The sequence below is a fragment of the Bacillus sp. SIMBA_008 genome (assembly GCF_046535495.1).
Lineage (GTDB): Bacteria > Bacillota > Bacilli > Bacillales > Bacillaceae > Bacillus > Bacillus subtilis.
Genome location: NZ_JAWRWL010000003.1, coordinates 1 through 115343 on the forward strand (window position 1 = coordinate 1; position 115343 = coordinate 115343).

Genomic DNA, 115343 nt, shown 5'->3' on the forward strand with positions numbered 1-115343 from the left:
ACTACGCACATCGCTGTGCGATTTATAAAAATGAATTAACAGGTACGTTTTGTCTTGTTTAGTTTTCAAAGATCATTTCGTTACTTCTCAATGAAGCAGCTTTACTAATATAACATTCATCTTCTTTTTTGTCAACAACTTTTTTCAAGTTGTTTTGAAGCATCTAGTTTGTGTCCGCTGTGCATCAGCGACGTTTAATAATATAACACCTGTATTTATTTATTGCAATAGTTTTTTTAAAAAATCTATAAAACAAATAAACTATAATCCTCGCCATGATTTCTAAAGCGTGTGTATCATATAACTTTCTTAAAAGAACATATACATCAGTCATGTGATCTTGTTGTTTTTTTCATTTTCTTGTATAGTAGAAACGAACTAAATACTGATGACCACAAGGGGAGCATTAAAGCTGAGAGTGAGCGGTTTCGTTCTGACCCTTTGAACCTGTTAGTTAACGCTGGCGTAGGGATGTGGCAAAGTCAAATGAATTGCAGATCGTAAAGCAGTGCGTGGAACTTTTCTCATCCTTCCGCGTGCTGCTTTTTTGTTGTCCTTTTGGTTGTCTGTCAATGGAAGGAGATAGATATGAATCAATCTAAGCAACTGGTTCGCCTTATTGAAATTGCCATTATGACAGCGGCAGCCGTTATTTTAGACATTGTCTCAGGAATGTTTCTTAGCATGCCTCAAGGAGGCTCGGTCTCCATCATGATGATTCCGATCTTTTTAATTTCGTTTCGCTGGGGTGTCAAAGCAGGTCTTACTACAGGTTTGTTGACAGGTCTAGTACAAATAGCAATCGGAAACTTGTTTGCTCAACATCCTGTACAGCTATTGTTAGATTACATTGTCGCTTTCGCAGCAATCGGCATAAGCGGCTGTTTCGCTTCTTCTGTCCGTAAAGCCGCTGTATCAAAAACAAAAGGGAAATTGATTGTTTCAGTGGTCAGCGCAGTTTTTATCGGCAGTTTGCTGCGCTATGCCGCGCATGTCATTTCAGGAGCTGTGTTTTTCGGCAGCTTTGCTCCAAAAGGAACACCGGTATGGATTTATTCTTTAACTTATAATGCGACTTACATGGTTCCTTCATTCATTATTTGTGCAATTGTCCTATGTTTATTATTTATGACAGCACCCCGTTTGCTTAAAAGTGACAAAGCGTAAAAGTAACAATCCCCCAGCGAATTCCGCTGGGGGATTTTTCGTTATCTGTTAAGAAGTGTTTTTAAAGCTGAAAGATCCGGCCAGCCAAGACCTACTTCTTTCAGCCTTACTCCGGCAATTTCAAAGTTGTCCTCCGCTACTCTTTCAGGTGAATAGGCCTGATAAAATATAATCGAGGGATTCTGCTCAATAACCCAAACAAACATACTTGAAAAACCATGTTGAAGCAAAAACTCCGCTCCTTTTGCTAAGAGCGCCCTGCCTGCACCTTGCCGCTGGCGCTCTTCCAGAAGATAAATAGCGTATAACTCTCCGTCATAGCCTTCTTGTTCAGAGCGAATAGGTCCAAATGAAGCAAAGCCGAATACTGAACCCTTTTCGTCCTGAGCAACAAATACTCCTTTTAACGAGCGACTTTTCCATTTGTCTTCAAATTCCTTATAGTTCAGGCTGTTTAAATAATCAATCGGGATAATTTCGTGGTATGTTGTCCTCCAGCTGTCTACATGCACTTTTGCAATGTCCTTTATATCCTCTAACTTCGCTTCACGTACAGTTACCATACGGTTCTGTCCTTTCCTTACTCTGATTTTTGGATCGTTTTGGCTTCTTTGATTTCATTTGTTAATTCATTAATGCTTTGTTTTACGTTTCCTTTTCCTGAAAAGTTCTCAAGCATTTCTTTTACATCAATTCCCGAGGATGCTTTTAAACTTTCTTGCAGACTTGACATTAAGTTCGTCGCATAGCTGGTTACTTTGTTTGCTCCGCTTGATTCACCGCTTCCTCCTGTATCGACAACGGTGATTTTATCAATATTTGAAAGAGGTGCGGCTGCTTGTTTCGCGTATTCCGGAAGCATTTTGACAATCATATCGAAAATCGCCGCCTGCCCGTACTGTTCAAAGGCAGCCGCAATTTTCTCTTTTGCTTCCGCTTCTGCAAGGCCTTTCAGGCGGATAACCTCTGCTTCTGTCTCTCCTTTCGCTTTTTCCGCTTCTGCTTTTGCTAGCCCGTCAATTCTTACTTTTTCCGCCTCAGCCTTTGCCATTGCTTCTATACTGTACTTCTTGGCATCGGCTTCCGCGAGCTGTTTGGCTTTCTCAGCTGCTGCGGACTGCTCAACAGAATAACGGTCTGCATCGGCTTTTTTCTTTACCTCTGAGTCGTATTGACGTTCACGGCGAAGAATTTCTTTTTCTTCTAGTTCTATTTGTTTTTGGCGTTCGATAATTTTAACCTGCATTTCCTGCTCTGTGACTTGCTGGCGCGCTCTGGCAGTCTCTAAATCATATGCTTGGTCGGCATTCGCTTTTGCCGTATCTTGTTCTCTGCGGAATTCAGCCATTTTGAGCTGATTGAGTTTTTCAGCTTCAGCGATTTCCGTCGCCCGTTCAAGTTCTGATTTTTTTGCGTCTTTATCGGCTTCTGCCCGCTTAATTCGGGTTTCTTTATCAGCCTCTGCTGTTGCGATATCAGCATCGCGTTTTACTTGGGCAATTCTCGGTTTCCCTAATGATTCAAGATAACCGTTTTTATCACGAACATCTTTAATGGTAAACGAGACGATTACAAGCCCCATTTTCGCGAGATCCTGTGAAGCGACACGCTGCACCTCTTGAGAGAATTTTTCTCTGTTTTTATAGATTTCTTCTACTGTCATTGAGCCGAGAATGGAACGAAGGTGGCCTTCTAAAACCTCCCGCGCTTCCTGCTCACGGTCGTCTTTTGATTTCCCTAAAAATTGTTCGGCCGCTGTAGCGATTTCTCCTATAGAACCGCCGATTTTAATAATCGCAGTTCCATCGGCCATTACTGGCACTCCTTGTTCTGTATAGACTTCAGGTGTCGAAACATCGAGTTTGCTTGATAATAAGCTTAGCGGCTCTGCCTGCTGGAAGACGGGAAGGACAAAGGTTCCTCCGCCGCGGACGATTTTAATACGGTTGCCGCCTTCATCGACATGAACATTTTTATTGCCCAGATAGCTCCCTGTTACAATTAACGCTTCATCAGGCCCTGCTGTACGATACTTCGTAATAAACACAGTTATTAGTGCAATTAATAAAAAGAATACAACTCCGATGATTATTATAATCGGCATTGTCATATCAAATTCCTCCTTTTATGTTAAATGGGTTCATGCGGAGTAACCGAAAGAACTCCGTTGTTAATATCTACGACTAACACCGTTGTCCCGTAACTGATCTGCTGATTATCAAAACTGACCGCTGACTTTGAAATGGTCCCGCCTATCCCTTCTATGACCACTTCACCAAACCCGTCAACCGGCACAGCTGTAATCACTTTACCGAGTCTTCCTCTGAGATCATCTTCTCTATATGCCAATGATTCTTCTGCAGATGATAATGGTACCAGTACAAAGATGTGAAGCAATACCACCAGCATGATCGAAAGGATGCAAGATAAAAGCGCAATCAGCAAGCTTGACAGAGGCAATACGAGTTCACCTATATATCCGCCCGCTGAAAAACATGTGAAAAATGAGAGCACTAATGTCGGATTAAGAAACGGAATGCCTTCTGACAGCCCTGCAAATACATCTCCGAAAAACAGGAATAACAGCGTAAGGCTGCCCGCAATAATAAGCGTATAAAGATACATTGTTTGTATAGGTACTCCAAATAACTCCAACTTCCTCATCCTTTCTTCATCAATGCATTGATGAACGGCTGCCGTTACCATTTATACGAGACACCCCGGGAAAAGTTTCAAAATTTTAAGACAAATAACCCGTTTGAAGTGCTTTATAAATGATAATTGCTTATATATATGGTAATGTCATTTTAGGAGGAGATATGATGAGTATCTTTAATGAAGCCAGATTAGAAACGTGGAACGAATTGAAAGGACTTTCTGACGAAAAGCTGAATCAAAAGCCTTCTGCTGAAGAATGGAGCATACGGGAAGTTCTTGACCATTTGAAAAAAATCGATATGACCGCACAAAAAATGTTGAAGGAACGTGTAAAGGACGCTCCGATTAAAGAAATTGAAGAAAAACCGCTTGAGGTAGCACAGGACAGAAATAATAAACGGAAAGCCCCGAGTCATCTTGAGCCTGCGCATGATTTTATTTCAGGCAGCCAAATGAAACGTGAGCTTGATGTGGTAAGAGAGCAGCTGACTGCTGCGATTGCCTCTCTGAAAGAAGAAGATTTTGAAAGAGTGCTTCCGCATCCTGTGTTTCAAGAGCTGACTGTCAGACAGTGGATCGATTTTATCGGCCATCATGAAAAACGGCACCTCAGCCAAATGAAAGAAATTAAAGAAAAGATAGAAAGGGCCTGATTTGATCAGACCCTTTCTGCTTTTCGTTTAACTTTTCGCTGATAGGAATGAACTTCTATTTCATCACCTGTGTAAACAGCACCAGGTCTCTCCACAATACAGACAATCCCTCTAATGCCCAGTGCGTGGCGGACGAAAGCCGGCGCCAGCTTCGGTTGGTCCGGATAATAAGACTGAATGACTTCTCCCGGCTGGATACACGGATCATTTTCGCCCTCACACAGCAGAGCCGCTCCGCTCGGAAAAATAATCCGGCTTCCTTCTTTTAATGAAGTAAGATCTGGAATACCGCTGACTGCCACATTCGCCCCGAGCCATTCCGGCAAAATCCTCGGCACTCCCATTTTTAAAGCGATTTCGTTGCATTCCTCTATTGAAACAATTGAAATTTGTCTGCGGTTGAAAATTTCAGTCCCTCTTGAAAACATTGGTTCTCTGGCTCCCGCTTTTTTGGTCAGGCCAAAATGCAAGTCGCCGGGGATGCCGCCATAATCAAAATCAAGCTTGTCCATTTGCTTTGTTACGAAGCTTTTTGTATCTGCGATATATAAGCCTTCCGCTTTTGCAGTCATACGCTTCCACATCAGCTGGCACCTTCCTTCTTATCTAAAATTTCCACCTATGCTTCATTATCCCAAAAAATCCCGCTCTGTAAAGGAGCGGGATTTTGATTATACCGTTTTAGGCGTAAGGTTAAAGCAGCGCTTGTAGATCCAGTTGTATGCTTTTTCATTTAAATCTCTAGGGTTTCCGAAGGTTTGCGGATCTTTCATTGCTTCTTTAGACAAGCGTTCGATCATATCAGGTGATACTCCCTGCTCTTCTAAAGTCGGCACTTCTAAATCTTCGACCAGATCATACATCCAATTGACAGATGCTTTCGCAGCTTCTTCTGTTGTCATCTTGCTTGTATCAATACCGAACGCTTTCGCAATACGCGCAAACTTCTCAGGATAGCCCTTCCAGTTGTATTCCATGACAGGGCCCATCATCGCCGCTACACATTGGCCGTGAGCGACTGGGATAATACCGCCAAGCGTTTGGCTCATCGCATGAGCAGCGCCCGCTGATTCACTTCCGTAAGAAAGACCGGCAAGCATCGCAGCCTGCGCCATTCCGTACCTTGCTTCCAGATCCTCTCCATCAGCAAATGCCCTCTTGATGTAATGAGCGGCATACTCAATCGCCATTAAGGCAACCGCATCCGTGATTGGCTGTGCAAATTTCATTGTATAGCACTCAATGGCATGGGCGAGCGCATCAATTCCCGTCATAGCTGTTACATGCGGAGGCATTGAAACATGAAGCTCAGGATCAATGATGGTCAAGTGCGCTGCAATCAGCGGACCGCCCGTGTTGAATTTGAATTCTCTTTCTTCATCTGTGATAACCGCCCATTGGGTTACTTCTGATCCTGTTCCAGCTGTAGTGGGAATTGTCGTCAGCGGAGGAATGCGGTTTTCCAGCGGTTTTTTCCCATCTGCCGCTTCATAATCAAGCACGCTTCCTTCGTGAGTCGCTTCTACTCCGATTGCTTTTGCTGTATCCATGGAGCTTCCGCCTCCGACTGCCACCAAACCATTACAGTTCTCTTTTTTGTAAAGCTCAGATCCTTCATTCACCAGACGGACAGGCGGGTTTGGCTCAACTTTATGAAAGAGCACCACTTCAATGCCTGCTTCTTTAAGTGATTCGATTACAGGATCAGCAACACCGGCTTTATAAATCCCTGGGTCTGTGACAAGGAGCGCTTTTGAAACGCCCAGTGCAGCTACTTCCTCACCCGTATGCTTGATGGCTCCGATTCCATGCTTAATCACAGTCGGAATTTCAAATGTGTGGAATTTCTGCATGCTTTCTACCTTCATATTTAATGTCATCATCAATCTCCCCCTCTTATGAATTGAACCAGTTAACCGCTGCCGGTTTTGTATTACGGTATACATGTTTGACTTCTGTGTATTCTTCAAGGCCTATTTTTCCAAGCTCGCGTCCGAACCCGGATTGCTTATATCCGCCCCATGGCGCTTGTGCAAAGTACGGATGAAAATCGTTGATCCAAACGGTTCCCATTCTCAAGCGGGCTGCTACCCGTTCGCACTTTTCAATATCTTTTGACCATACCGCTCCAGCCAAGCCATAGATGGTATCATTCGCAAGCTCGATTACCTCTTCTTCAGAGCTGAAGGTTTCGACTGTCAATACAGGACCGAAAACCTCTTCCTGAACGATTCTCATGTCAGAATTACAGTTTGAGAAAATAGTAGGTTCATAGAAAAAGCCGTTTTGAAGCGCAGGATCTTCCGGGCGTTTGCCTCCTGTCTCCAGCTTCGCGCCTTCCTCTATTCCGATCTCTACATATTTTTCTACCTTTGCCCTGTGCTCCGCCGAAATAAGCGGACCGCTTTCTGTCTCAGCATGAAAACCGTTTCCGAGTTTTATGCGTTTTGCCCGTTTGACCAGCTCCGCCAAAAATTGATCATGAATGGCGTCCTCAACAAGCAAGCGGGAACCTGCAGAGCATACTTGGCCGGCGTGGAAAAATACAGCGTTTAAGGCCTGATCAACCGCAACTTCTAAATCCGCGTCCTTGAAAACAATATTTGGGTTTTTCCCGCCAAGTTCAAGGGCGATTTTTTTGACGTTTCCGCTTGCCGCCCGCATGATTTTTTTGCCTGTTTCAATTCCGCCCGTAAATGAAATCAAATCGACGTCTCTGTTTACTGCAAGCTCGTCGCCCACTGTGGCTCCCGGTCCAAGAACAAGATTTGCGACACCTTTTGGAACACCGGCTTCTTCCATCAGCTTAAAGACTTTGATTGTCGTCAGCGGCGTAATCTCACTCGGCTTCATGACGATTGTGTTTCCTGCAGCCAGTGCAGGGGCGATTTTCCAGCTCGCTTGAAGGAGCGGATAATTCCATGGAGTGATCTGGCCGCAAACCCCGATTGGCTCTCTAATAATTTTGCTTTCTGAATCAGGAATCGGAGATGAAATGATCTCTCCGCCATCTTTGTCTGCCAAGCCGGCGTAATATTGAAAAACATTGGCGATATCGTCCATATCGGCCTTGCTTTCTTCGAGTGTTTTTCCTGTATCAAGAGATTCAAGCTCAGCCAGCTCCTCAAGATCGCGTCTGATTAATTCCGCAATTTTCAGAACAATTTTTCCGCGTTCAAGCCCGGATAGCGATGACCATTCTCCTTTGTCAAATGCTCTGCGTGCGGCTGCGATTGCTTTGATGGCGTCCTCTCGCCCTCCCTCGCTTACAGTTGCAATTTCTTCTTGATTAAATGGGTTGATAATACTGCGGATCTGTTCTTTTTCGGCACTGATCCATTCTCCGTCAATGAATAATGTTTGACTCATATAAGCCTCCTTGACGTAAATAAAGTTTGTTAAATAAAAATTTAATGTTTTTAACAACCTTAATCTAACATATGATTTTTAAACTGTCAAAGTCCCATTTCGATTTTTCTTTTTGACTTTTCCTCATGTTTCGTTAAGATAAAGAACATAAAGAAATAACTTAACGAATTTAATTTTCTAAAGGAAAAGAGGGTCAGTATGGATGAAAATCCAGAATTTGCAGCTATAGAACAGGCTCGGGATCTTGTTATTGACTCCATTGCTGAAACGATGGATCTTTACGGAATTACCCGCAGTGTCGGGATTTTATATGGGACGATGTATATGAGGGATGAGATGACGCTTGACGAAATGCGTGAGGAGTTGCAAATGAGCAAACCAAGCATGAGCACAGGCGTCAAAAAGCTTCAAGACTTAAATGTAGTGAAAAAAACATTTCACCGGGGCATCCGTAAGCATACATTTGTGGCTGAGAAGGATTTCTTTAAATTTTTCACAAATTTCTTTCCACCTAAATGGGAGCGGGAGGTTCAAGTGAATGTAGCAGCGATCGAGGAAGCTCAAGCTGATTTACAAAAGGTTTTATGCAAGGAAGATCTCGATGAGGATATCAAAAATGAAGCACTGCAGTTATATGATCAGCTGGAAAGCTCTAAAGCTTACTATGACTGGCTGAAACGGCTTGCTGAATCGGTGCAGACCGGAGAAATTTTTAAATTTATACCGATCGAAACAAAGTAAAGCAGAAAACGCCTGGGAAAGCAGGCGTTTTTTTGATGTAACTACTACAAATTTGAAAAATACGGGAAAAACACCCCATTTACTTCCAAAATATTTGATGGTAATTTTATGTAGGTAAAATTTGTATTTGGCCTTTCAGAGGAGGTGAAAAGCGGGCAGGCCTGTTTAATTTATCATTTTTTAGGGGGAATTTTGTTATGAAACGCAAATTATTATCTTCTTTGGCAATTAGTGCATTAAGTCTCGGGTTACTCGTTTCTGCACCTACAGCTTCTTTCGCGGCTGAATCTACATCAACTAAAGCTCATACTGAATCTACTATGAGAACACAGTCTACAGCTTCATTGTTCGCAACAATCACTGGCGCCAGCAAAACGGAATGGTCTTTCTCAGATATCGAATTGACTTACCGTCCAAACACGCTTCTCAGCCTTGGCGTTATGGAGTTTACATTGCCAAGCGGATTTACTGCAAACACGAAAGACACATTGAACGGAAATGCCTTGCGTACAACACAGATCCTCAATAACGGGAAAACAGTAAGAGTTCCTTTGGCACTTGATTTGTTAGGAGCTGGCGAATTCAAATTAAAACTGAATAACAAAACACTTCCTGCCGCTGGTACATATACTTTCCGTGCAGAGAATAAATCATTAAGCATCGGAAATAAATTTTACGCAGAAGCCAGCATTGACGTGGCTAAGCGCAGCACTCCTCCGACTCAGCCTTGCGGTTGCAACTAATGTAAAAGACCGGTTAACGCCGGTCTTTTTTGCGTTTTACCCTCCCCTTTTTCTCTAATCCCCGTTATCTTTTTTCTGGTTTAAAATTTAAATTGACAAACACTAGAAACAGGAGTAAATTCTTGAGTGTTCAATTTCATACAGTCTCTTTTACCGCTTAATCAAACACGAACGGGGGAACCAACGATTGGCTGTTTTATTAACAGCCTTGGGGTGAATCTTACTAAGTAAGAGGGGGTACTCTGAATCCCTAATCCGACAGCTAACCTCGTAGGCGTATACAGAGAGGAGGTCTATTATTTGGCCATTCTTTGCAATGGTCTTTTTTGCTTCAGAAACGTTAATTCACTAAGGGAGATATGAACATTGGGAAGAATTAAAAATAAGCAATTTGCCGTGATCGGTCTGGGCCGGTTTGGCGGCAGCATTTGTAAAGAACTTCATAGAATGGGGCATGAGGTCCTTGCGGTTGATATCAACGAAGAAAAGGTCAATGCATATGCTTCTTACGCCACTCATGCGGTAATTGCCAACGCCACCGAAGAAAACGAATTGCTTTCATTAGGAATACGCAATTTTGAATATGTGATTGTTGCCATCGGAGCAAATATTCAAGCGAGTACGCTGACCACCCTATTATTAAAGGAGCTTGATATTCCAAATATTTGGGTGAAGGCTCAAAACTATTATCATCACAAGGTGCTTGAAAAAATCGGCGCTGACCGGATTATTCATCCTGAAAAAGATATGGGAGTTAAAATCGCACAAAGCCTTTCAGACGAAAATGTTTTGAATTACATTGATCTATCTGATGAATACAGTATTGTCGAGCTGTTGGCTACGCGCAAGCTTGATTCAAAATCGATTATTGACCTGAATGTAAGAGCAAAGTACGGCTGCACGATCCTGGCCATCAAACATCATGGAGATATCTGTCTTTCCCCCGCGCCTGAAGACATCATTCACGAGCAAGATTGCCTGGTGATCATGGGCCACAAAAAGGATATTAAACGTTTTGAAAACGAAGGGATGTAGACAAAGGTGACACTTCAAAAGGATAAAGTGATCAAATGGGTTCGGTTTACACCGCCTCAAGTGCTTGCCATTGGTTTTTTCCTTACCATTATCATCGGGGCTGTCCTATTAATGCTTCCGATTTCCACTACGAAGCCATTGTCATGGATAGATGCCCTTTTTACTGCGGCTTCCGCTACAACTGTTACAGGGCTTGCTGTTGTCGATACCGGTACTCAATTTACGGTATTCGGGCAAACAGTTATTATGGGGCTGATTCAGATTGGCGGGCTTGGATTTATGACGTTTGCGGTCTTGATCGTCATGATATTAGGAAAAAAAATCGGATTAAAAGAACGAATGCTCGTCCAGGAAGCTTTAAACCAGCCGACAATCGGCGGTGTCATTGGCCTTGTCAAAGTCCTGTTTCTGTTTTCGATCAGTATTGAATTGATAGCAGCACTCATTTTATCCATCCGGCTTGTACCTCAGTACGGCTGGTCATCCGGCTTGTTTGCAAGTTTGTTTCACGCAATTTCTGCTTTTAACAATGCCGGGTTTTCGCTGTGGTCTGATAATTTGATGAGCTACGTTGGCGATCCTACAGTAAACCTCGTGATTACTTTCTTATTTATTACAGGAGGGATCGGATTTACGGTTCTGTTTGATGTGATGAAAAATCGGCGTTTTAAAGCTTTTTCTTTACATACAAAGCTCATGCTTACAGGAACGCTGATGTTGAATGCGATTGCTATGCTTACGGTCTTTATTTTAGAATACAGCAACCCCGGCACGCTCGGCCACCTGCATATAGTGGATAAACTGTGGGCGTCCTATTTTCAGGCAGTGACGCCGAGAACCGCAGGCTTCAATTCTCTAGATTTCGGAAGCATGAGAGAAGGAACAATTGTATTTACTTTATTATTGATGTTTATCGGAGCAGGAAGCGCATCAACGGCGAGCGGCATTAAGCTGACTACGTTCATCGTGATTTTAACATCTGTTATTGCTTACTTGAGAGGTAAAAAAGAAACGGTTATTTTCCGCCGTTCCATCAAATATCCGATTATCATTAAAGCTTTAGCTGTGAGTGTCACCAGTTTGTTCATCGTGTTTTTAGGGATTTTCGCCCTGACGATCACAGAACAAGCGCCATTTCTTCAAATTGTGTTTGAAACCTTTTCCGCATTCGGAACTGTCGGCCTTACGATGGGGCTTACTCCTGAACTGACAACAGCTGGCAAGTGTATCATTATTGTCATCATGTTTATCGGAAGAATTGGCCCTTTAACGTTCGTGTTTTCATTCGCAAAAACAGAGCAATCAAATATCCGTTATCCTGATGGCGAAGTGTTTACAGGGTGATATCAAAAAAATCCGGCGTGCAGTCGCCGGATTTTTTATGATTCGATATGAGATTGATTTTGTCTTTTTTCCTGTTCCGCGATGATTTCGTTATCCTCCGCGTTATCACGGGTCACTTTTTGCGTAAGAATCGCACCAACTGCTACAAGTATCATAACAGCGATGTAATAACCTTTTTCATTGAGTTCCAGATTATCAGCATTATAGAGTCCGATACTAAACAAAAATACTCCCGCAAAAAAAGTAAAATAAGCTAGTACTGTAAAGGCAACCGTGTTTCTGCGTCTATATTTCTGCACCTTTGTTCCCTCCCGAAAGCATAGTTAAAAAGTGATAACTTCCGTGGAATATTATACCTCAAATTCCCCGGAATGGAACAAAGAATTAAAAATACCAGTAAAAAGGGCTTAGGTTGCCTCCTTTATTTCAACAGCTGAATCATCAATCCAGCCGATAAGTTTATCATTGATTTGGAATTGGTACCATACAGACTGGCCTTTCTGTTTTTTAGACACAACCTTTATGTCTTTGCCGACGTAAGATTGGGCAGAGGTAAGCCTTATGGACCGATCATCAGTAGAAGGCTTGGACCATACGTCTTGAACGGCACTGTCTTTAATAGAGGCGTTTAAATCCACAGATTTGAGGGATGGATTTACCTCATCGTACTCATCTAAATCGTATTTTTCCACAATAGCGCTGATTTTGTCAGCGTAGTCAGGGTCTGTAGCATATCCTGATGTTTGCAGGGCGGTTGCCGCTTCCTTATAATTCCCTGCCTCAAGCACCGGTTTATACTTCTTTTTATTCCACGATGTGCCACGGACGAACAATTGGGCGTGATCATCCATAGATTCAAAAAACGTGCTGTATTTTCGAAACTTCGCGCGAATGGTTTTTCTTTTCCCTTTTTCAACTTCGTCCGTTTCCATCGTGACATGATGGCCTTTATAATTCCCTTTTACGCCAAAAAGGTTGTTGGCCTTAGCAGCCAGTTCACTGTTCCCCCAGTCCGATTCGAGAATGGCCTGAGCAATTGTGATGCTGGGGAGAACATGGTATTTTTCATACAAAATTTGGGCATGTCCGGACAGACTGTCTATAAATACTTGCTGTTCATCGATTTCTTCAGTTTCTTTGGATATTTCAATCGGTTTTGATAAAGTTGTCGCTAAAACAAACAGAGCTAGCGGAATCGATACAAGGAAAAATAGTGAAATCAAGAGTTTACGTTTTTTAAGTTTTTTACGGGCCATGAAAACCTTCCTTCGAATTAAAAGATTACGAATGTAAAAGAATCTACCTTTTAGAATTTTACTTGCACTTCTAATATTTTTCAATTCTTTAGGGATAAAGTTGGGAAAAGATTGCAAAATAAAAACCTTTTCGCTCAATGAAAAGGTTTTTACCATGTTTCTATTTTTGTAAATTTCTGAGTGCATTCCGATATTCCGTATCATTTATTACTTTATATGATTTGACAGTTGCCTTCGACAAACCTTGTGCTGAGACGGCCGGTTTTTCCGGAGCTGTTTTCGCTTTATCATGTGGTTTATGTGCCAGCTTGTGCCCCATTCCAGTGGCATTCATACAAAATGACAGGCAGACGAGCAGCACGCTAAGGATAAAAGAAATGAAGAAGAGATCATGATAAGCAGTCATCATAGAATCCTGTACCGAACCGCTTTGTCTGGCAGCATCTTTTTTCGTGAAAAAGCCGATGAGAATGGGAACTCCCATATAGACAAACAATCTTAAAAACTGAACAGCTGTCATTCTCTTGACCAAATCAGGCAGCGGGCCTCCCATGGCAGCTCCCATCAGCCCTGCGGCGACTGTCAGGCCTGTTCCCGCTGCAAGCATGATAAACAGTGCCGCGAACATATAAAGAGATGATCGATCCTGTATATGCAGCCATTGAAAATTCACAAAAACGAGAATGAGTCCGCCGATAATACCGAGCATCCCTGGTCCGACTTTATCGTATAACAGAGCGCTCAAAATGGCCGCGATCGCCACTCCGATTAAAAGAGTCAAGCTTAAAAGAATGAGATGCTCCTGAGAAATATCATACATTTGACGGAGCAAGCCTTGAAAAGCAGAAAGGCTGACAGCTACCGTTATCGTCCCTGCAGCTATGATCAATAAGCCGAGCACCGGTTTTGGCAGCAGCATCAGTTTAATAGATATGAAGGGGTTTTTCACTTTATATTCCACAATCAATAGACCAATGAGCAAACATAACGTCACCCCGAAACCAATCCATACATAACCCGATGACAGCCCCCATTTTTGCAGAAAAATGAATGAAACCGCTGAGGCTGCGGCAAGGAAGACAGATAAAAGAATTCCCGCACGATCAAGCGGCTGTTCTTGATCCGCCGCTCCGTGATGCTCATCATGAAGAAAGAAATAGCTCACCGCGACACCGATCAGGGACAAGGTGCCAAAGATGAAAAACAGCCATCTCCAATGCCCGCAGCTTGTTGCAATGGTTCCCAGGATTGTACCGATGATAACAGAACCATAGAATCCCCCGATCAGCACAAGCAGTGCATAGTTCCTGCGTTCAATCGGGAATGACAGTACAAGCATTGGAATCATAATCATCAGCATGACGCCTGTTGCCGCCCCTTGTAAAAAGCGCCCTGCCGCCATCAATGCAATATCGCCTGAACATGCGATGAGCAGTGAGCCTAGTATAAAGACAGGTAATGAAGCCAGATAGACGGGACGAGCACCGAATTTTTTCCTCAGCAGCGGTCCTGCCGGAACTAACAAGGCAAAGGCCATATTGCCGATCAATATCGGATTTACTGATGTAAAGACACTTGTTCCAACCGTTTTCTGAACAAGGCCTTGAACTGACGACAATGCCGTGTTAGACATCAATCCCGGCCCGACCGCTAAGACGGCGAGCAAAGAAATCACCCAATAGTGTTTTGTCTTCATGTTGTCATCCCTTCCTATATGAATACATGCGAAACACATCATTTTTTGAAAACAAAAGAAGCTAATAGATTTTGCATACCATTAGCTTTCATTCTAATATTCTCCCTTTCAGGGGAAATGATATTATTTTATTATAATTATGTGAATGAATGAGCATATAATCAAATATTATTTCAAATCGATTGTGTTTTGTCAATGGAGTAAATTTCAAGCACAACATAGAAAGCTTGAAAGCTTTTCCCCGATATTGTGTCTAGAACTGCACTTATGAATCCCTGCTCGTTCCCTCAAGCGAATTAAAGCAGGCCGTTTTAATCCTTTCAATCCACTATTCCAACTAATAAACTCAAATAAGTTGGTGATAAGACAACATTTTACCCCCACATTTTTTTGTGTTCACTGGGCGTTTGCCGCCTCTAAATTGTATATGGGTAAATACCATGAATTAACCTATGAAATACCAATGTAAGGGAGGCAAAAACGAATGGAACTGTATGAGTGTATCCAAGACATTTTTGGCGGCTTGAAAAATCCATCGGTTAAAGATTTAGCAACGTCTTTAAAACAAATTCCAAACGCAGCAAAATTGAGTCAACCGTATATTAAGGAACCAGACCAGTACGCTTACGGCCGAAATGCCATCTATCGAAATAATGAATTGGAAATTATCGTGATTAACATTCCGCCAAACAAGGAGACAACAGTACACGATCATGGTCAATCCATTGGTTGTGCAATGGTGTTAGAAGGAAAGCTTCTTAATTCTATTTATCGTTCAACCGGCGAACACGCAGAACTCTCCAATTCATACTTTGTCCACGAAGGAGAATGCCTTATTTCAACCAAAGGTTTAATTCACAAAATGTCCAATCCAACATCTGAACGAATGGTGTCTCTTCATGTCTACTCCCCTCCTTTGGAAGACATGACGGTCTTTGAGGAACAAAAGGAGGTATTGGAAAATTCATGATTGACAGATAAACTGCTCACTTTGACTTCACTCAACTGGAGGATTCAGAGAATGAAACCTTTTCCTCAAAACAAAAAAACCCTTATCGAATAAGGGTTTAAAGGTATGGAGCCAAGGGGGCTCGAACCCCTGACCTCTACGCTGCCAGCGTAGCGCTCTCCCAGCTGAGCTATGGCCCCGTATGTAACGTCATGTTTATTATAGATGATTTTATTTTGAAAAACAAGCTGTTTCCTCTTGAATTGACAGAAAAAATAAGGCTCGGAAAAGAGCCTTATTTTTCGACTTACATCATGATCAAAAGTAAAATCACACCGAGAATAATTCGATAGATTGCAAATGGGACAAGTTTGATTTTGTTAATCAGCCTTAAGAAGAAACGGACGACAAACAGTGCGACCACAAAGGCACAGATAAAGCCGACGATGAAAAACGGCATCAGATCCGAACTTAAGCTGTCCCAATGCTTCACGAGGCTTAGAAAGCTGGCTCCCATCATGATCGGCATCGCCATAATAAACGTAAAGTCGGCTGCAGCTCGGTGGTTTAATCCGAGAATAACACCGCCGGAAATGGTTGAACCCGAACGCGAGAAACCAGGCCAAAGGGAAAGACATTGGAATAAGCCGACGGCTATCGCCTGTTTATAGGAAATGCGGTCGAGTGTGTCTGTCGCTGTTTTCCGTTTATTGACCCAGTCAGCAAAAAGCATGAGGATTGCCCCGGCAATTAAACCGATGGCCACAGTTTTAACGGAAAATAAATATTCATCAATGTAATCTTCAAACAAAAAGCCGAGAACAGCTGCAGGCACGAGTCCGACGGCAATTTGGGCAATGCTTAATTTATGTCCCTGCTCCTGGTCGCTTGTAATATTTTTTTTCAAGCCCAGTAAATTTAAAATTCGGTCTTTAAACACGATAGCTACTGCTAAAATGGAGCCTAGCTGAATAACCACCTTGAATGAGTTAGCAGCTTCTTCTGACATCAGATTACTTGATTTTAGCCAGATGTCGTCTACTATGATCATATGTCCTGTCGAAGAAACCGGCGCGTACTCTGTTAATCCTTCTACGATTCCTAAAATGGCGGCTACAAACAATTCCCATAGAGTCATGATTTTGATTCTCCCCATTAGACATTTATTTTTTTACATAACGGGAGCTTCCCATAAATGGAAAGCCCGTCTTATATAACTATAAACGAAAATCACACTTTATGCCCCGGCGTATTTTCATTTTTTTCTTCATCGTATAAATGTGACTGCATTTTAAACCAGTCAAATAAATGTGTCGTAATGACTTTGGCAACCGCATAGCCGGGAATCGCAAGAATGATTCCAACAACGCCAAACAGCTTGCCGGCTGTTAACAGCAGAAAAATAATCGTAATCGGATGGATGTGAAGGTTTTTTCCCATAATTTGCGGAGAGATCAGCTTCCCTTCAATCAGCTGAACAATCGTCCAAACGATCACCAGCTTAAGCAGCATGAGCGGCGATGTCACTATGGCAATGATAATCGCAGGCGTAATGGCAATCGTTGGCCCTAAATATGGAACGATGCTTGTGCAAGCCGCAATGACTGCAAGCAATGAAGCATAATCCAGCCCGATAATCAAATAACCGATAAACAGCAAAAACCCGATACAGAAGCTGACAATGATCTGGCCTCTGATATAAGAGCTTAACCGATGATTCATTTCGCTTAAGACTGTATATGTCTGTTCTTTCAATCGAGTCGGCACAAACTTCAGTATGTAGACCGGTAATTTTCTTCCGTCTTTTAGCAAATAAAATAGAATAAACGGAACCGTGACGATCGAAATGATAATCTCAGTCAGTGCGCCGATAAAATTCCCAACACCGGTAAAGGTGCTGTTCACGATCGTCGCTGCCTGATCCGAAACCTTTGTAGCAAGATCAGATATATTAATGTTCATCGTTTGCTGGGCCTGATTGACGAAGTTGCTGCCAATCAGCTGTTTCGTCTGATTTTCTACGACGTCCACATATCTCGGGATATTGTCAATCAAACTCATAATTTGTTCTTTTAAGAAGGGAATGATCGACACGATCGTGATCGTGATCAGCCCGATAACCAATAGGTATAGCAGCAATATAGAATAGATTCTTCTTATTCTTCTTCTCTCCAGAAAATCGACGACTGGGTTTAACAGATAAAAAACAATGCCTGTCAAAATAATCGGAAGTGATATCGTTTTGAGCAGAACAATAATCGGGGTGAAAATAAATGATGTTTTTGTAAATACTAGAATATTTAAACCAATCAGCAGCAGCACAAGCAAAAATAAAACAAACTTATTATCCAAGAAGAATCGCTTGAATCTGCCGCTCCATGTTTGCAACGTCTCCACTATCGTTCCTCCGTCATACATAGTTTAATTAAATTGTACACTATCGTCCCTATAATGAAAAATAAAAACCGTTAATTGCTGGAAAAGCTTTCTCGGTTTTAACATTCTATTTATATCTATCATGTGATTTTGTTCTTTTTAAGCTATAATTTAGCTATATCATGCAAAAGGAGCGATACGAGTGATACGTTTTGCAATAATAGGAACCAACTGGATTACAGACCGCTTTCTTGAGTCAGCAGCGGATATCGAAGATTTTCAGCTGACTGCTGTTTATTCAAGATCGGCTGAACGCGCTGGCGAGTTTGCTGCTAAACACAACGCTGCGCATGCCTTCTCAGACCTTCAGGAAATGGCGGCGAGCGATTGCTTTGATGCCGTATACATAGCGAGCCCGAACGCTCTTCACAAGGAACAAGCCGTTCTCTTTATGAACCATGGCAAGCATGTGCTTTGTGAGAAGCCGTTTGCTTCGAATACAAAAGAAACAGAAGAGATGATCTCAGCGGCTAAGGCAAACGGCGTTGTTCTCATGGAAGCAATGAAGACCACTTTCCTGCCGAATTTCAAAGAACTGAAAAAACACCTGCATAAAATCGGCACTGTCCGCAGATTTACCGCAAGCTACTGCCAGTATTCCTCACGATATGACGCGTTCAGAAGCGGAACTGTTTTGAATGCGTTTCAGCCTGAGCTTTCCAATGGGTCATTAATGGATATTGGCGTCTATTGTATTTATCCGGCTGTTGTGTTGTTTGGCGCGCCGAAGGATGTAAAAGCAAACGGATATGCTTTATCCTCCGGAGTGGACGGAGAAGGAACTGTCATTCTGTCTTACGACGGGTTCGAAGCTGTTCTGATGCATTCCAAAATCTCTACTTCCTATGCCCCGGCTGAAATCCAGGGTGAAGACGGGACGATTGTAATCGATACGATTCACCGGCCTGAACGTGTTGAAATCCGCTACCGGGACGGCCGCCTTGAAAACATCGCGATCCCTGATCCTAAACCGGCGATGTTCTATGAAGCAGAAGAATTTGTCACGCTTATAAAAGAGAATAAGCTGGAATCTGAAGAAAATACATTTGAACGGTCTTTGACCACCGCAAAAATTATGGAAGAAGCAAGAAAGCAAATGGGGATTGTATACCCTGCTGATCAAGCTTAAAAAAATCCGCCCGCGTGCAAATGCCGCGGCGGATTTTTTATTAGACAATCGGAGAAGATGCCTTCCTTTTTAAAAGCACCTGTTGCTCATATTCTTTGATGTCATAAAGCCATGCCTCTTTTACCGGAACGCCCATTTGCTCACAGTAGGAATCCCAGATGGCTCCGAAAGGATATGTTTTGAATTCCTCCATCAGGGCCAGCCTTTCTGTATAGCGGCCCTCTTCCTGCAATTGTTTTAAATATCCGTTCGGGAGAAGCAGGGCATACAATAAAGCTTTGATCATATTTCTCGTTCCGATGGTCCAGGCGGCTACACGGTTAATGCTGGCATCGAAAAAATCCAGACCGATGGCTACCTTCTCAAGAGCATGATTTCGTACAATTTCAAGAGCGATTTCTCTCAATTCATCATCCAAAACCACTACATGGTCGCTATCCCAACGAACAGGCCGCGATACGTGCAAGGCAAGCTTGTCTGTGTAAAGCAGCATGGACGAGATCTTGTTTGATACCGTCTCAGTCGGATGGAAATGGCCTGTATCAAGTAAACAAAGCTTATGATTCGTCAAAGCATAAGCTAAATAAAATTCATGAGATCCGACAACATATGATTCGGAGCCAAGCCCGAACAGCTTGCTCTCGATTGAATCAAGATTATGTTGTTCACTGATCTCCTCTGAGAAGATCCGATCCAGTGATTCTTTTAGTCTTTTACGCGGTGTCAGCCTATCACTCGGGATATCCTTATAGCCGTCGGGAATCCAAATATTCGTCAAGCAAGGTGTTCCTAATTCTTTCCCGAAGTATTCCCCGATACGGCGGCAAGCGATGCAATGCCTGATCCAAAATTCTCTGATGTCCGGATCAGGGTGTGAAAGGGTGAGTCCGTCAGCCGCTTTCTCATGCGAAAACAAGGTTGGATTAAAATCTAAACCGAGACCAAGGTTTTTTGCCCATTTCACCCAGTTTTCAAAATGCTGCGGCTTCAATTCGTCACGTTCTACCGCTTCCCTGTTTGTTTCTGCGTATATCGCATGCAGGTTTACGCGGTGCTTTCCAGGAATGAGAGAAAGAGCCTTCTCCAAATCTCTTCTTAATTCTTCAGGAGTTTGCGCTTTTCCGGGATAATTGCCGGTCACGTCAATTCCGCCTGAAAGCTCGCCCTTATTTACTTCAAAGCCTTCAATGTCGTCACCCTGCCAGCAGTGGATCGAAATGGGCACTTGCTCTAATTGCCGAAGCGCCTCTTCAACATCAATTCCCCATTTTTCATATGCCTGTTTTGCACTGTCATAATTGGCTTTTATGGTCATACGGCTCTCTCCCTTTATCAGTTTTTCAATCCAAATAAAAAACTTCCTTTAGATCTATCGCAACAGGACTGAAATCCGAATTTGTTTTCATTAATGGCGCCATCGATTTCCACCATCTTTGGCAAACTTCCGTGTCCGCCATCTTTCTCCATTTCTCTTCATCCTCTATTTCTAAATATGCAAAAAGCCTGCCTGTTTCCTCGTCTAGAAAAATGGAATAATGGTGTGCTCCATGAGCTTTGAGTGCTTCTGCCATCTCAGGCCAAATGTCATCATGCCGCTGTTTGTATTCTTCGTACTTGTCTTGATGGACAAACATGATACTGGCTTTTCTTTTCAAACCTTTTCACCTCTTCATCATTTAGATAGCGCTTTCAAAACAGTTTGCTGAAATGACTGAATGATCGTGCTTCTATCAATGTCTTTAGGTGTAAACACTTTGATCGGAAAGGAATTTCTGACGACTTGCCGGGCTTCTTTTATGTCTTTGACTTCTTTGGCAGCAATCATTTGCATCAAAAGATTTCCGGTGGCAGTTGCCTCTATCGGCCCTGCATATACCGCTTTTCCACTCATGTCTGCCGTTAATTGATTTAAGAAATCATTCCGGGCTCCGCCGCCGATGATATGAAATTGCTCGATCGGTTTTTCTGTGATTGTTTCGAGCTCTTTGATGGCTATCGCATAGATGATGGCTAAATTGCTGTAGATGCAGCAGGCAAGTTCGCCTGCAGTACGGGGAATCTTTTGGCGGGTTTGTCTGCAATAATGTTGTATTTCCTTTATCATGTTTTCTGGATTCAGGAAACGTTTATCATTTAAGTTTATAAATTGCTGGAATGGTTCTGTTTTTTTGGCTTCTTCTGCAAGCTGCTGAAAAGAATAATCTGCTTGTAGCTGCTGTTTGACTTCTTGTATCACCCACATGCCGATAATGTTTTTGAGAAAGCGAATGGTGTTGTTTGCGCCGCGTTCATTTGTATAGTTGTTTTCTAAAGCAAGATCAGTTATTATCGGTGTTTTGTTTTCAACCCCGATTAACGACCATGTTCCGCTGCTGATATACGCCCAGCCATCATTTACGCCTGGCGCCGCAATGACGGCCGAGGCCGTATCATGTGTTGCGACTGTCATCACCTTGCACGCCGGGAGATCATAATCCGGGAACCACTCATTTCTTAGCTTCCCGAGTTCACACCCCGGTTCAGTGAGCGGCGCAAATTGCTGTTCCAGAACAGACACGGCTTCAAGCAATTCAGGATCAAGATTTCCCGTTGAGACGTTTAAAAGCTGTGTTGTGGACACGTTTGTGATTTCCGTTACAGCTTTTCCGGTTAAACAATAGCCTAAATAATCAGGAATCATCATAATTTTGTCTGTCTTTTTCAGCAGCTCACGGTCTTCTTCAAACAATTGATAGATCGTGTTGAAAGGCTGAAATTGTATTCCTGTTTTTTGATAAATTGCGGCTTTTGAGAGGGTATGTTCCAGTTTGTCTATTGTGTGATCTGTTCTTCTATCACGGTAGGAGATTGCTTCCCGCAACCGATCGCCTTTTTCGTCCAGTAAGACATAATCGACTGCCCATGTATCAATGCCTACGGTGCAGTGTTCATACCCAAGCGTCTTTACTTTTTGCAGTCCTTGCAGGATTTGTTTTAGCAAATGATCAATATCCCATAAGCAATGCCCGTCTCTTTGACTGAAACCGTTAGCGAACCTGTGAATCTCTTGTATGTCAAGCTTCCCTTCATTCAGTTCACCTACCATGATTCTCCCGCTTGATGCGCCTACATCAATGGCAGTATAAATCATCCTTTCACCCTCTCTTCGAAAGAGGAACAGCTGTCACCTTCACCTTTTTGTCCTCAAGAGCTTTTACCGATGCCGGATCAAGTCCAGAATCCGTAATAAGGCGGCTGACATCTTGCAGCGAGGCGATATGTGAAAACTCGCGGTTCCCCCATTTGCTTGAATCGGCCATCAAAATGGTCTGGTCCGACCTTTCGATCATCCGTTTTTTGAGCAGCGCCTGCCACTCATTTGAATCACTCATCCCGTTGTGTACGTCAAATCCCTTACATGACAGAAAGGTTTTATTGACATGATAGGTCTCAAGTGAACGCTCTGCTAACGGGCCGGCAAATGATAATGATTTTTCCAGCAAAATGCCGCCTGTTGAAATGACTGATATGTTTTCTTTATTGCTGAGTTCAATAGCTGCTTTCATTGAGTTTGTAATCACGGTGAGCTCAATGTCAGGGAGTATTTTTGCCATGTACCAAGCGGTTGTGCTTGCATCGAGAATGATTCGGTCTCCGCTTTTTACATATTTGGCCGCTTCGTGAGCGATGGCTTTTTTTTCGATGACATTCGTGATTTCCCGTTCAGAAAAATGAATTTCTGATTCCTTCTGCTGAATACTGACCGCTCCTCCGTGGCTCCGGCTCAGTTTATGTTCTTTTTCAAGCTTTTCAAGATCACGCCGAATGGTTTCCTCTGTGACTGAAAAAATGTCACTTAATTCGGAAACGCGGATGCTTGAACGCATATTTACTATTTCCACTATTTTTTGCTGCCGTTCTGCTACTAGCATCGGTAACGCCCTTCCTCATATCGTAGTCCGTCTTATATTTTTATCATAGCATATATCTAACGCGTAAAAGCAGCAGGGACGCCGCCGTCTACCGTGATCATGCAGCCCGTTGTTTTTTCGGCTTTGGAAGAAGCGAAGAATGCAATGGCTTCGGCAATATCCTCCGGGTAAATATTGACGAGCAATGCTGTCCGTTTCCGGTAATGTTCCTCCAGCTGATCCGGTTCAATCCCGTACGCCGCGGCTCGTTCCTCACGCCAGCTTGAACCCCAGATTGCCGATCCTTGAAGAACTGCATCAGGCAAAACGGAGTTGACCCTAATGCCGAATTCTCCGCCTTCTGCTGCGATGCATCTTGCTAAATGGGTTTCAAGCGCCTTAACAGAGCTGTAGGCAGAGGCGTTTTTTCCCGCATAAACTGAATTTTTCGATCCGACAAATACCATGCTTCCGCCTCTATTTTGATGTTTCATCTGTTTAAACGCTTCACGGGCTACAAGGAAATAGCCTGTTCCTAAAACATTCATATTAAGATTCCATTCTTTTAGACTTGTTTCGTCAAATGGGCTTGATGTGGCCAGCCCGGCATTATTGACGACGATATCAATGCCGCCGTAAGCAAGCGCCGCTCGTTCAAAAGCTGACTGTACGTCTTCCTCCTTTGTCACATCCATTTTGACAGCCATTGCCCGTCCTTTTCCGTATGCATCGTTTATTTCCCCGGCAATTTTCTGTGCGCCTTCTATATTCAGATCAGCTACGATCACGTGCCCTCCCTCAGCTGCAAATCGGCGGCATGCCGCACTGCCGATTCCGCCGGCTCCTCCAGTTATCAGCGCTACTTTTCGGGAAAATTCTGCTTCCGGCGGGGCCAGCGTGAGTTTATATAGTTCGAGCGGCCAATATTCGACATGGTAGGACTCATTTTCATGTAAAGAAACAAATTGCCCCAGAGCGGTTGCTCCTTTCATTACGGCGATGGCCCTCCGATATAAAGCCCCGCTTACTTTAGACATCGCATAACTTTTTCCTGTATTCACCATTCCGATTCCAGGAATCAATATCACCCGCGGGGCGGATTCAAAGATTTGATCCCCATCCTGCTGATTGCGTGTAAAGTAAGCCTGATACTCTGATGTAAAGGTCTCGACTCCTGACTTGATCAGATCCGCAAGCTTGTGCACATCTTGAGTTTCCGGATTCCAATCAATGTACAGCGGAACCCGTTTTGTGTGAACAAGGTGATCCGGGCATGCCGCACCGATTTGCGAAAGTGCTGGCGCTTGGACACTGTTTACAAATTCCAAGACATCGTCATGATCATCATAGGAAAGGATCATTTTCTTTTCTTCACTTACTGCTCCTCTGATCACAGGCATGATGCCTGCCAAGATTTGTTTTCTTTTATCCTCCGGCAGAGGCTGATACCTTTTGCCTCCGAATACCTCATGCTGATTGATACGATCGTTAATATACTGCTCGGCTTCTTGAATGATGGATATCGTTTTTTGATAACATGTTTCAGACGTCTCTCCCCAAGTGACTAAGCCGTGTTTCTCCATTAATACAAGCTCGGCGTGGGGATTGTTTGCTACGCCTTCAGCGATCATTTTAGACAAAGTAAATCCAGGACGGACGTATGGCACCCATACAAACCGATTTCCGTAAATGTCTTCAGCGATTTGTTTTCCATTATCCGCACAGCATATGCTGATAATCGCATCTGGATGGGTATGGTCAACATGTTTGTATGGCAGAAAAGCGTGTAATAGCGTTTCAATTGAAGGGCGGGGATGTTTGCTGTCTATCATACAATGAGACAGGTAGTCTACCATTTCTTCATCGGGCATTTGGTCCCTTTTAATCAGCGGGCGGATATCATCTAATTTCAAACCGGAAAAGTTATGCGCTTTCATTGTTGCCAAATCCGAACCGCTTCCTTTTACCCACATGACTTCTATTTCACGGCCTCTAAAATCCTTTTCCGTTGTTTTCATAGATGTATTCCCCCCGCCCCAGTTGCAGACAGTGCGGTCTGACCCGATCAGATTGGACCTGTACACCAATTCCTCTACACCTTTAGGTAGCTGTGCAGCTCGCTCTGAATCCCATATATGTTTCACCATATTTGATATTCCTCCATACCCTTTTATTTGTATCCGTTTTCATTATATATGATTTCTGTTTGTTTTTGAATCTTTTTTGTTTATTTTTGCTTTTTAACAAAAAAAGAAAGCAGCAGATATGCCGCTTTCTCGTTTCATTATGATTCTATTTTAAATTTCTTCGTAATGTCCTGAAGTTCTTCCGCCATGTTTGCCAACGTTTCCGCTGAAGAGCTGATTTCTTCCATGGAAGCAAGCTGTTCTTCCGCCGAAGCTGCGATATCCTGAATGCCTGCTGAGCTTTCTTTCGCCACTGCAGAAATATCTTCAACAGCACTTGACACTTCCTGTGATCCGGCTGACAGTTGTTCAACCGTCGCGTTCAAGTTTTGCAATTCGCCGGAAATTTGGGTTGTCATCTCATAGATTTGTTTAAAGCTTTCCGCTGTTTGATCCGTAATCTGCAAGCCTTCTTTCACTTCATGATTCACGGATTGGAACATTGTAAGTGAGGTGCTGATTTCCCTGACAATCTCTTGAATTAATCCTTCAATTTCCTTGGCGGAGTCTGCTGATTGTACAGCAAGTTTTCTAACCTCTTCCGCAACTACTGAGAAACCTCTTCCGTATTCTCCCGCTCTTGCCGCCTCAATCGCAGCATTTAATGCAAGCAGGTTGGTTTGATCAGCAATGCCGTTAATCACATTCAAGATGCTTGTGATGTCTTGCGATTTTGTTTCAAGGCCCTTCACAACAGCTTCCGCTTTTTGAACGGATTGGTCAATTGTTTTCATCTGGCCGACTGTATGCTCCACCAGCTTTTCTCCGCTGCCCGCTGCCTCAGAGGACTGAATCGATGATTTCGTAATGGTTGAAGAGGCCTGAGCCACTTTTGAAATCCCCTCGTTCATTTGAGAAAGATGATTTGAGCTTGTTTCCAGTTTCTCGCTTTGTGCCTCGTTGCCATCTGAGAACTGTTCGATGGCAAGTGTAATATGTTCAGTTGCCTTGCTTGTTTGGGCTGCGCTTGCTGTCAGCTCCTCAGAAGATGAAGCGACGTTTTCTACAGACGTTTGAATAACGCCGATTACAGAACGCAATGATGCAGACATTTCATTAAAGCTTTCGCCAAGCTGGCCAAACTCGTTTTTCGAGTGAATGTCAATGACTTCTGTGAGATCTCCGCTGCTGATTTTTGCAGACGTTGAGACAAGTTTTCTTAACGGCTTGGTGATGGCACGGATAATATAGAGTATGAGTATGCCGCCGATTACTATTGACACGCATAGAATGATAACCGCAGTGTTCAGCACCGGGCTTGAAGCATCTTGCAATTCACTGACAAAATATGTGCCCGCGATTTTCCAGCCAGTCAGTTTATTTGTCGTAAAGGCCATTTTCTTTTCTTTGCCTTCGAATGTATATTCAAATGAGCCTTCTTTTTTGGAATATACTTGGTTTGTCCAATCGCCGGAACCGGTTGTCCCCGGCTTAATGGTCGGATGGGCGATATATTTTTTGTTGCCTGTCGTAATAAATGCAAAGCCTTCTTTACCGATTTTGATTCTTTTTGATGCAGTAAGCACTTCATCCAGGTTTAAATCCAGCGCTATAACCCCTGAACCGTCTTTTAATTGTTTTGAAATTGTGACAACGATATCTCCTGTCGCTTCATCGGTATACGGTTCTGAGAAAACAGCCTGTCCTTTTTCCGCAACCGCCTGTTTGTACCAGTCACGTCCTGTCGGATCGAAACCTTTCGGAACACCGCTATCCGGATATTTATAAAGCTTCTTATCTTCTGAGGCAGCATAGATTGCGCCTACATCGTCGTTAAGTGTCGTGTACTGCTTAAATTTCTCTTTCAGTAATGTTTTGTTTTTGCCTAACAATATGTCTTTATCAACTGTCTCACTATAATAATCTATTGCTTTTACTTTATCTTCTAATTTATTTTGCAGCGTACTGTTTAGTTCTTCAACATTTCCCTTCGCACTGCTTATGAGCTCTCTGTCTAACGCGTTCCAAGCTGATTGATAACTGAAATATGCTAAAACCCCAACCGGCAAAATAAGCACTGCCAGAAACGCAGCGATTAGCGGTTTGCTGATCGATGGCTGTTTGATCCATTGTATGAATTTTCCCATTCTCGTTGACTCCTCCTTTAAGATAAATCTAATATCGTCAAACTAGGATAAAAGGTTTAATAAAAAAACTAAAAAAAACACCCAAGCGCAAAAGCTTGGGTGTTAAGGCTTATTATTCAATTTTGAATCGTTTGGTCATATCCCGAAGCTCTTCCGCCATAGAGGAAAGGGTCTCTGCAGACGAGCTGATTTCTTCCATGGAAGCTAGCTGCTCTTCAGCTGACGCCGCGATATCTTGTATATGCGCTGAGCTTTCTTTTGAAATCGATGCAATGTGCTCAGACGCTCCCGAAACTTCTTCGGAGCTGGCAGAAAGCTGCTGAACCGTCGCACTCATATTTTGCAGTTCGCCGGCGATTTGGTTCGTCATTTCAGAAATGCGTTTGAAGCTCATTTCTGTTTTATCTGTGATGTCAAGTCCTGTCTGCACCTCTTGATTGACAGATTGGAACATGCCGAGTGATGTATTGATTTCCTTCACAATTTCGATGATTAATCCTTCAATCTCTTTTGCTGAATCTGCTGACTGTACTGCCAGTTTTCTTACTTCTTCCGCTACAACGGAGAAGCCGCGGCCGTACTCGCCTGCGCGCGCTGCTTCAATTGCTGCGTTTAAGGCAAGCAGGTTCGTCTGGTCTGCGATGCCGTTGATCACACGCAAAATGTTTGTAATATCTTTCGATTTCGTTTCCAATCCGCGTACGACTTGCTCCGCTTCTTTAACGGACTTGTCAATGACATTCATTTGGCCGACGGTTTGATGAACAAGCTTGCCGCCTTCACTTGCAATTTCTGTCGATTGAACAGATGAATCAGTGATCACTTCAGAAGCTTGAGCCATATTCGTCAACCCGTCATTCATTTGATATATGTGCTCTGCTGCCGTTTCAATGTTTTCGTTTTGTTTTTCATTGCCGTTAGAAAATTGTTCAATCGCCAATGTAATGTGCTCTGTTGCCTTGCTCGTTTGCGCAGCTGATGCAGTGAGCTCCTCAGAGGAAGCGGCAACATTATCTACGGAATCCTGGATGGCGTGTATGAGAGAACGAAGTGACGACGCCATATTGTTAAAGCTTTTGCCGAGCTCGCCCAATTCATCTTTTGAACGGATATCAATGGTTTCCGTCAAATCTCCCTCGCTGATCCGCTTAGAGGAACCGACAAGCTGTTTCAGCGGTGTTGTAATCGACCGAATGATCAATGTCATGACGATAATCCCTATGATAATAGCTGCGGCCAAGACAATTAAAGCAAGGTGAAGGACAGGCTGGGCTGCCTCATGGATTTCATCCAAATACATGGTGCCGCCGATCTTCCATCCCGTCAACTTGTTTGTGTCAAAGGCCATTTTTTTCTTATCGCCATCCATGGTGTATTGAAAATCGCCTTTATCAGCGTTCAGCATCTTATCGAGCCAGTCGCCTTTTAATTCAGTTCCTGATTTTTCATTCGGGTGTGCGACAACTTTTTTGTCCTTCGTCATGATAAATGCGTAGCCTTGTGTGCCGATGTTGACTTTTTTGGTTGTTTTCAGCAGATTTTCAATCGTCATGTTGATTGCAATAACGCCTGAACCATCTTTTGTCTGCTGGGCGATTGTCACAACCATCGTATTTGTCGACGCGGTTTTATAAGGGTCTGTGATCACGACTTTCCCTTTATTTGCAACCGCTTTTTTGTACCAGTCGCGTTCAACCGGATTATAGCCGCTTGGCATCGGAAGATCCGGATAACGGGTAAAGTGTCCTTTTGTGTCGCTTGTATAAATGGATTCTACATCCTTGTTAAGGCTGATATATTGTGAGAATTTCTCTGCAATGCTTGCATTGCTTTTTGCATTGTATTTCTCTTTTGTCAGCCATTCGCTGAAATAATCAGCACTGTTTTCTTTTTCGCCGATGCTGGTGTTAATGATTTCGTTTAATTGCTGTACATTTTCCAATGCGCTCCCCATCATCTGTCTGTCGAGTGAGCTGCTAGCCGATTGATACGCAAAGATCGCCAATATGACAACCGGTATGATGAGGATCGACAGAAAGGAAACGAGAAGCTTCCGTGTAATTGATCTTTGTTTTATGAGTTGGAGTATTTTTTTCATCATTCATTTCTCCTTTTTTATGCTACCCTTCATATCGGCTGGAAATGGGTAAATATATACAGCAAAAAAGAAGAAATTTAACAAAAGTAACTAATTTCCCATAAATAAATAGTATTTTAGACCTATTATTTATCTACTTTAAATTGTTTTGTCAGATCACGGAGTTCTTCAGACATTCTTTCAAGCGTCAGTGCAGATGAACTAATCTCCTCCATGGATGCCAGCTGTTCCTCAGCTGAAGCGGCGATATCTTGGATGCCATCCGAGCTTTCCTTAGAAATTGCTGTGATATCATTTGAAGCTGCGGAAATTTCTTGAGCTCCCGCTGACAGCTCCTCAACCGTCGCATTCATGTTTTGCAGCTCGGAAGCAATTTGATTGGTCATTTGAGATATATGTTTGAAGCTCTGTTTAGTTTCATCCGTCATGACAAGCCCTGTTTCAACTTCTTTGTTTACGGACTGAAGCACGTTCAGTGATGTGTGAATTTCCTTTACGATTTCACTGATCAGCGATTCAATTTCTTTTGCCGAGTCAGCCGACTGTACCGCGAGCTTTCTCACTTCCTCAGCGACGACTGAAAAGCCACGGCCGTATTCACCCGCTCTGGCCGCTTCAATGGCAGCATTTAAAGCCAAAAGATTGGTTTGATCCGCAATACCGTTGATGACACGCAAAATATTTGTGATATCCTTTGATTTGATCTCCAGCCCTTTCACCACTTGTTCCGCTGCTTTTACGGAATGGTCAATTGTGTTCATTTGACCGGCTGTTTTCTGGACGAGTGTCTCCCCTTTACTTGACACTTCTGTTGAATCTGCGGATGTTTCTGTAATCACTGCTGCAGCCCGCGCCAGCTCTGCCAATCCGTCATTCATTTCATTAATTTGTTCGGTTGTCGTTTCTATTTTCTCGCTTTGGCTCTCACTGCCGTTTGAAAATTGCTCGATAGCCATCGTAATGTGCTCAGTGGCTCTGCTTGTCTGGTCTGCCGATGCAGTCAGCTCTTCAGACGATGAGGCAACGTGTTCTACTGAGTCTTTGATCCCGTGAATGAGCGAGCGAAGCGAGTGTGCCATATGATTGAAGCTCTCGCTCAGAACACCGAGTTCATCTTTTGAATTGATTTCAATCGTTTCGGTTAGATCGCCTTCACTAATTTTTTCAGCGGATGCGACAATGCGTCTCAATGGCTTTGTGATGGATCGAATCACAAAATAAATCGCCGTCATTCCAGCTGCGATGGCAATTGCCAGAACGATTGAAGCCATGATCAGAACCCTGCTTGCAGCATCGTGAATCTCGTTTGCATACATCGTGCCGCTAATTTTCCAGCCTGTTGTTTCGCTTGTTGCAAATGCCATTTTTTTCTTTTTGCCTTTGTACGTATATTCAAAGTCCCCGCTTTTATCCTTGTAGAGCTTATCAACCCAGTCCCCTTTTAGCTCTGTTCCCGCTTTTTCTCCGGAGTAGGCGATGACTTTCTTGTTTTGGCTCAAAATAAAAGCATAGCCTTCTTTTCCGATATTGATTCCTTTCGCGGTAGTGACTAAGTCATCAATTTTCATATCAATGGCGACAACGCCTGACCCATCCACCGTTTGACGGGCGATGGTGACGACCATTTTTCCTGATGAAATCGATTCATAAGGCTCAGTGACAATTGTTTTGCCTTTATTGGCCATTGCTTCTTTGTACCAATCTCGTTCCAAAGCATTAAAGTCGCTTGGCATGTCAGCGTACGGATAACGTGTGAAGTCCCCGTCTTTGCCGCTTGAAAATACCGCAGCGACATTATCATTCATTTGGATAAATTGTTTAAATTCCTGTTTCAGCTCTGTTTTCTTTTTATCCTGAAATTTTTCTGCTGTAGCCCAATCGCTGAAATATGCGAGGCTTTTTTCAGTAGTGCTGATTTTATCATCAATGATGTGATCTAATATCTGAACATTTTCCTTTGCGCTTTGCGTCATCTGTACATCAAGTGAGGCAACTGCTGATTGATAAGCGCTAACCGAAAGGGCGGTTATCGGAACAATTAAGATCAGCAGGAAAGAAATAATAAGTCTCCTTGCAATTGATGATCTGCGAATAGTGGTGAGTGTTTTTTTCATTTCCTTTTGAACCTTCTTTCAATAATTTACAAATTATATCGGCGGATCTTCCTTTAAATTACATTGAAAATGGAGGAAAAAATGAAAAATAGTTCTAAATTCACCTGTTAAACTAGGACTTTATTATTGTTTACCATATAAAAAAACAGCGCTTTGATAGCGCTGTTTTTCGGTTTTTACTCGATTTTAAATTGTTTCGTCAGATCGCGAAGCTCTTCTGCCATCTGCGCAAGAGTCGTCGCTGAGGAACTGATTTCTTCCATGGAAGCAAGCTGTTCTTCAGCTGATGCGGCAATGTCCTGGATGCTTGCCGAGCTTTCTTTCGACACGTCTGCAATGCCGCTGACTGCTGCTGAAACATGCTGTGAACGGTCTGACAGCTGCTCGACGGTGGAATTCATCGTCTGCAGCTTGCCCGCGATTTCGTTTGTCATGCTGAAAATGCTCTGGAAGCTTTCTTTTGTATTGTCTGTGACAACAAGTCCGGACTGTACTTCCTGATTGACCTCTTTAAACATGTGAAGAGAGGTGTCGATTTCTGCGACGATTTCTTGGATCAGCTTTTCGATTTCTTTCGCTGAATCGGCTGATTGGACAGCCAGCTTGCGCACCTCCTCCGCTACGACAGAGAAGCCGCGTCCTGACTCTCCGGCACGCGCCGCTTCAATGGCTGCATTTAGTGCAAGCAGATTTGTTTGGTCAGCGATTCCGTTGATGACTCTCAAAATGCTTGTGATGTCTTTTGATTTTCCTTCTAAGCCTTTGACAACAGCTTCAGCCTGCTGAACAGATTGATTAATCGAGTTCATTTGTCCGACTGTCTGCTGCACAAACTTCTCACCCGTTCCGGCGATTTCCGTTGATTGGATAGATGCCTTTGTAATATCTGACGATGTTTGTGAGACTTGCTGGAGTCCTTCATTCATTAAGTTCAGCTGATGAGAGCTGGATTCAACCTTTTCGCTTTGCTCCTCGTTTCCGTTTGAGAACTGCTCAATCGCCATCGTAATATGCTCGGTGGCTTTACTCGTCTGCCCGGCAGATGCGGTAAGCTGTTCGGAAGATGCGGCCACATTGTTCACCGAGTCCTGAATAGCGCTGATCAGAGAGCGGAGAGATTGTCCCATTTCATTGAAGCTTTCCCCAAGCTCTCCAAGCTCATCCTTTGAATGGATTTCGATCGTTTCGGTCAGATCCCCCCTGCTGATCGTTTTCGATGATTGAACAAGACGTTTTAACGGTTTTGTAATCGAACGAACGATAAACAGAATTAAAATTCCGCCTGCCACAATGGAAGCAATCAGCACAATCATTCCTGTTGTCAGCACAGACTTTGAGGCATCCTTAATTTCATCCATATACATTGTGCCGGCTATTTTCCAACCAGTCAGTTCGTTTGTAGTATAGGTCATCTTTTTATCTTCGTTATTAAGAGTATACTGGAGTTCACCGCTGTCATTCGCATACATTTTGGCTACCCAGTCGCCTGAAAGCTTTTCTCCAGCCTTATGGTTCTTGTGGGCGACATAGGTTTTGTTTTTTGTTGCAATGAAAGCATAACCTTCTTTTCCGACCTTGATTTGTTTCATTTGTTCTAACAATTTATCAATGGTAATATCCATGGCGACAACGCCAGATCCGTCCTTCAGCTCCTGTGCAATGGTAATGACCATGCTTCCGTCACTCGCAGCCACGTAAGGATCTGTCACGACAATTTCACCGCCGGCCTTCATCGCATCCTGGTACCAAGGCCGTTGTCTCGGGTCGTATCCTTCCGGCAATTTTTCTTTTGGCGCTTGTACATAAGTGCCGTTATCTGCGCCCCCATAAATTCTGGCTACTCCTTGATTAATAGATACATATTGTGAAAATTTAGCTTTGATCTCTTCTTGATTTGATTTCCCTTTGAATGCGGATCTTTTAAGAGATTCACTGAAAAAGGTGACTGCTTTCGCTTTTTCTCCCAGATCATTTGTAACAGTTGTATTAAATGTATCGACACTGTTTTTCGCATTTCCCATAATTTCCTGATCCAGCTTTCCGCTGGCGCTTCGGTAAGAGCTAAATTCTAATATAAGAATAGGGATAATGAGAATCGCAATAAATGAGACGATTAATTTCTTTGAAATAGACGGTTTCTTCAGCCAATTGATAAAAGTCTTCATGTCACTTGCTCCTTCAGGTTTGATACAGTATATATCGGCTGCTTAAAAAAGTTTTAAAATAAAAAATGGAAGAAGTTCTTTTTGGCTGTCTTCTGCCTTTTTAACTTTCATTGCCCAAGCTCTTTGCATATCTTATAAAAAACAAGGGGGGCTAAACATGATTATTGTATCAGGACAATTGCTCCGTCCCCAGGATATTGAAAATTGGCAGATTGATCAAGATCTGAATCCGCTCTTAAAAGAGATGATTGAGACGCCTGTTCAGTTTGATTATCATTCAATTGCTGAACTGATGTTTGAGCTTAAACTGCGGATGAATATTGTAGCAGCGGCAAAGACGCTGCACAAAAGCGGGGCGAAGTTTGCCACTTTTTTAAAAACATACGGGAATACAACGTATTGGAGGGTTTCACCGGAGGGCGCCTTGGAGCTGAAATACAGAATGCCGCCTTCAAAAGCGATTCGGGACATTGCAGAGAACGGCCCGTTTTATGCGTTTGAATGCGCAACCGCAATCGTTATCATTTATTACTTGGCCTTAATCGATACAATCGGAGAAGATAAATTCAATGCCAGCTTTGACAGAATTATTTTATATGACTGGCATTATGAGAAATTGCCGATATATACGGAAACAGGACACCACTTTTTCCTTGGAGATTGTTTGTATTTTAAGAATCCTGAATTTGATCCGCAAAAGGCGCAATGGAGAGGCGAAAATGTGATACTACTGGGGGAAGATAAATATTTTGCCCATGGTCTTGGAATCTTAAACGGAAAGCAAATTATTGATAAGCTGAATTCTTTTAGGAAAAAAGGAGCCTTACAGTCAGCCTACCTTCTGTCTCAGGCGACCAGACTGGATGTTCCGTCTCTTTTCCGCATCGTCCGCTAAAAAGCCCCATCGCCTATTTTCCGGACGATGGGGTTTCAAATGCCTTTCGTTTTCGATAGAAGGGGGCTGTGCCAAAATATTGGTTCGCAGCCCACTCCATTTTTTCAAGGTCATTTCTTGTCACGATTGGATCCTGGCTGCTCCATTTGATAAAGCGGACAAAATAGTAGCCTTTGATAGGAACCATTGTAACTTTTGAGTGAGGCCAGCCTTCAAATACAAACTCAATTTTCCCTCTTTTTTTATAAGAATATTGAAGAATGTTCATATCTGTCACCTCAGTTTATCAAGTTACGTTCGGCAAAGCTCGGTACGTTTACATCCATTGATTAACTATCCCTCATGCAGGCTTTCCGGAAAACAAAGGGTGAGGCGCGTGTCTCTTTCCCTCGCTTTTTATTTCGCATATGGACGAATGCCAAGCACGCCTTCATTCGATAAAGCCGCAGCGTGGGCGGGTGTGACAAGCCCTCCGGCTATCGGCGCTTGTTCAGCGATCATGCTTTTGTCATAAAAAACAGCCTATTATCCCATCATTTTGATATAGCATGTCCGGGTGCGAGGCCCGTCAAATTCGCAGAAATAAATGCCCTGCCACGTTCCAAGAATAAGCCGGCCGTTTTCCACAATGACATGCTGTGAAGCTCCGACCGTACTCGACTTCATGTGTGCAGCTGTATTGCCCTCCATATGGCGGTCCAGCTCATGTTCCCACGGATATACCTCATCAAACCTTCTGAGCATATCTTTTTTGACGTCCGGATCGGCATTTTCATTAATTGTAATGCCCGCAGTCGTATGCGGACAGTAAATCAGCGCTGCGCCGCTCGTTATACCTGTTTCTTGAAGAAACGCTTCCACCTCCCGGGTGATATCTATCATTTCATCTCGTTTGGTTGTTTTGATTTGCAGTGTTTTCAGCATTTGTTTCTCCTTTCGTTTGTCCGCTCTCATCGCTTAATTCGTTCTGTGTTCTTTTTTTTCCTGTTAAACCGCTCTCATAAACCCGATAAAACAAAAAAACTCCAGTCTAAGGCTGGAGTTTAGCACCATAGATATATTCTTGCTTCATACGGCTTTAAGAGTACTGATGTCATATGCTTGTGCGGCTCTGTTTCAATATTTGACAAGACGAGTGCATCTGATGACAATGGCAATCCAGAGTGCCTGAACAACGCCGGTGTTCCTGTCAGATTGGCCGCAATCAGTGCAGTATGGCTCTCGTTTTTCCGAAGATATGCAAAGATTTGCTGATCTTCCGGTAAAATGAGCTCGTATGTCCCGTTAATAAAAACATCATATGTTTGGCGCAGCTTGATCAAGCTTTTGTAAAAATGGTAAACGGATGTTTTATCGTTTTTTTGCGCCTCGGCATTCAGCCATTTGTAATTCTCATTGATTCCGATCCACGGTTTGGCCTCAGAAAATCCGGCGTATGGACCAGCATTCCATTGCATCGGCGTTCGCGAATTGTCTCTTCCCTTTTTCCAGACAATCTTCATCACATCCTCGTGTGATGTGCCTTTCGCTGTTTTTGTTTCATACAGGCGTTTCAATGCGACATCATCATAGTCCTCAATAGATGGAAAAGCCACGTTCGTCATCCCGAGTTCCTGTCCCTGATAAATAAACGGTGTGCCTTTCATGAGAAAATAAACAGCGGAAAGCGCTTTTGCACTTTCTTTCAGGTACACTCCGTCGTCTCCCCACACAGAAACTGAACGGGGCTGGTCGTGATTCTCCATAAACAAAGCATTCCAGCCGATCCCTTCCAGACTGTCCTGCCAGTCAGTTAAAATTCGTTTAAATGCAACGATATCAATACTTTCATTGATCTCTACATCCCACAGGCCGAGATGCTCAAATTGAAAAATCATGCTGAATATGCCGTTTTTTTCTCCAGCCCAATCAGCTGCTTCTTTTGCAGCGACGCCGTTTGCTTCACCAACTGTCATAATCGGATAGCGGGAAAATGTGTTTTCCTTCAGCTCTGTTAACAAATCCATAATGCCGTCAGCATTCATATGATAAGGAAAGGAAGGGACATAGTCCAGTCCCTTTGGATTCGGCATGTCAGGAAACCCTTCTTTTTTCTTAATATGCGTAATGGCATCCACCCGAAATCCGTCAATTCCTTTATCAAGCCACCAATTGATCATGTCATAAACGGCATTCCTCACCTTTTCATTTTCCCAATTCAAATCAGGCTGTTTTTTATCAAAAAGGTGCAGATAATACTGGCTTGTCTTTTGATCATACTCCCAAGCCGGCCCGCCGAAAATGCTTTCCCAATTGTTGGGCGTTTTTCCGTTTTTGCCGTCTTTCCAAATATACCAGTCGCGCTTTTCCGAGTGTATGGATGAACGGGATTCTATGAACCATGGATGTTCGTCGCTTGTGTGGTTCACAACGAGATCCATAATCAGCTTCATATCCAGATCATGAATGTCACCAAGCAGCTCATCAAAATCTTCCATCGTGCCAAACTCGCTTAATATGTTTTGATAATCCCTGATATCATAGCCATTATCGGCATTCGGTGAATCATACAGCGGGCAAATCCATATGACGTCAGCGCCCAGCTCTTTTATGTAAGAAAGCTTGGTTCTGATTCCTTGAATATCCCCGATTCCGTCGCCATTTGAATCTTTAAAACTGCGGGGGTAAATTTGGTAAACTACGGCTTCCTTCCACCAAGCCTTTTTCATACAGCCACTCCTTCCCAGTGTACCGTTCTTATATATCCTATGTAGAAAAAGGTCTTTACAGCATTGCTTTTTAAGAAATGACTTGATGACACAAAAAACAGCCGTTTGTTCCCCGGCTGTTTTTTATCAAAAATCAGTTTTTTTTATTTCTACAAAACGGATGTGGTGATCTTCGGCGTCGAGGATTTTAAATTCACAGCCCTCCGCGTGTATCACATCCCCTGCTTTCAGCTCCATTTTTTGCGTTAGAAGCCAGCCTGCAATCGTATCAATTTCTTCATTTTCAATCGCAATGTCGAGAAGGTCATTCACTTCGTCTATTAGCGCTTTTCCATCCATCACATAATGGTGCTCGCCCTTTTTCAGGATGTGCGGTGTTTCATCCTGATCATACTCATCGCGGATTTCCCCGACGATTTCCTCGATAATATCCTCTACAGTGACAAGCCCCGCCGTTCCCCCGTATTCATCGACAAGAATCGCCATGTGAATCCGCTCCTTCTGCATGCGGATTAAAAGCTGCTGAACAGGAATGCTTTCAATGACTCTGATAACGGGCCTCATGATTTGATTCAGCTTTATCGGCTGGCCGAGAAAATAAGCTTTAAACATATCTTTGCTGTTGATGATCCCTAAAATATGATCCTTGTCATCTTTGATGACAGGGTAGCGTGTATACCGTTCATTAATGATGTGATGAATTGCCTCTTCAAGCGACTGCTCCAGAGAGATAACCGCAATTTCTGTCCGCGGAATCATAATCTCTCTCGCTACCCGGTTGTCAAATTCAAAAATCTTATTTACATAGCGGAATTCAGACTGATTGATTTCTCCCTTTTCATAGCTTTCAGAAAGGATCAGCCTTAGTTCCTCTTCGCTGATGACAACCTGATGCTCCTTTACCGAATGAAAGCCAAACAATTTCACAAGAAAACTTGCAGAGCCGTTTAATGCTTTAATAAACGGGTACGTGATTTTATAAAACCAGATCAGCGGCTTTGCAATCCATAAGCTTACAGCTTCAGCTTTTTGAATAGAAACCGTTTTCGGGGCAAGCTCCCCCATCACCACATGCAAAAAAGTGACGATGATAAATGCAACTACAAATGTGACAATGTGGTTAAACGGTTCCGGTATGCCTGTCATTGTAAATAAGGGATGAAGAAAACGTTCAAATGTAGGTTCACCAAGCCACCCAAGGCCGAGGGCTGTAATCGTAATCCCGAGCTGGCAGGCTGATAAATACTCGTCAAGATTGGAGATGATTTTATGTGCGGCTAGTGCTCGGCTGTCACCGCTTTCGATGAGCTGATTGATTTTTGAACCTCTGATTTTGACGATCGCAAATTCCGCTGCAACGAAAACAGCCGTAATGCCAATCAAAACAAAAATGGCGATCAATTGTAAAATAAGCAAAAAAAGCCCTTACCATAAATGGTAAGGGGCCACCTCCTTAACGTTAATTCTCATCACGACCGTTTAAGAAAATCATCACAAAACGAAGTAGTTCAAACAGGGAAACCAGGGCGGCGGCCACATACGTTAAGGCAGCAGCACTCAGCACTTTATTTACCCCATTTTCTTCATTGTTTCGGATGAATCCTTCTGACACAATAATCTGCTTCGCACGTGAACTTGCATTGAATTCGACAGGCAATGTAATCAGCTGGAAAAAGACAGCCGCTGAAAACAGTATGATGCCAAGCCCGATCAAATTCAGGCTGCCGAGAAGCATGCCTCCTAAGAAAAGCAAAGGAGCTACACCGGATGCAAAATTCACGACTGGGAAGATTTTATGTCTCAGCACAAGCGCACCATATGACTCCTGATGCTGCAAGGCATGTCCGACTTCATGGGAAGCTACGGATATGGCGGAAATTGAGCGGCCGTAATAGACCGGCTCAGATAAACGCACCACCCGTCTTGTCGGGTCGTAATGGTCTGTTAAAGTGCCTCTTACCGGTTCGACCGGCACGTCGTAAAGACCGTTTATATCTAAAATCCGTCTTGCCGTTTCTGCCCCTGTACGTCCGCTTGAGGCTTCCACTTTTGAATATTTTTCAAAGTTGCTCTTTACTTTAAATTGTGCCCAAAACGACAATCCCAATGCGGCTATTGTTAAAAATATAAACAGCATTTTTTCATCATCCTTTGTTCATGATCATTTCTCTATTACGATTATTTTAATGAGTTTTCTTTCTCGTGTACAGAAATGCGCTTTTTCTTCCGGCTTGGAGCACACAATCCAATCAGCAAAAAGAACAGGCCTGCTGAAAACAAATAAAAGGCGAAACTGCCGGCCAGTTCTTTCAGAAAATGAAGCCAGGAGAAGCTTCCGGAAAAGTGATTATATGAATTCAAATCGAAAATAAACAAAATCACCGCGGATGCCGCCAGCTGCGTACCGATTAAAACCACGATCGTTCTTTGAAAGATCGTCATCTTTTTCATCCTTTTTGTTTTAGTTTATGGAGAAATCCGGTTTTATATGTTTTGTACATTTTTTGAAAAACATCACCGGAAGTGGGACATACTGTTAGAAAAAAGCACGGGTGTGATGGAAGCTATGAAAGTGACGAGTGAGGAAAAGGAACAGCTGAGCACAGCAATCGACCGAATGAATGAAGGACTGGACGCGTTTATCCAGCTGTATAATGAATCGGAAATTGATGAACCGCTTATTCAGCTTGATGATGATACAGCCGAGTTAATGAAGCAGGCCCGAGATATGTACGGCCAGGAAAAGCTAAATGAGAAATTAAATACAATTATTAAACAGATTTTATCCATCTCAGTATCTGAAGAAGGAGAAAAAGAATGAAATCAAATCGGATATTTATTTCATGGCTCAGGTGGCCGTTATTTATCCGAATCGGGGTTATTATTTTATGTCTGATTCTTTTGTTCGGCCAAATCATTTATATACTTGAGCCTAAGCAGTTCACTTCGGTATTCGAAGGTATTTGGTGGGCTGTCGTTACGGTTTCTACAGTCGGTTATGGAGACTATGTGCCGCACACTCCGCTGGGACAGGCAGCCGGAATACTGCTGATTTTGAGCGGAGCAAGCTTTGTCACAGCGTATTTCGCTACGTTATCAGCGGCCGCATTCAGCAGACAGCATCGCTACATTGAAGGAAAAGTTGCTTACAAAGGCCGGGACCACATCATTCTGATCGGGTGGAATGAAAAAACAAACCGGCTTTTGAAGGACCTTCAGCTTGCCGCCCCTTCCAAAACAGTCGTACTAATCGATGAATCCTTAACAGAAGGCCCGCTTATTGAAAACGTTCATTTCATACGCGGGCACGCTGCCGATGATGGGACACTGAAACGGGCCAATATTACTGAAGCGGAATCAGTGATGATTACTGCCGATCAGTATAAAAGTGAAACTGATGCTGATATGCTGTCAGTGCTGACTCTTTTATCTGTTAAAGGTCTTAATCCCCTTGCTTACTGCATCGTCGAGATTTTAACTGACCGTTTTGTCACCAATGCGGAACGGGCAGGCGCAAACCAAATCATCGGAACTTCAGAATTTATCAGCCGGGCGATGCTGCAGCATTACCAAGTCAAGTTACGGCCGTCTAAACAGCAGAACGGAATCAAGCTGACACTTGATCAGCATGTGGAGCTTCTTGCTGTTCCTGACGAACTAAAGGGAGCGGCTTACAAAACCTGTGTTCTCTATTTCCTTGATCACAACACAACAATTATAGGCATACAAAAAAAGGAGGGGCCGATGCTTTCCCCTCCTCTTACATACAAGGTGCTCGAAACAGATCAATTCCTTGCCATCTAGTGTAACAGAACATCCTCCAATTCTTTCACGAGAGAGGCGCCGATATCCAAAAATGCCGGATCAATTTCCGCGTCCCGCCTTTCCGGTTCGGAAAATTGATTAAACAGTGATTGGAAAGGCCCTCCCTCGGCGTGATCGTCAACATCCGCCTGAAACACCTGTCTCAGCATAAATGGCGTTCCGATCCGGACGGCCGCCCCTCGTTCATCGAGACTGCCCTGTACCGCATTGACGGGAATTCTTAAAAATAAATAGCCGTCTCTATCATCAATTTTATAATCAAAGTAGCCATGATCGTATTCCCAGCCGCCGTTTATCACATAACCGAGCGGCTTCATCACTTGTTCCAGTTCTTGAAGCAGAAAAGACTGCCCATCTATCGCGGAAGGTATTGGTATCATCAGAATGCCCCTTTTTTCACTTATCCTGTCCCGCCGAACAAGACTTCATTCAGAGGCGCCTACATGGAAATCGTTGTTTCTTTCGCGCGGCCAACAGGAAAGAAAGCGCATTCAATTAAGAAGTAAACAGCCATTGCCGCTGCAAGCCATACAGCTGAATCCCAAGACACATAAACAACCGTTGCATAGAGTCCTAATTTAGTGAAAAGAGTATGGGTTCGTTTTAAATGCAAAATCCGATGTACCGCATCGGTAAAAAGGGCAAGCGGCAAACCAATGAGAAGAAAGGAGTGGATGAAAAAATGTGACAGCGTGCCGCCAAAGCTTGAAGAAAACCCTGTATACACGGCATCAAAGGAGATAAGGAAACTTAAAATAGCTGCAGAAAAACCGGCAATGATGAGATGTTTAACCAATTGTTTCATGAACATCAGCACCTTTCTGATTTTATAAAAAGCCGACCGGCAAATGCCAGTCAGCTTTCTCACATTAATCTTCCAGACGTTTTTCAAGCTCTGCTTTTTTCTCTTCAAAGCCAGGTTTGCCGAGTAACGCAAACATATTGACTTTATACGCTTCTACACCAGGCTGGTCAAACGGATTGACGCCAAGGAGGTAACCGCTCATCGCGCAGGCTTTTTCGAAGAAATATACAAGGTATCCAAAAGTATATGCATTCAGCTCAGGAATGTTAACGATTAAGTTCGGAACATTTCCGTCTGTATGGGCAAGCATTGTACCTTGGAATGCTTTTTTGTTAACGAAATCAACAGTTTTACCGGCTAAATAGTTCAAGCCGTCAAGATCGTTATCCGCTTCCTCAATTGTCAGTTCATGTTTAGGCTTCTCTACGTTCAGGACCGTTTCGAATAAATCTCTGCGGCCTTCTTGTACATACTGGCCTAAAGAATGAAGGTCTGTTGAATAGTTCGCTGAAGAAGGATAAATGCCCTTCTCATCTTTCCCTTCGCTTTCTCCGAACAGCTGCTTCCACCATTCCGCAAAGTATTGAAGCGCCGGTTCGTAGTTGATGAGCATTTCAATTGTTTTGCCCTTATTATAAAGGACATTGCGAACAACCGCATATTGGTATGCTGGGTTATCTTCCAGTTCAGATGTTGCAAAATCTTTGCTCGCATCCAGGGCGCCTTTCATCATGTCGTCAATGTTGACGCCGCTGACAGCAATCGGCAAGAGACCTACAGCTGTTAAAACTGAATAACGGCCGCCGACATCGTCAGGAATTACGAATGATTCAAAGCCTTCTTCGTTAGAAAGCGTTTTTAATGCGCCGCGCTCTTTATCAGTTGTTGCATAAATCCGCGCTTTCGCTTCTTCTTTACCGTATTTCTCTTCAAGAAGCTTGCGGAAAATACGGAAAGCGATTGCAGGTTCAGTTGTCGTACCTGATTTAGAAATCACATTAATAGAGAAGTCAACATCTTCAAGAAGATCCATGACGTCTCTCATATAAGATGAACTGATGTTGTTCCCGATAAAAATGACTTGCGGATTGCCGCGTTTTGCTTTTGGCAAAGTGTTATAAAACGCGTGATTCAGCGCTTCAATCGCTGCCCGCGCTCCAAGATAAGAACCGCCGATGCCGACAACAAGCAAGACATCAGAGTCAGATTTGATTTTTTCCGCGCTTTTTTTGATGCGCGCGAATTCTTCTTTATCATAATGTTCAGGGAGGTCCACCCAGCCTAGAAAATCGCTGCCCGCGCCTGTTTTTTCATGGATATTATGGTGTGCTGTTTTTACAAAGTCCCGCAGATATGTAAGTTCATGTTCGTTGAAGAAAGTCAACGCTTTTGAGTAGTCAAAGCGTACATGCGTCATTGCTTGTCCCTCCATAACGGTATAATGTTTTCATCTTTCACTTTATATGAACTTATCTGTGAAATCAAGTCAAGAAGAAAGGGCGGAATGACTGGATTCCGCCCTTTGGGTTTATAGAGACGCGCGAAGGATGGCAAGCACGTCATCTTTGTTCAATTTTTGGAAGTTGCCGAAGCCGCCGTGTTCCATTTCCTTGGCTGCGATATCAGCAATCAGCTCAAGCTTTTCTTCTCCAATATTGTAATCAGCAAGACGAGAAGGTGCACCGAGGCTTGTCCAGAACGCAGACAGTTTATCGATTCCTTCAAGCGCAATTTCTTTATCTGTTTTGCCTTCAGTATCAATGTCAAACATGCTGAGCATGAGGTTTTTGAAGCGGCCTACATTTGTATCAAGCGTGTATCTCATCCAATTTGGGAACAGTATTGCCAAACCGCCCGCGTGCGGAATATCATATACAGCTGAAACAGCGTGTTCCATTGTATGAGAAGCCCAGTCACCGAAGTATCCCATTTGGAGCGTGCCGTTTAAAGCAATAGTACCAGCATACAAAATCGTTTCACGAAGTTCGTAGTTTTCCAGATCTTCAAGAAGCTTAGGAGCTGTTTCGATGACCGTCTGCAAAACAGCAAAGCACATTCTATCCTGAAGCGGCGTGTTTTCAACATTGTGGAAGTATTGTTCGAATACGTGGCTCATCATGTCAACCATGCCGTATACTGTTTGATTTTCTGGAACGGTGAACGTATTTTCAGGGTCTAAAATAGAGAAACGCGGATGAGTGACATTGCTGCCCCATACAAATTTCTCGTTTGTTTCCCAGTTTGTAATCACGGAATCAGGGTTCATTTCAGAGCCTGTCGCAGCAAGCGTTAAAACAGTGCCAAACGGCAGCGCATCCTCCGCTGTTACTTTTTTGCTGAAAATATCCCAAGCGTCGCCATCGTATTTGACGCCAGCTGCGATTGCCTTTGTACAGTCAATCACACTGCCTCCGCCGACAGCAAGCAGAAAATCAATGTTATGCTCTCTGCAAAGTCCTATGCCTTTTTCCACTGTCGCAAGACGCGGGTTCGGCTCTACACCTGACAGCTCATGAACAACAGCGCCCTCTTCTTTTAAAATGCCTGTGACTTGATCATAAAGGCCGTTGCGTTTAATGCTGCCGCCCCCGTAAACAAGCAGTACATTCTTGCCGTATCGTTTGAATTCTTTTCTTAATTGTTCAAGCTGACCTTTTCCAAAAATCAGCTTTGTCGGATTATAATAAGTGAAATTTTCCATAGTAAAACCTCCAAATGATGCTGGTAAAAAACAGATTTTCCATTGTAACATAAGTTGACAAAAAAGAAAAAGGGAAGCAGCCAAACGGCTATTTCCCCTTTTTTTATAGTGATGCTTTCAAAATTGACAGCACATCTTCTTTGTTGAGTGATTTAAATTGGCCGAATGTACCGTTAGCCATTGCCTTGTCAGCGATTGTGTCAAGCTGCTCATCATTAATATCATAATCAGCAAGACGGTTCGGAGCGCCAAGACTTGTCCAGAATGCGGACAGCTTATCGATACCTTCAAGGGCAATTTCTTCATCCGTTTTACCTGCTTCTTCAACATCAAACACGCGAACTGCAAGCTGTTTCATGCGGGCAGGGTTTTCAGACAATGTGTGTCTCATCCAATTCGGGAACAGAATCGCCAGTCCGCCGGCATGCGGAATATCATAAACGGCTGATACTGCATGTTCAATATTATGAGTAGCCCAATCCCCTCTTGCCCCCATAGAAAGCATGCCGTTTAATGCGATTGTTCCTGTGTACAGGATCGTCTCACGCAATTCGTAATTTTCGAGATCATTGATCAGCTTAGGCGCTGTTTCAATGACTGTACGCAAAAGTGATTCACACATGCGGTCCTGATACGGCGTGTTTGATACATGATGGAAGTATTGTTCGAATACGTGGCTCATCATGTCAACCATCCCGTAGATCGTGTGGTTTTTAGGTACGGTGAATGTATTCACCGGATCAAGAATCGAGAATTTAGGGAATACGAGCGGGCTGCCCCAGCCGTATTTTTCTTTTGTTTCCCAGTTTGTAATAACAGATCCTGAGTTCATTTCTGAACCAGTTGCAGCGAGAGTCAATACCGTTCCGAATGGCAAAGCATCTTTTGGCTGATGCTTTTTCGTAACGATATCCCACGCATCACCATCATACTTCGCTCCTGCGGCAATCGCTTTTGTACAGTCGATTACGCTTCCGCCTCCGACAGCCAGCAAGAAATCAATGTTTTGTTCTTTACAGATGGCAACACCTTTATTAACAGTCGACACACGAGGATTCGGTTCCACACCTGCTAATTCATGCACGGTAGCTCCGGCTTTATTCAGCTGTTCAATCACTTGATCATACAGGCCGCTGCGTTTAATGCTGCCGCCTCCGTACACAAGCAATACGTTTTTTCCGTAAGGTTTGAGTTCCTCCGGAAGTCTTTCCACTTCGCCGCGCCCGAAAATTAATTTGGTCGGATTCCAGTATGTAAAGTTTTGCATGACATCTCCTCCTTAGATTTTTTATTATGCAGAATGTCCTCACCACATGTAAAGCAATCAGCTCTCACCGATCAGCATACCAGATGGTTTTATTTTGCAAGGTGCTGGGAAAGAAGCTGATATAAGCGAGGGCAGGCCAGCTTCCCTCATATGGAGAATGCATGTATAGATTCTCCAATATGTCACAATCTATAACTGTTTTAATAATTCATGGAGGAGGTTGCAAAACATGAGTACCATTCAAAGAATTTGTCTTGTATTAACCATCATTGGCGCCATTAACTGGGGACTGATCGGATTTTTCCAATTTGACTTAGTAGCGGCTATCTTCGGCGGCCAAGGGTCAGCTCTTTCCCGAATCATTTACGGACTTGTCGGAATCGCCGGCTTAATCAACCTCGGTCTGCTATTTAAGCCAAACGAGGAAAGATCACGTGAAGAAGCAGCAAATCCTGAAATGCGATAGGATATCAATCACGCTGAAATAGGATTTTGCATGAAATCAAAAGCACCGAACATTCCTGTCCGGTGCTTTTTTTCATGCTTATTTTTTGATAAGGTCTTTGCGGTTGGACATTTCGATCCACTCTTCAAGCTTATCTTTTAATGTGTTGAAACCTTGTGGTGTAGAAGCTTCTTCGCTTACTTGAGCAGCTTTAGGTTTTCTTGGTTTGCTTTCTTTTTTCTCAGGCGCAGCTTGTGTCGCACGAATTGAAAGGCTGATTTTGCCTTTTTCTTCATCAACAGCAAGTACTTTTACTTGTACTTCGTCGCCAACTGAAAGGTGCTCGTTGATATCTTTTACGAAACCGTGAGTCACTTCAGAAATGTGTACTAAACCTTGAGTTTCTTCATCTAATGCAACAAACGCACCATACGCTTGTAATCCTGTAACTTTACCAGTGTAAACACTGCCCACTTCAAATTTTGCTGCCATTCATAACAACTCCTAAGTTAAATTAAATATCTGTTTATACGCAATTTAAAATTATATCACACATGTCTTATTTCCGCAAAGAAAACTTTTTTATAAAAAATCAGGTTTATGCACAGCAAAAAGGGGGTAAACTGAAAATACCAAAGGCTTTCTAGTATTCCCCCCTTTTATTGGATGCGAACAAAAGGTTCGTATCTTTTTTTATGTTGTTTTGTGCAGGAAGCGTTTCATTCTGACTAACGCTTCTTGAAGCTGTTCAATCGAGGTTGCGTATGAACAACGGATATATCCCTCACCGCTCGGACCAAACACACTTCCAGGAACAACGGCCACTTTTTCCTGCGTCAGTAGCTCCTCGGCAAACTGTTCTGAACTCATTCCCGTGCTTTTAATAGATGGAAAAGCATAGAAAGCGCCGCCCGGATGATGACAGCTGAGACCGATTTCATTGAGCGATTCTACAAACAGATTCCGTCTTCTTCGATAGCTTTTTTTCATTTTTTCTACGTCTTCCATGCCGTTCTTCAGGCCTTCAAGGGCGGCAAACTGCGCCATTGCAGGCGCGCACATCATCGCATACTGATGAATTTTAAGCATGGCATCCCGAAGCAAGGATGGTGCCGCGGCAAAACCGAGCCTCCAGCCCGTCATTGCAAATGCTTTTGAAAAGCCTGAGATGACTACCGTCCGTTCCTTCATTCCCGGTAATGCCGCTATACTTGTAAATTCCTCATCATATGTCAGCTCCGCGTAGATCTCGTCGGCTAAGACGATGACATCATGTTTTTTGGCAAACTCAGCAATCTCATTCAGCTCTTCCTTCGAATAAACCGAACCTGTCGGATTCGATGGTGAGCAGATGAGAATAGCCTTTGTTTTTTCAGTGACTGCCGCTTCAAAATCAGCAGCCGTTGCTTTAAATCCTTTGTCTGCCGTTGTATGAACGTGAACCGGGATACCGCCTGCCAAAGAAACAAGCGCATCATACGCCACAAAACACGGCTCAGGAATGATGACTTCCTCACCTGGATTCACAATGGCGCGGATCGCAATATCCAAAGCCTGACTTGCCCCCACTGTCACAATCAGCTCATTATCTGGCGAGTAGCTAAGATCAAACCTGTTGCTCAAATAACGGCTGATTTCCTCCCGCAATGAGTATAAACCCGCATTGGCCGTGTATGACGTATATCCTTGTTCAAGAGAGAGAATGCTTGCTTCGCGGACATTCCACGCGGTAACAAAATCAGGCTCGCCGACGCCTAAAGAAATGACGCCTTCCATCGTTGCCGCCAAATCAAAGAATTTGCGGATGCCGGATGGTTTTATTTGTTGTACATAGTCTGATAAATACGAAGTCATTTACGGTGACACCACGATTCTTTTGTCGTCGTCTCCTGTTTCAAACACTTTGCCGTCATGCTTGTATTTTTTCAGGATAAAATGGGTTGTCGTAGATACAACTGAATCAAGCGTTGAGAGTTTATCCGAAACAAAACGCGCTACGTCAGACATCGAATTGCCGCGAATCACGACAGACAAATCGTATACGCCTGACATCAGGTAAACTGATTCAACCTCTTGGAATCGGTAAATCCGTTCCGCCACTTCATCAAAACCGACGCCCCGCTTCGGCGTTACTTTGACGTCGATCATGGCCGTAACGCCCTCATGTCCGTCTACTTTTCGCCAATCAATCATAGCGGAATAATCGATAATAACCTTTTCTTTTTCCAGTTTGTCAATAATTGTTTTTACTTCATTTACAGGGATGCCCGCCATCTTTGCGATTGTTTCTAAATCGGCGCGGCTGTTTTCGTCTAAAATTTCTAATATTTCTGTTTCTTTTTCTGTCAGTTTCATTTGATTCACACCTTTGCAATGTCAAGAAATCTCATGACATTATATCACGTTTTTTGACGAATGCTAAGAAAAAACGAGGAGAAACTTCCGCTAGAATTTACAATTTCAGGGCATAATACAACCATCAAAAAAAGGGAGTGACACAGAATGGAGGCGGTTTCACCAATAAGGCGGTTTACGGTCGATGGAGTCAATGTATACTACGAACATTATCAAAATCCCGGCAGGCAAACGCTGGTTTGCGTACACGGTTTTTTATCATCTGCATTCAGCTTCAGAAAAGTAATTCCTCTCCTTCGGGACAAGTACGACATCATCGCGCTTGATTTGCCTCCTTTCGGCCAATCTGAAAAATCAAGAACGTTTATCTATACCTATCAAAACCTTGCTAAGCTTGTCATTGGGATTTTGGAGCACTTGCAAGTGAAACAGGCTGTGCTTGTCGGGCATTCTATGGGCGGGCAGATATCGCTGTCTGCTGCTCTCCAAAAACCTGAGCTTTTTTCAAAGGTTGTGCTGCTTTGCAGTTCAGGGTATTTAAAACGTTCACACCCGACGATTATTTTCGGGACCCATATCCCGTATTTTCATCTTTACATCAAACGCTGGCTCTCGAAAGAAGGCGTGATGAAAAATTTATTAAATGTGGTGCATGACAAATCGCTGATTGATGAGGAGATGATTGACGGCTATGGCAGACCGTTTCAGGACGAGCAGATTTTCAAAGCCATGACAAGGTTTATCCGCCACAGAGAAGGAGATTTAGAACCCGAGCAATTGAAGAAAATGAACAAGCCTGCTCTATTGATTTGGGGCGAGGAGGATCGAATTGTCCCAATGGAGATCGGTAAACGGCTGCACGCGGATTTGCCTAATTCCGAGCTGTACTCACTTGGCCAGACCGGACATCTGGTGCCTGAAGAACGGCCTGAACTTGTTTCTGAACACATTGCTCATTTTATCAATTAAAAAAACCGGTGCTGAACCGGTTTTTTAAGGCGTGCAGGAGCTGCTGTTTTTAATGAATAAAAGCTGGCCTGCCACTTCCCGGCAGCTGGCGATCGGCAGCGTTTGTTCAAAAGAAGTTTCAAATATATGCTGAATGCTTTTCGCCAGCACGTCGGGATCGTCTTCATCATAGACTGCCTGCACGACATCAACAGCCTCCGTTTCGTAAAACTCTTCTCCATATTTAAACGGGTCCCATTTGGCAATGATCTTAATCATTTCCCTGACCGCTTGACTTTCTTCCATATTCATCACCGCTTATAATAAAATTTGCAGTTCTATCTTATCATAGTGAAGCTTAGAAGAATAAACATACATGAGGGGGTAACAGAATGAACTTTGATAAACGAGAAGAACGCCTTGGCACCCAATCTGTCAAATGGGACAAAACAGGCGAATTATTTGGCGTGACAGACGCACTCCCGATGTGGGTGGCGGATATGGATTTTCGCGCGCCAGAAGCGATAACTGAAGCGTTAAAAGAGCGTCTTGACCACGGTATTTTTGGTTATACAACTCCAGATCAAAAAACGAGGGATGCTGTGTGCGGATGGATGCAAAACAGGCACGGCTGGAAGGTGGATCCGGAAAGCATCACATTCAGCCCCGGCGTTGTAACGGCCTTGAGCATGGCGGTACAAGCTTTTACGGAGCCGGGCGATCAAGTAGTTGTTCAGCCTCCAGTTTATACGCCTTTTTACCATATGGTGGAGAAAAACGGCCGGCGCATTTTACATAATCCGCTGCTAGAAAAAGACGGCGCATATGCAATGGATTTTGAAGATTTGGAGACGAAGCTTAGTGACCCAAGCGTTACATTGTTTATTTTATGCAATCCTCATAACCCTTCTGGGCGTTCATGGGGCCGGGAAGATTTACTGAAGCTAGGCGAATTGTGCCTTGAGCATGGCGTCACAATTGTATCGGATGAAATCCATTCCGATTTAATGCTGTACGGACACAAACACACGCCGTTCGCTTCGCTCTCTGACGATTTCGCTGATATTTCCGTAACATGTTCTGCTCCAAGCAAAACATTTAATATCGCCGGATTGCAAGCTTCAGCGATCATTATTCCGGATCGCCTGAAGCGCGCCAAGTTTTCCGCAAGCCTTCAGCGCAATGGTTTAGGCGGACTGAACGCGTTTGCTGTCACTGCAATCGAAGCCGCGTATTCAAAAGGCGGACCGTGGCTTGATGAATTGATCTCTTACATTGAGAAAAACATGAACGAAGCGGAAGCTTTTTTGAGCACCGAGCTGCCAAAGGTCAAAATGATGAAGCCGGATGCATCATACTTGATTTGGCTCGACTTCAGCGCTTACGGTTTGTCCGATGCAGAGCTTCAGCAAAGAATGCTAAAAAAAGGAAAAGTTATTTTAGAGCCCGGGACGAAATACGGGCCTGGCGGAGAAGGATTTATGCGCCTGAACGCGGGATGCTCTCTTGCAACCCTGCAGGACGGCCTGCGCCGCATCAAAGCCGCATTATCGTAAATATAGCTGTTAAACGCCTTTACGTCTTCATTTGTAAAGGCGTTCTTAATAAAGGAATTTTATATTTTACTTCTAATATTTAGTGTTATAATAGATTCATATTTTATACGAAAGGATTTCACACGAATGGAAATTCTAAAAGACTATCTTCTGCACATCTGCTTTATTTTGTTTCCTATTCTTCTTTACCAAGTGTTTTGGCTTGGAAAACCTGCGATTCTTGTGCCAAAAATAAACAGCGGTTTGGTCACGCTCTTCGCCTGCGGCGCCTCCGTTTTATGCATTATTTTCCCGATTCATGAAATGGACTACATACAATACGGCCTTCAGATGATTCCCGTTATCATTTGTTTATTTTACATTAGTACCGCTTCCGGACTTACAGTCGCCGCATCTGTCCTATGTTTTGAACTGCTTTTTTACGAACCTTCCGCAATGTTTGTTTTCACTTTGCTGCCTTTTCTTATCATTATCCCAATCTTATTTCAGAAAAAATGGCCATTCATGTCCAAAGCGAAAAAACTGCTGCTGTCTTTATTGATCAGCTGCGTGGAGATTTTCCTATTTTTCGCCTCAAGCTGGATTCTTTCCGCCTTGAATATTTTAAATTTTCAAAAATCAGGAATCTTCGTTTACGAGGCGGCAGTGTCAGGGCTTTTCCGCTCCAGTGTTCTTCTATTAAGCATCTATATTATCGAAAGCATCGCCGAAAATATCGCCCTGCGTTCACAGCTTATCCATTCTGAAAAAATGACGATTGTGAGTGAACTGGCAGCGAGCGTCGCTCATGAGGTCAGGAATCCGCTGACAGTTGTCCGCGGGTTTGTCCAGCTGCTTTTTAATGACGAAACCTTACAAAACAAGTCGAGTGCAGATTACAAAAAGCTTGTACTGTCAGAGCTTGACCGGGCGCAAGGCATTATTACAAACTATCTCGATATGGCCAAACAGCAATTATACGAAAAAGAGGTTTTTGACCTATCTGCCCTTATCAAAGAGACAAGCTCCCTTATGGTGTCGTACGCCAATTACAAGTCAGTAACCGTCGAGGCTGAAACAGAACCGGACCTTTTGATATACGGAGACGCAACAAAGCTGAAGCAGGCTGTCATCAACCTGATGAAAAACAGCATTGAAGCGGTTCCTCACGGTAAGGGGATGATCCACATATCAGCCAAAAGAAACGGCCATACGATCATGATCAACATCACAGACAATGGGGTCGGGATGACAGACCATCAAATGCAAAAACTCGGCGAACCTTATTATTCCTTAAAAACGAACGGAACGGGACTCGGCCTCACCGTAACCTTTTCCATTATTGAACATCATCACGGGACCATTTCATTTAACAGCAGCTTCCAAAAAGGCACTACGGTGACCATTAAGCTTCCCGCTGATCTTCCTCACTAGCAAATCGATTGGAACTTTAATAGAATAAATGCGAGGTGATGACAGATGAGCACGTTTGAGACAGGCTCTATTGTTAAAGGATTTTACAAAACAGGTGTATACATAGGAGAAATCACGGCTTGCAGGCCGCAGCACTATTTAGTGAAAGTGAAAGCGGTTCTTACCCATCCCGCTCAGGGAGACCTTCATCATCCAAAACAGGCGGATGTGCCATTTTTTCACGAAAGAAAAGCGCTCGCATATGGTGAACAGACCAATATCCCCCACCATATGGTGAAGCCTTATGACGGTGAAGTGCCGGATTATACCGAATCTCTGCGGGAGGCGACAGCACAGATGAGAGCCAAATTGAATGAGGATGGTTCGGAGTGGGCAAAGCGCTCCCTTCATAATCTGGACATTTTAGAAAAAGAATATTTTAACCTGCCATAACCCAGTCTGACAAAAGATTGGGTTTTTCACGTCGCGCGCTTGAACAGTTCGGTTAAATCGATTCTTTCGCCGATTGTGGGCGGTTTTGGCTTTTCGAGATACTGCTTATCCTGCTCAACAAGCTTAAAAAGTTTATATGCTGTGAGAGCATCATCAAGCGCTTTATGATGGGTGCCGGTTCCGGAATCTCCATACTCTTCGGCAGCTTTCCATAAACCCGTCAATGTCCGGTCTCCAAAAAAGTTTTTGTATTCAAGCGATAAATCTCTCATTTCTCCCTTAAACGGGAAAGGGATATGGTTAAACATACAGTTTTGCTTCAGCACTTTCATATCCATGTTTCCCCACGTAATAATTGTGCTGTTTTTCTCAGGATCCAGCTCGTTTAGTTTACGGATGAAATCCTCGAATCTCATTCCTTCGTCTACCTGTTTTTGGGTTATTTTTAAAAATGATTTGCAGCGTTTCGTAAGCTTCGGGAACTTTTTCGGTCTAACATAGCTAGAAAACGTCTCAACCACTTCATCATCAATCGACTTTACAATTCCGGCTTCAATGATTTCCGGGAAGAAGTTTTGAGGACTGTACTTTCCATCAGGCATTGTAAATTCGAAATCAATAATGAGTAAGCTGTTTGTTGTCACCTTTTTACACCTGCCTTTCCTCCGATCAGAAAATGCTATCTTTATAGTATATCAATTCCCCTTCTCGACATTTCTTCATTTTCTAAAAATAATGAATTTTCCCAGCCGCTTCGTTTCTTTTAAATTGTGAATCGTTTCTTTATAATTAGTAAGGAACCCGAAATAATAAGAAGGTGATGTTATTTCTATCCGTAAGAAAAACTTTGTCATTGTGTGGCTGGCGAACTTTTTTGTCTCCGCTAGCACAACGATGATCGTTCCTTTTCTCTCCTTATACATTGAGACGCTCAGCTCTTTTTCAAACGGCTTTGTGCAAAGGTGGAGCGGCTATGTGTTCGGCATTACATTTCTCATGGCGTTTTTGGTATCCCCGTTTTGGGGACGGTTCGGAGACAAACGCGGATATAAGAAAATCCTTATGGCGACCGGAACGGGCATTGCCCTCAGCATTTTCTTCATGGGCTTTGTTACATCGGTGTACCAATTGTTTTTTCTGCGTATGGCAATGGGTCTTGTAACCGGATTCATCCCGACATCTCTTGCGATGATTTCGGCACAGACTCCGAAGAGCTCAGCCGGCAAAACGCTTGGCACGCTGCAAATGGGGCAAGTGTCCGGAAGCTTGTTCGGCCCGCTTTTGGGAGGCATGCTTGCTGATCATTTCGGCTTTACGTATACCTTTTTTATCACATCCTTTGTGATTTTCTCGTCTGTTCTTCTCGTGTTATTTGGTGTCAAAGAAAAGCCTCTTGCAGAGAAAACAGCCAAACGTACGTCTTACTCGAGAAAAGAAGTGCTCTCCTATATTTTTCACCAGCCGGCGCTGTGGGTCATGATGCTGTTAACCATGCTGATTCAAACAGGCAATTTCAGTATCCAGCCCCTGCTCGCTTTATATGTAAATGAGCTGCACGGACCTGTCAATCTTGCCTTTTTCTCCGGCATGGCATTTTCAGCAACGGGGCTCGGAAGTTTGCTGCTGGCTAGAAAATGGGGTGATCTGGGCGACCGCTACGGCCACCGCCGCATTTTAATCGGACTTTTGCTCGCCGCCTCTTTCTTTTTTATTCCGCAGGCGCTCGCGTCCTCACTCAGCGTGCTCCTTGTTTTCAGATTTTTATTCGGAATGGCGATGGGCGGTTTGCTGCCATGCATTACGGCAGCGATCCGCGTTCAGGCTCCCGGCAGCATTCAAGGTGAAGTTCTCGGCTACAATGTCAGCTTTCGCTTTTTAGGAAACGTGCTCGGGCCTCTGCTCGGCGGAATCATATCGAGCCATTTTACCATTTCGGCCACCTTTTACGTCACGGCGTTTCTCTTTTTCGCTGGCGCCTGCATGCTTTGGATCATGCAGAAACTTCGGAAAGATTCTTATGCCAAAGCAAGCTGATTCCGAGAAAAAACTGAGGAATCTTCTAAATTTAACCTTCTCGTAATCTCAAAAGAATGGTACGATATGGCTAGAATTTAGGAGAAAAGAGAGTGACCATGTTACGAAAAATAATCGGATGGATTTTGCTCCTTTGCATAATCCCATTGTTTGCATTTACAGTTATCGCTTCCGGAAAAGAAGTAAAACAAATGAAGTCCCTGGATCAGGTGCTTGATAAAAATATTAATCTGAAAGATATCAGCCTTGTTCAGAACAGCTACATGTATGACAGGGACGGCTCCCTTGTCTCGGAAATCGTCAGCGACCACGAAAACCGTGTGCTCGTTCCATTTAACAAGATTCCCGAGGAAGTCAAACAGATTTTCTTAACATCTGAGGACCGCCATTTTTACGAGCATAAAGGCTTTGACTTTATGGGAATGGTGCGGGCTACTGCTTCTAACGTAAAAGACAAGAAAATTGACCAGGGTGCCAGCACCATCACACAGCAGCTTTCAAGAAACTTGTATTTGAGCCACGAACGCTCCTTCAGCCGCAAGCTGACAGAGCTCGCGTATTCCTATCAGCTGGAGAAAAAATATACGAAAAATGAAATTCTTGAAGCTTACTTAAATACCATTTATTTTAACAATGGCGTTTATGGCGTCGGTTCAGCGGCTGAATTCTATTTCAGCAAACCGCTGAAATCTCTCACAGTGGGAGAAATGGCTTTTATCTGTGCTATACCTAATAACCCTACATTATATGATCCTCTCAAGCATTTTGACTACACGAAAAGCCGTCAAGAACGTTTGCTTAAAGGACTAAAAGATGCCGGGGTCATTACGGACAAAGAGCTGAAAAAAGCCGTAAAACAAAAAATCAAACTGGATGTTGAAAAAAGAGAAGACAAATATCCTGACTACGTTTCCTACGTCAATGATGAATTCACTCAGCTGGTGTCTGAATCAGAAGGCTTTGATAAACGCCTTCAAAAAGCATCAGGAAAACAAAAAGAAAAGATCGAGAACGAGCTGTCCGCAAGAGTCAGCACGCTGATGAAAGACGGCGTGAAAATTTATACTGCACTTGATCCATACATGCAAAATCAAGTTGTGGCACAAATGAATTCCAAGCTCCCGTATGCGGACGTACAGGGCGGAGCGGCTGTGATTAATCACCAGACGCATCAAATCATCGCTCTATCCGGCGGGAAAAACTATCAAAAATATGACTTTAACCGCGCCTACCAGGCGTACAGGCAGCCGGGGTCATCCATTAAGCCGCTTCTTGATTACGGCCCTTATATTGAACAGACCGGCGCGACAGGAAGCAGCACCATTGATGCCAGCAAGTTTTGCAGCAAAGACTACTGTCCGCAAAACTACAATAACCGCACTTACGGCACAGTGACGCTTGATACGGCGTTTAAAAATTCATATAATACACCGGCTATTAGAATGCTCGACCGCGTCGGCATCCAAAAGGCATTCAGTTATATTGAGCCGTATCATTTTGCCAAACTTGTCGACAGTGACTATCTTCTTCCGGCGGCGCTTGGCGGATTTACAAACGGCATGACGCCTCTTGAGATGACAAAGGCTTATACGACATTCGGCAACAGCGGAAGCTATACGCCGAGCCATGCGATTACAAAGGTGACAGACCTTAAAGGAAAAACGCTTTATAAATGGAATGATAAAACGACTCAAATATTCAGCGTCCGCACGAACATGCAGCTGAAAAAACTGATGTCTTCCGTTGTGAAAAGCGGAACAGGGAAAAAAGCATATTTCAATGCGCCTTACATCGGCGGTAAAACCGGTACATCAAATGATTATCACGATATGTGGTTTGTCGGCCTGACTGATACGTATACAATGGGTGTCTGGGTCGGAAAGGATACACCGACCAGCGTTGAATATCTTCACAGCATCAGCCCTCAGCTTTCCATCTGGAAAGGAACGCTGCAAGCGGCTTATTAAAGGATCGGAGGGGATATGGAGTGACTTCAGAACAAATTCCAAATCGCGTTTTGCTGTTTGACGGTGTCTGCAATTTATGCAATGGAGCCGTGCAGTTTATCATTAAACGTGATCCGGACGGATTGATTTCTTTCACATCGCTGCAGTCGGAAACAGGACAGAGCCTGCTGAAAAAAAGCGGGCTTCCGACTGATCGGTTTGACAGCTTTGTCTTTATTGAAGACGGCCAAGTGTACACAAAGTCAACTGCAGCCATTAAGGTTTTCAGGCATCTGCGAGGCCCATGGCGGCTCTTCGTCCTGTTTTTCGCAGTGCCGAAGCCTGTCAGAGATATGGTCTATTCTTTTATTGCCAACAACCGCTATAAGTGGTTTGGCAAAAAAAATGAATGTATGCTCCCCTCCCCTTCTATTAAAAAAAGATTTTTACCGTAAATAAAAAATGGCTAGGAAGCTAGCCAACACAGATTGTTGACAAAATCCTAAAACGGCTTCGTTTTAGGATTTTGTCATCTTTTCAGCGTGATTGAAAACCTTTGAAGTCGACGAAGAGCGAGCATTGGATGTGAAACGGCAGGAACCTGAGAATCTAGCCGCCGTTTTATTGCGTACAGAGCACGAAGCGCAAATCTGACCACTAAACGCTGAAATGGCTAGCTTACACAGGTAAGCTAGCCATTATGCTATTATAAAGCTTGATAAATATGAACAGAATACCGATAACAAAGGTAAACCAAAACAGCAGTTCCAATAGAATGAATCCAACTAATGACATGAGAGAAAGCGTCGAATAAATCCGGTACACGGTAAACACAAAGTAAGCGAGCGTGACGACCGCAAACCAGATCACAATCCAAATGACATTTTGCAAGAGCACAAAGGATAAAATCCCGCCGCCCAAATAAATCATGGAACCCATTCTGAGTTTTTTCAGGTTGTTCCCTTCCGGATCATTAGCAAAAAACAGCAATGACAGCTCGGTCACGGTATTTGCAATTAATTTCAGAGCGGACAGAACCATAAAATATAAAAGTGCAAAGGCAGCAAATAACGCAAGCCTGATTCCTTTCTCTGAAAAATAATCGAGCATTCCATCATACATTCCAAATGAAGACAGCATCTTCAACGCATAAAGTGAAGTTGAGATGGATAAGGACGAACTAAAAAGCAGGATCGCAATCAGCGGAAAATATCCTGTCAAATAAGTATTTTTCATATAAAAAAGTCCCTTTCTATAATCTACCTCATTTATTATGGAGGACTTAAAACACATTGACAAGATAAATTATTCCATTTTTTCTCCTTTTTACGAATTACGGTCCCAAATCTTCACAAAGCAGCATTTTGAGAGTAAAGTAGTACGCAGGAATCATAAAACGTAAGGAAGTTTTATATGAAAAAAACATTAAAACTGCAAACCAGACTCACCATATTTGTTTGTATCGTTGTATTAATCGCATTGCTCATTACGTTTTTTACAGTCGGTGCCCAAACCACCAAACGAATTAGAGATCAGGAAAAGGCCACTGCGCTGCAGACTGCTGAAATGGTAGCTGAGGCGCCGATGACAGCCGCTGCTTTAGAAAGCGGAAAAAAACAAAAGGAACTGCAGAGCTACACAAAGCGGGTTCAGAAAATTACCGGCACGGAATTTGTTGTCGTCATGGATATGAACGGTATCCGCAAAACTCATCCTGACCCGAGCAAAATCGGAAAAAAATTCAGGGGCGGTGATGAGTCCGAGGTATTAAAAGGGCATGTCCATATCAGCACAGCCTCTGGCACGCTCGGGAAATCGCAGAGAGCGTTCGTCCCTGTCTACGCAGAGAATGGAAAACAGGTCGGTGCAGTCGCGGTCGGCATCACCGTAAATGAAATTGATGAAGTGATCAGCCATAGCTTACGGCCGCTTTACTTTATTATTTGCGTCAGCATCTTCGTCGGTGTGATCGGAGCCGTTATCGTCGCCCGTACAGTGAAAAATATCATGTACGGACTTGAACCTTATGAAATTGCGACTCTGCTTGAAGAACGGAGCGCGATGCTGGAATCGACGAAGGAAGGAATACTCGCTGTCGATGAACATGGCAAAATTAAACTTGCCAACGCGGAAGCAAAACGCCTATTCGTCAAAATGGGCATCAACACAAATCCCATTGATCAGGATGTAGATGACATCTTGCCGAAAAGCCGCTTGAAAAAGGTCATTGAGACAAAAAAACCTCTTCAAGACAGAGACGTCCGCATTAACGGGCTGGAGCTTGTGTTTAATGAAGTTCCTATCCAGCTGAAAGGACAAACTGTCGGAGCGATTGCAACATTCCGCGACAAGACCGAGGTAAAACATTTAGCTGAACAGCTTTCCGGTGTTAAAATGTATGCAAACGCACTGAGAGCGCAGTCTCATGAATTTATGAACAAACTGCATGTGATATTAGGTCTCGTCCAGCTGAAAGAGTATGATGATCTTGGAGATTATATTAAAGATATAGCCATACAGCAAAAATCAGAAACAAGTGAAATTATAAATGATGTCAAAAGCTCCGTACTGGCCGGTTTTCTGCTCGGAAAGCAAAGCTTTATACGTGAGCAGGGCGCAAATCTTGATATTGAATGCAACGGTGTCATCCCGAACGCGGCAGACCCTTCTGTCATCCATGAACTTATTACAATCATCGGAAATCTCATCAACAATGGCTTAGACGCCGTTGCCGATATGCCGAAAAAACAAATCACCATGTCCATGCGCTTCCATAACAGCATACTTGATATTGAAATTACCGATACTGGAGCAGGCATGTCTGAAGAAGACCAAGCCAAAGTATTTGAACAAGGCTATTCAACAAAGGGCAAAAACCGGGGATTCGGCCTTTATTTCACACAGCAAAGCATAGAAAATTTAAAAGGCCAAATGATCCTCACAAGCGAAAAGAATGAAGGAACGACATTCAGTATTCGCATCCCGTACGAACCGAAGGAGGAAAATCATGATTAATGTACTAATAGTTGAAGATGACCCCATGGTGGGTGAATTAAATAAACGATACTTAAGCCAAATAGATGGCTTTCAGCTGAAAGGCATCGCTTCTTCCTTTCAAAGCGCTCTGCATATTTTAGGCGAGCACCATATCGACCTCATTTTGCTTGATATTTATATGCCGGGAAAAAACGGGCTGGAACTGCTGACGGAATTGAGAGCCCAAAATGAAGCGGTTGACGTGATTGTCATCTCAGCGGCCAGCGAGCTTGACGTAATCAAGAAAACACTTCGGTACGGAGCTGTTGATTATTTAATCAAACCGTTTGAATTTGAACGTTTCCAAACGGCTCTGTCTGATTACAGACGAAAACAAAAGGTGTATTCAACCCATCGCAACATGAGCCAAAAAGAACTGGACGCCGAGCTTTTTCAAAAGAAAGAAGCAACAGAAAAAGTGCAGCTTCCTAAAGGCCTGACAAAAAGCACGCTGAAGCTGATCTGGTCCAGTATCCAGTCATTTGAAAATGAATCTTTTACGACAGAAGACTTGGCAAAGCACACAGAAATCTCTCAAGTATCCATACGAAAATACTTAAAGTTTCTTGAAGATATACAGGTTCTGAATGTAGAAATGGCGTACGGAACGATCGGAAGACCTGTGTTTCAGTACAACGTCAACAACAGTAACCTTAACGGAATAAAGCAATATCTATAAGAAAACGCACTGCTTGCTTTGAGCAGTGCGTTTTTCTGTCATATCTCTTGCCAAGATGCTTGATTCTATTGTTGATAAGTTATACAAGAATAACAAAGGGCTTTCACATTTTTAAGCAAATAATTCTAAAAATAGATACTTTTTAAAAAATTATGCGAAATTCTATTTATTTCTTATTAGTTAAATGATAAATTATGATTGGTTAGTTGATCCCGAAAAACTAAGTCATAAGTCTTACTTCAGAAAACGATGTCACGGTTTTCCGCCCGGAACGCCTTCCGCATCCTTCTCTTCCCCGCCTTTCGAAGGAAATACTCACACCACGCTTATTCAGGGAAGAATAGAACTGTCTCAGCGCATTCCATTTGTTATTATCAGAAAATTTTATCGATTCTAAGAAATTGTTCAGGACAGCCCATCACATGACTGGCCGGATCAGCTTTGAACCAAATTTTTCTGGGGGGTTATATCTTGAATAAACGAAAAATCGGATTGGCGATGTCACTTGTGATCGCAGCAGGCACCATATTAGGAGCATGCGGAAACAGCGAAAAAAGCAGCGGCTCAGGCGAAGGCAAAAACAAATTCAGTGTGGCGATGGTTACTGACGTAGGCGGAGTGGATGACAAATCCTTCAACCAATCAGCCTGGGAAGGCATCCAAGCCTTTGGGAAAGAGAATGGGCTGAAAAAAGGCAAAAACGGTTACGACTATCTTCAATCCAAATCTGATGCAGACTATACAACGAACTTAAATAAATTGGCGCGTGAGAATTTTGACTTAATTTACGGCGTCGGCTACTTAATGGAGGATTCAATCAGCGAAATTGCTGACCAGCGTAAAAATACAAACTTTGCGATTATAGATGCTGTTGTCGATAAAGACAACGTCGCAAGTATTACGTTTAAAGAGCAGGAAGGCTCATTTCTCGTCGGAGTGGCCGCAGCCCTATCAAGCAAATCAGGAAAAATCGGCTTTGTAGGCGGCATGGAATCAGAGTTGATCAAAAAATTCGAGGTCGGCTTCCGTGTCGGCGTGCAAGCAGTTAACCCTAAAGCCGTTGTAGAAGTGAAATACGCAGGGGGTTTCGATAAAGCCGATGTCGGTAAAGCAACCGCCGAAAGCATGTATAAATCAGGCGTAGATGTTATTTATCACTCTGCGGGCGCCACTGGCACAGGCGTCTTTACTGAAGCGAAAAACCTGAAAAAAGAAGATCCAAAACGCGATGTCTGGGTCATCGGTGTCGATAAAGACCAATACGCAGAAGGCCAGGTAGAAGGAACAGATGATAACGTCACCCTCACTTCCATGGTGAAAAAAGTAGATACAGTCGTTGAAGATGTAACGAAAAAAGCGAGTGACGGAAAGTTCCCGGGCGGCGAAACACTTACCTACGGGCTTGATCAAGACGGAGTCGGCATTTCTCCATCTAAACAAAATCTATCGGATGATGTGATCAAAGCGGTCGATAAATGGAAGAAAAAAATCATCGACGGATTGGAAATCCCGGCAACTGAGAAAGAGCTGAAAACCTTCAAAGCTGAATAAGAATCGCAGGGATAAGGAGGTCGAGCCCTTATCCCTTGTTTTTCTTTTATTTTGAAATAAAGGAGCGGTCAATCAATGGAATATGTCATTGAAATGCTCAATATCCGCAAGGCGTTTCCAGGTATCGTCGCCAATGACAATATCAATCTTCAAGTCAAAAAAGGCGAAATACACGCGTTGCTCGGTGAAAACGGAGCGGGGAAATCAACATTGATGAATGTCCTTTTCGGGCTGTATCAGCCGGAGCGGGGTGAAATTCGGGTGCGCGGCGAGAAGGTGCACATCAACAGCCCGAACAAAGCGAATGACCTTGGAATTGGAATGGTGCACCAGCACTTTATGCTTGTTGACACCTTTACAGTTGCTGAAAATATTATTCTCGGGAAGGAGCCAAAGAAGTTTGGCAGAATTGACCGGAAGCGTGCTGGCCAAGAGGTGCAGGACATTTCCGATCGATACGGCCTGCAGATCCATCCTGAAGCAAAAGCAGCTGACATATCAGTCGGTATGCAGCAGCGCGCAGAAATATTAAAAACCCTCTACCGCGGTGCCGACATTCTGATTTTTGATGAACCGACGGCTGTTTTGACGCCTCATGAAATTAAGGAACTGATGCAAATTATGAAGAACCTGGTCAAAGAAGGGAAGTCCATCATCTTAATCACCCATAAGCTGAAAGAGATTATGGAGATTTGTGACCGCGTTACGGTTATCCGTAAAGGAAAAGGCATCAAAACCCTTGATGTCCGTGATACAAACCAAGACGAACTCGCCAGTCTAATGGTCGGCCGCGAGGTATCGTTCAAAACTGAAAAGAGAGCTGCTCAGCCGGGAGCGGAAGTGCTTGCGATTGACGGCATAACTGTAAAGGATACCCGCGGAATAGAGACAGTCAGAGATTTGTCTCTTTCTGTCAAAGCGGGAGAAATAGTCGGCATAGCAGGCGTCGACGGAAACGGGCAATCAGAGCTGATCGAAGCGGTGACAGGACTCCGCAAAACAGATTCAGGAACAATCACCTTAAACGGAAAACAGATCCAAAACCTGACGCCAAGAAAAATCACTGAATCCGGGATCGGGCATATTCCTCAGGATCGCCATAAACACGGTCTCGTCCTTGATTTTCCAATCGGAGAGAATATCCTGCTGCAAAGCTATTACAAAAAGCCGTATTCAGCATTGGGCGTTTTACATAAAGGCGAAATGTACAAAAAAGCACGCAGCCTGATCACTGAGTACGATGTCAGAACGCCGGATGAATATACACACGCTCGGGCATTGTCAGGCGGAAACCAGCAAAAAGCGATTATCGGGCGGGAAATAGACCGAAATCCTGATTTATTAATTGCCGCCCAGCCGACTCGCGGCCTTGATGTCGGAGCGATTGAATTTGTCCATAAAAAGCTCATTGAGCAGCGTGATGCCGGGAAAGCCGTTCTTCTCCTCTCGTTTGAGCTTGAAGAAATTATGAATCTCAGTGACAGAATCGCCGTTATTTTTGAAGGACGCATTATCGCCAGCGTTAATCCGCAGGAAACCACTGAACAGGAGCTTGGTCTCTTGATGGCAGGAAGCACGCAAAAGGAAGCGGGGAAAGCAAATGGTTAAACGACTCTCTCATTTACTCGTGCCGCTCATCGCAATCATACTTGGTCTTGCGGCCGGCGCGTTGATTATGCTTGTGAGCGGCTACAGTGTGGCCAGCGGATATTCGGCTTTGTGGAATGGGATATTCGGAGAGATCTATTATGTCGGAGAAACCATCCGGCAAATTACGCCTTATATTTTATCCGGATTGGCTGTCGCCTTTGCATTCCGAACCGGACTCTTTAATATCGGCGTCGAGGGCCAGCTGCTCGTCGGCTGGACAGCAGCGGTTTGGGTCGGTACGGCGTTTGACGGACCGGCATATATTCACTTGCCGCTCGCATTGATTACAGCGGCAGCTGCAGGAGGATTATGGGGGTTTATTCCCGGCATTTTGAAAGCGCGATTTTACGTTCATGAAGTCATTGTCACCATTATGATGAATTATATCGCGCTGCACATGACCAATTACATCATTTCAAACGTCTTGACAGATCATCAGGACAAGACGGGGAAAATTCACGAATCCGCCTCCCTCCGCTCTCCTTTTCTTGAACAGCTCACCGATTACTCACGGCTGCATTTGGGAATCATCGTTGCCCTTCTCGCAGCAGTTATCATGTGGTTTATCATCAACAAAACTACAAAAGGATTTGAGCTCCGGGCGGTCGGATTTAACCAGCACGCTTCCCAGTATGCCGGCATGAGCGTGCGGAAGAATATCATGACCTCCATGCTTATCTCCGGCGCTTTTGCAGGCCTTGCCGGAGCCATGGAGGGCCTAGGAACATTCGAATACGCAGCAGTGAAAGGCGCATTTACCGGCGTAGGCTTTGACGGTATCGCTGTCGCTCTTCTTGGGGGAAACACAGCCGTCGGCGTTGTACTGGCGGCATGCCTGCTTGGCGGGCTGAAAATCGGCGCATTAAATATGCCGATTGAATCAGGCGTTCCATCAGAGGTCGTTGATATTGTGATTGCCATTATTATTCTGTTTGTGGCTTCAAGCTATGCGATTCGTTTCGTCATGGGCAAATTGAAGAAAAAGGGGGCGAACTAAGTGGACATTGTGCAGATTTTATCTATCATTGTCCCTGCAACACTCGTCTATGCGGCCCCGCTTATTTTAACTGCTCTCGGCGGCGTGTTTTCCGAGAGATCAGGTGTGGTGAATATCGGCCTAGAAGGCCTCATGATTATCGGGGCGTTCACCAGCGTGTTATTTAATTTATTTTTTGGTCCGGAATTAGGTGCCGCCGCACCTTGGCTTTCGCTCCTTGCCGCCATGGCAGCAGGCGCCCTGTTTTCACTGATTCACGCGGCAGCGGCGATTTCGTTTCGCGCCGACCAGACAGTCAGCGGTGTCGCCATTAACATGCTGGCGCTTGGGGCAACTTTATTTATCGTCAAACTGATCTACGGCAAAGCGCAGACAGACAAAATTCCAGAGCCTTTTTATAAGACGAAAATCCCCGGTTTGGGCGATATTCCCGTCTTGGGAAAGATCTTCTTTTCGGATGTCTATTATACGTCTATTCTTGCAATAGCACTTGCCTTTATTTCCTGGTTTATCTTGTTCAAAACGCCGTTCGGCCTTCGTATCCGTTCTGTCGGAGAGCATCCGATGGCGGCCGATACGATGGGAATCAACGTATATAAAATGCGCTACGTCGGCGTGATGATCAGCGGATTGTTCGGCGGTCTCGGCGGCGGCGTATATGCCTCCACAATTGCGCTTGATTTCACGCACTCTACCATCTCCGGGCAAGGCTTTATCGCCCTGGCAGCGCTTGTATTCGGAAAATGGCATCCGACCGGAGCACTGGGGGCCGCCCTGTTTTTCGGATTCGCCCAAAGCTTAAGCATCATTGGATCGCTGCTCCCTCTTTTTAAAGACATACCAAATGTGTATATGCTGATGGCTCCTTATGTCTTAACGATTCTCGCTTTAACCGGCTTTATCGGGCGGGCAGATGCGCCAAAAGCCAATGGCGTGCCTTATATTAAAGGAAAAAGATAAAACATTCTCCCCTGGGAAGACGATTCTCAGGGATTTTTTTCTAATCCAAAAGACCCCCTTAATTTAATTGTTTATTAGTTTTTTAACTTAAAAAAATATGAAGTGTTAACGCTTTCTTGTAGACTGTAACAAACAATACATGGGGGTGTATGACATGGGAGCAATTCCAAAAACGGGGACAATTTCACCTGAGCAAAAAGACTCACAGGGGAAAAACCTGTTTCAAAAAATCTGGTCTTGGGAAATCGGTGTGATTCCTCTGCCTTTATACACAGTATTAGCTGTTATTATTATTCTTGCAGCCTATTACAATGAGCTGCCGGCAAATATGCTTGGCGGGTTTGCCATCATTATGATTCTTGGTGTGTTTCTCGGAGACATAGGCCAACGCATACCGATATTGAAGGATATTGGCGGCCCTGCTATTTTATCTTTGTTTGTTCCTTCATTTTTAGTCTTTTACAATGTACTGAATTCAACATCTTTAGACGCTGTAACCAACTTGATGAAAACGTCTAACTTCCTTTATTTCTATATCGCTTGCCTTGTTGTGGGAAGTATCCTCGGTATGAACAGAATTGTTTTAATACAGGGGTTTATCAGAATGTTCGTTCCACTGGTTGCAGGAACGATCGCGGCCGTTGCAGCCGGCATCCTTGTCGGATTTATTTTTGGCTATAGTGCCTATGATTCCTTTTTCTTTGTTGTTGTCCCGATTATTGCCGGGGGAATAGGTGAAGGGATTTTGCCGCTTTCAATCGCCTATTCACAAATACTGGGCTCATCCGCCGATGTATTTGTGTCTCAGCTGGTGCCAGCCGCAATTATAGGAAACGTTTTTGCTATCATATGTGCAGCCTTAATGAAAAAGCTTGGCGATAAGCGTCCAGATCTAAATGGGAACGGACGTCTCGTAAAATCTAAAAAAGCAAATGAGATTTTCAATCAAAAAGAAGCCGAAGCAAAAATTGATTTTAAGCTAATGGGAGCGGGAGTTCTGCTCGCGTGTACATTCTTTATTTTTGGCGGGTTATTGGAGAAATTCATCTTCATCCCGGGCGCGATCTTAATGATTATTTCAGCTGCGGCTGTCAAGTATGCGAATATTCTTCCGAAAAAAATGGAAGAAGGCGCTTACCAGCTTTATAAGTTTATTTCTTCAAGCTTTACATGGCCGCTGATGGTCGGTCTCGGCATCCTCTTTATTCCGTTGGATGACGTAGCGTCTGTGATTTCTATTCCGTTTGTCATCATCTGTATTTCAGTTGTTATCGCGATGATTGGTTCTGGATATTTCGTAGGCAAGCTGATGAACATGTATCCGGTTGAATCCGCAATCGTTACCTGCTGCCACAGCGGCCTCGGCGGAACGGGTGATGTTGCCATTTTATCGGCATCAGGAAGAATGGGCCTTATGCCGTTTGCCCAAATTTCAACCCGTCTCGGCGGTGCAGGCACAGTTATTTGCGCGACAGTGCTGCTTCGTTTTTTCACTTCATAAACAGAAAGAGTTCCGTTTTATGCGGAACTCTTTTTTTATTTATTCACAATCCGAATATACTCTCGGGGACCAAACGGCAGATCCTTTGATTCCGTCTCACTCATTCTGGCTGACAGGTGGTGCTCCAGTAAATACAGCTCCCACTCATCACTAGCCGCCACACCGCTGCGCCCGTCATATTGATTCAACATGAATGCCCCTGCAAATACTGAGCAGAATAAACCTGAGCACATCACGACTTTTCTTTTCACATGACCAGCTCCTTTCCTTCAGCTTGATCAGGATTGATTTTAAATATACAAATAACCTCTTTTTTGTTAGACTTATTTTGAGGTCAAAAGAACTCATAAAAACCCATTACAGCAGTTCGAAGCGTGGCAGCTTGCAGAAAAGTGCGATATAATTTGGACTAGGTCGTTTGACCGTATATTTCATACATAGCGCATTTTTCAATTGAGAACGAGAAAAGGAGGTCTTATCTTTGCAGCTCTTACATCTTGCTATTTTATCGCCTTTTTTATTTGCTTTTATCATTCCCTTCTTGGCAAAATACGCAAAAAGAGTGCATACGGGCTGGTTTGTGTTGATCTTGCCCGTCTTGCTGTTTATATACTTTCTCCCAATGATCAGGATGACACAATCTGGAGAAACACTTCGATCGGTATTAGAGTGGATTCCGTCACTCGGCATTAACTTTACCGTTTATATAGACGGCCTCGGGTTATTATTCGCTTTACTGATCACAGGCATTGGCTCTTTGGTCACTCTTTACAGCATTTTTTATTTATCGAAAGAAAAAGAACAGCTTGGGCCCTTTTATGTCTACTTATTGATGTTCATGGGCGCCATGCTCGGCGTCGTTCTAGTAGACAATGTCATGGTTCTCTACATGTTCTGGGAGCTTACAAGCCTTTCATCCTTTTTGCTGATCGGCTATTGGTATAAGCGGGAAAAGTCGCGCTATGGCGCAGCCAAATCACTTTTGATTACGGTCAGCGGCGGGCTGTGCATGCTCGGCGGATTTATTCTCCTTTATTTGATAACGGATTCCTTCAGTATTAGAGAGATGGTTCATCAGGTTCAATTAATTGCCGGCCACGAATTGTTTATCCCGGCTATGATTCTCATTTTATTAGGGGCTTTTACGAAATCAGCGCAATTTCCTTTTTACATCTGGCTCCCTGACGCGATGGAAGCTCCGACGCCTGTCAGCGCTTATCTCCATTCAGCTACTATGGTAAAAGCCGGCATTTATGTGATTGCGAGATTCAGTCCTATTTTCGCCTTTTCAGCTCAGTGGTTTTGGATCGTGTCCCTCGTTGGCCTTTTTACGATGGTTTGGGGTTCATTCCATGCCGTGAAACAAACTGATTTAAAATCGATTTTGGCGTTTTCAACCGTCAGCCAGCTCGGCATGATCATCTCCATGCTTGGAGTCAGTGCTGCGGCCCTTCATTACGGACATACAGAATATTATACAGTTGCCGCTATGGCTGCCATTTTCCATTTAATCAACCACGCAACCTTTAAAGGAAGCTTGTTTATGGCAGTCGGGATTATCGATCACGAAACAGGCACACGGGATATCCGGAAGCTAGGCGGCCTGATGGCGATTATGCCGATTACATTTACCATTTCCTTAATCGGGACATTTTCAATGGCCGGCTTACCGCCGTTTAACGGATTTTTGAGTAAAGAAATGTTTTTCACAAGCATGCTTCGCGTGACACATTTTGACCTGTTCAACGTGCAGACATGGGGCGTTCTGTTCCCTCTTTTCGCCTGGATCGGAAGTGTATTTACGTTTATCTACAGCATGAAATTGCTGTTTAAAACATTCAGAGGAAATTACCAGCCTGAGCAGCTTGAAAAACCGGCTCATGAGGCGCCTGTCGGCATGCTCGTACCACCAGTCATTCTTGTCGCTTTGGCTGTCAGTCTCTTCTTTTTCCCGAATATATTGTCGTACAGCCTGATAGAGCCTGCGATGAACTCAATCTATCCGACACTGCTTGCCGGCCATGAGAAATTCCACGTTCACATTTCACAGTGGCATGGGGTTACAACGGAATTGCTCATGACTGCGGGTATTGTTGTGATCGGAACAATTGGTTATTTGTCGCTGAATAAGTGGAAAGGAATCTATAAACTGTTTCCTTCAAAACTCACACTCAACCGGTTATACGATAAGCTTTTGACTCTGATGGAGAAAGGCTCTTACCGGGTCACAAAACAATATATGACCGGGTTTTTAAGAGATTATTTGCTGTATATCTTCGCTGGTTTCATCATTCTGATAGGCGGAGCTTTTGCCATTAAAGGCGGATTTTCATTTAAAACGGAAGGCATGGCTAAAATCGGTGTATACGAAATCATTTTGACGCTTGTCATGATCAGCGCCACAGTGGCGACTGTTTTTGCTAGGTCAAGACTGACGGCGATCATTGCACTCGGTGTTGTCGGTTATACGCTTGCATTGTTTTTTGTCATTTTCAGAGCGCCGGACTTGGCATTGACTCAGCTCGTCATTGAAACGATTTCTGTGGCACTGTTTCTGCTTTGCTTCTACCATTTGCCGAAACTGAGGCTGAAAACAAAAACGAGAACGTTCCGGATGACGAATTTTATCATTTCTTTAGGCGTCGGTATTATCGTTACTCTGCTCGGTATCGCATCCTCAAGCCAGCGGACAAAAGACAGCATTGCGTCCTTCTTTGTCAAACACAGCCACGATCTCGGCGGAGGGGATAATGTCGTCAATGTCATTCTCGTTGATTTCAGGGGATTTGATACAATGTTTGAAATTACGGTATTAACGATAGCCGCTCTCGGCATTTACAGCATGATTAAAACAAAAGTAAAAGAGGAGGGGGAAAAGCGGTGAATGAACAAAAAACAAATGACTTGATTCTTCAAACTGCGACAAAGCTTGTATCCTTTATCATTTTGCTTTTCTCTTTCTATTTATTTTTATCAGGGCATAACGCGCCCGGAGGAGGCTTTGTCGGCGGACTGATCACGTCCTCTTCCATCGTTCTCTTGCTCTTGGCATATGATTTAAAAACCGTGCGTTCCCTTTTGCCGGTCAATTTCATTTATGTCGCGGGAGCCGGCCTTCTGCTCGCTGTATTAACAGGCGTTGGCTCCTTTGTCTTCGGGGCTCCTTTTTTAACCCACACATTCGGATACTTTCAGCTGCCGATCCTTGGGAAAACGGAGCTCGCCACAGCGACGATATTTGATTTAGGCGTTTATCTTGTTGTCGTAGGCATAACGATGACCATTATTCAAACGATTGGAGAGGAAGAATAATGGAAATCTTAATGGCTGTATTAGCCGGTATTATTTTTATGGCTGCTACGTATTTGCTGCTGTCTAAAAGCCTGCTTCGTGTCATTATCGGAACAGCACTGTTAAGCCATGGCGTTCATTTAATGCTTTTGACTATGGGAGGATTAAAGAAAGGCGCCGCTCCGATTTTGAGCGAGCATGCCAAATCATTTGTCGATCCGCTTCCGCAAGCCCTGATTTTGACCGCAATTGTCATTTCTTTTGGCGTTACGTCATTCATCCTCGTCATGGCCTTTCGCGCTTATCAGGAATTGAAATCGGACGATATGGATCAAATGAGGGGAAATGATCAACATGAATAATTTTGTTATTTTGCCAATCCTGATCCCGCTTTTGTCGGCTATTCTTCTGATTTTCATGACGAAGAATCTTATGCTCATGAGAATCTTCAGCACGGCGGCATCGGCCATCGGGATTGTGATTAGCGGCATACTTGTACAGACTGTCTTCACAAAAGGCATCCAGACACTCAGCCTAGGCGGATGGAAAGCGCCGTACGGCATTGTGCTTGCCGCAGACCAATTCGCCAGCCTTCTCGTTCTCACAACAGCGGTCATCGGTTTATTGGTTGGGCTTTATTCCTTCCGTTCTGTCGGTGAAAAACGGGAGCGCTCCTTTTACTACTCCGGCGTTCAGTTCTTGCTTGCCGGCGTCAGCGGAGCGTTTTTAACAGGCGATTTATTTAATATGTACGTATTTTTTGAGCTTCTGCTTATTGCTTCCTATATGCTGATTGTATTAGGCGGCACAAAAATTCAGCTGCGGGAATCCCTTAAATATATTGTGTTTAATATCGTATCGTCTGCCCTGTTTGTCATAGGGGTCGGCTTTTTATACGCTGTAACCGGCACGTTAAACATGGCGGATCTTAGCGTGAAAATCAGCGAAACAGGACAAACCGGGCTGATCACTGTGATTGGTGTCCTGCTGCTTTTGGTATTTGGCATGAAGGGCGGAATCTTCCCCCTCTACTTTTGGCTTCCAGGCTCTTATTACGCGCCACCGGCAGCAATCTCCGCGTTGTTCGGCGCTTTGCTGACAAAAGTCGGGTTATATGCGATTGCGAGGGTTTTCACATTGATTTTTATTCACGATACAGCCTTTACCCATCAGCTGATGATTTGGCTGGCGGCGCTGACTGTGATTTTCGGTGTGATCGGTTCACTCGCTTATTCGAATGTCATGAAAATTGTGATCTATAACATTATTACCGCTGTCGGCGTGATTTTGTTCGGTGTGGCAGTACACACCCCCGCATCCATTCAGGGCGCGATCTACTATCTGATTCACGATATGCTGATTAAAGGCGCTTTGTTCATGCTGGCAGGTACGCTGATCGCATTGACTGGAACCGCGAGCCTGCATAAAATGGGCGGGCTGATCAAACGCTATCCTGTTCTTGGATGGATGTTTTTCATTTCCGCTATTTCTCTTGCAGGCATTCCGCCACTAAGCGGATTTGTCGGCAAATTTAAAATTGCAGAGGGCGGCTTCGCAGAAGGTGAATTTACGATATCCATGCTGATTCTGCTTTCGAGTTTGCTCGTACTGTACTCTGTGCTGAGGATCTTTATACATGCGTTTTGGGACGAAGAAAAAGAAACGCCAAAACCAAATCATCGAACAGCTAAAGGACTTCTTTATCCGGCAGCTATTTTTCTCTTGCTGTCTCTTCTCTTCGGGTTGGGTACAGAATGGGTGTCGCCTTACGTTGATCAAGCGGCCGAGACGCTGCTGAATCCGGAAAAATATATCGAAGCTGTTCTGAAGGAGTAGATCGCATGGCATTTCAAATTTTATTAAATGTGTTTCTCGCTTTTTGCTGGATGTTCTTAAGCAACAGTCCAAGCGCCGCAGGATTCATTACAGGCTATATTCTGGGAATGCTCTCTCTCTTTTTCTTCCGGCGCTTTTTCACTCGCCAGTTTTATCTATGGAAATTGATTTCTATCATCAAGCTCTGTTTCATTTTTATAAAGGAACTGTACCTTGCCAATGTCAGTGTGATGAAATCAGTCTTATCTCCAAAACTGAATATCAGACCGGGTATTTTTGCTTTTAAAACTGAACTGACGAAGGACTGGGAAATCACCCTGCTTTCTCTGCTCATTACATTAACGCCGGGAACCTTGGTGATGGATATTTCAGATGACAGAACAATACTTTATATTCATGCAATGGATATCGAGGATGCGGAAAAAGCGATTTTTGATATTCGGGAGTCATTTGAAAAAGCCATACAGGAGGTGAGCCGGTGATGTTTACACTGATCCTGCAAATCGCGCTCGGCATTATGGCAGTGTCTACCTTTTTGTATGTCATTCGTGTCATTAAAGGGCCGACTGTGCCTGACCGGGTCGTGGCTCTGGATGCAATCGGCATCAATCTGATCGCAATCACGGCGCTTGTCTCCATTTTGCTGAAAACAAGTGCGTTTTTGGATATTATTTTGCTGCTGGGGATTTTATCGTTTATCGGAACGATCGCATTTTCCAAGTTCCTGGAGAAAGGAGAGATTATCGAAAATGATCGAAATCGCTAAGGTTGTTGTGGCTGTATTCATTTTGCTGGGTGCTCTTATATGCCTCATTGCTTCATTTGGCGTACTTCGCCTTCCCGATGTGTTTACACGCGCTCATGCTGCTTCTAAAGGCTCAACATTAGGTGTCAATATGATTCTGCTCGGTGTCTTCTTCTATTTGTGGTTTGTGACGGGGGAGCTCTCCGCTAAAATCCTGCTTGGGATTCTCTTTATCTTTATTACGTCGCCTATCGGCGGGCACTTGATCTGCCGTGCTGCGTATAACTCCGGCGTCAAGCTTGATGAGAGAAGCGTACAGGATGACTATAACGGAATCAGAAACTTTGTGATTAAACGAAAAGAGGATTCTTATTTATAAAAATAAGCAGCCGGACAGGCAGAGTTCCGGCTGTTTTTTTATTTCTTGATGACAGCCAGCGTGCATCTGGATATACAGATCAGCCTCTTTTGCTCGTCATATATGTGAATATGATAGACAATCGTCGTTCTGCCTATGTGAACGGGCTCGGCTATCGCCTTTACCGTTCCTTCCTTTACAGATTTTAAATGGTTGGCGTTAATCTCTAAACCGACACAAGCCTGTGTTGAATGATCAATCAAGTTCTGTGCACCTGCGCTCGCCGCTGTTTCCGCCAGGGCCACTGAAGCGCCCCCATGCAAATATCCGAACGGCTGAACCGTCCGATGATCCACCGGCATGACCGCAACGCATCGTTCCGCTGTGTTTTCAACAATCTCTATACCAAGCGCTTCAAGCAATGTGTGTTTCGTATCCATCATCTACACCCCCAACATTTAAAGTACACCGTCTGATTTCGCAATCAAAACCGCTTCCGTCCGTGAACCGACATTCAGCTTATTGAAAATCGATGTCAAGCTGTATTCAATGGACCGCTTGCTTAAATGAAGGGCATCTGCGATTTCTTGGTTTGTAAATCCCTTTTCAACTTCTTGAAGAATCAGGCATTCTCTAGGTGTGAGCACATCTTGTTCTTTTTGAGAGGAAGGAGCCGGCTTTGTTTTTTGCTGAGTCATCAGCTGTTTAAAGTAAGCAAAATCGACTAGAATTTCTCCGTTGAGTACGTGGTATATGTATTGGGTGATCTTTTCTTTAGATTCCGTTTTGCTGATGGCACCGTGCAGACCCGCACGAATCGCTTCCTCGAAATAATCCTCGACCTCATAACCGGTATACACGATAATTTTACAATGAGGATTCTCTTGTAAAATCTGTTTAGAAAGCTCCATCCCATTGACCTCGCCGCCTAGATTCAGATCCATTAAAATGAGATCATATGACGAGAAATCATGCTGCTTGATAAACTGTTCGCTCGGTTCAGGACTGAGACAATCAACAGACAAATTCGAATCCGTTTCCAAAATTGTCTTGGTGCCTTCCATGACAGCCGGATGGTCATCAATCACTAGTATCTTTTTCATGTTTTCCTCCCTTTTACTCACTCTTTTCCATTTTATAAAAAAGACTTGGCCTGTGCCAAGTCGTTTCCGTTATAAATCCATTACAATTCGATTTCAATATCAGCCTTAAAGCCCTTTCCTTCACTTGTTTCAATCCGAAGGCGCCCATCTAAAGCCCTGACTCTCTCCTTAATGCCAGAAAGCCCCATGCTCATGGAATGCTCAGTATTCTTTTCCTGATCAAACCCTACGCCATCATCCTCATAATGAAGAACGATTTTGTTTTGAATACTGATGAGCATAATCAGCACATCCGTCGCCTGAGAGTGCTTGACCGCATTAGACAGAAACTCTTGAATGATCCGGTACAAATTCAGCTGCGAATCCAGATCAAGGGAAGCCGTAAATCTCCCGGTATTTAAACGAATATGAAACGGAACCCGCTCCTGCTGCTGCGCCACCAGCTTCGACAGCGCCTTGACCAGCCCAAGATCATACAGAAGCTGCGGCCGCAACTCATGACACGTCTCCCTTGTCATCGAAATCACATCAGACATCTGCTCATTCATCTGTACCAGCTTGTCCTGCACCTCTTCACGGCACGGATTATCATCCTTCTTGAAATCACCCAAAAACAGCTCACACTGGCGTTTTAAGGAAATCAAATCCTGAAGAACCGAATCGTGGAGATCGCGGGCGAGATCGGAGCGTTGTTTTTCCTCGATCGTGTACATGAGTTTTTTGAGCCATACGGGGTTGGATTCTTGTTGTTTTAAATCCTCAAGATGCACCATCAATTCCTCTATTTTCATCACGTTTTCCAATGAAACATTTGTATAAAACGCTAATGTTTGGAGCCATGCAATTTCATCTCTTGTTAATTTAAAAGTATTATAACTTGAGAAACAGAGTACTAAAAATGATTTGTCTCCTCGTTCACCTATTTTAATAATAAAACCTTGTTTAAACTCTTTAATTTTGCCGATATCACCAGTAAAATTTTTCACATATTGCTCATGATTTGTATAAGTGAGATCTTTAAAGTTATTCTTGCTAAGGAGAGTAATTTCTCCTTTTGAATTATCATACACACAAGCATTATCTATATTTAATACATCTAAGATTGTATTCTTAAAGTGATTAAGTACTTGATCTACTGATGATGCTTGCTTTATTAATTGAGTAAATTTAAAAATCCCATCTTGATAATTAAATTTTTCAGTAAATCTTTTTAACTTGAAACGAAAGTCAATAATCTCTTTAAAGTAAAAAACGGCAAACATAAGCACATATATTGCAATTGTTAGTTTAACTAAATAAAAGATATCCTTTGGTTGCTGAATGTAATTAAAGATGGTCACTACGATAATAGTAGGTGTAATGGCTAAAAAACCGTAGTACTTAAGCCGCCCCACAACAAAGTCGATATTATAAAGTCTATTAGTCATAAATTGATATACTAAAGAAAAAGGTATAACAAGTGTAAAAGCAGCCAAACTAAAAGGTGAGACATACTTCTCCAAAAACACATATGGAACAGCAAAAAAGACAATAAACGGACTGAAAGAAAAGATATTTGTATAAGCAAGGACTTTCAAAATTGACTTTTGCTCTTTTTGTTTAAATTTTCTTATCCCTTTATGGATAAGAATCGATACAGTAAGAACTAGGACAAAAAATGAAATCAAATTCAGATTAGACAAAAAAGCCGAAGATTTTAATCTATTACTCAGAACGTCCTCTAATAAAAGATTTATTAGCGGGAGCATATACATAATGATTAAAATCTTCTTTTCGAATAACTTTGTTCCTAATTCTATAAAGTATTTATATATAAAATGAATATATAACACCGGACAGCTGACTAAAGTAAGAACAAGCAGGTAAGTGCTTATCTCTTCACCTCTTCTTGCCCCGCATGCACTTACATACGCTACTGATACAAATAACAAAAATAATATTAAAATATAAGCAGAAGTTGATTTTCTTACTTTATTTATTCTATAAATAAAAAATATACAAAATAAACAGATTGAATAAGATATTACAGGAATGAGATACATAAATAAATTTTCTTCACTGATTAGGCTTACATTTTGTAAATGAAATGATTTATTATCTCTCTCAACAATTAAACTTTCTACATTGACCAATCTTCCACTTTTTAATTGAATATCACTGCCTTTCTCCCCATTTACTTCAAGAATGATATCTCCCTTTTTCACACCTGAATAATATTCATCTGTATAATCTAAAACATTAGTGACCTCTAACTTACCCTGTTCATTTATCTTTACATCCGCACCTACGAAGATGTTAAAAGCAAAGCTATACGAGAGGTATATAACATAAATAAAACTTAAAATGATAAAAACTAGAGACAAATATTTATAGACGTTAATATATCTGTACATCACATCATCCCGTAATTAAATCAAACTTTTTCTTTTATCATCCTCAAAAAAATTACTAATAGCTTCTATTGGAGGCCACTTGCTTGTTCTTGGCACCTCTCCTTGTTCAAACGCGTATAATATTGCTTTCTTTTCTTTTTCATTTATATTTAGCAAGGTTAAGTTCCCATTCTTAAATTGATCAAACGCTTCCGGGTTGTTTACTAGATGGCTAATGATTTTATCAATATGTTTCAAATTAAATCCCCCTTAATAATTGAATAAGTAATTTATTTTTTCTTTGTTCATCTAATCTCAGTTTTTTGAATGATTCCTTAAAATTTTCCACTGCTAAATTTTTTATAACATTCAAATATTGTATTACACCTGATTCTCTTAACTTTCCCTTCAAATCTTCCAAATTATTTATCATATGATTTTCTTGCGCATAAAAATTTAATAAGTCAATTGATGATTGGTTAAATTTATTTTTAAGATAATTGAAGGCAAGCGTATGTCTAGTTTTGAAGTCATTATTGTTAGGGTAATAAAGTCCATAGTGATCATTTGCAATTTGCTCGACTACACCTAAATAACGTGAATACTCCTCAACTGTTTCATTACATTCTCCAGTTGCCAGATATACACCAAGAATACTGGGCAATGTTACCAGAGAACCCGACTTAAGTTTAATCATTTCAATATACTCTGATTCTGATGAGGCTGTTAAATTCAAATCTACATGTTGTCCTTGTAAAGATTGGAGTGAATATTGCAAAGTAAGGCTTAAAAGTTTTGGATGATTTGAGACTGAGCCTATTACCTGCAGACTTAATGTATAAAGTGCGGTAGCTGCGTTAGTTGCTATAGAAGGATCTAATTTCATCCAAGAAGCCTGAAGATTGTCCTTATCCTCAATATCGTCAAAAATGTCCGCAGATAAAATTAAAAGTTCTATACCTGACGCCAGTAACTCAATTGCTTTGTCGTTTTTTCCATCAAATGCTATGTAATGGTAATAAGCCAGTTCTGCAAATGAAAATTGTTTTTTTTCTTCGATAAAAGAAATGAGCTTCACTTTTAAGTCCTCATTTAAAATATTTTCATCTACAATCTCCTTCATTTTCTCCTTGATCCGGACAGAATCTAAACATATCTGCTCAATAACGACTTCCCCCCTCCCATTCCATTTTACTAAATGGGACATTTAAAGGACAGCAGGTTTTTCGTTTTTTAACAATCATATAATACTTTATCCATTTATTGTATCGGTAGAACGAAAAAAAAGACTTGTTTCCAAGTCTTTTTCACGAAATTTTCATTGCATAATTGTATTTATCGAGTTGATCAATGCTTTTGTTAATGTTTCGTAATGAATCTGTCGTTTCTTTAATATCAAGTTCGAGTCGGAATAACAATTGTTTTACTTCTTCAAGTTTCTTTTCCATCGTTTCCACACTCCTTTTTTTGAAAGATCAATGAATTGTGTATGGTGAACGAGTCCTAGGTATTTGATCTGTTACTAATAGTGTATCTGCTTTCGGCTCATTTTTCACCGAAAAGTATGCAAAAAAGTCCTGCGTGACACCGCAAATCTCAATAGGTCCTTATACTCAAAGGAATCACAACAAGAACGGGACTATCTTTCTATGTGAAAGAGCGTTTATATGTGCTGAAATTGAGAAAGATTCTTAATCTCCTTGATTTTAACGGGTTTCGCATTTTCACTAAGCAAGACTATAGTCCTTCATACCGTATTTTCAAAATTGAATATGTGATTCTTGGCGTTTCCTGACCGACAAACACCGAAAAAGACCGCAACGCTAAAGTTGTGGCCTTTTCGCTTTGTCATATTCGGCAATTAGGGATCTATACATATAGAAACATCCTTTTTTGCGAGGTGCTCCCATGAGATATCGTTATCCCTGGTTTTACGTGTATCCGTATGAGGTACGCCGTCCGCCCGCTCCTGCCAACAATATTGATACCTTTATCCGTTCAGCGAAGCAGGCCGCAGGGATATTTGCGGATGCCCAGCTCGTTCTCAGCCGCATTGCGGGCTCGCGGGAGCTCTCGCGCCGCATTCTGACCGCAGCCGAGCAGTCCGATAAACAAACCATCAAGCGCCTGATCAAACAAATGGGCGTCCGGCATGAAGTGGATACGGTCTTTAATCCCGACGGCATCTATATCAGCCTTATCGGAACGCAAAGCCGAATGATTCTTGCTTTGCGGTGGTCAGAGGACCGCAATCATTTTGCGTCCATAAGATTATGACACCATTCCAGAGCCTCTAAATAACATTCATACGCTTCTTCTTTGTCGAGTTGATTGCCTAATTCTGAGCAAGTGTCCCAGTTGTTGCTTTCAATTAATTTCACAAGCTCAAGCATTTGGTAGTAGTCGTTTTGATGGCCTAATAATGCTTGCCCGACTTCATCTTTTAAAGGCAATTCTTGAACAATTTCCTCTATTTCTCTATGCAGGAGGGTGTCTATGAGAGAAAACATTCCGATCAGCATATAAGAAGCAGGCTGCGGCCGGGATGTCTTTCTTGCCAGCAGTTCGCAAAGCTTTGCTCTTATCAAAGAAATCTTAATGATTTCGTGCTTGCTGGAATGCCCTTTCCTGCTTAAATCCTTAAAGGAAAGAATATATATCCACCGTTTGATTTCATTAAATCCCAGCAGCATAATGGCCTGTTGAATGCTTTCAATTTTCTGGCTCAAACGGCTGTGGGATGAGTTTAAAAATTTTAAAATCTGATAGGACAGTGATAAATCCCGCTCTATGTACTCTGTCACACGCTTTATGTTAGGCTGCTCTTTGCTCAGTTCGTTAAGCAGTTCATAGTAAGAATAGAAATGAGTCGATAGGTCATGCCCGCTGATGATGCGCGGCTCGCTGAAAAAGTAGCCTTGGAATAATTGAAAGCCGTCTTGGACCGCCTGTTTATATTCTTTTCGGGTCTCTACTTTTTCCGCTAAAAAAATCAGGCCGCGGCAGCCGTAGGTTTGCAAAATTGTTCTGCGTTCCATTCGTGTTGTTTTGAGAAAATCAATTTTCAATATATCAATATAGCTCATGAGTTTTTCCAGTAAGTCCTCATCTTGCGGGTTTATTGCATAAAAATCATCAAGCGCCAGCATATACCCCATTTTTTTCAATTCTTTGCATCTAGAAATGAGGGCCGGCGTGATCGGTATATCTTCAAGGATTTCAATGACAAGCTGTTTCGGATTGAAGGAGGTGGGAAGATTCGAAAACATCAGGCTTTCCGTAAAATTAACAAAACAGCGTTTCCCTTCCGTCAGCTTCTCAATTCCGATGTTTAAAAAGCTGTTGATCACCAAATCTGTTGTTGCCTGATCGCCGTCTTTAGCGCTATACACGTTCTCTTCGCTTTCTCTATACAGCAGTTCATAAGCAACAACCTGTTCTTTTCTATTAAAAATAGGCTGTCTTGCAACAAACACCCTCATTGATTTATCCCCCTTACAATACGCGCGGCTTTCACCCCTAAGTATATCAAATAATTTGACGAAAATTGTCTAAACATGAAAAATAATATATACATAAAGAAAACTGGCCCCTCGCGAACGAAAGGCCAGTTTTTCTTTATTCTTCCTCAAGCTCTTCTTCAATTCTGCTTTTCACTTCGTGGATCCGCTGCATTTTATTGCTCCAGCAGTCCTCGCTTAAATCAACCGGGTATTCCTCCGGCTTGCTGATTCTCTTATATTCCTCCCAAAGCAGGCTGAGGTTATCCTGCACATACTGCTGTATGTCTGAAATCTCAGGGTTTTGGTAGCAAAGAATACCCTTCTCAAAAATCAGCTCATGAAGATCCTTCGCATAAAAATTCGTGACAAATTTGCTGATGAATGTATGAACCGGGTGGAACATTCTGAGCCGCTTCTGATCATTCACCTGCTCATCATAAAGCGCAATATAGTCGCCTTCAGAATGATGGTTGGACTGATTAATAATGCGGTAGACTTTCTTTCTGCCCGGTGTCGTCACTTTTTCAGGATTGGACGAAATTTTGATCGTGTCAACCATTTTCCCGTCTTCTTCAATGGCAACGAGTTTATAAACTGCGCCGAGAGCCGGCTGGTCATAGGCAGTGATCAGCTTCGTACCGACACCCCAGACATCAATGCGCGCTCCCTGAGCCTTTAAATTCATAATGGTGTGCTCATCCAAATCGCTTGAAGCAATCACCTTCGCATCTGTAAATCCTGCTTCATCAAGCATTTTCCGGGCTTTTTTTGACAGGTACGCCAAATCGCCGCTGTCCAGACGGATGCCAATGAAATTAATGCGGTCGCCGAATTCCTTGGCAACCCTAATCGCGTTCGGCATGCCTGAACGAAGCGTGTCATACGTGTCAACTAAGAAAACGCAATCCTTATGTGTTTCCGCGTATTTTTTGAAAGCTGTATATTCATCGCGGTAAGCCTGCACAAGCGCATGCGCATGTGTGCCGGAAACCGGGATATTAAAGCGCTTTCCGGCTCTTACATTGCTTGTCGCGCTAAAGCCGCCGATTAAGGCTGCTCTCGCTCCCCACATGGCCGCATCCATTTCGTGCGCCCGTCTTGTTCCGAATTCAAGCGCAACTTCATCACCAATGACGCCTTTAATCCGGGCAGCCTTTGTTGCGATTAATGTTTGATAGTTCACAATGTTGAGCAAAGCTGTTTCAATCAGCTGCGCTTCTACCAGGGGTGCCTCCACCCTCATAATCGGCTCATTGTTAAAAACGAGCTCTCCTTCTTTCATAGAGTAAAGTGAACCTGTAAAAGATAACCCGCGCAAATATTCAATAAAATCTTCATGATACCCGAGTTCATCCTGTAAATAACTCAAATCGCTATCCGTAAACTTGAAATTTTCCAAGTATTCAATGGCTTTTTCCAAGCCCGCAAATACGGCATAGCCATTTTCAAACGGAAGCCTTCTGAAAAACAGCTCAAAAATCGCTTTCTTTTCATGAATGCCGTCTCTCCAGTACGTTTCCGCCATATTGATCTGATAAAGGTCTGTATGTAATGACAGGCTGTCATCTTTAAATCCGTACTCTAACACTGTTTTTCCCCTTCCTTACTCTGCCACTTGCGCTCCGATACTGTTTGCAAAATGGGAAAGAGCCCATGCGTGCCCCTCCTGATTAAAGCTGGCAACAGCTTGTTTATGCACAACAATCCCAAAACCTTTGTTATATGCGTCAACAGCTGTATGCAACACACAAATATCTGTGCAGACACCGGCAAGGTGCAGTTCGCCAATCTGCCGCTCTCTGAGTTTGAGCTCTAAATCAGTTCCCGCAAAAGCAGAATATCTCGTTTTTTCCATGTAGTAAACATTAGGCTCATGTTCATGTTTCTGATATAGAGGCAAAAGCTTTCCGTACAGATCTTTTCCTTCCGTGCCTTTTATATTATGCGGAGGAAAAAGACGGGTTTCAGGGTGATATTGATCCCCTTCATCATGAGAATCTACTGCTAATACGACGTAATCACCGTTTGTGATGAATTCTTCAGTTAAATTGACGATCGCCTCTTCAATCATTCTGCCGGGCTCCCCGCAGGTCAATTTTCCGTCACTCGCCACAAAATCATTCGTATAATCAATACAAATAAGTGCTTTTTTCATAGCCGGCCTCCCCGCCATCAGTATGAGAACATTATATCTTATCTCCAGTTGTAAGTGAATTGCCATGAACAAAAAGACAAACGGTCCGTTTGTCTCTTAAGATTTCAGCACTGACCGATTATAAATGTCGTCCTGAATATATATCAATTCACGATTCACAGCGATGTCAGCCGCAATGACGATGCCTAAAGGCGTATGAAACTGAAGATCAGATACAATCTTGAAGGGCACTCCGTACCGGTTCGCCATTTGGATATAAGGAGAGTAAGACTGATACTGAAGCTCTCCATTAACCAAAAGGGTGACGTTATGGCTGTTTTTCAGCTCGTGCTCCGCCTCTTTATACGGTTTACTTCTAAGCACCTGTCCTTTCGTCAGTGCCAAAACGACTCTTTCTCTTAAAGAGCCTAAAAACAAATGGCGCTCGTCAGGCTTTGTCTCCAAAGGCCCATACATTCCTTGCTGCAAATAGAGATCCATTTTGTCTTCACTCAAAAGCCTGTCCTCCCGTCTTGTTTGTCTTCATTATCACCTGAACAGGCAGGAGCTAAACTTTCAAGCGCCGTTTACATTTCTGTTACCCAATGAATGATTTTTTTGGCCAGCTCACCAGCAGGGGTTTCCTCTGTATGCCGGCGCAACGACGCTTCCAGCCGTTCAGGCAGAGTTGCTTTATCTTCTTCATAGGAAATGATCGTGCTCCACTCCAGCTGTGGTACCGCTACAAGCGTGCGCAGTTCTTTTCTGTTTTCATGCAGATACACGTCCGTGATCATTCCGGTTTGCGTATTGATATTTGCTTTTCTGATTTTCATAACATGACCTCTCTATTAAAAGACTACCCATATTATACAATAAAAAAGCAACAGCCTCTTGTGAAAAGGCTGTTACCCGTTAAACGAAACTGTTTCATCAGTGATATCGGCATCTTTGAAAAGAGTTTTACTCGTTTGGTTGTTAATCTTCACAAAATCACCAAGCTGAAAAGCGCCTGACCCCGCCCCTGAATGAGCGACACTTTTGGGCGAAATCGCAAATACGTCTCCAAAGCTTGCCGCGGCATTACCCGTAACTGACATGATATAAATCGGCCCCACAATTGCAGGCATTTCCCCACCTCCGCATTGATTTACAGCATCATATGCAAAGAGCCGCTAATGGTGCCCGCCTATTCAGCTGGCTTTGCGTTTTCCTCGAGTCGTGACCGCTGGCGCAGCTTGATCAAGCGGACAATATTCAGGAAGAACGCCTTCACTACCGCATAAACCGGCACCGCTAAAATCATGCCGAGAATTCCGCCGAAGCTTCCCGCTCCGATTAATAGCAAAATAATCGTAAGCGGATGGGTATTCAGCCGCTTTCCGATCACAAGAGGAGACAGCAGGTTTCCGTCCAGCTGCTGAACGATGACGACCACAATAATCGCAAACAGCGCTTTGGCCGGCGAGTCCATAAAACCGACAATGACAGCCGGCGCGGCACCGAGAAAAGGCCCGACATAGGGAATGATATTGGTAATCGCCATGACAATCCCGAGAATCAGGGCATACGGCAGTCCGGCAATTAAATAGCCAATAAAACACGCTGTCCCGACAAAAAGACAAATTAACAGCTGACCCTGGAAGTATGCCGCAAGCGTATCGGATAAATCTTTAAAAATTTTCAAGCCTTCTGTCCGATAAGAAGCCGGAAGAATTTTTACTGCCAGATGCGGAAAGCGGTGTCCGTCTTTCAGCATGTAAAAAAGGATAAATGGAACAGTAATAATAACAAGCGTGATGTTTGTCACGACACCAAACACCGCAGATAAACTGGACGTGATATTTTGCGGCAGGTTTTGGAGAAAACTTGTCAATGACTGTTCAATTTTTGATATCGATACATAATCCTGGTTCATCATCCAGGTAAACCATTGAGAATGGGACAAATCCTTTGTCAGCGCCTGAATCTGTTTTATATAATCAGGAAGGTTGTTAAACAGCCCTGTCACCTGTGAGGTGATGATAGGTCCGACTGACGCTGAAATAAAGGCAAGCAAACCGATAAACAGTAAATAGATCAATAGAATGGATAATGTCCGCGGAATTTTTTTCTCAAGCAGGCGGACGACCGGATTAAATATGAAATACAAAATTCCCGCAATCAGCATCGGGAAAAACAATGTCGAGATAAAAACAATAAACGGCTGAAATACAAATGAAACTTTTGTTGCTACAAAAATAATCAGCAAAACAAATAAAATCTGCAATGTCCAAAAATGGACTTTTGATTTCAACAAGCTTTGTTCCTCCTAGTTTTTCTTTGTCTGTCAGATAAAAGAACTTATACCCCATCATTGTAACAAAAATGAACTCATATCAGAACTCTTAATATAATGAAAGGAGTGTTGGTGATGAAGGCCGTGACATACGATACAGATTCAGAACTGGCTTATATCTATGTTCTTCCTCCGAAAAAGAACAGGAATGTACGGACTGAGGAGCTCAGAGTCAATGATTGTCTCCTGCTGGATATCAGCCAAGATGGCAAAATCGCCGGATTCGAATGTTTTGGTGAGGCAGCACACCTCTGTGCCCCATTTGCCGGGAAATCCCGGCTATATGTAAAAGATTCAGACGGTTATCATTTTCGGGTCTGCCAGCATGCTTCAGTCCGTTCCTGCTATACGGTGTACGGTGTCACTTTCTGTTTTTCAGATGGTGACTATCAGGAATTTGCCGGCTTTGACCTTGATGGAACAATGTATCATAGTGCGTTTTTACAGCGCTTAACTGAAAAATAGGACGTCCCGGTGTACGCCTATTTTTCATGCGCAAGCACTGTTAGACCCGCTCACTGTAATCTGGGGTGACGGAAATCATGTGCTGGATTCTGATCAAACAAACAGAATTTCGGGCTCCTTCAATTGTGATATGGTCAGGTTTTACATCGATCAGTCTGCCTCTGACCGTATCTCGTACTGTCTGTATAACGAACCTTGAGCCGATGAGCTTTTTAATGGTCTGATAGACATAAGGATCGACTAAAGAGACCAGTTGCGGACTACCTTGGTTGACCATACTTTTATCCCCTTTGTGTGTTTTATCTCAGCTTATGCCGCGCTTATGGATAATGACACAGGCTTACCTGATAAAACAAAGGAGTGCGGAGATTTTAGGAGAATACGTTTGGAAGCGGGTGTAAAGGAAGTATCGATGAAGCGGAGACAGCGAAGAAAGCTGGCGCTGTTCCGTACTTATACAGGCTTTATCACGGATGCCTGGGCTTGGTCGATTAATTGGTCCAGCTTTTCTATTTTTTTTCGTGCGGTTGAAGGATCAATTTGGCGGTAATGATGGTGGCCGCCCGGCTCTTCATCCAGTTCGTCCGCTTTTTTGACAATCTGCTGCAGCGTGTTTTTATCTAATTCGCCTTCAGGCAAATAGGAATCTGTATGAAGCAAAATGGCTAGTGCAATCTCTTTTGCCGCTTTCGGTTCCTCGCCAAGCCGAATCAGAAGCTTATGCGCCCGTTCCGCCCCTTTAATGGCATGAATGTCATTTCTTTTGTATTTCTCATAATCCCACTTTCCGTCTGTATACCATTCATAATGGCCGATGTCATGAAGCAGTGCCGCTTTTGCTGCTAAATCAGGATTAATGTCAGCCTTCACAGACAGCCTGTATGCATGATAAGCGCAGGCAATCGCATGTGCCACGCCGGAACGCTGAAGATATTTTTGTGCAATTGGATGGGTGAAAACATCCATTAATGTAACCTTTCTCATGGAAACCCCTCCTTTAGATATTTTTAGAATCCTAACATAATTTGCAGAGAAACTCAATTCTTATCTCACATCATTTTGATCTTCTTATCATCATTGTTATACCCTAAAAGCAGCGTTTCAGTCAGTATATGCGGCTGTTCAATAAAATGCGATGGCTGCAGCCTTTTGTATAAAAAAAGAGCAGAAAATATCTGCTCTACAAAAACTCTTTAATATCATAAATGCGGCCGTTTTCCGTCCCTTTTTCTAGTAAAGAAAGCAGCGTGCCGGCAATAAAGTCCGGACTGCGAAGGCTTCCTGTTTCATTTAATTTCCGGAATCGTTCAATGTGGTGGAAATCCTTTTTCGATGAAGAACGGATGACGGCCTGCATCTCAGTGTCCATCACTCCAGGTGAGAACGAAATCATGTTCACCGGCAGCTCTTCATCCTCCTGTTCAAATCCGAATGTCCTCGTAAACATGTCGAGCCCGGCTTTTGAACTGCAATACGCGCTCCATCCCTTATATGGATTTTTGGCGGCTCCTGAAGTAATGTTGACAACCGTCTTTTTGCCGCTGTATGAAGCAAACCGTTTTGTAAACAGCTGACTCAAAAGCACGGGCGCAGTCAGGTTCAGCTGATAATGGCGCTGAAGTTCGTCAAGAGACGCTTCGCCGGCACGTTTGATCGGCGTTACCATTCCGGCGTTATTGATAAGGGTAATACCAGAATAACGATCTGGATCGATGGATGAGAGCAATGTTTCAAATTGCTGTTCAGCTTCTTCAAGATTGATGAGGTCTATTTGATGCTGCGTTAGTTTTTTGTGAGAGACATCTGTTTTCGTTCTGGATAAGGCATGGACTTCATGCCCCTTTTCTAAAGCCTGTAATGCAACGGCTTGACCCAGCCCTTTTGACGCTCCGGTGATGATATAAAGTTCCATTGGAAACCTCCTTTTCCGTTATTATTGTACGGCACTGCTTTTACACAACACAAGCACGCGGCCTACGCCTTCTTGTTTTCCTGCGCTGTGACTTTTGGGATGAGGAACACGATGCCTGCAATTCCGAGCAGGATCAGTACGACATAGATCATCGGCAGCAGCAATGATGATGTTTCTTGTTCATCTTCTGTTTCCGTTGATGATGTCTTTGTTATTGGTTTTTCAGCAAATGTAATTCCAAGCTGTTTCGACTGGGCCGCAATCGTGTTGGAATCCTCGGCATTTGTTGATGTAAACAAATCTTTTATCAGCTCGGCGTCCTTGTCCTTCGGTTTATCAAAAGTAATATCCTTCTGTTCCTCAGGCAGTTCTGTTTTTTCTTCATAGTAGGTATCTTCATGCAAATAATTCGTATCGATTTCGATGTCTTTTTTCTCATACTGGTTTGGCGCGACATCTGTATTTTCTTCAGTTTGGGCAGCCGCTGCAGAGGGTATGAAAAGGGAAAAGGAGAGCATACAAATCATGATCCCCTTTTCCATGCTGCGATCACGCTTCATATGTTTCATCGCTTTCTGCTGTGTGTTCAGCCATCAGCCGGATAATCAGCGGCAGAGCCGCGGCAATCACCGTAATGATCAGCAGAACTGTTATTCCCATTGTAAACAAGTGCCCAGTACCGTACTGGATGTCGATATATACTTTCGAAACCGGATCTTCAAATGTAAAGTTCGGCATGATCAAATCAATAAGCGGTGCGACATAGAATAGAATCATTGCCGCTGAAGCAACCCAGCCAGGGATTGATCCGAATCTGAATGCCGTCCGGATGAAGGCAGAGCTTGCGACCAGCAATAGAATCGTAAACACCGACCACTTAATCGTCTGATCGTCCGGCAGTGAATAAATATTCAAGCCGAACAAGCTGATCATAAGTCCGACAAGGATATTCAGAATTCCGAATAACGCTCCTTTAACGAGAAGCGGTGCGTTTTGGTAATACGAGCTGAAATAGCCTATTAACAGACTGCTGATCAACACAATGACAAGGATGACAACCGGAGGTACCGTCTGAATTTTTTCTTCCGGAACCTCTCCGCTGATTTTAAGCGGATTCGCTAAGTAATCATATACATAGCCATTGTTTTGCCCGTCTACTAATGTATTTCCGAGTATGCCGTATACGTCATTTCGCACGAGTTTCGTGGAGGCTACATTTTTCCCCCAGTTGTTGTTTAAGGTGTCGGCTTTCGCTTGAACATCATTGACGCTTTGCTGCATGTTGGTTGTGTAATCAATGATGCCTGACTGGCGATCAGACAATGAACCCATCATGTCTGACATTTGCAGCACTTCCTGGCCGACCGTATCTTGGACACTCAGTGCCATGGTGCCAGACAGCCCATCGTTGCTGAACGTCGCAGATTCCTGTGTTGCGCCCGTTACAAGCTGTTCTGACGCTTTTGCGGCACTTTCAGAGATTTTCGTCAGTTCGTCGAGAACACCTGCTTGAGAGTCACGGATATAGCCGCTGTAGTCGTCCGCAAATTTGGTCATGCCGTCGATGAAGCTGTTAATATCTTCATCAGTTTGCATCGTGTTGTTTTTGAGAGCTTCCCAGCTGGCTGATTCTTCAGGTGTGAGAGCCAGGACTGATTTGACGTTGCCCTGCTGGCCTTCAATGGCATTGGTTTTCGCAGCGCTGTCTATCGTGCCGGATAATACAGAGTCATAAACAGACAAATATTTATAGTATCTCATTAAAGCGGAGATGCTTTCTGTATTGATTTCTCCTGAAAATTGAAGCTGATCTTTATTTTCAAGCTCGCGAATCGCACTGTAAATCCCTTCAAACTCCCGCTTCCGTTTCGCTTCGAGTCTTTTGAGATTATCATCGAGTGTTTTCACTTGGTCTTTGAGATCATCTATTTCATCATTAAGACCGTCCATTTGCTCTTTCAATTCTTGAAGCTTCTTCTTCAGTGCTTCATTATGTGTATTTTCTTTTTCCTTCAGTTCTTCTTCAATTTGCTTGATTCGCTCAGACGCTTTGCTGAGCTGTTCTTTTGCTTTGGCGATATCAGAAATGTCATCGTTTCCTGGTTGCTCTTGGTCCCCAGGCTCCGTCGTATCTTCGCCGCTACCGGTATCTCCTGAATCTCCGGTTCCGCCTTCATTTGCCAGCTTGATAAATTGAAGGGCTGAATCAGAAGATGCAGTCTGTTCGGCAGATGTGCCCGTTTCGGTTTGTCCGCTGTCGGACGCACCATCAGAGGCATCGCCGTTCTGCTCCTGACCGTCTGTTCCCTTCTGCTGGTCTTGATCCTGAGTACTGCCGTCCGTTTGTCCGTCATTACCGGTATCACTGCTGTTATTGTCGTTCCCTGTGTCGCCCTGTGTATCATCGGGCTTTGTACTGCCCCCGTCATCAGGTTTTTCTGGATTATCAGTGGACGGATCGTCTGGTTCAGTACCCGGGTCCTCCGGTGTTGGGTCCTCTTTTTCAGGCTCCTTCAGATTGTCTGAAATATCCTGAATATCAGCAGCGATATTTTTCAGTTCTTCACGCTGTTTTTCAAGATCAATTTTGAGTTCTTCAGGATCTTCTTCTTTAGGGTCTTTATCATTGTTGTCAGAACCATCGTCTATGACTGGGTCGTCCCCTTTCGCAACTGTCAATGCCTGACGTGCCGGGACAAGCAATTGGTACACCTGATTTAGTGCAGCCTGTCTTGATGCGGCCTGATATTGTTCGATTAAATTACTTTGGATTTTTGCCATGCCAAGTTCCTGCTGGGACACTTGCCCTTCCCTAATTTCCTGGGCGTTTGCCAGCACATTGCTGGTTTGTCCGAGCTGTGTCTTCGCTTGGCCGATCCCGGTTACCAACCCGCTCATGCGTTCACTGAACTGATTCGCCTTTTGCTGTGCCTGGATGGCATCCAGACCTGTCCGGATTTGCTGCTGTGTTGAATCCTGGGCTGCCAAAAGCAGCTTTTTCTGATTTTCTTGATATTCCTTGTATCTTTCAACTGTATCAATGAATTCTTTCAGCGTATTTTTGGCTTCCTCCGCTGTAGAAGCTTTTTCTTTTGTCGTGCCTTGCGCTTCATTCATTGATTTCTTCAGCTCATCGATTAAGTCTTTTTGCTGTTTGATTTCACCTGCTAAATCATTAGAGCTTGGTTTGTAAAAGTTGTACATGACATTCTGGAATTCAGATTCTTTATTGACGATTTTGTCAAATTCTCCTCTGATGTTGTCCACTTTTTGCGACACAAAGTTCCAGTATAAGGCTGACATTTTTTTGTTCATTGTCTTTTGGGCATCCTCAAGCTCACGCTGAACTTTTTCTTTGTTGACCGCATTCAGGTTATCTTGAATGCTGAATTCAAGCGTTGCTTTTTGTGGATGGTCTTTGTCATAGCTCAAAATGTTTTTTGAGAAGTCTGAGGGAATGTAGACGATCGCATCGTATTTTTTTGACGCGAGACCGGTCTCAGCCGCGCTACGGTTTACGACCGTCCACGAATAATCAGGACGTTCACCCAGAACAGCCGCTACTTCCTTGCCGAACTGGGCGGATTTGTCCTCTTCATCAGACTTTACCTCATCACTCAATACGCCAGTGTCTTCATTCACCACCGCGATTTGCCGGGTGGAATTGACTGCTTTTTTCGTCGGGTCGTCTCCGATAAATCGGAAAAACAACACCGGCAGCAGCAAAATGATGATGACGGCGGATATTAACTTGATCAAGCTTTTTCGTTGTTCTGTCATCTAGCACTCTCCCTTTCAGCAGAACATAAAGGAATTTGAACTTTTTGCTCCTTCCCGTTTTCCACAACATATCCGAAGCCCGGCTGAATCTCAGGCTCCTGTCTTTGGTACGGGAGAGGAATGACATTTTGCTCAGACTTTTTCATCAGCAGAATCGCGTGGCGGATTTGCTTCATCTCAGTCGTCAAGGAGTCATAGCCTTTTGAGAATTCGCTGTGGTTTCCGCCCGGGATAAAGCTGAACCCAAGATGAGCGTATGATTTCATGAAGTTAGCGAGACGATCTTGTATTCTCGTATCAATCGTCTGCTGGAATCTCGTTATCCCGTCAATCATCAGCACGACTTGTGAGAATCGCAGATTTTGCGTGTCTCCTTGGCGGACGGCTTCTACATACATGGCTTCTCTTATTTTGAAAATGTCTTCTGCTGTTTCAATCCACTGCTCAATATCTTCTTTCGTTTCCAAATATGAAACATCTGATTCCTTCGCATAATGAGATAAGCCGCGGTCAATCGAGTCAAACAGGCCGATCATTTCAGTTTCATCATCAATCAGATGTTCGAGCATGACTTTTAAGACGTTTGTTTTCCCGCGCTGAGTCTGGCCTAAAATCAGGCAGTGCTTATGCTTGCCTAAATCAAAATAGACTGGGCTGACTGTTTCTTCATGAAGCCCGATCGGTACAGATAAAGGCTTGCGTTCCAGCTTGAAGCGGAGAGAAAATTCTCTCGTAGACAAGCTCTCAGGCAGCATCGGAATCGGTGCCGGCTGCTCCATTGAAGCAAATCGCCCTTGAAGTTTCTGTACGTCTGATTTCAGCTCGTTGAACATGCCGATATCATCATCGGCGTCAACAGGCAGGAACATTTGCGCGAAATAAAGCTCTTCCTTTTGAATGATGACGCGTCCCGGAATCGGCTCAAGATTGAATTTCGGACGGCCGTAAATGGAATATCCTTCTGATTGATCCATGAGATAATGGACAACCTTTGTTTTCAAGTTATTTAACAATGACTGGCGGACAGCATTCACCCGCGTTGCTGTCAGCATAAAGTAGATACCCAAGCTTTGTCCGTCTCTGGAAAGCTGGACAAATTCCGATTCAAGCTCATGCATCTCATCCTTGACAATGTCAAAGTTGTCAATGGTGATAAAAATGAATGGAAGCTCTTCTTCGCTCAGCGCATTGTACATTTTGATGTGGCTGATTTCTTTTTCCCGGAACAAACGTTTACGGCGGTCAATTTCTTCTTTGATTCGAATCATGAACTTTTCAATTTTTCTTGACTGGTCCATCAGGAAGTAATCCGCGGTATGCGGGAGCTTCGCTAATGGCAGCAGCGTTCCGTTTCCGAAATCAAAGATATAGACATGAAGCTCTTCAGGTGTGTATACGTCCGCAAAACTCATCAGGAACGTTGCGGCTGCAATCGATTTTCCGTAGCCCGAAGAGCCGAAGATGCCGATATTTCCATCTTCCATCATCTTATAAGCAATTGGCGCCTGTCTTTGCAGATCAGGTTCATCGACATACGCAAAGTGGAAATGGTCTTTTTCGTTTGAAGGGAAAAGAGTGCGCGGAATACGTTCCGCAAGCGGCGGCAGCCAAGGGCTTGGCAGCTTCTCGATTCCCATTTCATCTTGGATGCGTTCAATTTCGTCAACTACAGCTTCGATTTCGGTTTGAACGTCTTTTTTCGCGTTATCTTCGGTATCAACCTCAGAAAGCGGGATCAGACCCGTATCTGTGACGATCGCGATTTCATCCTCAGTACCGTAGACTTCCTCTAAGTAAGGCGCCCCGCTCCATGCAGATTGGAACAGCTCATACACTTCATTGTTTCCGACCTGCAAATAGCCGCGGCCTGTTACGGTAATGTTTGCGGCATCGCTGTTTTTCAAAATTTCTTTACTGTCGGTGGCATCCTGGACCTTGAGCGCTACTTTAAAGCGCGAGTTACTCCAGATCTGGTCGTCGATGATGCCGCCTGGCTTCTGTGTCGCCAAAATCAAATGAACGCCGAGGCTTCGTCCGATACGCGCGGCACTGACAAGCTCCCTGATAAAATCAGGCTCCTCGCTTTTCAGCTCGGCAAACTCATCAGAGATTAAGAACAAGTGAGGCATCGCCACTTCTGCTTTCCCTTGCTTGTATAGCTTTGTATAGTCATTGATGTGATTGACTTGATACTGGTCAAACAGACGCTGCCTTTTTTTCAGCTCGCTTTTAATGGAAGCAAGCGCACGCATACTGAAGTTTTTGCTTCCTTCAATATTTGTGATCGTGCCGAGGAGGTGGGGAATGTTGCGGAACGGCTGCGCCATTCCTCCGCCTTTATAGTCAATTAGTAAGAAAGCCGCTTCATGCGGATGAAAATGCACTGCAAGTGACAAGATGTAGGTCTGGAGAAATTCACTTTTCCCTGATCCCGTTGTCCCCGCAAGCAAGCCGTGCGGACCGTGTGCTTTTTCGTGAAGGTTCAGATACACAATGTCATCTTTCCCTTTATAGCCGATCGGCACTGACAGCGACTTCGACGATTCACTTGTCAGCCATCTTTGCTGAATGCCGATTTCTTTTACTTCCTTCGCATGAAAAAGCTCCAGGAACGATACCGTTTCCGGAATGGAATTCGTAATGCCGACCTGGTGGTTCAGCGTCCGCAGCGTGCGTGAGAACCGTTCGTTGTCCTCACGCTGATGATGATCGAGACGGAACGGAATTCTTACCGCTTTTTTCTTTTGTATTAAAATGTCGCCTTCATGCTCATTAATGTAGCGGACAAGAGTTGTAATGTTTTCCGACAAGCTTTCCTTTGTTTCCGCCGCGACAATTGTCGAGATGCCCAGATGCTCATGCTGTCCTTCTAAATATTCGAGAATGACATGCTCGGAGATCAGCTGCTGATTCGTGATGACAAATACAAAATGCGGTTTGAACTGCAGTTTTTCTTTGTCATCTTCGAGATCACGCTCTCTGATCAATTCGTAAAGTGAAGACAGGAGCTGATCTCGCGTTTGCTCATTATAAATAAATCCCTTTGCATAAATATGGGGCATTTGAAATTGCGGAAGCCACTTCATCCACTCCCAGTCTTTATACTCATCTTCATGAAAAATAAATACAAAACGCAAATCGTGATAGCTGTTAAAGAACGACAGCTGTCCGATCAGCTGGTGAATCTCATTTTTCACAATTTGCGATTTACCGACAAGCCCCATCGGACCTTCTGCCAAATCGACCGTCACCGGCGCATTGCGGATATCTTTATAGACGCGCTGCATGTGCTGCGATTTCTCCATGAGATCATCGATATCACGATTAGCCAAGTCTCCGCCGCTCATATTGATTTCATAGCTTGACGGAACTGTTCCCGTCCCAAGCCGCAGCTGGAGATAATCCTTGCTTTCAAGGGATTTTTCCCAGATCCGGTCACTGATTTCACTTGTTAAGTATTTCATTTGTTCAAATGAAGGAAAGTGAAATTCAAGAACCTGCTTTTGTTTTTCAGCAAGTGCCTGAAGCTCTTTCCGCTTATTGTCTAAGTAAAGCTTATATACACGCTCCCGTTTTTCCTCGCGTTTTTTCCGCTGGTTTTTATCCCGGAAATATTGCACTGTCGAGGTAATGAGAGTCATCATAAACATCGCCAAAGAAACGAGTATAAATATGCCGCGCGGCTGGATGATGGCAACTACGCCCATCACGATCAGCATCACAAGCGGAGGCAGGATGACGAGCCACAGCCCTCTGTTGGTTTGATCGCTCTCCTGAGAGGGAAAACTGAAAGAAACGCGGTCATCCGGCAGATCGTATACCATCCGCGGCGTTCTTCTGTACTGCGGATATTTTTTCTGCATCTCTGTACTCGGTTTGACCGTTTCTGTTAACGCTGTTTCAAACTGGGCATAATGAACAATTTCTAACAGGTCTTGTTCCGTCACCCTCATTTGCGTGAAGTTCCAGAATATTTCGTCCCCCGGCTTAAGCGGCGTATTGACGTTGATTTTCTCTCCGTTCAAGAAGATAGACCCGTTTTCAGGGCGGACCGACCAGCTGCCGCCTGAACGAAGCAAAGAAAACGTGCTTTGTTCTGCAAATGCAAAGTCTTGCGGATTCAGATAAATATCTGCATTCGTTTTTTCTGAGGAACATACAATTTCATCCCGGTTTCCCGTAAAATAAACGGATTTCTCAGGTTCACTGCCCGTCAATATCAAGCGTATATCCTGCTGATCCGTTTGGAGAGTAAATGATATATCCGCCTCAATCGTGCCGAGACAATCATTTCCCAGGAAAACTTCGTATTGGCCGCCGGATTCCTTTCTTTTAAGAGAAATCACTCCGCTATTAAATGGAATGGAGCTGATCGTAACAGAATCCTTCACATCAGGCCCTATGGTCACCGGATGAGACGACGGGAGGTTAGACAGATTTAATTTTTGAACGTTATTTTGGTAAAAAACCCATAATAGACTCAAATGGCGAACCCCCTTACGGCCGAATGGCAGCATGCGATGACCTGTGCTTCATGTCTCACGTTATTTGTCATCTTTTTTCTCATCTTTCTTTTCTGTTTCTTTTTTCTCGTCTTCTTTTTTCTTCTGTTCTTCTTTTTTCGCTTTTTCCTCGGCTGCGGCTTTTTCTTCTGCCGCTTTCTCTTCTGCTTGTTTTTCTTCGTCTGTTTGTGTCTGTTCTTCGCTTGTATCGACTAACGATGTTTCAGAATTAGACTGTTTATTTTCTTGACGTTCTTTTTGGGCTTTTTCAAGCTCACTATTTACTGAGTCAAGTTCTTTTTGTATGTCTTCATCATTTGTATCCTCAGATAAAAGCTGCTGTTTATATTTAGCTAGGGCAAAGTAAATATAATCATTGTATTCAAGCTTACGGCCGATACTGATCGCTTCTTTGTATTCTCCTCGACCATAATCAATCCAATACAAGAAATGCTGAGGGTCTGATTGAAGGGTGACTAAGTTATTTTCTATATTTTTGGTTTTTGCACTCCCCAGGTTTTCGACCTCAACATAGGACGTCGCCAGCTGATACTGCACCGATTCAGGCAGGCTTTCCGCATCGTACTTGGACAGTGTGCTGATGACTTCACTGTACTGCTTGTTTAAGAACGCACGGTTGCTGTCCACTATCGCCTGGTGCTTTGGCTGCGCGAAAAATAAGGCGTACATCGAATAAATAAGTGCCGGTACAAGCAAAACAATGAGCCCCAGGCCGATATATCGCTGGATGTTCCACTTCTTTCTCGGGATATGTATGTATGTTTTTGCTTTGGCTTCGAGCTCATCAATATGGGTTTGAATCAGCTCGAGCAAATCATCATAGGATTCAGCATCTAATATCGCCTTTGCCTCTGCGGAGAACGTCAGCGTTTCATTGAATTTCAGGTAGTCTTCAAACGCAAAAGCGCCGTCAACTGCCAAAGCCGCTGCCGCTTTCAGCTCCTGCCATACTCTTTCCTCATCACGCTCGTAAGGAGGAATGCTTTCTTTTACTCCATAATGGAGAAAATAAGGCGTAAGCCCTTTATCGAATACAATGTTTTCAGGAGCGACAATCAAATTCAGCCTCGACAGATTGTGCTGCTGTACGGCTTGAACAAGCTGATAGGCAAACTGCCATTTACTTTTTTTATCCTTAGCTTTCATGAAGCGGAATGCTTTATAGGAGGAGGGAGGTTGGATTGTGATGATTACTTCATCATCCGTCACATCGATTTCTTTATGAAAAAATGGATTTATATCTTTGATCACATTAGCTTCAAGACCGTCGAGAAGCTTTATTTTTTCCCGTTGAAAGGTAAATGTATAGCCGGCATCTGTTTTCTCGGCAACAGCTTCTAATTGGTTTTCTAAATATGATTTTTGTTCACCTGACATTCAACCAGATCCTTTCATAATATTTCAAGCCGGTCTCCGTTTGTAATGCCGCAATCAGACAGCTTGCATTCTCCGGAAAACACCTTATCCTTGTTCACCACTCTGATCCAGTGCCCTTCGCGCGGAGGCATAGATACGCTTTGGGCCTGCCAAGCAATATCAATTACTTTTTTCACCGGGTGGTAATCTGACAATCTGAGATCAAAGACACTGCCGTTATAATGTTTCAAATCTATTGTAATATCAATATACATTTAGGATCACCCTTACATAGAAAGAGCGCCGTCTTCTTTTGAATCAGGCGCTCCTTCCCTTTCATACTGTTATCCGCGGATTTGATTTGCGATGTCTTGGTCAGTAGACTCAAGTGTATTTGCTGTTTGATCAAGCTGCTGATTCACATCTTGAAGCAAATCTGACATTTTGATAAATGAAGGTTTGAGCTGCTCGTATTGATCTGCGAACGCTTCGCTTGAAGCACCTTCCCACATGCTTTTCAAATCAGAGATCATTCGGTTTAAACGATCAACCTGATTTAATACTTCTTGGCTTTCAACGCCGTATTGCTTCGCCATCGCTCTTAGCTCTTCGGGTGTGACACGAATTAATCCTGCCATATTCCTCATTACCTCCTGTGCCATCAGCCTAAATATGGGCTAATTCACTTATTTTTAGAACGTCATTATTATAAAAACAGTTTTTCGGCATAGTCAAACAAATATGTTTTAATTTTACAAAATGAGTCCAATGGTTTACCCCGAATCACTTAAAAATGACATATAATGTAAAGTAAATAGGTTTATTTTCTTAATCTTCTCTTCATTCTCCGAATAATCCAAAAGACCCAAATAACGCTCCAACTCCCAAAAAAAACCTTTCAGAAAATTTGATGCTACAGCACCATTTCTGAAAGGTTCAGTTTTTTCTTTCCTTAATTAGTCTTGCCTCCGATGACTTTCTTAGAAGATTAATAGGATAAGCTGTCGTATTATATGAGGCATACAACTGTCCTGCAAAAAGGCGATTACACCGCCAAATGTATATAGAACGTTTCTCTCATGAAATTGTTTTTTTGCTTCTGTTCTTTGTTGTTGATTTTCACAAACAACAACAATCATAATAAAAGGAAGGGGATGAGATGTCAAAGAGAAATCAAGCACGAAAAGTAGGGAGATTTATGACCATGCCGAATGATCCGTTTAAATATAGTTTTGACAGACTTGAAGATGTGGCTGATCATATCAGCGACGTTCTGCGCTGCCCGATCACCATAGAGGATGTTAACCACAAGCTGCTTGCCTACAGTACACACAGCGACTGCACAGACCCTGCCCGGACGTCTACCATTATTGGCAGAAGGGTACCGGAGAAGGTGATTAACAAGTTGTGGAAAGATGGGACAATTCCAGCTCTCTTAAAAACGGACCAGCCGATCAGAGTCAAGCAAATTGATGAAGTCGGGCTGAGCAATCGCGTCGCTATTTCGATTTGGAAAAACAAGCAAGTACTTGGCTTCATATGGGCGCTTGAGATCCAAAAAACATTGTCCGATGAAGATCTGCTGACATTGCAAATGGCAGCAAAAGCAGTGAAAAACAAGCTTCTCAAACTTCAAATCAGAAAAACGAAAAATGAAGAACGCAGCCAAGAATTTTTCTGGAAAATGCTGACCGGACACATCCATCAGGAGGATGATATGGCGGATGGGTTCCATAAGCTTGGAATGGCCGCTCCTTCAGAGTATTCCGTTATGATCATCCGCATAAATGGCGAGCTGACTGAAAAAATCGAACAGCAGCTGCAATATTTACAGGAAACGACCCAGCAGGTTTACGTGCTGCTGGCGACCGTAGATTCCAATGAACTTATTATATTAACCTCACCCAAAACAGATCATCCTTTTCAAGATTTAAAACAGTTTGCTTTAAGTACGCAAAAACAGCTGAAGGAGCGGTATAAAATAGAAGACGTTTCTATCGCTTTTGGCGGAATATACAACTCTATTTCTTTTGTCTCCCGCTCCTATCAGGAAGCATTGTCCGTCTTAAAAACGAAGGAACGGTTCGCTGAAGAGACCAAACATCTTTTCAGCTTTTCTGAGTTAGGCATTTATCAATACTTAGATGTCTTAAATGAAAAACGGAAACAGGCGGGCCATTATAATTACTCGCTTTCCAAACTGGAACAATATGACCGGGATCACCAGTCAAATATGGTAGAAACACTAGAGCGCTTTATTGAAGCAGACAGCAACGTGAATACGGCTTCCAAGCTGTTAAATATACACGTTAATACGTTGAATTACCGCCTTAAGCGGATCAGCCAGATCGCTGAAATTGATTTGAAAAATGTGAATCAAAAATTCACCATCTATTTAGATATCAAACTTCGGCACATGGATTTGTGAAATTTCACAAATCCATGTTTTTTTATTTTCTTAATCAAACAAAGAATTTTCCAAAATATCAAGCTACACTAAAAATATCACAGGATACAGGAGGAGACAGATATGATCATAGGGGTTCCTAAAGAGATAAAAAACAATGAAAACCGTGTCGCATTAACACCCGGGGGCGTTTCTCAGCTCATTTCAAACGGCCACCGGGTGCTGGTTGAAACAGGCGCGGGCCTTGGAAGCGGATTTGAAAATGAAGCCTATGAGTCAGCAGGAGCGGAAATCATTGCTGATCCGAAGCAGGTCTGGGACGCCGAAATGGTCATGAAGGTAAAAGAACCGCTGCCGGAAGAATATGTTTATTTCCGCAAAGGACTTGTGCTGTTTACGTACCTTCATTTAGCAGCTGAGCCTGAGCTTGCACAGGCCTTGAAGGATAAAGGAGTAACTGCCATCGCATATGAAACGGTCAGTGAAGGCCGGACATTGCCTCTTCTCACGCCAATGTCAGAGGTTGCGGGCAGAATGGCAGCGCAAATCGGCGCTCAATTCTTAGAAAAGCCTAAAGGCGGAAAAGGCATTCTGCTTGCCGGGGTGCCGGGCGTTTCCCGCGGAAAAGTAACGATTATCGGAGGAGGCGTTGTCGGGACAAACGCGGCGAAAATGGCTGTCGGCCTCGGTGCAGATGTGACGATCATTGACTTAAACGCAGACCGCTTGCGCCAGCTTGATGACATCTTCGGCCATCAGATTAAAACGTTAATTTCTAATCCGGTCAATATTGCTGATGCTGTGGCGGAAGCTGATCTCCTCATTTGCGCGGTATTAATTCCGGGCGCTAAAGCTCCGACTCTTGTCACTGAGGAAATGGTAAAACAAATGAAACCTGGTTCAGTCATTGTTGATGTAGCGATCGACCAAGGCGGCATCGTCGAAACTGTCGACCATATCACAACACATGATCAGCCAACATATGAAAAGCACGGGGTTGTGCATTATGCTGTAGCGAACATGCCGGGTGCTGTCCCTCGTACATCAACAATCGCCCTGACTAACGTTACTGTTCCATACGCGCTGCAAATCGCGAACAAAGGGGCAGTAAAAGCGCTCGCAGACAATGCGGCACTGAGAGCGGGTTTAAACACCGCAAACGGACACGTGACCTATGAAGCTGTAGCAAGAGATCTAGGCTATGAGTATGTTCCTGCCGAGAAAGCTTTACAGGATGAATCATCTGTGGCGGGTGCTTAATTCACAATGAGCTTGCAGAAAGATTTCTGCAGGCTTTTTTATTTTTTAAAAGGAAAAAAGAGACCATTTCACGAATTATGACTATGAAGTTGATCATAAAGGAGGATTCATATGGCTGTTCAGCAATATGGCGTGTTAAAAGGCATAGTCTTAGACATGAAGCGGGAAACAGATGATGACAGTCCTCATTTCCAAGTCAAAATGCTCGGTGAAGAGAATACGTATTACAGGTGCGCCATCAATGTGATGTCCAGTTCTGAGGAATCTGAAGTATTGTATTTGGCTGACGATCAGTTTGATTCGGGCTCAATTACCATCCTTCCGAACATGCCGTATGGATATACAAGGATCAATGAAGCAAACCGTGAAGTGGCACTGGATTATGTGCGGGGCAATTTGTTTGACCCGCGGGAAATGAAGCCTTTGCCTCATGAAATCACAGGACCTGATAATGATTTAAATGATTTTATTGAAACCTATATGAAGAAAGCACAAGATGAGAAAGCGCCGGTTTATATATTTGGTTCAAAATTCGGACCTGAACAGGCTGCAGATAAAATATTCGGCTTTACCCCGACCAACGGAATGCACAATATCCATATGAATCAAGGGAATGCAATGGATACCCGCTGGAAAAAAGACAACGGCTCTTGGCATGACGGGGGTATTCTGATTCAGTTTGCAGATCAGTGGGCCGCTGTGTTTTTAGCGTTTTTATCCCAATCTTGGTGTACCGATGAAAACGGAAACCCGGTCAGGGATTGTGATCATACCCAAACGTCTGCGTAAGATAGAAAAAGAGACTGCGGCGAGCAGTCTCTTTTTGATACGATTACACATTTTCAACAGTCTTTAGGCTGTTTGGCCTCATATCGCTCCAATGCGATTGGATATAGTCCAAACAAGCTTCACGCCCTTTTTGCTCATGAACGACTGTCCAGCCGCTCGGCACATCTATAAAACCCGGCCATAGGGAATATTGGCCTTCTTCATTGACCAGCACCAAATATGTGCCATCCGCATTTTCAAAAGGATTTGCCATTCTATTTCTCCTCCCATTTATTCAACTCTTCCAATTTGACAGCGAGAACCTTGCCGATTTGAGCCAGAGGTTCCGGCTGACATAAATCTTTATGACGGCAGTCGATGTCGATTTGTTCAATCTGTCCGTTAATATAAGGCTTCCATGAGTCAGGTTCAATCGGATCAAACCATTCAGGAATGATTGTTGATCTGAAAAACAAAACATTTCCACGGAAGGTTTTCGGCTTATAGGAGCCTAAAATGCCGACAGAATTGACATACGTATTCTTCAAATTTAAAATGACCGTTTCATCCAAGCTCGCAAGCGCACTGCCGTCACGGCGAAGAATCTCAATCGCTGCTTCAAAATCTAGCGGTTTGTCCCCTAAGCTGTCCGGATCGTACCCGCCTAACGCCAGAAGGGCAATAAGCGCTTCCTCATCATCCGGCGCCTCTTTTATAGGAAGGAAGTGGTTTGGATAGGCATCCAGCATCACCAATAGTGAAACTTCTTCTCCTTGATTTTGCAGCTGGGTGGCCATCGCTTGAACGACATTCCCGCCCAGAGACCAGCCTAGTAGATGGTACGGGCCTTTCGGCTGAACCGTTCGGATTTGTTTAATGTAATCGGCAGCCATGTCATCAAGTGTTTTCGGAAGCTCCTCGCGCTGCCCGATTCCCCGTGCCTGCAAGCCGTAGATCGGATAATCCGTTCCTATATTCGTCGTCAAACCGGCATAGCACCAGCTGAGTCCCCCTGCTGGATGAACACAGAATAAAGGAGGCTTGTCTCCGCTTGTTCGGAGCGGCAGCAGAACGTCAAGAGCGCTTTGGCTTGATCCCATTTCAAGTCTTTCAGCGAGCCCGGCTACAGTAGGTGCTTCGAACAAGTTGCCGATGCTGAGTTCAACGCCGAGTGCTTCACGAATGCGGCTCATGAGCTGTACAGCAAGCAAGGAATGTCCGCCTAAATCAAAGAAACGGTCATCAATGCCGACACGCGGCAAGTGAAGCACCTCCATAAAGAGGTCACAGAGAATTTCTTCCTGCGGCGTTCTCGGTCCTCGTCCTGTCACTGCCGCTGCGAAATCCGGAGCGGGCAGCGCTTTACGATCAAGCTTTCCATTCGGTGTCAGCGGCAATTCTTTCATCGTCATAAAGGCAGCAGGCACCATGTAATCCGGCAGTCTCTCCGCAGCATATTTGCGCAGTTCCGCCGTATCAAATGTTTCTTCCGAAGGGATGACATAAGCTGCCAACCGTTTATCTCCCGGCTGATCCTCACGAACGATCACTGCCGCATCTTCAAGCTGCGGATGCTGAACAAGTGCGGCTTCAATTTCTCCCAATTCAATTCGGAATCCCCGAATTTTCACTTGATGGTCTGCACGGCCGACATAGTCGAGGGAACCGTCAGCGCGGAGGCGGGCCACATCCCCAGTGCGGTACATCCGGGTGCCTGGAGGACCGAACGGATCAGCTATGAAGCGTTCAGATGTTAAACCAGGCCGGCCTAGATAACCTCGTGCTAACCCCGCTCCTGATACATACAGCTCTCCGGCAACACCCGGCGGAACCGGCTGCAGGCGTTCATCCAGCACGTATACACCAAGATCGGGAATGCCGCAGCCGATCAAGCTGTTTGCCCGTAAAGCTGCCATGCTTCGGTCTAATTCGATATAGCTCACATGCACCGTCGTTTCTGTAATCCCATACATATTGATAAGCTGCGGTCTATTTTCAGGGTGGCGGTTGTACCAATCCTCTAAACGGCTGAGTTCAAGCGCTTCTCCGCCAAAAATGACATAGCGCAGACTGAGTGCCTGTCCGAGATCCGGCTGTTCCCGTTCCGCCTGCATAAACTGATAGAAAGCAGACGGTGTCTGGTTCAGAACAGTCACCCCCTCTTTGACAAGCAGGCGCAAAAACGCTTCTGGCGATCTGCTGACGTGGTGAGGCACGATCACAAGACGTCCGCCATGCAGCAGAGGCCCCCAGATCTCCCACACCGAAAAATCAAACGCATAGGAATGGAACATGGTCCAGATATCGTCTGAGCTGAAACGGAACCAGTGCTCAGTCGCTGCAAATAAACGTGTTACATTTTGGTGAGGAATCATTACACCTTTTGGAACACCTGTTGAGCCGGATGTATAAATGACATACGCCGTATTCAAAGGCGAAAGCGGCTGAGTCCTGTCCTTATTTTTTGGATTCTCTGCAGGGTACGTGTTTAGTTTCTCTGCCAGCTCGGGATCATCCAGCACGATTTTCGGCACGTTTTCAACTGGCGGAATGTGATTTGCAGCTTTAGTGTTCGTCATGATAAACGCAGGCTGGGCATCTTTTAGCATAAAAGCAATTCGATCAGCCGGATAATCCGGATCAAGAGGGAGATAAGCTGCCCCGGCCTTTAGCACCGCCAATAGGCCGACAGCCATTTCCAACGATCGGGGCAGTGCCAATGCCACAAATTGCTCCGGCCCGACACCTTCACTAATCAGCATTCGGGCAAGCCGGTTTGCTCTTTCATTCAGCTCTGCATAGCTCAGTGCCTGATCTTCATATACAACGGCAATGGCATCAGGACGTAAAGCTGCCTGCTTCTCAAATTGCTCTGGCAAACATGCGTGCGGAATCTTTTCAGATACACTTTGCCAATCAGCCACCATGCTGCTGCGTTCCTCTGGCGCAAGAATATCCAGATTTCCGATTTGCTCGTCAGGATCAGACTCTGCAGCCTCCAACAGGCGCATCAATCGGTCAGCAAGAGCCTGAGCAGTTTCCCGCTTGAAAAGATCAGTGCTGTATTCAAGCAGTCCTTCCATTCCGTTTGGTGTCCCGTCAGCAAGGCGATCTTCACTAATTTCCAGCGTCAAATCAAACTTGGCAGAACCGACACTGTTGATTCGCAGGCTGCTCTCCATATCAGGAAGATGCAGTTCAGCGTCCGGTGTGTTTTGGAACGCAAGCATGATTTGGAATAAAGGATGCATCGCACGCGAACGAGCCGGATTGAGCACCTCTACAAGTCTCTCAAACGGCAGATCCTGATTGTCATAGGCGGCCAGATTCACTTTCCGTACTCTGTCTAGAAGCTCACGAAAGCTTGGGTCACCGGACGTATCAGTTCTGAGCACCAATGTATTAATAAACAGCCCTACAAGATCGCCCAGCGCATCATCATTCCGTCCCGCGATCGGACTGCCGATCGGAATGTCGGTGCCCGCCCCGAGCCTTGTCAATAAAGCGGCGAGACCGGATTGAAGCACCATAAACAGGCTCACCCTATTTGTGCGAGCCAGCTCCTGCAATCGCTTGTGAAACTCGGGCTCAATACGAAAATGAATCGTATCTCCATCATGACTCGGCTCAGCCGGACGTGAATAATCGATTGGCAGTTCAAGCTGATCAGGCAGGTTTTTCAAGGTTTCTTTCCAGAAAGCAAGCTGACCGGCAATCAAGCTGTTTGGATTATCCTCGTTTCCAAGCAGTTCTTGCTGCCAAAGCGCATAGTCTGCATACTGCACAGCAAGAGGCGCCCATTCGGGAGATCGTCCGTGGCAGCGAGCCGCATAAGCCGTCCCAAGGTCTCGGGTCAGCGGTGTTAAGGACCAGCCGTCCCCGACAATATGATGGACGAGAAGAAGCAGCACGTACTCGTCAGGACCGATCACAAAAAGCTCGGCACGAAAAGCAGGTTCAGCTGCAAGATCAAAGCTGTAGCGTACAGCTTCGGCAAGCCGATCAGAAAGCTCCTTCTCAGCAATTTCAGTAACATGTAACTCGGGACAGGCTTGATCGGCATCTAAAATATGCTGATAGGATGTCCCCTGTGATTCAGGGAAGATCGTCCGAAGACTTTCATGACGGCAGACGAGGTCATAAAGTGCCGCTTTCAGCAATCCTTGATCCAGCTCACCTGACAAACGGACAGCAACCGGAATATTATAAGTAGGACTCGGTCCTTCCAGACAATGCAGGAACCATAGCCGGCGCTGGGCAAATGATAGCGGGATCTTTTCAGGCCGCTCAGCTCTCTGCAAAGCGGGACGTGCACTCTGCGCCAAATCAAGATGGGCAGCGAGTCCGGCTACTGTCGGTTCGTCAAAGAGCTTGGCGATACCAAGTTCGGCTCCCATTACCTCGCGAATGCGGCTCATCAGACGGGCTGCAAGAAGAGAATGGCCCCCAAGCTCGAAGAAACTGTCATCGATACCGACGCGTGCCAAACCGAGAACCTCTGCAAACAAGTCACACAATATCTCTTCCTGAGGAGTCCGCGGGGACCGATCACTGACAGATGTGCTGAAGTCTGGTGCCGGCAGTGCTTTCCGGTCAAGCTTGCCATTAGGTGTTAATGGCAGCTCGTCCATCTCCACAAACGCCGCCGGTACCATATAATCAGGAAGACTAGCCCCCATATAACGACGAAGCTCTGCAGTATCAATAGCACCATCAGCGACTACATAAGCCGCCAATCGTTTGTCTCCCGGCTGATCTTCCCGTACGACAACCGAGGCCTGTTCAATGTGCGGATGATTGGCAAGCACGGCATCAATTTCTCCAAGTTCAATTCGGAATCCGCGAATTTTGATTTGATGATCCGCCCGCCCGATATAATCCAAAGACCCATCGGCACGCCAGCGGGCCTGGTCTCCGGTCCGATACATCCTAGTTCCCGGCGGTCCGTATGGATCTGCAACGAAGCGCTCCGCCGTTAAATCAGGGCGATGGAAATAACCTCTGGCCAAGCCGGTGCCTGCAATATAAAGCTCTCCGACAACGCCCGGCGGCACCGGCTGCAATCCATTATCAAGCACATACACCTGCGTGTTCCAAATCGGTTTCCCAATCGGAGGAACGCCCTGCAACCCTTCTTCAAGAAAAGCTGCGGCAGACCAAATCGTTGTTTCAGTGGGACCGTATAAGTTCGTGACTGAACAATGAAGGTCTTGAAGCGCCTGCAAAAGACCGCTCGGCAGCGCCTCGCCTCCTACAAGCACTCTAAGCCCCCGAAGTTTCTCAGGTTCACTCGTTACCAAAGCGTGCCACAGTGTCGGTGTCGCCTGCATGATGTTAATATCGAAATTTTCAATCATTTGAGCTAATGCCTGCGGCTCACGGATCGTTTCTTTCTTTGCGATCACAATTTGCGCTCCGCTAATCAGCGGAAGATATAACTCCAATGCTGAAATATCAAAAGCGACAGTCGTCACAGCCAACAGCCTGTCTTCTTCTCCTAGAGAAAATGCCTCCTGCATGGACAGCAGAAAATTGCTTAAGCTTTTCTGTGTCACAACGACTCCCTTCGGTCTTCCTGTTGATCCTGAGGTATAGATGATATACGCGGGATGGTCAAGAGAAACCGATACATCCGGATTTTCCGGCGAATAGCGTTTTATAATCTCCTGTGTAACAGCCTGATCAAGCACAAGCTCCGGTACAGCCAGGTTATCAGGCAGACTGGCTGCTATTTCCTCAGTCGTTATGATGCATGAAGGTTTCGCATCCTCCAGCATGTAAGAAATGCGGTCGGCTGGAAACTCCGGATCAAGGGGGAGATACGCCGCACCAGTCTTGAGCACACCAAGCATTGAGGCCACCATCTCAGGGGAACGCGGCAGCGCCAAAGCGACAAATTGCTCCGGACCAATCCCTTTTTCGATCAACAGACGCGCGAGGCGGTTTGCCTCTTCATTGAGCTTTCGATAGTTGACTTGAATGTCATCACACATGAGAGCGATACGTTCTGGCGTAAGAACTGCCTGCTTTTCGAACATGTCCTGAAGGCTGACCAGCTTCTCTGATTTTGCCGTCTCATTCCATTTAGAAATGACTTTTTCTTTCTCCTCTGGCAACAGAAGCTCCATTTGCCCAATCAGCATGTCCTCTCCGGCAGAAGCCGTTTGCAGCAGCTGCAGGATACGCTGCTGATGAAGCTTAATATCAGACTCACTGTATACCTCGGGATTCGCATCAACATCAATTCGCAGCCCGCTGCCGTCTGTTCTGTCATATACATTAATTGATAGATCATCAACAGGACCGGCTGAAAGATTATGCGTTGTGCCCCGGGCGCCGGCAAAGTCGAGACCGTAATCAAACGGCATAAGATTGATTTGAGGGCCAAATAATCTATGATTTTCTCCTATCAATTTCAGATCGCGCCGAAGCTCTTCATGGCGATACTTATGATGTCGCCGAATGCTGCGGATTTCCCGGGAAATTTGCTGAATCAGTTCAGAAAAGCTCATCGAAGAGCTTACCGTCAGCCGGAGCGGGAGAAGGTTCATCACCATAGCCGGTACATTCAGTGACGCGGACCCTATCCGACCCATCATGGGCAGGCCGAGCACAACATCCTCAGAGCCGGTCATACGGTGCACATAAACAGCTGACACCGCAATCATGACTTCATGCCAGCTTCCTGAGAAATAGCGCGCCGCTTCTTTTAACGCGTTTACATCAGACGGAGGCAGATATGCCGTATGACGAAGAAAACTGTTAGATGTTCTCGGCGCCCGATCAGCTAAGCTTACAACTTCAGGTGCATCTGCAAAACGGTCCAGCCAGAATTGACGATCCTTCTCATACTGCTCTGATCCGCGATAATCTGTATCCTCCTCCAAAATGGCCTGGAGAGACCCAAAGGAACGGCCTTTAGCTGTTTGTCCTTTTATAAGCGCAGTATATGTACTTGCCACACGCTGGGCTATCAGGGAAAAACCGAAGCCGTCGATCGCTATATGATGAATGCGCTGATACCAAAAGAAACGATCAGGCCCGGCAATAAACAGAGCTTCATTGAACAAAGGGTCATACCCTAAATCAACCGGCTTTGCTAAATCAGCTTTCATCCAGTTTAATGCTGTTTTTTCCGGATCAGGCTCAGAGCTGACGTCAATGACGTGCAGCTGTACATCCGGAGACGGGTTTATCATCTGCCAAGGCCCGTCCATATTTTCACCGAAGCGGACATGCAGCGATTCCGCTTCCTTGATCACGTGCCGCAAAGCTTCTTCAAAAAGAGCAATATTGATTGGTCCATTGATTTCTATATATTCCGCTGTATTGTAAATTGGATTGTCCGGATCAAGCTGCTGAGCAAACCATATGCCAGTTTGCGCCCCGGTCAAAGAATATTGAAGATCTTTTGTATCAGGCATCCGTTTGTTTACCCTCCTTTTATAAATAATCCGCGTTTGGCAGCACTTGCTGGTTGCGGGTTGTGAGCAATTTTTGCCATTCTTCGATCGTTGGGCGTTCAGCCAATTCCACGAAAGTCACCTCTGCCCCTTCACGGCGCCATTGTTCCACCAATGTCATGATCCTTACCGAATCAAGACCACGATCGAGCAAATCCTCTTGATCTGTGATGTCTTCCGATGTTTCTTGTAGAAGCTCAGCAATTTGTTTACGGATATTCTCACATGTAAACACATTCTTTTTGCCAGTGTTTGCTGACGTTTTTTGAACGTCTGCCGGCGCATTCTGCAGCTGATCAAGAAGACTGTCAGTCATCACGGTAAACGCACAGCGTCCAGCCGCATAGTCCAGCGCCATTTGATGTTTTTCTAATGAAAAATCAGCAACTGCATCTCCCACAAAAAAGGCTTTAATATCCTCCATAAATGCTTCACATGCTGTAACAAGACAGCCGATATGGGCGTAAATTCCTGTAATGATCAGCTGATCGCGTCCCTCTTTGCGCATCATTTCAAGCAGATTCGTTCTCTTAAACGCGCTGTATCTCCATTTTGTCAGCACAAGATCATCATCCTCCGGTGCCAGCTCGGTTATAATTTTCTCCTCATAAGGACCGCTGTTTAATCCCGGGCCCCAAAAGTCTGTCAGCAGCGCACGCTCATCCGGATTTTGGCTTCCCGGCTGTGCGGTATAGACAACAGGAATCCCAAGCTGAACACATTGATTCTTCAGCTTTCGTATATTCGCTGAAAGCTCTGTTACCGGAGACGCTCCCGCTGTGAAAGCATCGACAAAATAGTTTTGCATATCGTGTATTAATAGGACCGCCCGATTTGGATCAGGCACCCATGAGACTTTGTTTTGCGGCATATCAGACGCTGTCGGCATTTGATACGGCTGAATGGCAGGTATAGCCATATGAACACTTCCTCTCAAATTGTTGATTTATTTTTTTGACCCTGCAAGAAGTTTCTCGGAAATGGCTTCACGAAGAGCCTTTTTGCTTACCTTTCCTACCCCTGTCTGCGGAAAGGATTCGACAAATTCAACTCGGTCAGGGATTTTATATGCCGCCAGTCCGCGCTCTCTCAAAAATGCTTTAAGCTCTGCGGCTTTTGGGGCTTCATCCCGGGGAATAATGAACACACAAGATCTTTCGCCAAGAAATTGATCAGGCATGGAGACCATTGCTGCATCATGGACAGCCGGATGCGCCAGCAGATGATTTTCTACCTCTTCAGCCGCAACCTTTTCTCCTCCACGGTTAATTTGATCCTTCGCCCGGCCTTCAACGACAATATAACCGTCTCGTGTCAGCCTGACGATATCACCCGTACGGTAAAAACCGTCCTCAGTAAATGAAGCGGCGTTATGCTCTTCTGCCTTATAGTAACCGCGAATTGTATACGGTCCCCGCGTCAGCAGATGGCCTGTTTCACCAGGTTTTACGTCGCGATCATGATCATCCCAAACACGCACTTCATCATATGGAGACATCGGTTTTCCTTGGGTGTTGACAATGATCTCCTCAGGATCATCCAATCTCGTATAATTGACGAGACCCTCTGCCATTCCGAACACCTGCTGCAGCGTGCAGCCGAAAACAGCTTTTACCCTGCGCGCGGCTTCAGCACTAAACTTGGCACCGCCGACCTGCAGCACTTGAAGGCTGGATAAATCATCACGGCGTGAGGATGCCGCATCCATCCATACCATCGCAAGAGGCGGAACAAGAGCGGTTATCGTGACCTTTTCCCGTTCAATTAAAGGAAATGCGTCATCTGGACTTGGAGAAGGAGATAATACCACTCTTCCTCCAGCGTATAATACGCCGAGAACGCCAGGTGAGCTCAGCGGATAATTGTGTGCCATCGGCAGCGCGGCCAAGTACACCGTGCTGTGGTCGAGCCAGCAGACCTCCACACTCCGCTTCAGGCTGTATATGTAGTCATCGTGGGTCCTCGGAATCAGTTTCGATAGCCCGGTGCTCCCGCCAGAAAGCTGGAGGAACGCCACATCCGAAGATTTGACTTCAGGCAGTTTTACAGGTTCTGTATGCAAATCCTCCAGCGGCAAAAATTCCTCTGCCTCACCTGCGACAATGACGTGTTTCAAAGTCGGCAGCTTGCTTTGAACTTGTCTGGCAAGCGTACGGTAGTCAAAACCGGAATAAGCGTCGGGAATGATATATGCAGCCGCTTCAGCAAACTCGCAAAAATATGTAATTTCACTGCTTCGATGAGAAGGCAGTGCGAAGACTGGAAGCGCCCCCAGACGGAATAGCGCGAAAATAACTTCAAAAAACTCTTTGATATTTGGCAGCTGCACCACGACACGATCCATCTGTTGAATGCCGAGCTTCTGAAATCCGGCAGCCAAACGATCAACCCTTGTGTCAAGCTCTTGATAGCTCCAATGGGTGTTCCCGCATGTAATCGCAATGCGGTCGCCATATTTGGCTGCCCGGTCTCTTAACAAATCTCCAAACGTCTCGCCGGCCCAGCAGCCATTCTTTCGATAGGTCTCAGCTAACTCATCAGGCCAAGGAGTAAATCCTTTCAGCATGTTGCATCCCTCCAGCAATTCATTCTGTTCATATGTGATCCACGCCCATTGCCCGCAGCATTGTCCGAAACTTTGCGGACGTCTCCTGAAGCTCGTCCTCGGGCTTTGAACCGGCCACAACACCAGCTCCAGCATACAGGCGGAGTGAGCGTTCTTCTGCTTCTGCACAACGGATGGTCACGATCCATTCTCCGTCACCGGCATCGTCACACCATCCGACCATGCCGGTAAAGAAACCGCGGTCAAATGGTTCAATGCTGAGAATCGCTTCTCTTGCAAGATCAGTCGGTGTTCCGCAGACTGCTGGCGTCGGGTGGAGAGCCGCCGCCAATTCAAGTGCGGTTACAGACGGGTCGGAAAGCTCTCCCTTAATCACGCTGGACAGGTGCCACATCGTTTCCGTTTTGATCAGTGAAGGCTTCTCCGGAACCTCCAGCGTCCGGCAGAAAGGTCTCAGCGCTGCCGCAACCGCGTCAGCGACAACCGCGTGCTCATGAAGATCCTTTGCGGAAGAAAGCAATTCAGCTGCCCGGCGCTGGTCTTCAACAGGATCATTACTGCGCGGCCTTGAGCCGGCTAATGGGTTGGAAACGACCTGTGTTCCCATCCTTGAAACGAGAAGCTCCGGACTTGCTCCGAGCAATGTTCGGCGGGGAGACGTTTCCTCCTGACTGGACACGTCTGCGGCAAACGTGTAGCCATGCGAGTTATGCTGAGCCAGATGGCGAAGCAATTCATCCGTCTGAATCGGTTCAGGCGATGTCAAATGCAGCGATCTGGACAGGACGATTTTGCTGAGTATTCCATCGGCAATGCGTGTCAGCCCTTGTTCAACACCATTTTTATAATCCTCAGGTTCAGGAACAGGCTTTATGTGGTATGTATGCCCAGCCTGCTGTTCCTTTTCCTCATGATCAAATTGAAGCGGTCCTGACCAGCGCACTTCTTCAGGTACAACGAGCCGCGCTGCTTTTACTTGATCAAAAGGAACGGCCCCGACAACAAGCGGCCGGCTTTGCCCTGATTGTTTTGCCTGACGTAACGCCTCTGCAATTCGGCCAGAAAGGGTTTCCATTTGGTTTTGCCCGTCTGCCTCCGGTACGATTTCACATATGCCTTTCGCTAACAGTACACGATGAGGAGACGCTAAGAAAAAGGCGCCCGGCTGATATTCATGAAGCAAATGCTCCGCTTTTGTTTCTGTTATAACGTTTTGATCCAACATTCTCATGAACCTCCTTTAAATTCAGTTACACGCCTAAGGTCGCGCCGCCATCTACGCATAAGTTATGCATCGTAATATGCCCTGCCTGGCCAGAAACCAAAAAGAGCACCGCATCCGCAATATCCGAAGGCTTGGCTAGTTTTTTGAGCGGAATCCCTGTTTTAAATGTCTCAAGTGATCCTTTTATGACTTGCTCCGCTCCATTCTCGTCGGCCCATAATGACCACTGCATGTCTGTTTCCGTTGATCCGGGAGATACAATGTTGCAGCGAATATTGTATTCTGCAAGCTCAAGGCCAAGGCATTTCGTAAACATCACAGCCGCAGCCTTTGAAGACGCATATGCCGCCATAGATGTTCTTGGCACACCGGCAGCATTCGATCCGACTGTTACAATCGAACCCGATCTTCGGTCCATCATATATTTGCTTACTGAACGCGAGGCGTTAAATACGCCAGTCGAATTCACTGAGAACGTCGCCTCCCATTCCTCATCGCTAAGCGAATGGATCAGTCCCGGGCGAAGGACACCCGCTACATTCACTAAAATATCAATCGGCCCCATTTCACGTTCGATGCGCGCCGTGATCTCGTCAATCGCCGCGCTGTCTCTCACATCCGCAGGAAAAGCTTCTGCATGGCGGCCTTCTGCTTTGAGGCTGCTCACAACCTTTTCCAGCTTTTCAGGATTATAATCAACTGCCGCAATATGTGCGCCTTGACTGGCAAGCGTCCGCGCAACAGCTTCGCCTATTCCTTGGGCAGCCCCTGTTATAAAAGCAATTTTTCCCTCTAAACCCTTTGCATTCATATCATCAATTCCTTTCTTCGCTCCAATGCCGGACAGACATCCAGCGAAAAAGACTGCTGCGCCTTGAAAAACGCAATCCATTGATAATGATTATCATTATCAATTATAAAAATAATCATATCCAAATGTCATGTGACAGTCAAATATAATTTCAGTGACAAATATTTTTTTAAAGGCAAGGCTGAGTATGTCTCAGCCCATTGATAGATGCGGTCCGTCAGGGTGAAGCGCAAAACGCAGCGCCCTGCTGACCAAAACAGGAAGAACTGAAATATGTCCTTCTCCTGAAAACTCGCAAAATTCTGCCCGTATGCCTTGTTCAGATAAAACGGCCAGCCGCTCATAAAGCTCCCTTGCATTATCATTCATCCGGCTTTTATGATGCTGCTCTAATTCTCCTGCGGCAAGCAGGATATTGATAGGCTGATTGTTTTTCTTGGTGAGAGAGACGAAATGGTCCGTTTTCTCGAGAATAAACGGTTTATTCCAATGAATGGACGGACTTCCTGCGATATACGTTTGAAACGCATCAGGCTTTGTTAGCAGCACCTGCAGCACGAAAAGCCCTCCGAGCGAATGGCCAAAGATTGTTTGTCTATTTTTATCAATCTGGTAATCTCGTTCTATCTCCGGTTTTAAATCCTCTTCAATAAATCTGAAAAAGCCCTCCGCTCCGCCATGCTCCGGCCATTCTCTGCCGTCGGGCCTTTCCGGCAGCTTCGATTGGGCTGTTGGCATTGTAAAATCCCGGTGGCGTGCTGAAGAGAACGGCTCCGCTGTCTCATAGCCAATGCCGACGATCACTGCAGGGATCACCCCGGTTTTTTCGGGTCGGCGTCCCTGTATTCGAACGGCTTCCGTCATCGTTCCGAAGACAGAATTGGCATCCAGCAGATAAATCACAGGATAACCAGCGGGTGGCGGCGGCGTACTAGGTTTCGAGATAAAAATGTGATAGGTACGGTTTTCATTGCGTGAAGACATCATACGCACTTCCGTACCAGGAATCGTAAATGCGTTTGATGTGCCGCCATTTGTCCGGTCTGTTGTTTGCTCTTTCATGCAGTACGACATTCCTCTCCTTAAACTAAACCGCAATGTATGATAATGATTTTCACTATCAACTAGACACCTCAAATAATAGGTTTTCTTCCAAAGAAAGTCAACTTTTTCCCGAATAAAAAAGGCACCTTGATCAAATAAGGTACCTGCAGACTATCAATATGGAAGTAAAAACCTAATAAAGATGCGGATTGTCCTATTTGAAATAGAACCTTAATCCCATGTAAACCTTTGATTTTGCCAAGGATCGCCTCTCATGTGATAGCCATTCCGCTCCCAAAAGCCAGGGTGATTTTCTTTCGTAAATTGGATGCCGCGCAGCCACTTGGCGCTTTTCCAAAAATACAGATGCGGAAATACACCCCGCAGCGGAAAGCCGTGTTCAGGGGTTAAAGGTTCGCCATTATGCGCATAAGCCAGAAGGGAAGTTTCCGCTAAGAAATCATCAAGCGGCAGATTGGTCGTCCAGCCCTCTTCAGCATGTAAAATGACGTAGCCCGCTTCTTCTTTTACACCCGCTTTTTCCGCTATATCACAAGCCCGCACGCCTTGCCACACATTATCAAGCCTTGACCATCCCGTGACACAATGAATGTCATTTTTCGATTCATACCGTGGAAAGGCTTTGACATCTTCAAAGCTTAG

The 115343-nt window shown here is 44.2% G+C and carries 108 protein-coding genes, 1 tRNA gene, 2 pseudogenes and 2 riboswitches (1 of these 113 running past the window's edge); of the genes and pseudogenes, 39 read left to right on the forward strand and 72 right to left on the reverse strand.

The window, feature by feature from the left end; translation table 11 throughout:
• Nucleotides 1-387: 387 nt before the first annotated feature.
• Nucleotides 388-489, forward strand: a riboswitch (TPP riboswitch).
• A gap of 99 nt (nucleotides 490-588) precedes the next feature.
• On the forward strand, nucleotides 589-1167 hold the full coding sequence (gene thiT / locus SB658_RS10645) for an energy-coupled thiamine transporter ThiT (protein WP_003228966.1): 579 nt from the start codon (nucleotides 589-591) through the stop codon (nucleotides 1165-1167).
• A 41-nt stretch (nucleotides 1168-1208) separates the two neighbouring features.
• Here thiT and SB658_RS10650 read toward each other — a convergent pair whose 3' ends face one another.
• Genes SB658_RS10650 through SB658_RS10660 form a run of 3 tightly spaced genes read right to left on the reverse strand, consistent with a single transcriptional unit; the run spans nucleotide 1209 to nucleotide 3822 of the window.
• Nucleotides 1209-1730, reverse strand: a complete 522-nt coding sequence (locus SB658_RS10650; protein WP_003228963.1) for a GNAT family N-acetyltransferase — start codon at nucleotides 1728-1730, stop codon at nucleotides 1209-1211.
• Between the two features lie 17 nt (nucleotides 1731-1747).
• Nucleotides 1748-3277, reverse strand: coding sequence for a flotillin lipid rafts scaffold protein FloT (gene floT / locus SB658_RS10655; RefSeq protein ID WP_144500550.1), 1530 nt, complete (start codon nucleotides 3275-3277; stop codon nucleotides 1748-1750).
• 20 nt (nucleotides 3278-3297) lie between these two features.
• The gene (locus SB658_RS10660) at nucleotides 3298-3822 is read right to left on the reverse strand and encodes an NfeD family membrane protein (protein WP_134983277.1); all 525 of its coding nucleotides are present in this window, start codon (nucleotides 3820-3822) and stop codon (nucleotides 3298-3300) included.
• 167 nt (nucleotides 3823-3989) lie between these two features.
• On the opposite strand from SB658_RS10660, the gene SB658_RS10665 reads away from it, so the two are divergent.
• Nucleotides 3990-4478, forward strand: a complete 489-nt coding sequence (locus SB658_RS10665) for a DinB family protein (RefSeq protein ID WP_003242867.1) — start codon at nucleotides 3990-3992, stop codon at nucleotides 4476-4478.
• 5 nt (nucleotides 4479-4483) lie between these two features.
• Here the strand turns inward: SB658_RS10665 and SB658_RS10670 are convergent, their stop codons facing one another.
• The 3 genes from SB658_RS10670 to betB all read right to left on the reverse strand — a co-directional run bounded on the left by SB658_RS10670 (nucleotide 4484) and on the right by betB (nucleotide 7847).
• Nucleotides 4484-5062: an MOSC domain-containing protein gene (locus SB658_RS10670; protein ID WP_134983276.1), complete on the reverse strand. Its 579-nt coding sequence runs from the start codon at nucleotides 5060-5062 to the stop codon at nucleotides 4484-4486.
• Nucleotides 5063-5149: 87 nt separating this feature from the next.
• Complete coding sequence (gene gbsB, locus SB658_RS10675) at nucleotides 5150-6358, reverse strand: choline dehydrogenase (protein WP_014477776.1); 1209 nt, start codon at nucleotides 6356-6358, stop codon at nucleotides 5150-5152.
• A gap of 16 nt (nucleotides 6359-6374) precedes the next feature.
• Nucleotides 6375-7847, reverse strand: a complete 1473-nt coding sequence (betB, locus tag SB658_RS10680) for a betaine-aldehyde dehydrogenase (protein ID WP_024571874.1) — start codon at nucleotides 7845-7847, stop codon at nucleotides 6375-6377.
• A 198-nt stretch (nucleotides 7848-8045) separates the two neighbouring features.
• Between betB and gbsR the strand changes: the two genes are divergently transcribed.
• The 4 genes from gbsR to ktrB all read left to right on the forward strand — a co-directional run bounded on the left by gbsR (nucleotide 8046) and on the right by ktrB (nucleotide 11710).
• Nucleotides 8046-8588, forward strand: coding sequence for a transcriptional regulator GbsR (gene gbsR / locus SB658_RS10685; RefSeq protein WP_014480661.1), 543 nt, complete (start codon nucleotides 8046-8048; stop codon nucleotides 8586-8588).
• Between the two features lie 197 nt (nucleotides 8589-8785).
• Nucleotides 8786-9331: a biofilm surface layer hydrophobin BslA gene (gene bslA / locus SB658_RS10690; protein WP_003243556.1), complete on the forward strand. Its 546-nt coding sequence runs from the start codon at nucleotides 8786-8788 to the stop codon at nucleotides 9329-9331.
• A gap of 144 nt (nucleotides 9332-9475) precedes the next feature.
• A riboswitch (cyclic di-AMP (ydaO/yuaA leader) is annotated at nucleotides 9476-9624 on the forward strand.
• 73 nt (nucleotides 9625-9697) lie between these two features.
• A complete protein-coding gene (ktrA, locus tag SB658_RS10695) occupies nucleotides 9698-10366 on the forward strand; it encodes a potassium uptake protein KtrA (RefSeq protein ID WP_003228942.1) in 669 nt (222 codons plus the stop codon).
• Between the two features lie 6 nt (nucleotides 10367-10372).
• Nucleotides 10373-11710 (forward strand): Ktr system potassium transporter KtrB, encoded by a 1338-nt coding sequence (gene ktrB / locus SB658_RS10700; protein WP_144500549.1) that lies wholly within the window; start codon nucleotides 10373-10375, stop codon nucleotides 11708-11710.
• A gap of 35 nt (nucleotides 11711-11745) precedes the next feature.
• Here ktrB and SB658_RS10705 read toward each other — a convergent pair whose 3' ends face one another.
• The 3 genes from SB658_RS10705 to SB658_RS10715 all read right to left on the reverse strand — a co-directional run bounded on the left by SB658_RS10705 (nucleotide 11746) and on the right by SB658_RS10715 (nucleotide 14662).
• On the reverse strand, nucleotides 11746-12009 hold the full coding sequence (locus SB658_RS10705; protein WP_003222348.1) for a YiaA/YiaB family inner membrane protein: 264 nt from the start codon (nucleotides 12007-12009) through the stop codon (nucleotides 11746-11748).
• Between the two features lie 108 nt (nucleotides 12010-12117).
• A complete protein-coding gene (gene lytG / locus SB658_RS10710) occupies nucleotides 12118-12966 on the reverse strand; it encodes an exo-glucosaminidase LytG (RefSeq protein ID WP_003228938.1) in 849 nt (282 codons plus the stop codon).
• Between the two features lie 160 nt (nucleotides 12967-13126).
• Nucleotides 13127-14662 (reverse strand): MFS transporter, encoded by a 1536-nt coding sequence (locus tag SB658_RS10715; RefSeq protein ID WP_003243120.1) that lies wholly within the window; start codon nucleotides 14660-14662, stop codon nucleotides 13127-13129.
• Between the two features lie 484 nt (nucleotides 14663-15146).
• On the opposite strand from SB658_RS10715, the gene cdoA reads away from it, so the two are divergent.
• Nucleotides 15147-15632: a cysteine dioxygenase gene (cdoA, locus tag SB658_RS10720; RefSeq protein ID WP_003243534.1), complete on the forward strand. Its 486-nt coding sequence runs from the start codon at nucleotides 15147-15149 to the stop codon at nucleotides 15630-15632.
• Nucleotides 15633-15738: 106 nt separating this feature from the next.
• On the opposite strand, the gene SB658_RS10725 is transcribed toward cdoA, so the two are convergent.
• The 3 genes from SB658_RS10725 to SB658_RS10735 form a co-directional block, all read right to left on the reverse strand.
• A tRNA-Ala gene (locus SB658_RS10725) sits at nucleotides 15739-15811 on the reverse strand.
• 107 nt (nucleotides 15812-15918) lie between these two features.
• Entirely contained in the window at nucleotides 15919-16749 is an 831-nt protein-coding gene (locus tag SB658_RS10730) for an undecaprenyl-diphosphate phosphatase (protein WP_003243397.1), read from the reverse strand.
• Nucleotides 16750-16841: 92 nt separating this feature from the next.
• Complete coding sequence (locus SB658_RS10735) at nucleotides 16842-18008, reverse strand: AI-2E family transporter (RefSeq protein ID WP_003244365.1); 1167 nt, start codon at nucleotides 18006-18008, stop codon at nucleotides 16842-16844.
• 181 nt (nucleotides 18009-18189) lie between these two features.
• Here SB658_RS10735 and iolU point away from each other — a divergent pair, with 181 nt between their 5' ends.
• Nucleotides 18190-19176 (forward strand): scyllo-inositol 2-dehydrogenase, encoded by a 987-nt coding sequence (gene iolU, locus SB658_RS10740; RefSeq protein ID WP_003228926.1) that lies wholly within the window; start codon nucleotides 18190-18192, stop codon nucleotides 19174-19176.
• A gap of 40 nt (nucleotides 19177-19216) precedes the next feature.
• On the opposite strand, the gene rhaA is transcribed toward iolU, so the two are convergent.
• The 10 genes and pseudogenes from rhaA to mcpB form a co-directional block, all read right to left on the reverse strand.
• Nucleotides 19217-20491 carry an L-rhamnose isomerase gene (gene rhaA, locus SB658_RS10745; RefSeq protein ID WP_003244294.1) on the reverse strand — a complete coding sequence of 425 codons (1275 nt, stop codon included), beginning with the start codon at nucleotides 20489-20491 and terminating at the stop codon, nucleotides 19217-19219.
• A gap of 25 nt (nucleotides 20492-20516) precedes the next feature.
• Nucleotides 20517-20831, reverse strand: a complete 315-nt coding sequence (rhaM, locus tag SB658_RS10750) for an L-rhamnose mutarotase (RefSeq protein ID WP_003243762.1) — start codon at nucleotides 20829-20831, stop codon at nucleotides 20517-20519.
• 17 nt (nucleotides 20832-20848) lie between these two features.
• Entirely contained in the window at nucleotides 20849-22306 is a 1458-nt protein-coding gene (gene rhaB, locus SB658_RS10755; RefSeq protein WP_003243094.1) for a rhamnulokinase, read from the reverse strand.
• Nucleotides 22307-22310: 4 nt separating this feature from the next.
• Nucleotides 22311-23087 carry a rhamnose catabolism operon transcriptional regulator RhaR gene (rhaR, locus tag SB658_RS10760; RefSeq protein WP_009968057.1) on the reverse strand — a complete coding sequence of 259 codons (777 nt, stop codon included), beginning with the start codon at nucleotides 23085-23087 and terminating at the stop codon, nucleotides 22311-22313.
• A gap of 56 nt (nucleotides 23088-23143) precedes the next feature.
• Entirely contained in the window at nucleotides 23144-25213 is a 2070-nt protein-coding gene (locus tag SB658_RS10765; protein ID WP_003244479.1) for a bifunctional aldolase/short-chain dehydrogenase, read from the reverse strand.
• A gap of 137 nt (nucleotides 25214-25350) precedes the next feature.
• Nucleotides 25351-27339: a methyl-accepting chemotaxis protein gene (locus SB658_RS10770; protein ID WP_038828460.1), complete on the reverse strand. Its 1989-nt coding sequence runs from the start codon at nucleotides 27337-27339 to the stop codon at nucleotides 25351-25353.
• 112 nt (nucleotides 27340-27451) lie between these two features.
• Nucleotides 27452-28402 (reverse strand): methyl-accepting chemotaxis protein, encoded by a 951-nt coding sequence (locus tag SB658_RS10775; RefSeq protein ID WP_369877620.1) that lies wholly within the window; start codon nucleotides 28400-28402, stop codon nucleotides 27452-27454.
• Nucleotides 28397-29440, reverse strand: a pseudogene (mcpA, locus tag SB658_RS10780) (methyl-accepting chemotaxis protein); the annotation flags it as partial. The pseudogene mcpA and the gene SB658_RS10775, both read right to left, overlap by 6 nt.
• Nucleotides 29441-29562: 122 nt before the next feature.
• Nucleotides 29563-31551: a methyl-accepting chemotaxis protein TlpA gene (tlpA, locus tag SB658_RS10785; protein ID WP_085185966.1), complete on the reverse strand. Its 1989-nt coding sequence runs from the start codon at nucleotides 31549-31551 to the stop codon at nucleotides 29563-29565.
• A gap of 176 nt (nucleotides 31552-31727) precedes the next feature.
• Nucleotides 31728-33716 carry a methyl-accepting chemotaxis protein McpB gene (mcpB, locus tag SB658_RS10790; protein ID WP_003243461.1) on the reverse strand — a complete coding sequence of 663 codons (1989 nt, stop codon included), beginning with the start codon at nucleotides 33714-33716 and terminating at the stop codon, nucleotides 31728-31730.
• 157 nt (nucleotides 33717-33873) lie between these two features.
• Between mcpB and SB658_RS10795 the strand changes: the two genes are divergently transcribed.
• Entirely contained in the window at nucleotides 33874-34611 is a 738-nt protein-coding gene (locus tag SB658_RS10795) for a protein-glutamine gamma-glutamyltransferase (protein ID WP_003243977.1), read from the forward strand.
• Between the two features lie 13 nt (nucleotides 34612-34624).
• On the opposite strand, the gene SB658_RS10800 is transcribed toward SB658_RS10795, so the two are convergent.
• The 7 genes from SB658_RS10800 to SB658_RS10830 all read right to left on the reverse strand — a co-directional run bounded on the left by SB658_RS10800 (nucleotide 34625) and on the right by SB658_RS10830 (nucleotide 39761).
• Nucleotides 34625-34879 carry a hypothetical protein gene (locus tag SB658_RS10800; protein ID WP_003244393.1) on the reverse strand — a complete coding sequence of 85 codons (255 nt, stop codon included), beginning with the start codon at nucleotides 34877-34879 and terminating at the stop codon, nucleotides 34625-34627.
• A gap of 257 nt (nucleotides 34880-35136) precedes the next feature.
• Nucleotides 35137-35535, reverse strand: coding sequence for a secondary thiamine-phosphate synthase enzyme YjbQ (locus SB658_RS10805; RefSeq protein WP_003243483.1), 399 nt, complete (start codon nucleotides 35533-35535; stop codon nucleotides 35137-35139).
• A complete protein-coding gene (locus tag SB658_RS10810; protein WP_003243642.1) occupies nucleotides 35495-35629 on the reverse strand; it encodes a hypothetical protein in 135 nt (44 codons plus the stop codon). Before SB658_RS10810 ends, SB658_RS10805 begins: the two co-directional genes overlap by 41 nt.
• Nucleotides 35630-35654: 25 nt before the next feature.
• Nucleotides 35655-37319 carry a glycoside hydrolase family 13 protein gene (locus SB658_RS10815; RefSeq protein ID WP_003243842.1) on the reverse strand — a complete coding sequence of 555 codons (1665 nt, stop codon included), beginning with the start codon at nucleotides 37317-37319 and terminating at the stop codon, nucleotides 35655-35657.
• 126 nt (nucleotides 37320-37445) lie between these two features.
• Nucleotides 37446-38735 (reverse strand): hemolysin family protein, encoded by a 1290-nt coding sequence (locus tag SB658_RS10820; protein ID WP_009968059.1) that lies wholly within the window; start codon nucleotides 38733-38735, stop codon nucleotides 37446-37448.
• A gap of 43 nt (nucleotides 38736-38778) precedes the next feature.
• Nucleotides 38779-39456 (reverse strand): zinc metallopeptidase, encoded by a 678-nt coding sequence (locus tag SB658_RS10825; protein ID WP_003228889.1) that lies wholly within the window; start codon nucleotides 39454-39456, stop codon nucleotides 38779-38781.
• Between the two features lie 41 nt (nucleotides 39457-39497).
• On the reverse strand, nucleotides 39498-39761 hold the full coding sequence (locus SB658_RS10830; RefSeq protein ID WP_003243434.1) for a YuzI family membrane protein: 264 nt from the start codon (nucleotides 39759-39761) through the stop codon (nucleotides 39498-39500).
• A 46-nt stretch (nucleotides 39762-39807) separates the two neighbouring features.
• On the opposite strand from SB658_RS10830, the gene mstX reads away from it, so the two are divergent.
• Both mstX and kbfO read left to right on the forward strand, forming a co-directional pair.
• Nucleotides 39808-40140, forward strand: a complete 333-nt coding sequence (mstX, locus tag SB658_RS10835) for a biofilm formation protein MstX (protein ID WP_003228886.1) — start codon at nucleotides 39808-39810, stop codon at nucleotides 40138-40140.
• Nucleotides 40137-41123 carry a potassium channel protein KbfO gene (gene kbfO / locus SB658_RS10840; RefSeq protein ID WP_003242502.1) on the forward strand — a complete coding sequence of 329 codons (987 nt, stop codon included), beginning with the start codon at nucleotides 40137-40139 and terminating at the stop codon, nucleotides 41121-41123. Before mstX ends, kbfO begins: the two co-directional genes overlap by 4 nt.
• Here kbfO and SB658_RS10845 read toward each other — a convergent pair.
• From SB658_RS10845 to SB658_RS10865, 5 genes are all read right to left on the reverse strand, one after another.
• Nucleotides 41120-41524: a YugN-like family protein gene (locus SB658_RS10845; RefSeq protein WP_003228878.1), complete on the reverse strand. Its 405-nt coding sequence runs from the start codon at nucleotides 41522-41524 to the stop codon at nucleotides 41120-41122. The two genes, kbfO and SB658_RS10845, sit on opposite strands and share 4 nt — an antisense overlap.
• A gap of 59 nt (nucleotides 41525-41583) precedes the next feature.
• Complete coding sequence (locus SB658_RS10850) at nucleotides 41584-41955, reverse strand: hypothetical protein (RefSeq protein WP_010886601.1); 372 nt, start codon at nucleotides 41953-41955, stop codon at nucleotides 41584-41586.
• 58 nt (nucleotides 41956-42013) lie between these two features.
• Nucleotides 42014-43366: a glucose-6-phosphate isomerase gene (locus SB658_RS10855; protein ID WP_003243401.1), complete on the reverse strand. Its 1353-nt coding sequence runs from the start codon at nucleotides 43364-43366 to the stop codon at nucleotides 42014-42016.
• A gap of 111 nt (nucleotides 43367-43477) precedes the next feature.
• Nucleotides 43478-44650 carry an iron-containing alcohol dehydrogenase gene (locus SB658_RS10860; RefSeq protein WP_144500548.1) on the reverse strand — a complete coding sequence of 391 codons (1173 nt, stop codon included), beginning with the start codon at nucleotides 44648-44650 and terminating at the stop codon, nucleotides 43478-43480.
• Between the two features lie 103 nt (nucleotides 44651-44753).
• Nucleotides 44754-45917 (reverse strand): iron-containing alcohol dehydrogenase, encoded by a 1164-nt coding sequence (locus SB658_RS10865; protein WP_003228869.1) that lies wholly within the window; start codon nucleotides 45915-45917, stop codon nucleotides 44754-44756.
• Between the two features lie 229 nt (nucleotides 45918-46146).
• Here SB658_RS10865 and SB658_RS10870 point away from each other — a divergent pair, with 229 nt between their 5' ends.
• Nucleotides 46147-46383, forward strand: a complete 237-nt coding sequence (locus SB658_RS10870) for a DUF378 domain-containing protein (RefSeq protein ID WP_003220771.1) — start codon at nucleotides 46147-46149, stop codon at nucleotides 46381-46383.
• Nucleotides 46384-46461: 78 nt separating this feature from the next.
• Here SB658_RS10870 and yugI read toward each other — a convergent pair whose 3' ends face one another.
• From yugI to SB658_RS10885, 3 genes are all read right to left on the reverse strand, one after another.
• Entirely contained in the window at nucleotides 46462-46854 is a 393-nt protein-coding gene (gene yugI / locus SB658_RS10875; RefSeq protein WP_003228864.1) for a S1 domain-containing post-transcriptional regulator GSP13, read from the reverse strand.
• 201 nt (nucleotides 46855-47055) lie between these two features.
• Nucleotides 47056-48216: an aminotransferase gene (locus SB658_RS10880; protein ID WP_003228862.1), complete on the reverse strand. Its 1161-nt coding sequence runs from the start codon at nucleotides 48214-48216 to the stop codon at nucleotides 47056-47058.
• Entirely contained in the window at nucleotides 48217-48717 is a 501-nt protein-coding gene (locus tag SB658_RS10885) for an Lrp/AsnC family transcriptional regulator (protein WP_009968070.1), read from the reverse strand. It abuts the gene before it with no gap.
• Nucleotides 48718-48864: 147 nt separating this feature from the next.
• Here SB658_RS10885 and SB658_RS10890 point away from each other — a divergent pair, with 147 nt between their 5' ends.
• Nucleotides 48865-49686, forward strand: coding sequence for an alpha/beta fold hydrolase (locus tag SB658_RS10890; protein WP_021480485.1), 822 nt, complete (start codon nucleotides 48865-48867; stop codon nucleotides 49684-49686).
• Between the two features lie 24 nt (nucleotides 49687-49710).
• Here the strand turns inward: SB658_RS10890 and SB658_RS10895 are convergent, their stop codons facing one another.
• Nucleotides 49711-49971 carry a YugE family protein gene (locus tag SB658_RS10895; RefSeq protein ID WP_070547695.1) on the reverse strand — a complete coding sequence of 87 codons (261 nt, stop codon included), beginning with the start codon at nucleotides 49969-49971 and terminating at the stop codon, nucleotides 49711-49713.
• An 86-nt stretch (nucleotides 49972-50057) separates the two neighbouring features.
• On the opposite strand from SB658_RS10895, the gene patB reads away from it, so the two are divergent.
• From patB to kapB, 3 genes are all read left to right on the forward strand, one after another.
• On the forward strand, nucleotides 50058-51221 hold the full coding sequence (patB, locus tag SB658_RS10900; protein ID WP_144500547.1) for a cystathionine beta-lyase PatB: 1164 nt from the start codon (nucleotides 50058-50060) through the stop codon (nucleotides 51219-51221).
• 126 nt (nucleotides 51222-51347) lie between these two features.
• Nucleotides 51348-52634, forward strand: a complete 1287-nt coding sequence (gene kinB, locus SB658_RS10905; protein ID WP_003228853.1) for a sporulation sensor histidine kinase KinB — start codon at nucleotides 51348-51350, stop codon at nucleotides 52632-52634.
• Nucleotides 52635-52679: 45 nt separating this feature from the next.
• Complete coding sequence (gene kapB, locus SB658_RS10910; protein WP_080529729.1) at nucleotides 52680-53066, forward strand: kinase-associated lipoprotein KapB; 387 nt, start codon at nucleotides 52680-52682, stop codon at nucleotides 53064-53066.
• 26 nt (nucleotides 53067-53092) lie between these two features.
• On the opposite strand, the gene kapD is transcribed toward kapB, so the two are convergent.
• Nucleotides 53093-53710: a 3'-5' exonuclease KapD gene (gene kapD, locus SB658_RS10915; protein WP_014480688.1), complete on the reverse strand. Its 618-nt coding sequence runs from the start codon at nucleotides 53708-53710 to the stop codon at nucleotides 53093-53095.
• 75 nt (nucleotides 53711-53785) lie between these two features.
• A complete protein-coding gene (locus SB658_RS10920; protein WP_003243502.1) occupies nucleotides 53786-53989 on the reverse strand; it encodes a hypothetical protein in 204 nt (67 codons plus the stop codon).
• Between SB658_RS10920 and SB658_RS10925 the strand changes: the two genes are divergently transcribed.
• From SB658_RS10925 to SB658_RS10935, 3 genes are all read left to right on the forward strand, one after another.
• Nucleotides 53892-55100, forward strand: a complete 1209-nt coding sequence (locus tag SB658_RS10925) for a multidrug efflux MFS transporter (protein ID WP_224913148.1) — start codon at nucleotides 53892-53894, stop codon at nucleotides 55098-55100. The two genes, SB658_RS10920 and SB658_RS10925, sit on opposite strands and share 98 nt — an antisense overlap.
• Before the next feature lie 92 nt (nucleotides 55101-55192).
• Nucleotides 55193-57067, forward strand: a complete 1875-nt coding sequence (locus SB658_RS10930; RefSeq protein WP_124058992.1) for a transglycosylase domain-containing protein — start codon at nucleotides 55193-55195, stop codon at nucleotides 57065-57067.
• Between the two features lie 20 nt (nucleotides 57068-57087).
• The gene (locus SB658_RS10935; protein WP_015384506.1) at nucleotides 57088-57501 is read left to right on the forward strand and encodes a thiol-disulfide oxidoreductase DCC family protein; all 414 of its coding nucleotides are present in this window, start codon (nucleotides 57088-57090) and stop codon (nucleotides 57499-57501) included.
• Nucleotides 57502-57724: 223 nt separating this feature from the next.
• On the opposite strand, the gene SB658_RS10940 is transcribed toward SB658_RS10935, so the two are convergent.
• A complete protein-coding gene (locus tag SB658_RS10940) occupies nucleotides 57725-58282 on the reverse strand; it encodes a YufK family protein (RefSeq protein ID WP_003228837.1) in 558 nt (185 codons plus the stop codon).
• A gap of 177 nt (nucleotides 58283-58459) precedes the next feature.
• Here SB658_RS10940 and maeL point away from each other — a divergent pair, with 177 nt between their 5' ends.
• The 7 genes from maeL (at nucleotide 58460) to maeN (ending at nucleotide 67420) form a co-directional block, all read left to right on the forward strand.
• On the forward strand, nucleotides 58460-60061 hold the full coding sequence (gene maeL, locus SB658_RS10945; RefSeq protein WP_003228835.1) for a two-component system sensor histidine kinase MaeL: 1602 nt from the start codon (nucleotides 58460-58462) through the stop codon (nucleotides 60059-60061).
• A complete protein-coding gene (gene maeM / locus SB658_RS10950; protein WP_014477821.1) occupies nucleotides 60054-60761 on the forward strand; it encodes a two-component system response regulator MaeM in 708 nt (235 codons plus the stop codon). Before maeL ends, maeM begins: the two co-directional genes overlap by 8 nt.
• Before the next feature lie 471 nt (nucleotides 60762-61232).
• Nucleotides 61233-62312: a guanosine ABC transporter substrate-binding protein NupN gene (gene nupN / locus SB658_RS10955; protein WP_410601608.1), complete on the forward strand. Its 1080-nt coding sequence runs from the start codon at nucleotides 61233-61235 to the stop codon at nucleotides 62310-62312.
• Nucleotides 62313-62387: 75 nt separating this feature from the next.
• Nucleotides 62388-63920: a guanosine ABC transporter ATP-binding protein NupO gene (gene nupO / locus SB658_RS10960; protein WP_003228830.1), complete on the forward strand. Its 1533-nt coding sequence runs from the start codon at nucleotides 62388-62390 to the stop codon at nucleotides 63918-63920.
• Nucleotides 63913-64959, forward strand: a complete 1047-nt coding sequence (gene nupP / locus SB658_RS10965; protein ID WP_029725865.1) for a guanosine ABC transporter permease NupP — start codon at nucleotides 63913-63915, stop codon at nucleotides 64957-64959. Before nupO ends, nupP begins: the two co-directional genes overlap by 8 nt.
• Nucleotides 64960-65919, forward strand: a complete 960-nt coding sequence (gene nupQ, locus SB658_RS10970) for a guanosine ABC transporter permease NupQ (protein WP_032726791.1) — start codon at nucleotides 64960-64962, stop codon at nucleotides 65917-65919.
• A gap of 154 nt (nucleotides 65920-66073) precedes the next feature.
• Nucleotides 66074-67420 carry a sodium/malate symporter MaeN gene (maeN, locus tag SB658_RS10975; RefSeq protein ID WP_021480493.1) on the forward strand — a complete coding sequence of 449 codons (1347 nt, stop codon included), beginning with the start codon at nucleotides 66074-66076 and terminating at the stop codon, nucleotides 67418-67420.
• 35 nt (nucleotides 67421-67455) lie between these two features.
• Here maeN and SB658_RS10980 read toward each other — a convergent pair whose 3' ends face one another.
• Nucleotides 67456-67671, reverse strand: a complete 216-nt coding sequence (locus SB658_RS10980) for a hypothetical protein (protein WP_015483630.1) — start codon at nucleotides 67669-67671, stop codon at nucleotides 67456-67458.
• Nucleotides 67672-67901: 230 nt separating this feature from the next.
• Between SB658_RS10980 and SB658_RS10985 the strand changes: the two are divergent.
• The 7 genes and pseudogenes from SB658_RS10985 (at nucleotide 67902) to mnhG (ending at nucleotide 73671) form a co-directional block, all read left to right on the forward strand.
• Nucleotides 67902-70308: pseudogene (locus SB658_RS10985) on the forward strand (Na+/H+ antiporter subunit A).
• The gene (locus SB658_RS10990) at nucleotides 70301-70732 is read left to right on the forward strand and encodes a Na(+)/H(+) antiporter subunit B (protein WP_003228819.1); all 432 of its coding nucleotides are present in this window, start codon (nucleotides 70301-70303) and stop codon (nucleotides 70730-70732) included. The pseudogene SB658_RS10985 and the gene SB658_RS10990 overlap by 8 nt, the downstream one beginning before the upstream one ends.
• Complete coding sequence (locus SB658_RS10995) at nucleotides 70732-71073, forward strand: Na(+)/H(+) antiporter subunit C (protein ID WP_003220730.1); 342 nt, start codon at nucleotides 70732-70734, stop codon at nucleotides 71071-71073. The genes SB658_RS10990 and SB658_RS10995 overlap by 1 nt, the downstream gene beginning before the upstream one ends.
• Entirely contained in the window at nucleotides 71066-72547 is a 1482-nt protein-coding gene (locus SB658_RS11000; protein WP_015714622.1) for a Na+/H+ antiporter subunit D, read from the forward strand. Before SB658_RS10995 ends, SB658_RS11000 begins: the two co-directional genes overlap by 8 nt.
• Nucleotides 72548-72552: 5 nt before the next feature.
• Nucleotides 72553-73029, forward strand: coding sequence for a Na+/H+ antiporter subunit E (locus SB658_RS11005; protein WP_003228815.1), 477 nt, complete (start codon nucleotides 72553-72555; stop codon nucleotides 73027-73029).
• Entirely contained in the window at nucleotides 73029-73313 is a 285-nt protein-coding gene (locus tag SB658_RS11010) for a Na(+)/H(+) antiporter subunit F1 (RefSeq protein WP_003228814.1), read from the forward strand. The genes SB658_RS11005 and SB658_RS11010 overlap by 1 nt, the downstream gene beginning before the upstream one ends.
• Complete coding sequence (mnhG, locus tag SB658_RS11015; RefSeq protein WP_015714623.1) at nucleotides 73297-73671, forward strand: monovalent cation/H(+) antiporter subunit G; 375 nt, start codon at nucleotides 73297-73299, stop codon at nucleotides 73669-73671. The genes SB658_RS11010 and mnhG overlap by 17 nt, the downstream gene beginning before the upstream one ends.
• Before the next feature lie 38 nt (nucleotides 73672-73709).
• Here mnhG and SB658_RS11020 read toward each other — a convergent pair whose 3' ends face one another.
• From SB658_RS11020 to degQ, 6 genes are all read right to left on the reverse strand, one after another.
• Nucleotides 73710-74090: a hotdog fold thioesterase gene (locus SB658_RS11020; protein WP_015714624.1), complete on the reverse strand. Its 381-nt coding sequence runs from the start codon at nucleotides 74088-74090 to the stop codon at nucleotides 73710-73712.
• Between the two features lie 18 nt (nucleotides 74091-74108).
• A complete protein-coding gene (gene comA / locus SB658_RS11025; protein WP_003220716.1) occupies nucleotides 74109-74753 on the reverse strand; it encodes a two-component system response regulator ComA in 645 nt (214 codons plus the stop codon).
• A gap of 80 nt (nucleotides 74754-74833) precedes the next feature.
• On the reverse strand, nucleotides 74834-77146 hold the full coding sequence (locus tag SB658_RS11030) for a histidine kinase (RefSeq protein ID WP_069703660.1): 2313 nt from the start codon (nucleotides 77144-77146) through the stop codon (nucleotides 74834-74836).
• 15 nt (nucleotides 77147-77161) lie between these two features.
• Nucleotides 77162-77383, reverse strand: a complete 222-nt coding sequence (gene comX, locus SB658_RS11035) for a competence pheromone ComX (protein ID WP_014480704.1) — start codon at nucleotides 77381-77383, stop codon at nucleotides 77162-77164.
• A gap of 1 nt (nucleotide 77384) precedes the next feature.
• Nucleotides 77385-78248: a polyprenyl synthetase family protein gene (locus tag SB658_RS11040; protein ID WP_043858576.1), complete on the reverse strand. Its 864-nt coding sequence runs from the start codon at nucleotides 78246-78248 to the stop codon at nucleotides 77385-77387.
• Between the two features lie 184 nt (nucleotides 78249-78432).
• Nucleotides 78433-78573, reverse strand: coding sequence for a degradation enzyme regulation protein DegQ (degQ, locus tag SB658_RS11045; protein ID WP_003220708.1), 141 nt, complete (start codon nucleotides 78571-78573; stop codon nucleotides 78433-78435).
• Between the two features lie 221 nt (nucleotides 78574-78794).
• On the opposite strand from degQ, the gene SB658_RS11050 reads away from it, so the two are divergent.
• Entirely contained in the window at nucleotides 78795-78920 is a 126-nt protein-coding gene (locus SB658_RS11050) for a hypothetical protein (RefSeq protein ID WP_144500545.1), read from the forward strand.
• 113 nt (nucleotides 78921-79033) lie between these two features.
• Complete coding sequence (locus SB658_RS11055) at nucleotides 79034-79402, forward strand: YuzC family spore coat inner layer protein (RefSeq protein WP_144500544.1); 369 nt, start codon at nucleotides 79034-79036, stop codon at nucleotides 79400-79402.
• On the opposite strand, the gene pdeH is transcribed toward SB658_RS11055, so the two are convergent.
• From pdeH to SB658_RS11090, 7 genes are all read right to left on the reverse strand, one after another.
• Nucleotides 79378-80607, reverse strand: a complete 1230-nt coding sequence (gene pdeH, locus SB658_RS11060) for a cyclic di-GMP phosphodiesterase (RefSeq protein WP_003243525.1) — start codon at nucleotides 80605-80607, stop codon at nucleotides 79378-79380. The two genes, SB658_RS11055 and pdeH, sit on opposite strands and share 25 nt — an antisense overlap.
• A 136-nt stretch (nucleotides 80608-80743) precedes the next feature.
• Nucleotides 80744-82216 carry a nicotinate phosphoribosyltransferase gene (locus tag SB658_RS11065; protein WP_003228788.1) on the reverse strand — a complete coding sequence of 491 codons (1473 nt, stop codon included), beginning with the start codon at nucleotides 82214-82216 and terminating at the stop codon, nucleotides 80744-80746.
• A 15-nt stretch (nucleotides 82217-82231) separates the two neighbouring features.
• Nucleotides 82232-82783, reverse strand: coding sequence for a cysteine hydrolase family protein (locus SB658_RS11070; protein ID WP_015714627.1), 552 nt, complete (start codon nucleotides 82781-82783; stop codon nucleotides 82232-82234).
• A gap of 96 nt (nucleotides 82784-82879) precedes the next feature.
• A complete protein-coding gene (locus SB658_RS11075) occupies nucleotides 82880-83278 on the reverse strand; it encodes a YueI family protein (protein WP_085185940.1) in 399 nt (132 codons plus the stop codon).
• A gap of 71 nt (nucleotides 83279-83349) precedes the next feature.
• Nucleotides 83350-83598, reverse strand: coding sequence for a YueH family protein (locus SB658_RS11080; RefSeq protein ID WP_003228783.1), 249 nt, complete (start codon nucleotides 83596-83598; stop codon nucleotides 83350-83352).
• A 72-nt stretch (nucleotides 83599-83670) separates the two neighbouring features.
• On the reverse strand, nucleotides 83671-83892 hold the full coding sequence (locus SB658_RS11085) for a spore germination protein (protein ID WP_015384524.1): 222 nt from the start codon (nucleotides 83890-83892) through the stop codon (nucleotides 83671-83673).
• A 59-nt stretch (nucleotides 83893-83951) separates the two neighbouring features.
• On the reverse strand, nucleotides 83952-85061 hold the full coding sequence (locus tag SB658_RS11090) for an AI-2E family transporter (protein WP_014480712.1): 1110 nt from the start codon (nucleotides 85059-85061) through the stop codon (nucleotides 83952-83954).
• Between the two features lie 114 nt (nucleotides 85062-85175).
• Here SB658_RS11090 and SB658_RS11095 point away from each other — a divergent pair, with 114 nt between their 5' ends.
• Nucleotides 85176-85565: a DUF2283 domain-containing protein gene (locus SB658_RS11095; protein ID WP_015251329.1), complete on the forward strand. Its 390-nt coding sequence runs from the start codon at nucleotides 85176-85178 to the stop codon at nucleotides 85563-85565.
• A 40-nt stretch (nucleotides 85566-85605) separates the two neighbouring features.
• On the opposite strand, the gene SB658_RS11100 is transcribed toward SB658_RS11095, so the two are convergent.
• The 9 genes from SB658_RS11100 to SB658_RS11140 all read right to left on the reverse strand — a co-directional run bounded on the left by SB658_RS11100 (nucleotide 85606) and on the right by SB658_RS11140 (nucleotide 97774).
• Nucleotides 85606-85842: a YuzF family protein gene (locus tag SB658_RS11100; RefSeq protein WP_003220677.1), complete on the reverse strand. Its 237-nt coding sequence runs from the start codon at nucleotides 85840-85842 to the stop codon at nucleotides 85606-85608.
• A gap of 176 nt (nucleotides 85843-86018) precedes the next feature.
• Nucleotides 86019-86549, reverse strand: coding sequence for an HD domain-containing protein (locus SB658_RS11105; RefSeq protein WP_003244444.1), 531 nt, complete (start codon nucleotides 86547-86549; stop codon nucleotides 86019-86021).
• Nucleotides 86550-86745: 196 nt separating this feature from the next.
• Nucleotides 86746-87477, reverse strand: a complete 732-nt coding sequence (locus tag SB658_RS11110) for a (S)-benzoin forming benzil reductase (RefSeq protein WP_015251328.1) — start codon at nucleotides 87475-87477, stop codon at nucleotides 86746-86748.
• A 62-nt stretch (nucleotides 87478-87539) separates the two neighbouring features.
• The gene (essA, locus tag SB658_RS11115) at nucleotides 87540-87995 is read right to left on the reverse strand and encodes a type VII secretion protein EssA (RefSeq protein ID WP_015251327.1); all 456 of its coding nucleotides are present in this window, start codon (nucleotides 87993-87995) and stop codon (nucleotides 87540-87542) included.
• A gap of 31 nt (nucleotides 87996-88026) precedes the next feature.
• Nucleotides 88027-91257: a type VII secretion protein EsaA gene (esaA, locus tag SB658_RS11120; protein WP_144500543.1), complete on the reverse strand. Its 3231-nt coding sequence runs from the start codon at nucleotides 91255-91257 to the stop codon at nucleotides 88027-88029.
• Nucleotides 91254-95741 (reverse strand): type VII secretion protein EssC, encoded by a 4488-nt coding sequence (essC, locus tag SB658_RS11125; protein WP_410601617.1) that lies wholly within the window; start codon nucleotides 95739-95741, stop codon nucleotides 91254-91256. Before essC ends, esaA begins: the two co-directional genes overlap by 4 nt.
• Nucleotides 95742-95801: 60 nt before the next feature.
• Complete coding sequence (gene essB / locus SB658_RS11130) at nucleotides 95802-97157, reverse strand: type VII secretion protein EssB (protein WP_003228765.1); 1356 nt, start codon at nucleotides 97155-97157, stop codon at nucleotides 95802-95804.
• 14 nt (nucleotides 97158-97171) lie between these two features.
• Complete coding sequence (yukD, locus tag SB658_RS11135) at nucleotides 97172-97411, reverse strand: ESX secretion system protein YukD (protein ID WP_003228763.1); 240 nt, start codon at nucleotides 97409-97411, stop codon at nucleotides 97172-97174.
• Between the two features lie 69 nt (nucleotides 97412-97480).
• Nucleotides 97481-97774, reverse strand: a complete 294-nt coding sequence (locus tag SB658_RS11140) for a WXG100 family type VII secretion target (protein WP_003220661.1) — start codon at nucleotides 97772-97774, stop codon at nucleotides 97481-97483.
• Nucleotides 97775-98295: 521 nt separating this feature from the next.
• Between SB658_RS11140 and adeR the strand changes: the two genes are divergently transcribed.
• The 3 genes from adeR to SB658_RS11155 all read left to right on the forward strand — a co-directional run bounded on the left by adeR (nucleotide 98296) and on the right by SB658_RS11155 (nucleotide 101592).
• Nucleotides 98296-99564, forward strand: a complete 1269-nt coding sequence (gene adeR / locus SB658_RS11145) for a sporulation transcriptional activator AdeR (RefSeq protein WP_080477786.1) — start codon at nucleotides 98296-98298, stop codon at nucleotides 99562-99564.
• A gap of 102 nt (nucleotides 99565-99666) precedes the next feature.
• Nucleotides 99667-100803, forward strand: a complete 1137-nt coding sequence (gene ald / locus SB658_RS11150) for an alanine dehydrogenase (RefSeq protein ID WP_014480718.1) — start codon at nucleotides 99667-99669, stop codon at nucleotides 100801-100803.
• 111 nt (nucleotides 100804-100914) lie between these two features.
• Entirely contained in the window at nucleotides 100915-101592 is a 678-nt protein-coding gene (locus tag SB658_RS11155; protein WP_003228755.1) for a YukJ family protein, read from the forward strand.
• A 43-nt stretch (nucleotides 101593-101635) separates the two neighbouring features.
• Here the strand turns inward: SB658_RS11155 and SB658_RS11160 are convergent, their stop codons facing one another.
• The 8 genes from SB658_RS11160 to SB658_RS11195 form a co-directional block, all read right to left on the reverse strand.
• Complete coding sequence (locus tag SB658_RS11160; RefSeq protein ID WP_003243183.1) at nucleotides 101636-101845, reverse strand: MbtH family protein; 210 nt, start codon at nucleotides 101843-101845, stop codon at nucleotides 101636-101638.
• Between the two features lies 1 nt (nucleotide 101846).
• A complete protein-coding gene (gene dhbF / locus SB658_RS11165; RefSeq protein WP_144500541.1) occupies nucleotides 101847-108995 on the reverse strand; it encodes a non-ribosomal peptide synthetase DhbF in 7149 nt (2382 codons plus the stop codon).
• A gap of 19 nt (nucleotides 108996-109014) precedes the next feature.
• Nucleotides 109015-109953: an isochorismatase gene (locus SB658_RS11170; protein ID WP_085185928.1), complete on the reverse strand. Its 939-nt coding sequence runs from the start codon at nucleotides 109951-109953 to the stop codon at nucleotides 109015-109017.
• A 27-nt stretch (nucleotides 109954-109980) separates the two neighbouring features.
• Nucleotides 109981-111600 carry a (2,3-dihydroxybenzoyl)adenylate synthase gene (locus tag SB658_RS11175; RefSeq protein WP_043940187.1) on the reverse strand — a complete coding sequence of 540 codons (1620 nt, stop codon included), beginning with the start codon at nucleotides 111598-111600 and terminating at the stop codon, nucleotides 109981-109983.
• Between the two features lie 28 nt (nucleotides 111601-111628).
• Nucleotides 111629-112825 (reverse strand): isochorismate synthase DhbC, encoded by a 1197-nt coding sequence (gene dhbC / locus SB658_RS11180; protein WP_085185926.1) that lies wholly within the window; start codon nucleotides 112823-112825, stop codon nucleotides 111629-111631.
• 25 nt (nucleotides 112826-112850) lie between these two features.
• Nucleotides 112851-113636, reverse strand: a complete 786-nt coding sequence (locus SB658_RS11185) for a 2,3-dihydro-2,3-dihydroxybenzoate dehydrogenase (RefSeq protein WP_041850621.1) — start codon at nucleotides 113634-113636, stop codon at nucleotides 112851-112853.
• Nucleotides 113637-113828: 192 nt separating this feature from the next.
• Nucleotides 113829-114698, reverse strand: coding sequence for a ferri-bacillibactin esterase BesA (besA, locus tag SB658_RS11190; RefSeq protein WP_024572558.1), 870 nt, complete (start codon nucleotides 114696-114698; stop codon nucleotides 113829-113831).
• 213 nt (nucleotides 114699-114911) lie between these two features.
• Nucleotides 114912-115343 carry the 3' portion of a sulfite oxidase-like oxidoreductase gene (locus SB658_RS11195; RefSeq protein WP_003228739.1) on the reverse strand. 165 nt of this gene lie beyond the right edge of the window, so 432 of the gene's 597 nt are visible here — the last part of the coding sequence; its start codon lies off the right edge, out of view — the gene reads right to left on this strand; its stop codon occupies nucleotides 114912-114914.

What these genes read in the sequence shown, in the direction of transcription:
- thiT (WP_003228966.1), top strand. Translation starts at nt 589, where the DNA reads ATGAATCAATCTAAGCAACTGGTTCGCCTTATTGAAATTGCCATTATG.
- SB658_RS10650 (WP_003228963.1), bottom strand. Translation starts at nt 1,730, where the DNA reads ATGGTAACTGTACGTGAAGCGAAGTTAGAGGATATAAAGGACATTGCA.
- floT (WP_144500550.1), bottom strand. Translation starts at nt 3,277, where the DNA reads ATGACAATGCCGATTATAATAATCATCGGAGTTGTATTCTTTTTATTA.
- SB658_RS10665 (WP_003242867.1), top strand. Translation starts at nt 3,990, where the DNA reads ATGAGTATCTTTAATGAAGCCAGATTAGAAACGTGGAACGAATTGAAA.
- SB658_RS10670 (WP_134983276.1), bottom strand. Translation starts at nt 5,062, where the DNA reads ATGTGGAAGCGTATGACTGCAAAAGCGGAAGGCTTATATATCGCAGAT.
- gbsB (WP_014477776.1), bottom strand. Translation starts at nt 6,358, where the DNA reads ATGACATTAAATATGAAGGTAGAAAGCATGCAGAAATTCCACACATTT.
- betB (WP_024571874.1), bottom strand. Translation starts at nt 7,847, where the DNA reads ATGAGTCAAACATTATTCATTGACGGAGAATGGATCAGTGCCGAAAAA.
- gbsR (WP_014480661.1), top strand. Translation starts at nt 8,046, where the DNA reads ATGGATGAAAATCCAGAATTTGCAGCTATAGAACAGGCTCGGGATCTT.
- bslA (WP_003243556.1), top strand. Translation starts at nt 8,786, where the DNA reads ATGAAACGCAAATTATTATCTTCTTTGGCAATTAGTGCATTAAGTCTC.
- lytG (WP_003228938.1), bottom strand. Translation starts at nt 12,966, where the DNA reads ATGGCCCGTAAAAAACTTAAAAAACGTAAACTCTTGATTTCACTATTT.
- SB658_RS10715 (WP_003243120.1), bottom strand. Translation starts at nt 14,662, where the DNA reads ATGAAGACAAAACACTATTGGGTGATTTCTTTGCTCGCCGTCTTAGCG.
- cdoA (WP_003243534.1), top strand. Translation starts at nt 15,147, where the DNA reads ATGGAACTGTATGAGTGTATCCAAGACATTTTTGGCGGCTTGAAAAAT.
- SB658_RS10730 (WP_003243397.1), bottom strand. Translation starts at nt 16,749, where the DNA reads ATGACTCTATGGGAATTGTTTGTAGCCGCCATTTTAGGAATCGTAGAA.
- rhaA (WP_003244294.1), bottom strand. Translation starts at nt 20,491, where the DNA reads ATGACCATAAAAGCCAATTATGACAGTGCAAAACAGGCATATGAAAAA.
- rhaB (WP_003243094.1), bottom strand. Translation starts at nt 22,306, where the DNA reads ATGATTTATACTGCCATTGATGTAGGCGCATCAAGCGGGAGAATCATG.
- rhaR (WP_009968057.1), bottom strand. Translation starts at nt 23,087, where the DNA reads ATGCTAGTAGCAGAACGGCAGCAAAAAATAGTGGAAATAGTAAATATG.
- SB658_RS10765 (WP_003244479.1), bottom strand. Translation starts at nt 25,213, where the DNA reads ATGGTGAAACATATATGGGATTCAGAGCGAGCTGCACAGCTACCTAAA.
- SB658_RS10770 (WP_038828460.1), bottom strand. Translation starts at nt 27,339, where the DNA reads ATGGGAAAATTCATACAATGGATCAAACAGCCATCGATCAGCAAACCG.
- SB658_RS10775 (WP_369877620.1), bottom strand. Translation starts at nt 28,402, where the DNA reads ATGGCGTCGTCACTTCGTTCTCTCATACACGCCATCCAGGATTCCGTA.
- tlpA (WP_085185966.1), bottom strand. Translation starts at nt 31,551, where the DNA reads ATGAAAAAAACACTCACCACTATTCGCAGATCATCAATTGCAAGGAGA.
- mcpB (WP_003243461.1), bottom strand. Translation starts at nt 33,716, where the DNA reads ATGAAGACTTTTATCAATTGGCTGAAGAAACCGTCTATTTCAAAGAAA.
- SB658_RS10795 (WP_003243977.1), top strand. Translation starts at nt 33,874, where the DNA reads ATGATTATTGTATCAGGACAATTGCTCCGTCCCCAGGATATTGAAAAT.
- SB658_RS10800 (WP_003244393.1), bottom strand. Translation starts at nt 34,879, where the DNA reads ATGAACATTCTTCAATATTCTTATAAAAAAAGAGGGAAAATTGAGTTT.
- SB658_RS10805 (WP_003243483.1), bottom strand. Translation starts at nt 35,535, where the DNA reads ATGCTGAAAACACTGCAAATCAAAACAACCAAACGAGATGAAATGATA.
- SB658_RS10815 (WP_003243842.1), bottom strand. Translation starts at nt 37,319, where the DNA reads ATGAAAAAGGCTTGGTGGAAGGAAGCCGTAGTTTACCAAATTTACCCC.
- SB658_RS10825 (WP_003228889.1), bottom strand. Translation starts at nt 39,456, where the DNA reads ATGCTGTTTATATTTTTAACAATAGCCGCATTGGGATTGTCGTTTTGG.
- SB658_RS10830 (WP_003243434.1), bottom strand. Translation starts at nt 39,761, where the DNA reads ATGACGATCTTTCAAAGAACGATCGTGGTTTTAATCGGTACGCAGCTG.
- mstX (WP_003228886.1), top strand. Translation starts at nt 39,808, where the DNA reads ATGTTTTGTACATTTTTTGAAAAACATCACCGGAAGTGGGACATACTG.
- kbfO (WP_003242502.1), top strand. Translation starts at nt 40,137, where the DNA reads ATGAAATCAAATCGGATATTTATTTCATGGCTCAGGTGGCCGTTATTT.
- SB658_RS10845 (WP_003228878.1), bottom strand. Translation starts at nt 41,524, where the DNA reads ATGATACCAATACCTTCCGCGATAGATGGGCAGTCTTTTCTGCTTCAA.
- SB658_RS10850 (WP_010886601.1), bottom strand. Translation starts at nt 41,955, where the DNA reads ATGTTCATGAAACAATTGGTTAAACATCTCATCATTGCCGGTTTTTCT.
- SB658_RS10855 (WP_003243401.1), bottom strand. Translation starts at nt 43,366, where the DNA reads ATGACGCATGTACGCTTTGACTACTCAAAAGCGTTGACTTTCTTCAAC.
- SB658_RS10860 (WP_144500548.1), bottom strand. Translation starts at nt 44,650, where the DNA reads ATGGAAAATTTCACTTATTATAATCCGACAAAGCTGATTTTTGGAAAA.
- SB658_RS10865 (WP_003228869.1), bottom strand. Translation starts at nt 45,917, where the DNA reads ATGCAAAACTTTACATACTGGAATCCGACCAAATTAATTTTCGGGCGC.
- SB658_RS10870 (WP_003220771.1), top strand. Translation starts at nt 46,147, where the DNA reads ATGAGTACCATTCAAAGAATTTGTCTTGTATTAACCATCATTGGCGCC.
- yugI (WP_003228864.1), bottom strand. Translation starts at nt 46,854, where the DNA reads ATGGCAGCAAAATTTGAAGTGGGCAGTGTTTACACTGGTAAAGTTACA.
- SB658_RS10880 (WP_003228862.1), bottom strand. Translation starts at nt 48,216, where the DNA reads ATGACTTCGTATTTATCAGACTATGTACAACAAATAAAACCATCCGGC.
- SB658_RS10885 (WP_009968070.1), bottom strand. Translation starts at nt 48,717, where the DNA reads ATGAAACTGACAGAAAAAGAAACAGAAATATTAGAAATTTTAGACGAA.
- SB658_RS10890 (WP_021480485.1), top strand. Translation starts at nt 48,865, where the DNA reads ATGGAGGCGGTTTCACCAATAAGGCGGTTTACGGTCGATGGAGTCAAT.
- SB658_RS10895 (WP_070547695.1), bottom strand. Translation starts at nt 49,971, where the DNA reads ATGGAAGAAAGTCAAGCGGTCAGGGAAATGATTAAGATCATTGCCAAA.
- patB (WP_144500547.1), top strand. Translation starts at nt 50,058, where the DNA reads ATGAACTTTGATAAACGAGAAGAACGCCTTGGCACCCAATCTGTCAAA.
- kinB (WP_003228853.1), top strand. Translation starts at nt 51,348, where the DNA reads ATGGAAATTCTAAAAGACTATCTTCTGCACATCTGCTTTATTTTGTTT.
- kapB (WP_080529729.1), top strand. Translation starts at nt 52,680, where the DNA reads ATGAGCACGTTTGAGACAGGCTCTATTGTTAAAGGATTTTACAAAACA.
- SB658_RS10920 (WP_003243502.1), bottom strand. Translation starts at nt 53,989, where the DNA reads ATGTATAAGGAGAGAAAAGGAACGATCATCGTTGTGCTAGCGGAGACA.
- SB658_RS10940 (WP_003228837.1), bottom strand. Translation starts at nt 58,282, where the DNA reads ATGAAAAATACTTATTTGACAGGATATTTTCCGCTGATTGCGATCCTG.
- maeL (WP_003228835.1), top strand. Translation starts at nt 58,460, where the DNA reads ATGAAAAAAACATTAAAACTGCAAACCAGACTCACCATATTTGTTTGT.
- maeM (WP_014477821.1), top strand. Translation starts at nt 60,054, where the DNA reads ATGATTAATGTACTAATAGTTGAAGATGACCCCATGGTGGGTGAATTA.
- nupO (WP_003228830.1), top strand. Translation starts at nt 62,388, where the DNA reads ATGGAATATGTCATTGAAATGCTCAATATCCGCAAGGCGTTTCCAGGT.
- nupP (WP_029725865.1), top strand. Translation starts at nt 63,913, where the DNA reads ATGGTTAAACGACTCTCTCATTTACTCGTGCCGCTCATCGCAATCATA.
- maeN (WP_021480493.1), top strand. Translation starts at nt 66,074, where the DNA reads ATGGGAGCAATTCCAAAAACGGGGACAATTTCACCTGAGCAAAAAGAC.
- SB658_RS10995 (WP_003220730.1), top strand. Translation starts at nt 70,732, where the DNA reads ATGGAAATCTTAATGGCTGTATTAGCCGGTATTATTTTTATGGCTGCT.
- SB658_RS11000 (WP_015714622.1), top strand. Translation starts at nt 71,066, where the DNA reads ATGAATAATTTTGTTATTTTGCCAATCCTGATCCCGCTTTTGTCGGCT.
- SB658_RS11005 (WP_003228815.1), top strand. Translation starts at nt 72,553, where the DNA reads ATGGCATTTCAAATTTTATTAAATGTGTTTCTCGCTTTTTGCTGGATG.
- SB658_RS11010 (WP_003228814.1), top strand. Translation starts at nt 73,029, where the DNA reads ATGTTTACACTGATCCTGCAAATCGCGCTCGGCATTATGGCAGTGTCT.
- mnhG (WP_015714623.1), top strand. Translation starts at nt 73,297, where the DNA reads ATGATCGAAATCGCTAAGGTTGTTGTGGCTGTATTCATTTTGCTGGGT.
- SB658_RS11020 (WP_015714624.1), bottom strand. Translation starts at nt 74,090, where the DNA reads ATGGATACGAAACACACATTGCTTGAAGCGCTTGGTATAGAGATTGTT.
- comA (WP_003220716.1), bottom strand. Translation starts at nt 74,753, where the DNA reads ATGAAAAAGATACTAGTGATTGATGACCATCCGGCTGTCATGGAAGGC.
- SB658_RS11030 (WP_069703660.1), bottom strand. Translation starts at nt 77,146, where the DNA reads ATGTACAGATATATTAACGTCTATAAATATTTGTCTCTAGTTTTTATC.
- SB658_RS11040 (WP_043858576.1), bottom strand. Translation starts at nt 78,248, where the DNA reads ATGAAGGAGATTGTAGATGAAAATATTTTAAATGAGGACTTAAAAGTG.
- degQ (WP_003220708.1), bottom strand. Translation starts at nt 78,573, where the DNA reads ATGGAAAAGAAACTTGAAGAAGTAAAACAATTGTTATTCCGACTCGAA.
- SB658_RS11055 (WP_144500544.1), top strand. Translation starts at nt 79,034, where the DNA reads ATGAGATATCGTTATCCCTGGTTTTACGTGTATCCGTATGAGGTACGC.
- pdeH (WP_003243525.1), bottom strand. Translation starts at nt 80,607, where the DNA reads ATGAGGGTGTTTGTTGCAAGACAGCCTATTTTTAATAGAAAAGAACAG.
- SB658_RS11070 (WP_015714627.1), bottom strand. Translation starts at nt 82,783, where the DNA reads ATGAAAAAAGCACTTATTTGTATTGATTATACGAATGATTTTGTGGCG.
- SB658_RS11080 (WP_003228783.1), bottom strand. Translation starts at nt 83,598, where the DNA reads ATGAAAATCAGAAAAGCAAATATCAATACGCAAACCGGAATGATCACG.
- SB658_RS11085 (WP_015384524.1), bottom strand. Translation starts at nt 83,892, where the DNA reads ATGCCTGCAATTGTGGGGCCGATTTATATCATGTCAGTTACGGGTAAT.
- SB658_RS11095 (WP_015251329.1), top strand. Translation starts at nt 85,176, where the DNA reads ATGAAGGCCGTGACATACGATACAGATTCAGAACTGGCTTATATCTAT.
- SB658_RS11100 (WP_003220677.1), bottom strand. Translation starts at nt 85,842, where the DNA reads ATGGTCAACCAAGGTAGTCCGCAACTGGTCTCTTTAGTCGATCCTTAT.
- SB658_RS11105 (WP_003244444.1), bottom strand. Translation starts at nt 86,549, where the DNA reads ATGAGAAAGGTTACATTAATGGATGTTTTCACCCATCCAATTGCACAA.
- SB658_RS11110 (WP_015251328.1), bottom strand. Translation starts at nt 87,477, where the DNA reads ATGGAACTTTATATCATCACCGGAGCGTCAAAAGGGCTGGGTCAAGCC.
- essA (WP_015251327.1), bottom strand. Translation starts at nt 87,995, where the DNA reads ATGCTCTCCTTTTCCCTTTTCATACCCTCTGCAGCGGCTGCCCAAACT.
- esaA (WP_144500543.1), bottom strand. Translation starts at nt 91,257, where the DNA reads ATGACAGAACAACGAAAAAGCTTGATCAAGTTAATATCCGCCGTCATC.
- essB (WP_003228765.1), bottom strand. Translation starts at nt 97,157, where the DNA reads ATGTCAGGTGAACAAAAATCATATTTAGAAAACCAATTAGAAGCTGTT.
- yukD (WP_003228763.1), bottom strand. Translation starts at nt 97,411, where the DNA reads ATGTATATTGATATTACAATAGATTTGAAACATTATAACGGCAGTGTC.
- SB658_RS11140 (WP_003220661.1), bottom strand. Translation starts at nt 97,774, where the DNA reads ATGGCAGGATTAATTCGTGTCACACCCGAAGAGCTAAGAGCGATGGCG.
- adeR (WP_080477786.1), top strand. Translation starts at nt 98,296, where the DNA reads ATGTCAAAGAGAAATCAAGCACGAAAAGTAGGGAGATTTATGACCATG.
- ald (WP_014480718.1), top strand. Translation starts at nt 99,667, where the DNA reads ATGATCATAGGGGTTCCTAAAGAGATAAAAAACAATGAAAACCGTGTC.
- SB658_RS11155 (WP_003228755.1), top strand. Translation starts at nt 100,915, where the DNA reads ATGGCTGTTCAGCAATATGGCGTGTTAAAAGGCATAGTCTTAGACATG.
- SB658_RS11160 (WP_003243183.1), bottom strand. Translation starts at nt 101,845, where the DNA reads ATGGCAAATCCTTTTGAAAATGCGGATGGCACATATTTGGTGCTGGTC.
- dhbF (WP_144500541.1), bottom strand. Translation starts at nt 108,995, where the DNA reads ATGCCTGATACAAAAGATCTTCAATATTCTTTGACCGGGGCGCAAACT.
- SB658_RS11170 (WP_085185928.1), bottom strand. Translation starts at nt 109,953, where the DNA reads ATGGCTATACCTGCCATTCAGCCGTATCAAATGCCGACAGCGTCTGAT.
- SB658_RS11175 (WP_043940187.1), bottom strand. Translation starts at nt 111,600, where the DNA reads ATGCTGAAAGGATTTACTCCTTGGCCTGATGAGTTAGCTGAGACCTAT.
- dhbC (WP_085185926.1), bottom strand. Translation starts at nt 112,825, where the DNA reads ATGTTGGATCAAAACGTTATAACAGAAACAAAAGCGGAGCATTTGCTT.
- SB658_RS11185 (WP_041850621.1), bottom strand. Translation starts at nt 113,636, where the DNA reads ATGAATGCAAAGGGTTTAGAGGGAAAAATTGCTTTTATAACAGGGGCT.
- besA (WP_024572558.1), bottom strand. Translation starts at nt 114,698, where the DNA reads ATGAAAGAGCAAACAACAGACCGGACAAATGGCGGCACATCAAACGCA.